The following is a 113,215-nucleotide window of genomic DNA, read 5'->3' on the forward strand; positions in this document are numbered from 1 at the left end:
AAACACCCCCCTAAAGCCCCCGCCAACCGGAACTCCCGGCTGTGGGCCCCCCGTTTGTGGGGGGGCCCCACTTCGGGTGATCGGGTCAGGCTACGTGGAACATGCCCACGGTCGGGAGGAAGTCGCAGCTGATCGGTGCGGCACCTTCCGCCTCGGTGGTGAGGCCACCGGAGATGACTGCGACGACGCGGCCGGGGCCGGTCTGCGCGATGGTGGACAGTGTGGCAGGGCCGTCCGGGTTGATGTTCGCGTCAGCCGTGAGATTCTGGGTGGCGCGCTTGCCGTTGTCCAGGTTCATCCAGGTGACGGTCATCGGCGTGGCCTGTTCGGCTGTAACCGGTCCGGTGCCCAGTGCGGTGAACACGAAGGCTGCTTCGCCGGGCTTGGGGCCGGGAGGCGGCAACTCGGCCGGACCGGGGACCGCGAAGGCTGTACCGACGGAGTCTGATCCCTCACCGATGCAGTTCTTGCCGATGGTGGGGTACAGGAATTGCGCTATGACCGGCGCATTCTCCTCGGGGATCTCGGGTCCGCCGCCGCCGCTGCCGTCGAGGAACGTGATGACGCGTTCGAGCGTGGACTTGATCTCCGGCGGGATGCCCGGGGTTTCGAGGAGGATTCGCGCCTGCGCGAGAAGTTGGTCCTGAGGGGCCGCGACGTTCGACAGCTCGCCTGCGATGTCGGCAGGACCGATTGCGGCGCCGATGATGGCGGGTGCGAACGATGCCAGCATCTCGACCGGCACGCCCTCGGGTACGGGCGGCGGTGTGGGCTGTGCGACTGCCTGTGCGGGCACGGCCAGCACGGCAGCAGAAGCGATCGCGAGAGCGCCGAACGCCCTACGCATACCTCGGGTTCGAAGCACGGTCTCCCCATCCTTGTCATAGCAGCGCAGAGCAAAATTGATCCACGTCTGACGGTTCGGGGGGTCACTCTATGTACAGCGCCCCCGGGTTGTACAGCCGTGACCGAAATTACGTCCGGCTGTGATGCCCGGTGGGAGTGTATTGCATACAGACCCCGGTGGTGATCGTCTGGTGACCTTAACCTGTGACTGTTGTGGTTTGTGGGAATGGTGATGTAACTGTTACGGGCATCGACACTCCTGTCCGGCCGCTCGGTCACAGTCCGGATACGCTGTGCGAAATCGAAACATCGTCATCACGCATCACGGGAGAGCGCCGCACAGTGTCAGACCTGTCCGAAGTGACCGCGCGGCCGACGGTCCCGGAATCTTCGACGATTCGGTGGCTACTACGGAGCGCTCCAGTTCTTCTGGCTGTCTCCGTCGTACTTCGCCTGGGCTGGACGCTGTTCAGCCCCAACGGGATGAACTTCGTCGACCTGCACGTGTACGTGGACGGATCCGCGGCTTTGTTCGGCGGCGACCTGTACGACTTCACCTATTCGGTGGTGACCCCGGATTTTCCGCTCCCGTTCACGTATCCACCGTTCGCCGCCCTGGTGTTCTTTCCGCTGCACTACATACCGTTCCCGGTCATCGCGGTGGTTTGGCAGCTACTGACGATCCTGGGCGTGTACGCCCTGGTACGAATGAGTCTGACCCTGCTCTTGGGCGACGCGGCCCGTGACACCCGGTGGCGTCCGGTCGCGATGCTGTGGACCACGGTCGGAGTGTGGTCCGAACCGGTTCGGACCACACTCGACTACGGGCAGGTGAATGTCTTCCTCGCTTTGCTGACCATGGCGGCGGTGACGAGTTCGCGCTGGTGGGTCTCCGGTGGACTCGTGGGTATCGCCGCAGGAATCAAACTGACGCCGGCGATCACCGGGCTCTATTTCCTGGCGCAACGCAGATGGAAGGCTGCGGCGTTCTCGGCAGTGGCATTCGGCGGCACGGTCGCTCTCAGCTTTCTGCTGATCGGAGCCGAGGCCAAGGAGTACTTCACCACGCTCCTCGGGGATGCGGATCGGATCGGGCCGGTCGGATCCGTATGGAACCAGTCCCTGCGGGGTGCTCTCAGCCGGATTGCCGGATACGACGTGGGTACCGGGGCGATCTGGCTCGTCGCCGTCGTGACAGCAGCGATCCTGGCAGTGGCGGCCTGGCGGGCACTTGCTGGTGACGACCGTCTGGGCACGCTGGTGGTGGTCCAGCTACTGGGACTCTTACTGTCCCCGATCTCGTGGTCGCATCACTGGGTGTGGGTGGTGCCGATGCTGATCTGGTTGCTTCACGGACCCTTGCGAGCGGAGCTGGGAACGAAGCTGATCGCCGGGTATTGGATCGTCACCACACTGATCGGTGTGCCCTGGGTGCTCAGCTTCTTCCAGGATTCGATCTGGTTGTTCTCGCGCCCGGCGCTCCTCGCCTGGCTGGGCACCGTGGATGTGCTGGGCGCATTCGCGGTGTTCGTCTGGGTGGTCCTGAGTGGCCGGCGGCAGGGTGGTCGAAAGCAGGGTGGTCGAAAGCAGGGTGGTCGGAAGCAGGGTGGTCGACGCGAGTCCGACAATCTCAGTGCGGAATCGCCTGGTCGATCGCAGCGGCAAGATCCAGATCCCGCTGGGTGATGCCGCCCGACGAGTGGGTCGACAAGGTGTAGGTGACCTTTCGCCAGCGGATGTCGATGTCTGGGTGGTGGCCTGCGCTTTCCGCCATCTCGGCGACCTTGACCACGAGTGTGATCGCGTCGGGAAAACTGGCGGATTCCACGGTGCGCACGATGGAATCGCCCGAACGGTGCCAATCAGGCAGTTCAGCGAGTGAGGTGTCGATCAGTCCGTCGGACAGCAACTCGGCCATACCTCATGATGGTGCAGTGAGTACCGATGCTGCAAGGACTACCGACTCTGCAGGGGCTGCCGAGCGTGAAGTCGTGGCGGCGGCGATCGTTGTCGACGGTCGGCTGTTGCTAGCCCAACGAGTTCGTCCACCCGAGTTGGCGGGCCAGTGGGAGTTGCCGGGCGGAAAGGTGGAGGCGGGGGAGACAGCGGCGGCTGCGCTGGTGCGGGAGATTCGTGAGGAACTGGCAATCGAGGTGATCGGAGCGCACAGGGTCGGTGTCGACGTGCCCTTGAGCAGCGGTCTCGTTTTGCGGGCCTACCGTACGTCCCTCGTGTCGGGAAGCCCGCAGGCGCTCGACCATGCCGCCGTGAAATGGGTCGACGCCACTGAGCTGAGGGAAACGGACCTCGTCGAGAACGATCGGGCGTGGTTGCCCGACCTCACGGCTATGCTGCGCGAGCCTTCTTGAGCCCCTTCTTGAGTTCCTTCTTGGAAGCGCCCTGAGCCTCGAGCTTCTTCATTCGCATGACGACGACCGGGCACTTCAGGCACCGCGTCTTCTTGCGGCAGCACTTCTTCTTGGGCTTGAGGCTCGAAACCTCTTTTGCTTTGACCTTGCCCATCGTGTCGGCTCGGCCTTTCTGTTCACGCTGATCCGGGTCGCACCCGGGTGGTACTCAGGTCAGCCTACCCTGCCCGGGCAGGGGGTGTTCCACGTCACTCTGTGCAGGTGGTGGGCGCAGGGCGATGTTCCGCGATGCGCGAGATCGAGCCCTTGGCGGGTAGTATCTACGTGGCCGCGATGCCCACACCGGGCGATTCGCACCTCTGTCGCCGGGTCGGTAGAGGGTATGTCGGGATACCAATCCGCATAGCGGCCGACCAGAGAGCCGTGCGATGGACCTTTTCGCGTGGCCGAAATTCGATTCAGCCAGGAGAGCCATCGCGTGAGCATCACCAGCTTCCGTAACGTTGCCATCGTCGCACACGTCGACCACGGCAAGACCACCCTCGTCGACGCCATGCTGCGCCAGTCGGGGGCCTTCGAGGAGCGCGCCGAGCTGGTCGATCGCGTCATGGACTCCGGCGACCTCGAACGCGAGAAGGGCATCACGATCCTCGCGAAGAACACCGCGGTGCACAAGCATCACGAGGACGGATCGGTCACGGTCATCAACGTGATCGACACCCCGGGTCACGCCGACTTCGGTGGCGAGGTCGAGCGCGGTCTGTCCATGGTGGACGGCGTCGTGCTGCTCGTCGACGCATCCGAAGGCCCACTGCCGCAGACTCGCTTCGTGCTGCGCAAGGCGCTTGCTGCGTCGCTGCCGGTAATCCTGGTCGTCAACAAGACGGACCGTCCCGACGCCCGCATCGAAGAGGTCGTCACCGAGGCGCAGGATCTGCTTCTCGATCTGGCTTCCGACCTGTCCGACGAGGCCGCCGAGGCCGCCGAGCTCGCCCTCGATCTTCCCGTCCTGTACGCGTCCGGCCGTGAGGGCAAGGCGTCGACCGAACAGCCCGAGAACGGTCAGGCCCCGGGCGCCGACAACCTCGAAGCTCTGTTCGACGTCCTGATGGAGCACGTGCCCGCGCCGAAGGGCAACGCCGACGCTCCGCTGCAGGCGCACGTCACCAACCTCGACGCCTCCGCGTTCCTCGGACGACTCGCGCTCGTCCGCATCCACAACGGTGAACTCCGCAAGGGCCAGACCGTGTCGTGGTGCCGTGAGGTCGACGGTGAGCCGGTCGTCCAGAAGGCCAAGGTCACCGAGTTGCTGACCACGATCGGTGTCGAGCGTGTACCCGGTGAGGTCGCCGTTGCCGGCGACATCGTCGCCGTCGCGGGTTTCTCGGACATCATGATCGGCGACACCCTGGCAGACCTGGAGAACCCGGAGCCGCTGCCGCGTATCACCGTCGATCAGCCGGCCATCTCCGTGACCATCGGAACCAATACGTCGCCGCTGGTCGGTCGTGTTCAGGGGCACAAGCTCACCGCCCGCATGGTGAAGGCGCGCCTGGACCAGGAGCTGATCGGTAACGTCTCGCTCAAGGTTCTCGACATCGGCCGTCCCGATGCCTGGGAGGTTCAGGGACGTGGTGAGCTCGCATTGGCCATTCTGGTCGAGCAGATGCGCCGCGAAGGCTTCGAGCTGACCGTCGGAAAACCGCAGGTGGTCACCCGGCAGGTCGACGGCAAGGTGCACGAGCCTTTCGAGGAACTCACCATCGACAGCCCCGAGGAGTACCTCGGTGCCATCACGCAGCTTCTCGCGGCCCGCAAGGGCAAGATGGTTCAGATGACGAACCACGGCGCCGGCTGGGTTCGCATGGAATTCATCGTTCCGTCCCGTGGACTGATCGGATTCCGCACCGACTTCCTCACCGAAACCCGCGGTACCGGTATCGCCAACGCGGTGTTCGACGGATACGGCCCGTGGGCCGGCGAGATCCGTGCCCGTCACACCGGTTCCCTCGTGTCGGACCGCACCGGTACCGTCACTCCGTTCGCGATGATCCAGCTCGCCGACCGCGGGATCTTCTTCGTGGAGCCGGGAGCGGACACCTACGAGGGCATGGTCGTGGGTATCAACCCGCGTGCCGAGGACCTCGACATCAACGTCACGCGTGAGAAGAAGCTGACCAACATGCGTCAGTCCTCCGCCGACGTCATGGAAACCCTCGCGAAGCCGAAGAAGCTCGACCTCGAAGGCGCCATGGAGTTCTGTGCGGGTGACGAGTGCGTCGAGGTCACGCCGGAAGCCGTGCGTGTGCGCAAGGTTCACCTCTCGTCGACAGATCGCGCTCGTGAGCGTTCGCGGTCCAAGGCGCGCGACAAGGCGTCTCTCTAGTCGTCGGACGCAGTGCTTGACGAATGTGCCTTCCGGTCGATTGCCCGATCGGAAGGTACATTCGTCTTTCGCGAGTGAGGATGGTGCAGTGGTCGGTGATGGCACGGTGACAACGACAAGTGCTGTGAGAGCAACGTGTTCGCACGTGAACACGAAATCGAGACTGCGATCGGTCCTGCTCACTGCAACATCCCTTTCGGCGGCGCTGCTCGTCGGGGCCTGCACCGCCGATCCACCGCCGCCGGTCGAGAGCACGGAGACGACCACCACGCCCGCACCGGCCTCGCCCGAGGTGCAACTGCCGGTGGTCGTCGCCATCGACGACATCGGGATGGGGTTCAACCCGCATCTGATCGCGGATCAGTCGCCCACGAACGCGGCAGTGAGTTCGCTCGTGCTGCCGAGCCCGTTCAGACCCGTCCCGAGCGTGGAACGGCCCGGCGACACCGAGTGGGTGCCCGACCCTTCCCTCGTCGTCTCGGCCGGCATCACGTCGCAGAATCCGCCGGTCATCACGTACCAGTTGCGGGATGTGGCGCAATGGTCGGACGGCGCGCCGATTGCGGCGGAGGACTTCCGCTACCTGTGGGAACAGATGGTCAGCTCGCCGGGCGTCGTCGACCCCGCCGGATATCAGCTGATCGAAGACGTCTCCTCGTCCGGCGGCGGCAAGACCGTCCATGTGACTCTGCGGGCACCCTATCCGGCGTGGCGGGAACTGTTCACCAATCTGCTGCCGGCGCACCTGCTCAAGGATTCTCTCGGCGGGTTCACCACCGGGCTTGCGGAGGGACTGCCGGTGTCCGGCGGGCAATTTCACATCCGGTCGATCGATCGTGGCCGGGACGAGATTCTTCTCGAACGCAATGACCGCTTCTGGGGAATCCCGGCCGTCGCGGACCAGATTCTGTTTCGCCGGGGCGGGGCACCGTGGCAGCTTGCAGATTCGATGCGGACCGGCGACACCCAGGTCGCCCAGGTTCACGGCGGGTCGGCAGCGATGGCTCAGCTCGCGGCTATCCCGGGAGTTCGTACCGACACGGTGCTGCAGCCGAGATCTCTGCATCTGACCCTGAATTCTCGGGCGCCCGAATTGGAAGACGTGAGGGTGCGCCGCGGAGTTCTGGATCTGCTCGATCCGGCGGTGCTGGCCACCGTGGGGGCGGGCGACGACAACGCTGTCGCCGCACAGTCGCTCGTGTTGCCACCGTCCGATCCGGGCTATGTGCCGACTGCTCCACCGCGACCTGCGCCGGAACAGGCGCTGGACCTACTTGCGCAGGCGGGTTTTCAGCCAGGGCCGGAAGGTGAGCTGATGCGTGAGGGTGAGCCTCTCGAGTTGGTGATCGGCGTGCCGGAGCGAGACGAGACCGCAGCTGCGGTCGCGAACACCGCCGCCGACCAGCTTCGTGGCGCTGGTGTTGCCGCAACCGTTGAATCCGTACCGGTCGACGAAATCTACGGTGACGCACTCGTTTCCGGAGAGATCGACGCTGTAGTCGGCTGGGTGCGCTCGGGTGGCGATCCCGCGACCGCGCTTGCCTCGCGTTTCGGTTGTCCTCCTGGGCCGGAGGCGGTGCGGCCGCTCGGCCTCGATGCGGAAGACCGGGCGGAGGCGCCGACCAATCGTTCGGGTGTGTGTGATCCCGCACTGCAACCGGAGATCGATGCCGCGCTGCGCGGAGAAGGCGACGTCGGAGCGGTACTCGCTCATGCCGATCAACGCATGTGGGAGCTGGCGGGGGTTCTGCCGATACTGCAGGATCGCACACTGGTTGCCGCGGGCCCGGGAGTCGACGGAGTGTCGCTCGACGGTGCGCTTCCGGTCGGAATCTTCTCGGACGCGGCAGTGTGGTCACGGACCGAATGATGGAGGCGACGAGTTGAGCGGGCGGCGCATTCTCCTCGTCCACGCGCATCCGGACGACGAGACGATCACGACGGGCGGAACCATCGCGCACTATGCGGCGCAGGGAGATTCCGTCACGGTGCTCACGTGCACGCTCGGCGAGGAAGGTGAGGTCATCGGTGAGGAATGGGCAGGGCTCGTCGCCGACCGGGCCGACCAACTCGGGGGCTTCCGGATCCTCGAGCTCACTGCGGCGCTGACGGCACTCGGTGCCGGCGGGCCGCACTTCCTCCGTGGTGCCGGTCGTTTTCGTGATTCCGGGATGGCGGGAACTCCCGCAGCGGCGAATCCGCGCGCCTTCGTCAATGCGGAGGTGGATTCGACCGTGGCAGCGTTCGTCGAAGTGATTCGTCGACTGCGCCCGCATGTCGTGGTCACCTACGACGAGGTCGGCGGGTACGGCCACCCCGATCACATTCAGGCACACCGATTGGTGACCGCTGCAGTGCAGGCGTCGGATTCGGTGCAGTTCCCGGCAGCCGGACCGCGATGGAACGTGCCGAAACTCTATTGGACGGTCACCGAAGCGTCTTCGCTGGAGGCAGGGCTGTGCCGGATCGGGGAACTACCCGACGGGTGGCGGATGCCCGATCCTGGTGAGTTGCCGAGCGTTCCCGACTCGGCGGTCACGACGGCGCTCGATGTCGCAGATGTCATGGATGCGAAGCGAGCAGCACTCGGTGCGCATGCCACGCAGGTCACGGTGGCGCCGGGCGGGCGTGAGTACGCGCTGTCGAACAACATCGCACAGCCGGTGCTGGGCACAGAGCACTTCGTACTCGTCCGCGGCGAGCTGGGGGAGCGTGACGCGACTGGGCGTGAACGTGATCTGTTCTCGGGAATCACGTCGACCGAGTAAGGGCCGAAGCGGTGTGCGGGTGAACCGGGGCCCGTGTCGGTCGGACAGGTTCACCCGCACGTGGCCGCTCAGCCTTGCAGCAGGTTCTGCATGATGGTGATCTCCGACTGCTGGGCGTCGACGATCGCTTCTGCCATGTTCTCGACCTCGGGGTTGTCGCCCTCCGCCAGTTCGGTCTCGGCCATGTCGATTGCACCTTGATGGTGGGCGATCATCATCTGGAGCCACATGGTGTCGAACTCGGTTCCGCTGTTGTTCGCGAGCTCGGTCATCTGTTCCTCGGTCATCATGCCGCTGCCGTTCTCGTTGTCGTGGCCGCCGTGATCCATGTCCATCGAGGGGTCGGTCTCGGTGGGTGCGGGCCGGCCGAACTCCTCGAGCAGTGCGGTCATCTGTTCCATCTCGGGGGCTTGCGCAGCTTCGATCTCTGCGGCAAGTTCGATGATCTCCGCGTTGGTGGTGCGTCCTTCGACCATCATCGCCATCGCGACCGCCTGTTCATGGTGCGGGTACATCATCTGCAGGAAGGTCACGTCGGCCTGGTTGTGAGTGGCGCCGCTGTCAGGGAACTCGTCGTCAGGGGACTCGCTTGCGCCTTCCGGCGACGTGACGGCGGAGGTGGCGCTACCGGGCACCTGGCCCGCATCGGTGGCGCTGTCGCCATCGCTGCAACCGGCGACGACCAGGGCTGCGGCCGCAGACCCGGCGGCGAAAGCGATCTTGACACGGGTGGAACGGTTCGACTTCATGGTCGGTACTCCTCGAAAAGTTCGGTATCTGAAGGTGTTTCGGGCACGACGGGGAGGCGCGACCGGTCGGGTGGCCCGTAGGGGTCACCTGTCACACCCGCAACACCGACAGTTGCGAGAGAGTGGGGGTGGTCCAAGGCGGTGCACGGTCCGCCTGTCGGCGGAGCCAGGGCGCGAGCCCCAGCAACACGGGATCCGGAGCGGGAACGGTGATACACGAGCGCGCGCGTGTCATCAGGCCGATGATCACCACGACCGCCATGCACAGATGTAGTGCGGTGTGGTGACCGCAATGGTTGTCACCGCCGCACTCACCGGCAGCCGCATGTGTCGGCGCGACGTCACCGGACGAGTCCGATGGCGCGGCATTGTGACCGGCGTGCAAGTCGGCGGACACGGTAGACGGAACCGACGGCCTCGCTGGAGGTGGCACCGGCGCCGAGTGCATCAGCAGGATGCCCAGGAGTACCGCCACAACCACCAGCGGCAGCAGCAGAGGCCGGGTCTGCGGTGCTGTCGTCGACGGTGTCACACGATGAAGATTACCGACGGGGAACCGGCGACGCCGGGGTGAGTGTGTCAGGCGTCACCGCACTGTCTATCCTGGAATGTAGATCACAGACTTCCGAAGGGATTGTGGATGTACAACTGGAGTGTTCAGAACGCCATCGTCGCGTTCGTCGACACCATGCGCCCCCACTGGCCGGAGCAGCGGGCGCTCTACTACGACGCCCTGTACCACTTTGCGGATATGCAGAGCCATCTACTGACCATGCTGGGGTACCCCCCGGTTTCCTGATTCAGGCTAGTCCTGATTCAGAATCGACGGTATGACCACCGCGCACATCAATACCACCGAGTGGACGCCGAGCGAGAGGGTTCCGCTGGCGTTGCTGACCTTCGACGGCTTTCTGTGCGCGATTCTCTCGGTGTTGTATCTGCCGCTGTATATCGGTGGCACGCCGTTTCCGGTGACGATCCTGATCGCAGCGGTGGTCAACCTCCTGTTGGTGCGCACGGCGCGCTCGCTGACCGGTCGTAACGGCACAGGAATGTGGCCGTTGAGTGGTTGGCTGTTCGGATTCTTCGTGTGCATGCTCGGCGGGCCCGGCGGCGACGTCTTGCTGTTGGGGTCGGTATCGACCCTGTTGTTGTTGATCGGTGCCGTCGTTCCGTCGGCTGTATTCCTGTGGAAAGCGGCGACGTCGCCGGCGGGGATTCCGACTCGCTGACCGACGTCGGTTCGTTTGCCACCGGGTCTTCTCGGGTACGCGTTCGTTGAACTGTATCCGGCGGAGGAGCCAGTCATGGCGGAACCCAATTTCACGACCGACGATGCTGGAATCCCGGTCGTCAGTGACCAACACTCACTCACGGTCGGCCCCGACGGGCCGATCCTTCTGCAAGATCACTACCTCATCGAAAAGATGGCCCAGTTCAATCGCGAACGGGTTGCGGAGCGTCAACCGCACGCAAAGGGCGGCGGTGCGTTCGGCCGTTTCGAAGTGACCAACGACGTGAGTGCCTACACCAAGGCCGATCTGTTCCAGCCAGGTAAGAAGACGGACCTGCTGATTCGGTTCAGTTCGGTCGCCGGTGAGCGCGGAAGCCCGGACACCTGGCGCGATCCCCGCGGATTCGCGATCAAGTTCTACACCGACCAGGGCAACTACGACATGGTCGGCAACAACACGCCAGTCTTCTTCATGCGCGACCCGATGAAGTTTCAGGATTTCATCAGATCCCAGAAGCGCCGGGCGGACAACAACCTGCGCGACCATGACATGCAGTGGGACTTCTGGACCCTGTCCCCGGAGTCGGCCCACCAGGTCACCTGGCTGATGGGGGATCGGGGAATCCCGAAGACCTGGCGGCACATGAACGGGTACTCGAGTCACACGTACATGTGGGTGAACGCCGAGGGCGCGAAGTTCTGGGTGAAGTACCACTTCAAGACCGATCAGGGCGTCGAATGCCTCACCCAGGACGAGGGCGACCAGATGGCGGCCACGGACACCGATTACCACACCAGGGACTTGTGGGAGCACATCGATGCGGGTCAGTATCCGAGCTGGACGCTGCACATGCAGATCATGCCGTTCGAAGACGCGAAGAACTACCGGTTCAATCCCTTCGATCTCACGAAGGTGTGGCCGCACGGGGACTACCCGTTGATCGAAGTGGGGCGGATGACGCTCGACCGGAATCCGACCGATTATCACTGCGAGATCGAGCAGGCTGCCTTCGAACCGAGCAACCTCGTGCCCGGCGTCGGCACCAGCCCCGACAAGATGCTGGTTGGACGATTGTTCGCCTATCCGGACGCCCACCGATACCGCATCGGGGCGAACTACAAGGACCTGCCGGTGAATGCTCCGCATGTTCCGGTCCGGTCGTACTCGAAGGACGGCAACATGCGGTACAGCCTTCGAAGCGATCCGGTATACGTGCCCAATTCGAAGGGCGGACCGCAGGCGGACCCGGATCAGGTCGGTCCTACTGCCACCTGGCATACCGATGGCGACATGGTCCGCACGGCCAACACCCTCCATGCGGACGACGACGACTGGGGTCAGGCGGGAACTCTCGTACGCGACGTTTTGGACGACGACGCCCGCACGCGTCTCGTCGGCAACATCGTCGGACACCTGTCGAACGGTGTGACGGAGCCGGTTCTGCAGCGGGCGTTCGAGTATTGGCGCAACGTCGACGCCGATCTGGGCAAGCGAGTCGAGGATGGTGTGCGTGCGAAGTAGATCGAGCACACTGAAGGAATGTCCAACGACGAACTGTCCGGGTTCCGAATCGCCGTGACGGCCGAGCGCCGTGCCGGTGAGTTCATCACGCTGCTCGAGCGGCACGGCGCCACGGTGACGCATACGCCGGCCATGCACGTTCTGCCGCTGACCGACGATGCGCAGCTGCGGGTTTCCACCGCGAAACTGGTGGAGTCGCCGCCGGAGGTGACGGTCGTCAGCACGGCTTCCGGTTTCCGTGGCTGGCTCGAGACTGCCCGGGAATGGGGGCAGGGGGAGCGCCTCGTGCGGGCGCTCGGCTCCGGCCGGATCATCACCCGGGGTCCGAAGGCGAAGGGTGCCGTTCGCGGCGTCGGTCTCCGCGAGGAATGGTCGCCGCAGACGGAGTCGTCCGAAGAAGTCCTCGAGCATTTGAAGGCCGAAGGTGTGTCCGGGACCTCCGTCGCGGTACAGCGACACGGAACCATCACCGAATGGGAGCCGATCGTCGACTTGAGTGAGGCCCTCACCGATCTCGGTGCCGATGTCACGGCGTTGTCGGTGTACCGGTGGGAGCGGCCCCACGACCAACGACCGATGCGCAACCTGGTCGAGGAGATCGCCGACGCCCGTGTCGACGCGGTCACGTTCACCAGTGCACCTGCGGTGTCTTCGCTGCTGAGCACTGCGCGCGATATGGATGCTGTCGATCGGGTGGTGGCTGCGTTCCGGGGTCCGGTTGCTGCGGTGTGCGTCGGATCTGTGACGGCCTCGCCGTTCGAGGCGCTCGGCGTACCGACGATGAGGCCCGACCGGCCTCGTCTGGGGAGCCTCGCCAAGTACATCTTCGAGGAGTTGCCGAAGCGTCGATGATCAGGTGAGAACCCCAGCAGTGCGGGCAGCGTCGGTGAGGACCGATTCGAGCATCGCGGGTGTGAGACGCCCGGTGAAGGTGTTCTGCTGGCTGACGTGATAGCAGCCGAACAGGTTCAGTGGACGGTCGCCGTCCAGACGCACGCGCACGCCGTGTCCGAACTGCGGCCTCGGTTTCGGGATGGTCCAACCGTGGTCGGCGAGCACGGGCAGAAGTGCTTGCCAACCGAATCCGCCGAGGACGACAACCGAGCGCAGGGTCGGTTTCAGCAGCTCGAGTTCGGTGTCGAGCCAGTGTCGGCAGTTGTTGCGTTCGGACGTGGTGGGCTTGTTCGCCGGTGGAGCGCAATGCACCGGCGATGTGATGCGGGTGCCGTGTAATTCGAGCCCGTCGTCGATGGATGTGGCGGTGGGCTGGTTCGCGAGACCGATCGCGTGCATTGCGGCGTAGAGGAAGTCGCCGCTGCGATCGCCGGTGAACATGCGGCCCGTCCGGTTCGCACCGTGGGCGGCAGGGGCAAGACCGACGATCAGGACGGCGGCGTCGGCAGGCCCGAATCCGGGCACCGGCCTGCCCCAGTAGGTTTCGTCCCGAAACGCGGCACGCTTTTCGGCCGCCACCTTCTCCCGCCATTCGACGAGGCGTGGGCAGGCACGGCATTCGATCAATTCCGCGTCCATTGCTGCCAGATCTATCGGCGTGCCCATACGTCACCTCCGCCCGGTGTGACGGCCTCGACGAGCGCCCATGCCTGGTCCACCGGAATGTCGTTCACTGCATAGCTCCCGATTCCGGCCGGGGTCGCAGCGATCACGGTCGCGACACCTGCGCGCCGTTGGAACCAGGTCTGCCGTACCGTCCAGCCGATGATGCCGTCGGCATCGAGACTGTGCCGCTTTCTGTCGAGCGACCCACTGCGGGTGATGAGCCATCCCGGAAGTACGGTGTGGCCGAGACCGCGGTATCGATCCCACGCAAGGGCCACCGAGGCGCACAGCAGCAGCGCGGTGACCACCCATGCCGTCCAGTGCACAGTCCGACCGGTCCAGGAGAGGCCGACGAGAAGTGCGGCACAGGCGAACGGAAGGGCAAGGGCGCGAGTGAAGCGCCGTCGGCGAGCAACGGGCCCATGCGCAGCGAGGGGAATGTCAGCGTGACGTCGGTCCCCGATGACGGTGGCCATGACGCGCTCGCATTCGGTGCGCGGGCCTTGGGGCAGCAGGAGCGAAGACGAGCCCTGGCCTGCCGCAACACCGGTCATGATGGCGTTCAAACTGGCACCGCCCGCCAGTCGTAACAACAGCGGCTCCGCGAGCGTCGTCCCACGCAGTCGCGCCCGGTCGAGCGTCGTTTGCCGTGTCGACAGCAGGCCGTGACTGACGTGGAGAACGTTGCGGTTGTCGGTGACCGTCATCGCGCCGTAGGTGACGAGGTACCGCACGCACGCGAAGGCGCTCGCCATGATCAGGAGAACGATGACGCCGCCGAAAGTCACCAGCGCGAGGCCGGCGTGCTCGATCGATGCGAACCCGTCCGAGATTCGGGCCGAATCGACGTCGGCGCCCGCGCTGTACTGGAACGCGACGCCGACGAGAAACGCGATCGTCGCAATGCCCGTGATGGAGAACGGGGCGTAGCGAACCCAGGACGGGTGCCAATGCCCGATCTCGATGCCGGTCGAGACGGCGGCGACCGTTTCGTCGGCCGGATCGCTGTCTCCTTGCCGGAGTGCGCGGGTGAGGAGGGCGGCGCGCAGATCGGGCACGAGGGCCGACGACAGGGCATCGAGTTCGAAACGATTCGTGTCGGACTTGCCCGGAGCGCGTTGGCCGGTGCCGATGCGCACGATCGACAACCCGAGCAGGCGATGCAACAGATGGGATTCGACGTCGACCGACCGGATGCGTGATCGCGGGATCGACAGAACACGCTTCTGGAAGATGCCCTGACGAAGCTGTACGTGCACCGGACCGATCCGGTAAGTGGTGGTGAGCCAGCGGGCGAGGCCGTACGCCACCAGTCCGACGACGACCAGGAAGCTCCACAGGTGGTTTCCGCTCTGGGCGCCGAGAACGAACGAGACGAGCAGTACCGGCAGCAGTTTGACGATTTCGTTCACCGGGTGGACGAGGAGCATCCGCCGGTCGAGTTGCAGCCATGGTTGTTCCGACTCGCGAGCACGCGCGTCTTCGGTGTCCTCCTCGGCGGGCGCGACATGCTCGGGCGCAGCCGTCGGGTGAAATTCGGTCATGTGGCGTCGCCGGCGTTCTGCTGGGCAATTGTGGTGAGTTGGGCGACCGTACGGTCGGCCACGTCCCTGTCGAGTGCAGTGATCTCGACAGCCCCTGCGGACGATGCAGTGGTGACGGTGACGGTGGACAGCCCGAGCATTCGCTCGAGTGGGCCCCGTTCGGTGTCCACGGTCTGGATGCGGGAGATCGGCGCTATTCGTCGTTCCTGGTCGAACCAGCCGGTCCGGGTACAGACCGCGGTGTCACTGATCTCCCAACGATGAACCCGATAACGCCAGACCGGAACGATGATCCCATGTGCGGCAGCGGCCACCACGGAGACCGCCAATACGCTCGCGTGCACCCACGTCGGCCAGAATCCGATCCCGGCGAGGACGACTTCGACCGCGAGGATCGGTAACCACACCAACGCTGCCTCGCCCGCCCACAGGCGCTTGGCCTTCGGACTCGGGCGCCACTTCGGGTCAGACATGGTCACGGTGGGCGGCGAGGTCATGAGCTTCACTTTGGCCGAGCCCGGGCATTCTGTCGAGAAGGCACATATCGTGGGAGGTGCCCTCATCGAGAGAAGGAGGAGAGACATGACCGAATTCGATGCCGCCGACTCTCCGGAAGTACCCGAGGCCGACCGGCTCGAGCAGAGCCTCGACGCAGGTGACGAGGCCGCGAACGATGCCGACGGGGCTCCGTTGGAGGCGAACGAAGCCGACGCCGCGGAACAGCACATCTGCGTTCCCGACGACGAGGACTACCCACACGGTTGAGGGCGGTCGGGGTGATGTCGACACCACCCGGGGTGGCCGGGGGCGGCGATCATGGCGCATGATCGCGGGGTGACTCATTCAGGTGACGATTCCGGCAGTCCCACGATGCTCCCCATGCCGGGAGCTCCGGTGTCCGCTCGGACCAGTTCTACTGCGTCCGGGTCACCGAGCCGGTCGGCGATGCGGCGAGTGCTTCGCCGTGCACGCGACGGTGCCACTCTCAATGTCGACGAGGCCACCACGCTGCTGCAGGCTCGGGGCGACGATCTTTCCGATCTGTGTGCGTCGGCCGCCAAGGTGCGTGACGCGGGGCTCCTCGCTGCGGGCAGGCCCAAGGCCGTCACCTATTCACGGAAGGTGTTCATCCCGCTGACCCGGTTGTGCCGGGACAAGTGCCACTACTGCACTTTCGTGACGGTGCCGGGCAAGCTTCGGTCCGAGGGGCACGGCATGTACCTCGAACCCGACGAGGTTCTCGAGATCGCTCGCCGAGGCGCCGAGTTGGGTTGCAAGGAAGCGCTGTTCACTCTCGGTGATCGACCGGAGGATCGGTGGCCCGAGGCCGCACAGTGGCTCGACGAACGCGGTTACGACTCGACCCTCGACTACCTGCGTGCGATGTCCATTCGGGTCCTCGAGGAAACCGGCCTGCTGCCGCATCTGAACCCGGGCGTGATGGGCTGGGAGGAGATTTCTCGGCTCAAGCCGGTGGCGCCGTCGATGGGCATGATGCTCGAGACCACGTCCACACGGTTGTTCACGGACAAGGGGGAGTGCCATTACGGCAGCCCCGACAAGGACCCCACCGTGCGGTTGCGGACATTGACCGATGCCGGCCGTCTCAGTGTTCCGTTCACCACGGGGATTCTGGTGGGGATCGGCGAGACGTTCGCCGAGCGTGCCGAGTCCATCATGGCGATCCGGAAGTCACACAAGGCGTTCGGTCACGTTCAAGAAGTCATCATCCAGAACTTTCTGGCCAAGCCGGATACCGCGATGCGCGATTCGCCCGATGCGAGTCTGGACGAGTTCACGGCGGCGATCGCGGTCGCCCGGCTGCTGCTGGGGCCGGGCATGCGCATCCAGTCGCCGCCGAACCTGGTCTCGGCCGAAGAATGTGTCGCGTTGCTGAACGCCGGTGTCGACGACTGGGGCGGGGTCTCACCGCTGACCCCGGACCACGTCAATCCCGAACGGCCCTGGCCCAACCTCGATGTCCTGGCGAAGATCACCGCCGATGCCGGATTTGAGCTGACCGAACGTACTGCGGCGCAACCACAGTACGTGCTCGCCGGTTCGCCGTGGATCGATCCGCGCGTGACCGGTCACGTTCAGGCGCTGGCGGACCCCGAAACGGGGCTGGCGAGTGCCGATTCCAAGCCGGTGGGCATGCCCTGGCAGGAGCCGGACGAGTCCTGGGAGTCGACCGGCCGGGTCGATCTGAACAGCGAGATCGACACCGACGGCCGCAACACTGACACCCGAAGCGATCTCGGGAGTGCCTTCGGTGACTGGGACACCGTCCGCGAGCAAGTGCTCGAGCTCAGCGCCCCGTCCCGCGTGGACACCAGTGTCGTGGCGGCGTTGCGGGCCGCCGAGCGCGATCCCGCGGCGCTCACGGACGACGAGTACCTGGCACTTGCCACGGCGGAAGGTCCCGGTCTGGAAGCGGTGGTGGCGCTGGCGGATTCGCTGCGCAAAGATGCGGTGGGCGAGGACGTCACCTATGTGGTGAACCGGAACATCAACTTCACCAACATCTGCTACACCGGATGCCGGTTCTGCGCCTTTGCGCAGCGCAAAGGCGATGCGGACGCGTTCACGTTGTCCACCGACGAGGTTGCCGATCGGGCGTGGGAAGCGCACGTCGCAGGTGCCACCGAGGTCTGCATGCAGGGTGGTATCGACCCGGAGTTGCCGGTCACGGGGTACGCCGACCTGGTCCGCGCGGTGAAGAAGCGCGTGCCGTCGATGCACGTACACGCGTTCAGCCCGATGGAGATCGTCAACGGGGCGTCCCGCGGCGGACAGAGCGTTCGTGATTGGCTGACCGAATTGCGCGAAGCCGGACTCGACACCATCCCTGGCACAGCCGCCGAGATTCTCGACGACGAGGTGCGATGGGTTCTCACCAAGGGGAAGTTGCCGACCGCTACCTGGGTGGACGTCGTCACCACGGCACACGAAGTAGGCCTGCGATCGAGTTCCACCATGATGTACGGCCACGTCGACAGCCCACGCCACTGGGTGGGTCACCTGCGGGTGTTGCGCGGCATTCAGGACCGGACCGGCGGGTTCACCGAGTTCGTGCCGCTGCCGTTCGTGCACCAGAGCGCCCCGCTGTACCTCGCCGGCGCCTCCCGGCCCGGCCCCACCAATCGGGACAACCGTGCGGTGCACGCCTTGGCGCGGATCATGCTGCACGGCAGCATCCCCAACATTCAGACCAGCTGGGTCAAGCTGGGTGTGACCGGCACTCAGATGATGTTGAACGGTGGTGCGAACGATCTGGGCGGCACGCTCATGGAAGAGACCATCTCGCGGATGGCCGGTTCCGAGCACGGCTCGGAGAAGACCGTCGAGGAACTTCGTGCCATCGCGGAAGGGATCGGCCGGCCCGCTCGCGAGCGCACCACCACGCACGCGCGGCGCACCGGAAGGGATTCGGCAGCATGAGCTCCAAGGACGTTTTGGGTGACCGTCGCGTGGTCGCGGTACTCGACCGTGCGGTGTGGGGTATCAATCCTGTGCTCGATCTCGCCTACACCGACCCCCTGAGGCTGAAAGCCCGCACGTTCGTTCCGACGCCCGACGAGCGCAACATCGCCGAGGCTCTCCTCGATGGGGCGGCCTGGGTGATGGACACGATCCGATTCCCCGGAACCGACGCATGGGGAAAGGCCACAGTGGACGAGCGGTCCCGGTGGTGGGTCACCCGGCTCGGTGCGGTCAACACCATCGCGGTGGCATTTCCCGGGTTCTTCGGGCTGCTGCTCAACCGGCTTCCACTTCAGGAACTGCTCGGGTTCGCCAACCAGGCGGTCGTTCTGGTGGCGGTCGCACGCGAACACGGCATCACCGACCGATCCGATCAGGTCGACCTGCTGGCGTCGGTGCTGTGTCGGCGCGAGGTCGATGCACACGTCCTGCCGGGGACGCTTCAGGCGAATGACGCGGGCGCGGGCAGGCGGTCCTGGCAACCGTTCGCGGTAGTCGGCAATCTGATCGGAACCGCCCGGATCTTCCGCGCGATCACCGGGGAACTCGACAAACGCCCGCAGCCGGGCAAGGTGTATTCGCTGCTCGGGAATCTGCCGGTGGTGGGGGCCATTGCAGGCTATCTGGGCGAACGCGGTGCGCTCGCCCGTGCGGCGGAGCAGGGCAACCAGTGGATCGACCAGCAGGGCGCTGCTTCCGGACGTGGTGCACAGGGCAGGGTCGATACCACGATGCCTCGGCTCTGATCAGGTAACCCTTAGCAGATACCCTAGTCGTCGGCAGAGCATAATAGTGATCCTTACGGGTTCTTGAGGTCTGTTTGGGGGAGCGGTATCAGATCCCGATCAATCTGGTCGGAAGGCAGGAGAGCAGCGGTGACCTACATAATCGCGGAACCGTGCGTCGATGTTTTGGACAAGGCATGTATCGAGGAATGCCCTGTCGACTGCATCTACGAGGGTGGACGAATGCTGTACATCCATCCGGACGAGTGCGTGGACTGTGGCGCCTGCGAACCTGTATGCCCTGTCGAGGCGATCTTCTACGAGGACGACACCCCGGACCAGTGGAACGGATACATCAGCGCGAACGTCGACTTCTTCGACGATCTCGGCTCGCCCGGCGGCGCGGCGAAGCTCGGCAAGGTCGATTACGACCCGCCGTTCATCAAGGCGTTGCCTCCCATGGGTGAGGACTAGCGGTTGTCCCGAGTTCCCGTCGCCAGGGGCCTTCCTGATTTCCCCTGGGATTCGCTGGAGGGCGCGAAAGCCAAGGCTGTCGCTCACGCTGACGGCATCGTCAACCTGTCGGTGGGAACGCCCGTCGACCCGGTGGCCCCGGTCATTCGGGAGGCACTGAACGCGGTCGCCGAGCAACCCGGTTACCCGACCACGCACGGCACCGCCGCACTGCGCGATGCCGCGGTGGGGGCCCTGGCGCGTCGATACGGGATCACAGGAATCAGACCGGAGTCGGTGCTGCCGGCCATCGGGACGAAAGAAATGATCGCGTGGCTGCCGAGGCTTCTCGGTCTCGGTGCCGACGACCTGGTCGTCATTCCGGAACTCGCATACCCCACCTACGAGGTCGGTGCTTTGCTCGCCGGCGCCCGCATTCTTCGGGCCGATGGCCTGAGCCGGTTGGGTCCGGAGCGAGCGTCGTTGATCTTCGTCAACTCTCCGTCGAACCCGACGGGCAAAGTGCTGGGTCTGGATCATCTGCGCAAGGTGGTGGCCTGGGCGCGTGAACGCGACGCGATCGTTGTGTCGGACGAGTGCTACCTGGGGCTGACCTGGGAGGGCGAGGCGCTGTCGATTCTCGACGAGCGCGTGAACGACGGTGATCTCACCGGACTTCTCGCCGTGCATTCGCTGTCGAAGACGTCGAGCCTCGCCAGTTACCGGGCCGGGTTCGTCACTGGTGACCCAGCGTTGGTTGCGGAACTGCTCGAGGTGCGCAAGCACGCCGGGATGATGGTGCCGCTGCCCATTCAGTCCGCGATGACCGCTGCCCTGGTCGACGACGAGCACGAGAACGAGCAGCGCGAACGGTACCGCCGTCGCCGCGAGATTCTTCTCGGTGCGATTCAGGGAGCCGGTTTCACCGTCGACGACTCCGAGGCCGGTCTGTACCTGTGGGCCACGCGCGGCGAACCGTGCCGCGATACGGTCGACTGGTTCGCCGAGCGCGGCATCCTCGTCGCGCCCGGCGAGTTCTACGGGCCACGCGGGGGTACGCACGTGCGTATCGGTCTGACAGCCAGTGACGAGCGGATCGCCGCGGCTGCGGAGCGACTACGCGCTTAGCGGTGGCACACCAGCATCTGGTTGGCGCCGCGCTGGAACTCGTAGTCGACCTTGACTATTCGTGTTGCGGTGCCGCGGTTTTCGAGTTCCTCGAGTAGTGCGTCCAGCTGCGGATAGGGTGTTGTCGAGCCGACTGGCACCAGAGGAAAGATCCGGGTTTCGTCGCGAGTGATCCTCATCAATTCCGAAATCGCGTCGAGATGAAAGGTGTAATCGAGGCGGTCGGCGTAGCTGAACAGCAGATGTGAGCTCAGTACCAGGTCGAAGCTCGCATCGGGGAAGGGCAGCGATGGTAGCTGTCCTGCCACATAATGATTCGGGTTCCGGCGAATATCGGTGGCGAAGCGCTGGACGGCACGCTGTCGGATGCGTTGGTGCTCGCCGGGGTCGGTGAAGAAGTCCCATACGTAGTCGCGAGTATGTGCGCGGACGTATCGGTTGCCCCGATCGGTTTCGGCCGCGGCGCTGGTCGTGAGTTCGTTGGCCGTGCGCTGGGCGTACGCCGCGTCGCATGCGGTCACATGGCCTCCGCGCGAATTCGCTTCGCTGGTGAATTCCGCCGCGCCGCTGGGGCAGTCCAGGATCTGCTTGGTCAGATCGTCGGGGGACAAGGCGAACATGGCCCGGTATTCCTCGAACGACCGAGCGGTGATGACTACTTCGCCGATTCCGTCCGGCGGTGTGGGAGCGGTGTCGAATGACATTGGTGGGTAGTTCCTTTCGATGGAGAAGTAGTACCTCCCCTCGACAGCCCGAGTTCGATTCCGTCGACAAATCGGAAACTATCGGCCGCACGAAGAGGCGGCCGGGAACACGCAGGGCAGGCCGCTAGTAGAGCCGCCACCAGAGCTGCGTGGATGTTGTCATGGGAGGAATTAGATCACAGCAGCCGGTAGTTGGCTGCTGCATATCCTCACGGTGCGTAGTCGGTGACAGTGGTTCCTTGGTGGTACAGGATCGTCCAGGAATCTGCACGACGCTGCCATACGGTCACCCTGCGGCTGAGTCTGGTGTCTTGCAGGAGTGTGTACGTCAGTAGGTAGGTTGACGGGGCGATCTCGCGCAGCTGGAATTCGCTTGTTTGCCAGTTGTCGTCGAGCTGGCCGGATGGGTCTGTCGCGTATCGCTGCTCGAGGGTTGACCAGACGTGTTCGCGACTGTAGCGGTTGCCGGAGGCCCCGGTCTCCCAGAAGCTCGGGTCCGTGAGCCGATCGAAGTCCTCCCTCGTGGCGCCTAGTTCTGGGTGATGGAAGATCGGCTCGTACTGTGTGAGCTCCTCGAGCAGTTCGCGGAGCTCGGGGTCGGTGTTGCGGTCGGGCTCGGTCGCTGCATGATTCACGACATTGAGTATTCGGCATTCGCGTCGCACCAGGCCAGTTCTGTGTCGCTGTGGGTTCCGGGGAGAGGATCCAGGACCGAGCTTTGTGGCAAGTTCGACATTGCCTCGGCGAATTGGGCGGACAGGGTGTGTCCGCCGTTCGTACACTTCGCGAGCGCCACCCAGAGCTTGGCCTGCTGGAGGCGACTCGCTAGATCGACGAGCGGATCGGTCTTCAGTAGGAACCAGCTTCGGATTCCGATCGATTGCATGCGCCGAAAGCATTGACTCGAACTGGTGTTCGAAGTAGGGTGGGTGTATGGGGTCGGGGGATTCACATCACGGGGTAGACGAGCAGCTGCGGGCTGATGCGTTGCGGTTGGCGACGCAGGTTCCGGAGTCGTGGCAGTTAGCGGATCGGCAGTTGTGTGAGTCGGTGGTGGGGTTGTCGGCGGAGATCGCCCGTTTGGAAGCGCGTCGGGTGCGTCTGCTGGCGGAGGTCGATGCTCGCTGCAAGATGGATGTGCTCGGGTATCGGAGCACCAAAATGTGGTTGGCGGGCAACACGTTGTTGGAGGTGGGGGCGGCGGGGCGGTTGATCGCGTTGGGGACTGCATTGGGTGATCACCCGGAGGTCGGCGCCGCCCTGGATGCCGGAACGGTGTCGCTTGCGCATGCGGGGTTGATCGTGCGGTTCTGCGAGAAACCACCGGCCGCGATGCCGGCGGAGGCGTTGCCGGCATGTAGGGATGCGCTGCTGGCGGCCGCGTCCGGTCCGGCCGCGACCAGCGATGGGGTGCGGGCAGTCACCGCGAAGCTCGAGCACATTTTCGAATCCGACACCCCGCCACCGGCAGAAGATGTCGACCGCAACGAGTTTCATGCCTCGAAAACCTTGAACGGGCGCATTGCTGTGAAGGGTGATCTGGATGCGGTGACCGGGGAGATGCTGCTGGCGGCGTTGTCGGGGTTGTCGACACCACGCCCCGCCACTGATGGCACCCCGGATGCGCGGACCCCGGCACGCCGCCGGGCGGATGGGTTCACCGAACTCTTACGGCGTTACCTGGCCTCCGGTGCCGGGCCGGTCGAGGGCGGGCAAAAACCGCACATCAGTGTGACGGTGAAGGCGACGGATCTGGCCGACCACCCGGCACCGAACCGGGCCGCGTCGGATCAGACGCCGGACCAGGCTGCATCGGACCCGACACCGGACGCGAGCGCGTATCGGGATCTGTTCGCCGATCCGGACCGTGATCATGTGGGGTGGGCGTCGTGGATGGGCCCGATCACCGTGCACACGGCCCGCCTGCTGGCCTGCGACTGCCTGCTGTCCACCGTGGTGGTCGACCTTGATGGTGCACCGTTGGATCTGGGGGACACCGTCCGCACCGTCACCGGTAAACAACGCCGCGCCCTGGTGGCCCGCGATCGAGGGTGCGCGTTCCCGAACTGCGGAGCACCGGCATCCTGGTGTGAAGGTCATCACATTGTTCATTGGATCGATCACGGGCCCACCGATATGGACAATCTGGTGTTGCTGTGCGGATTTCACCACCGCCTGTTGCATCACTCCGCGTGGGAAATCCGGATGGGCACCGACCGGCACCCCTGGTTCCTCCCGCCACCGCACCTTGGGATACGACCGCAGGCGTTGCCCTCGAACCACCGGGCACACACCATCAGGGACGGGCCCCACGACAACAGGGCCGGACCCAACGCCGCCTGACCGCGAAACCCGCCTGACACCGAGCCAGCGCCACCCACAACACCACGGGCAGGCGCTACTCGGCGTGCGTCGAGTCTTGACCTCGAGTGCAGTTGGGGTTCTACGTTCGAGACATGTGCTTCTCGGAGCAAGAAATCGAATACTTGTCCACGCAGCGACTCGGACGGCTGGCCACGGTGCAGCCCAACGGAACCCTGCAGGTCAGTCCGCTGGGATTTCACCTCGATATCGACACCGGAACCATCGACATCCAGGGCTACAAGATGACGGCGAGCCGGAAGTTCAAGAACGTTGCCGACAATGGCCGGGTGGCGTTCGTGGTGGACGACCTGCCCTCAACCGACCCGTGGCGTGTGCGGTGCGTGGAAGTACGAGGGCGTGCAGAAGCCCTGGAAGCGTCAGTCACAACGGACGGGTCCGCCACTATACGTATCCACCCGGAACGCATTATCAGCTTCGGCCTCGGCGACGGGCAAACCGACGTGCATCGGATGGTGGTCGACTCGCGGAATGTGAACGACTGACACTCATTCCGCTTCGAAAGCGACTACAGGCACGTAGCCCTCGGTCAGGGCAGCAACGGTGGACGACGGTGTCAGCACGGTGACCGGACCCTTCGACGGGCGGTCGACGGGAGGCCCGTACCCGGCGGCGGACCACGGCACCAGGCTGCCGCCCCACACCAGAGCGGGAGCATCGTCATGGACGACGAACGCTCCGCCCGGAAGCGATGCCCAGGCCGTATTCCAGCGGTCGCCGAGGCGCTCGTGGTGCAACTGCGCATCCATCTCGTAGGCGCTCGGCGCCCCACCCCATGCCGCCCGGAATTCGTTGTACCGGCCGCGCCGACATTCCGCGCACGGCCGGTGACCGGCCGCAAGGGCAACCGCCTCGTCGTGGAAGAACAACACCGTGTACCGACCTTGCGCCCACTGTTCGACCCGGCGCCCCCGAAAGTGGATTTCACATACGATCCAACGCCTCCCTGTGTGGTGTCGGACGAGTTCTCCATCCTTGTGCAGGCACCCCCGATTGCCCATGAACAGGCCACGCAACGGGACGGCGACGATGTCCGAGAAAGGCGTGACCCGGTTTCGTGCCGACATACCTCGAGCGTAGCTAGCCTGGGAAGAGAGGGTAGGTGGCCGAACAGGAGATACGGGCTGTGTAGGAGGTAGGTCGATGGACGCGATCACTCAGGTTCCGGCGCCCGCCAACGAGCCGGTTCATACGTATGCGCCAGGCAGCTCCGAGCGCGCCCGAATGCAGTCGGCTCTCACCGACCTCGCGGCGAACCCGATCGACATTCCGCACGTGATCGGCGGAAAGCATCGGCAGGGTTCCGGCGAGTCGACGGACGTCGTCCAACCGCACCGGCATTCCGCCGCTCTCGGCACCTTTCACAATGCGACTCGCGACGATGCTTCGGCGGCGGTCGAAGCTGCGACCGAAGCTGCGCCTGCATGGCGAGACCTGTCGTTCGACGACCGTGCCGCGGTGATCTTGCGGGCCGCAGACCTCATGTCGGGTCCGTGGCGCGAAACCGTTGCCGCGGCCACGATGCTCGGACAGTCGAAGTCGGTTCAGCAAGCGGAGATCGACGCACCGTGCGAGTTGGTCGACTTCTGGCGCTTCAACGTCCACTTCGCCCGGCAGATTCTGGGCGACCAACCGATCTCCTCGCCCGGCGTGTGGAACCGGCTCGAGTACCGGCCACTGGAGGGATTCGTCTACGCGATCACGCCGTTCAACTTCAGCGCCATCGCCGGCAACTTGCCGACCGCACCGGCGCTGATGGGGAACACAGTGGTGTGGAAGCCGTCGCCGACACAGACTGTTGCCGCCTACTGGACGTTGAAGGTGCTGGAGGCGGCCGGTCTGCCGCCCGGGGTCATCAACCTGGTGACGGGGAATGGTGAACCGGTATCGGAGGTGTTGCTGAACGATCCGCGGTTGGCGGGGATCCACTTCACCGGTTCGACCACCACGTTCCAGAAGCTGTGGAGCCAGGTGGGTGCGAACATCGGTCGGTACCACGGTTATCCGAGGCTGGTGGGGGAGACCGGCGGCAAGGATTTCGTGGTGGCTCATTCCTCTGCAGACGAGGACGTCCTGAAGACGGCCCTGATCCGCGGCGCCTACGAATACCAGGGGCAGAAGTGCTCGGCCGTCTCGCGCGCCTACGTGCCACGGTCTCTGTGGCAGCGGATGCGTGACTCGTTCCTGTCGGAGGTCGACGCGATCGCGTACGGGGACATCACGGATTTCGAGAACTTCGGCGGGGCCCTCATCGACCGTCGCGCGTTCGACAAGGCTGTGCGAGCGATCGAGCGTGCCCGCACCACCGCAGGTATCGAGATCGCCGTCGGAGGAAAGTACGACGACAGCGTGGGGTACTTCGTGCGGCCCACGGTGCTGGTTGCGGACAATCCGGTCGACGAGGCCATGACCACCGAGTACTTCGGCCCGATCCTCACCGTGCACGTCTACGACGATTCTGCAGCCGACGCGTTCACGAAGGTGCTTGATACCGCCGATTCCGCTGCCCCGTATGCGCTGACCGGTGCGGTGATCGCCGACGACCGTCGAGCGGTGGAGCAGGCCACCCGCGCACTGCGGTACACCGCCGGAAACTTCTATGTGAACGACAAGCCGACGGGCGCGGTCGTCGGGCAGCAACCGTTCGGTGGTGCACGCGCGTCCGGAACCAACGACAAAGCCGGATCCAAACTCAATCTGCTGCGGTGGGTATCGGCCCGCACGATCAAGGAGACGTTCGTCCCGGCCACAGATCATCGTTACCCGCACATGGGTCGGTGAATGCCGTGCGTGTGCCGCCACTGCTGACGAATCCGTTGCGGCCTGCGATTCTCGCCGCTGCCCGATCGCCGCGCATCGAGCGTGCGATCACCGGGGTTCCGGTCACGAAAGGGCTCGTCGACCGGTTCGTCGCGGGTCCGGACCGCCGCGACGTGGTCGAGGCGGCGACCAAGCTCCTGGCTTCGGGTCGCGCCGTCTCCGTGGATTTCCTCGGCGAGGACACCACCGATGTGGGAGGTGCGTGTGCCGCAGTGCAGGAATATCTGGAGCTGATCGCCGAACTTCCGCACGACACCCATCAGGTCGAGGTGTCGCTGAAATTGTCGGCGCTCGGGTGTGGATTGACGAACGGCGAGACGATCGCGGCGGAGAACGTGCGCACGGTGTGCGCCGCAGCGCAGGCGGCCGGGGTGTGGGTCACGGTGGACGCCGAGGATCACACGACCACCGATTTGCGCATGGCGATCGTGACTGCCTTACGCGCCGATTTCCCGTGGCTCGGTGTCGTGGTGCAGTCGTATCTGCATCGCACCGAACAGGACTGCCGCGAGTTGTCGGGTAGCGGTTCACGGGTTCGCTTGTGCAAGGGCGCCTACAGCGAGCCGGCGTCGGTGGCGTATCAGGATTCACGTGATGTCGACTCCGCTTACCTTCGGTGTCTCGAGATTCTCTTCGATGGCGCGGGCTATCCGATGGTGGCCTCACACGACCCTGCGATGATCGCAGCCGTGGACCCGCTGGTGCGGCAGCGTGGCCACGGAGATTACGAACACCAGATGTTGTTCGGTATTCGTGACGCGGAGCAACTGCGGCTTGTGAACGATGGAAGGCAGGTGCGCGTCTACGTGCCGTACGGCACCGAGTGGTACCCGTACTTCATGCGCAGGCTCGCGGAACGGCCATCGAATCTGCGCTTCTTCCTCCGTTCGGTGATGACCGAGGACTGAGGCGGCCGACCCCGCCAACGGAACGGGCAAATCGGGCGTGAAGGTCCGGCGGTAGAGTTGCCACGTGGAAACTTCGAGTACAGGACTGGTGAGCGTGGTGCTCATCGTTGCCGTACTCGCTCTCGCATTGCTGGCGGGCCGGGCCCGTGTGGTGCCGAGTGGTCATATTCCTCATGCCGCCGTATGGATGTGGGCGGTGGTGGCGGTGCCGTCGCTCCTGCAGATCGTGGTGCCGTCGCTGCTCGACTTCTTCGAGCGTGACCCGACCCAGATCCGTGACGGGCAATGGTGGCGGATACTCACATCGGCGCTGGTACAGGACGGGGGACTGCTCGCCGCGGTGGCCAATCTCGTTGTTCTTGCGATGATCGCTCCCATCGCGGTTCAGTTCTGGGGCGCCTGGCGCGCGGTTGTGCTGCTGGTCCTCGGCCAGGTTATATTCGGTTTGCTGACGGCGTTCGTCGTTCCCTCGGTGGGTGCCGGCAATTCGGCGGCGACTTTCGCGTTGGCGGCGTCGATGGTGGGTGTCGTGGTCACCGCTCACACGAGCCGTCGGGAACTGTGTCTGGCAGCCGGAGTCGTGCTGTGCGGAGTACTCCTCGTTCTGGTCGACGACGCGCACGGACTTGCGGTACTGACGGGCACGATGCTCGGCGCAGCCCTGGCCATCATCGTGCCGCCGTCCCACCGCACAGCGCCCACGCCTGCTCTACGGGAGTCTGGTCAAGCGACCCTGTGAGAGGCTGTCGGGGTGTTGCTGACCTCTCTGAATCCTCTCGCCGTTTCCCGTGGTGACGACGTCGCCGACGCTGTTCGTATCGGCGACACCACGTTGTCTCGCAGTGATGTTCTCGGCGCCGCCACCTCGGTGGCCGAACGAGTGTCGCGGGCCGAACGTGTAGCGGTACTCGCCACTCCTTCTGCGACCACGGTTCTGGCTGTGGTGGGGTGCCTGATCGCAGGCGTGGTGGTCGTTCCGGTTCCGCCAGATTCCGGGCGGGCCGAGCGCGAGCACATTCTGCGTGACTCGGGTGCACAGGCATGGTTGGGCGACACGGACGGCGAAACGAGCGGCCTGCCCGTGGTGCCCGTCCGGCTCCATGCGCGGTCGTGGCACAGCCATCCCGAGCCGGACGAATCGTCCACCGCATTCGTTCTGTACACCTCGGGGACGACGGGTCCGCCGAAGGGTGTTCTCCTGAGTCGCCGTGCGATCGCCGCTGGTATCGATGCGCTTGCCGAGGCCTGGGGTTGGACTGCACGAGACACCGTTGTACACGGGCTGCCGCTGTTTCACGTGCACGGATTGATTCTGGGCGTCCTCGGCCCGCTGCGGACGGGCAGTCGGCTGGTTCACACCGTTCGACCCACACCGGACGCGTATGCCGCGGCGTCCGGCTCGCTCTACTTCGGGGTTCCCACCGTGTGGTCGCGTGTGGTCGCGGACGAGGATTCCGCACGAGCACTGTCGGACGCTCGTCTTTTGGTGTCGGGGAGTGCCCCACTTCCGGTTTCGGTGTTCGAGAGGCTGCGCGAGCTGACCGGTAACGCCCCGATAGAGCGATACGGCATGAGCGAAACGATGCTGACCCTCAGCACCCGGATCGATGGCGAACGACGTCCGGGCTGGGTCGGTCTTCCGGTGCGTGGGGTGCAGACTCGCTTGCGCGACGAGGAAGGGCGCGAGGTTCCGCACGACGGTGAGAGCATCGGCGGCCTTCAGGTTCGTGGACCCATGCTGTTCGACGGCTACTTGAACAGGCCGGAGGCAACCGCACAGTCCTGGACGGACGACGGCTGGTTCGTGACCGGTGACGTGGCAGTCATCGACGAATCAGGTTTCCATCGGATCGTGGGCCGAGCCTCCACGGACCTCATCAAATCCGGCGGGTTCCGGATCGGTGCCGGTGAGGTGGAGGATTCGTTGCTCGGGCATCCGAGCGTTCGGGAGGTTGCGGTCGTCGGTTTGCCGGATGCCGACCTCGGTCAGCGGGTGGTGGCGTTCGTCGTCGGTGACGAGATCGAAGAGGTTGACCTGAGCGCGCACGTCGCTGCGGAACTGTCCGTCCACAAACGGCCGCGTGAGATTCGAGTCGTCGACTCACTGCCACGCAACGCCATGGGAAAGGTGCAGAAGAAGAGCCTCATGTGAGCGCAGCCGAAACAACGTTCGCCGGTCATGTCGAGAATCGTCAGACGACTCCGTCCCAGGTTCGAGTACGGACACAATGGGGCCGTACCGCGACGAGGAGGAACATCATGGCGAAGTACTTGCTGCTCAAGCACTACCGTGGCGCCCCGGCTGCGGTCAACGACGTACCGATGGATCGGTGGACGCCGGACGAGATCACTGCACACATCCAATTCATGCGGGATTTCGCGGCGCGGCTCGAAGAGACCGGTGAGTTCGTCGACGCGCAGGCCCTGGCCCCGGAGGGCACGGTCGTCCAGTACGGCGGGGAGGGTCGCCCGCCGGTGACCGACGGCCCGTTCGCGGATACTAAGGACCTGATCGCCGGATGGATGGCGATCGACGTCGACAGCTACGAGCGTGCCGTCGAGTTGGCAGGGGAGCTGTCCGCAGCGCCCGGTGCAGGGGGCGAGCCGATCCACGAGTGGCTCGAGCTGCGCCCGTTCATGACCGAGCCGCAGACCATCGAGGACTGACGAACACGTGGACGAACCGCTGCTTCGGCGCATCGTCCCGGAGGTCATCGGGGTCCTCGTCGGACGCGGAGCCGACTTCGCGGCAGCCGAGGACGCCGTCCAGGAAGGGCTGATCGAGGTGCTACGAACTTGGCCGGCAGATCCGCCTCGGGACCCGAAGGGGTGGTTGGTGACAGCGTCGCCGGTGAGGGCCTCGGACGGCCAGGGGACGTCGTCACGGTGCTTCGGGTGCTGTATTTGGTGTTCAACGAGGGGTATTCGGGTGACGTCGACCTCGCCTCCGAGGCGATGCGCCTGACCCGCCTGCTCGCTGGGCTGACCGATCACCCCGAGGCTGCCGGCCTGCTTGCACTGATGCTGCTGCACCACTCCCGGCAGACTGCCCGCACCGACTCCGACGGGTCGCTCGTCCCGCTCGCCGAGCAGGACCGCACCCGCTGGGACACCAAGGCGATCGCGGAGGGCGTGGCCGTCCTGCAGGGTGCGCTGCAGCGGGAGCGCTTGGGTGAGTATCAGGCACAAGCCGCGATCGCGGCGCTGCACGCTGACGCTCCCAGCGCGGCGGAGACGGATTGGGTCCAGATCGTGGAGTGGTACGACGAACTGGTGCGGCTGACCGACAATCCTGTCGTGCGGCTCAACCGAGCAGTGGCAGTCGGCGGGGCCGACGGCGCTCAGGCGGGGCTCGCCGCTCTCCGCGAACTCGACCCGGCGTTGCCCCGGTACGGGGCCGTCGCTGCCTACCTGCACGAACGGTCAGGCGACCGGGAGAAGGCGGCAGCGCTGTACGCCGAGGCCGCTGACCGGGCCACCAATCTCCGTGAGCGCGAACACCTGATGCGGCAGGCCGCGCGGCTTCACTCCGCGTACGAGGGCTGACGTCGCGCACGCACGCGACGGTTCACCGCCGACAGCACCGTGATGACCGTGAACAGCACGGCCGTCGATATCAACTGCGCCCGAGCGTCTGTATCGAAGAGCATGAGGACCACGACTCCGCCGAGCATCGCCAACGTCGCGTAGCTGAGGTACGGGAACAGCCACATCCGGAGGGAGAGCCGATCCTCCCGTTCGAGTCTCGGACGCAGCCGTAGATGCGCGACGACGATGAAGATCCAGATCACGAGTAGAGATGCGCCGACGGCGTTGAGCAAGATGCCGAGCAGCGTCTCCGGAAGCCACCAGTTCAGCAGCACGCTGACGAATCCGAAGAACACCGACAACCACACCGCATTGACCGGGACACCGCTCGCGGACAGTTTCGTCATGAGCGCCGGTCCGTCACCGCGCCGCGCCAGCGAGAACGCCATGCGCGAGGTGCCGTAGATGTTGGCGTTGAACGCCGACAGCAGTGCTATCACGACGACGAGTTGCATGAACCCGGACGCGTACGGGATGTTCGCCTGATCGAGGACCGCCACGAACGGACCCTCCGGACCGGTGAGCGCCGGTGAATCCCAGGGGATGACCAGGACCATGATGGCGACAGCGCCGATGTAGAACAGAGTGATACGCCAGACCACGCTGCGCACAGCGGTCGCGATGGAGCGCTCCGGGTCTTCCGATTCGGCTGCCGCGATCGTCACGATCTCGATACCACCGAACGCGAAGGCAACCACCAGCAGACCGGCGGCCACTCCGGCGAAGCCTTCGGGGACAAACCCGCCATGACCGAGCAGGTTGATGGTTCCCACTGGGTCGGTGTCGGGAAGCAGACCGAACACGAGGAGGACGCCGACGACCAGGAAGGCCACGATCACCGCGACCTTGATGGCGGCGAACCAGAACTCGAACTCGCCGAAGTTGCTCACCTTCGCAAGGTTGATCACTGCGAAGAACACGACGAAAACGAGGGCGATGACCCACTGCGGGACATCAGGTAACCACTCGCCCACGATGCGGGATGCGCCGGTGATCTCGGCACCGAGGACCATGATCAGCATGAACCAGTAGAGCCATCCCATGACGAAGCCGGCCCAGGGGCCGATTCCGATCCGAGCGTAATGCGAGAAGGAGCCGCTTGCGGGGACCGCGGCGCCCATTTCGCCGAGCATGCGCATCACACAGACGACGATGGCGCCCGCGATGACGTACGACACGAGGACGGCGGGACCGGCCGTGGCGATGCCGACGCCGGTGCCCAGGAACAACCCCGCACCGATCGCGGAACCGAGGCCCATCATCGTCAGATGGCGGACCTTCAATCCGCGCCCGAGCGTCTCCTCGCCACCGTTGGGTGCGGCGTCTTCCTGCCGGCCGTCGCTCACCCGTCAGTCGTTCTTGTGCAGTGCGGCGTTCAGTTCGACGCCGGTGCCCTTGGTCGGAACGACCTCGACGGCACCGGACACCGAGTTGCGGCGCAGGAGTAGGTTCGAGCGTCCGCTCAGCTCCTTGGCTTTGCCGACTGTTCCATCAGGGCCGGTCACCTTCGTTCCCGCGGTGACGTAGAGGCCGGCTTCGACGATGCAATCGTCGCCGAGGGAGATTCCGACGCCGGCATTGGCGCCGAGCAGGCACCGCTTGCCGATCTTGATGGTCTCCTTGCCGCCGCCGGACAGGGTGCCCATGATCGAGGCGCCACCACCGACGTCGGAGCCGTCGTCGACGACGACTCCGGCCGAGATGCGACCTTCCACCATGGAGTTGCCGAGGGTGCCGGCGTTGAAGTTCACGAAGCCCTCGTGCATCACGGTGGTGCCGCTGGCCAGGTGCGCGCCGAGACGTACGCGGTCGGCGTCGGCTACCCGAACCCCGGAGGGGACGACGTAGTCGACCATGCGCGGGAACTTGTCTATGCCGTACACGGTGACGGAGCCGCGGATCCGCAGGCGCGAGCGCACCTTCTCGAATCCGTCGACGGCGCAGGGGCCGAAGTTGGTCCACACCACATTGGCGAGGACGCCGAAGAGGCCCTCGACGCTCAGTCCGTGCGGCGCGACCAGTCGGTGCGAGAGGAGGTGGAGCCGCAGGTAGGCGTCGTGCGCGTCGACGGGCGGCTTCGACAGGTCGGCGATGGTCGTGCGGACGACGACCTGCGACACCTCGCGTGCTTCGTCGTTACCCGCAAGCAGTGCCAACTCGGACGGAACGTCGCTGTCGAGGTTCACGGTGCCTGTTTTGTCGAATGCGCCGAGCGCCGGTTCGGGGAACCAGGTGTCGAGAACGGTTCCGTCGGCGGTCACGTTGGCGATGCCTACTGCTGATGCTCCCTGTGTGCTCACAGCAATACAGATTACTGGTAGGTCGGTGCGGTCCGGAGGGTGGCGTGACAGGTTGCGTGGAAATGGTCTGTGCGCTGCCCGTGGGCGATAGCATCCTCCGGTGACTTCGACCGGATTGTGTGGAGCGTTGGTGCGAACAACGGTGTCGGTTACGACTCTGATTGCGGGGGCGGCGGTGGCCCTCGTCGGCGCCCCGGCTGCGGCAGCAGCGCCGATCTGCCCGGGAGCCGGTCAGGCCCCGGTGCTCGTGGGGTCGGTGCCTGGTGCGGCGCTCGAGGATGTCGTGGTCGATGACGACGGGCGGCTGTACACGACGGACGCCGCGACGGGGCGGATCTTCCGCCTGGACGCGCCGGGTACCACAGCCGTTCTCGTCGCGACGACACCTGGCGGTGCGGGTGCGGGCGGACTGGCCTGGGCCGAGGACGGGAGTCTGCTGGTGGGATACGGCTCCTCCGACCCTCGCGTGTTGTTCGGTGACGTGAGCAGGCCCGGTGCCATTGCGAAGGTCGACGTGGACACCGGCGAGGTCACTCCTTTCGTATCTGGACTGAGTGCTGTGAACGGTCTCGACGTGGGACCGGACGGCTACGCATACGCGACCAACGATTTCGCCACACAAATCGGAAGAATCGCCGCTGATGGCTCGGTCGATCCGGACTGGGCAGCCGTACCCAGTGCCAACGGTGCGGCGGTGACCTCGGACAACCGTTATCTGTTCGTTTCGCGGACGTTCGCGAACCCCGGTATCTCTCGTATTCCGATCGCAAACCCCGAAGCGCCGGAGAATTGGGTCGGCCTCGGCGGGACGGATGTGATCGGTGCTCCCGACGGGCTCGTACTCGACTCCCGCAACCGGCCGGTGGTCCCCGCAAATGCCCTCGGTGAGATCTGGCGTGTGAATGGCCCGAACCAGTATTGCGCCCTGTCGACGGGACTTCCGCTGTCGAGTTCGCTTGCCTACGGGAACGGTGATTCCGGCTTCTCGGAGGGACGGCTCTTCCGCGTCGGCTTCGACGGCGCGATCTACGAGATCCCGGGCGGGTTCGACGGCTGATACTCGGTAATGCGGGTCATGGTCCGGGCGATGCCCGGTGGCTCCTCGCTTCCACGTGGTCGCGGCGTATGCGCGAGGTTTAGTGTTGTTCGCGTGAGCAGCCTCGATCTTCGTGCCGATCCCATCGACTTGACTGCGGCGCTCGTGGACATTCCGAGTGTGTCGCACGACGAAGCCGCGATTGCGGCAGCCGTAGAAGAAGCCCTGCGTGAACAGACCACGGGGTTCGAGGTGATCCGCAACGGTAATGCGGTGCTCGCCCGAACGAATCGCGGTCTGCCGAGCCGCGTGATGCTGGCCGGGCACCTGGACACCGTGCCGATCGCGGACAACGTGCCGTCGCGGCGTGAAGGCGACATTCTGCACGGGTGCGGGACTGTCGACATGAAGGCGGGAGACGCGGTATTCCTGCATCTTGCCGCGACCATCGACGATCCGGCGCACGATCTGACCCTGGTCTTCTACGACTGCGAGGAGATCGCTGCCGTTCACAACGGTCTGGGCCGGATCGAGCGCGAGATCCCGGAATGGCTGCAGGCCGACGTGGCGATCCTGGGGGAGCCGACAGGCGGACTCATCGAGGCCGGTTGTCAGGGAACGCTACGCGTCACGCTGACCACGTCCGGGACGCGAGCGCACTCCGCGCGATCCTGGCTCGGCGACAACGCAATCCACCACTTCGCCCCGGTGCTGGAACGACTGGCGGCATACGAAGCGCGCTCCGTCGACATCGACGGATGCGAGTACCGCGAGGGGCTTTCGGCCGTGCGGATCGCCGGGGGAGTGGCCGGCAACGTGGTCCCGGATCGCGCCGAGATGGATGTGAATTTCCGGTTCGCGCCCGATCGCAGTGCCGACGAGGCTGTTGCCCATGTGCGTGAGGTGTTCGACGGACTCGACCTCGGATTCGAGGTCACCGATTCCTCGCCGGGCGCGCTTCCCGGGCTGTCCGATCCTTCGGCTGCGGCACTGATCGCCGCGGCAGGTGGACATTTTCGGGCGAAGTACGGCTGGACGGACGTCTCGCGTTTCTCGGCACTGGGCATACCCGCCGTGAACTACGGGCCCGGCGACCCCAACCTCGCCCACAAACGCGACGAGCGGGTCCCGGTGTCGCAGATTACCGAGGTGGCAGCAGTGCTGCGCAGGTACCTGACTCGATAACCTGTGCGCATGGCACACCAGGACAGCGTCGGCGCAGCGCAGAACGCCAGCCCCGGCTCGGTGAAGTTTCGTGGCCCGGTCCAACTGCGACGGGACCGCAAGGACGAGGGCACCACCACCGACGAACGTTTGCTCGACGAGCGCGGGCCCACCGACTGGGTGCACACGGACCCGTGGCGTGTTCTGCGGATTCAGAGCGAGTTCGTCGAAGGGTTCGGTGCACTGGCCGAAGTGCCGCGTGCCGTCACAGTGTTCGGGTCTGCGCGTACCCCCGTCGACCACCCTGAATACGCGGCAGGACGGGCGTTGGGCGCGGCCTTCGCGGAGGCCGGACTCGCTGTCATCACGGGCGGGGGCCCCGGTGTCATGGAGGCGGCGAATCGTGGGGCCAGCGAATCGGGTGGGTATTCGATCGGTCTCGGTATCGAGTTGCCGTTCGAACAGGGCCTCAACGACTGGGTCGATCTGGGGATCAACTTCCGGTACTTCTTCGCCCGCAAGACGATGTTCGTGAAGTACTCGCAGGCTTTCGTGTGTCTGCCCGGTGGATTCGGCACTCTGGACGAGTTGTTCGAGGCGTTGACTCTGGTCCAGACTCGGAAGATCACCCGGTTCCCGATAGTGCTGTTCGGGAGCGAGTACTGGAGTGGACTCGTCGACTGGATTCGGATGTCGCTCGAGCACAGCGGGAAGATCTCGGCGGGCGACGTCGACTTGCTCCGCGTCACGGACAGCGTCGAGGAAGCGGTCCGGATCGTCATCGATTCCCAGACTGCCGACACGTCCGCGCCGACCGGAACAGAGGACATTTGGTGATGCCGTCCGGTTTCTCGGTATGCGTGTACTGCGCGTCGGGGCCGGTGGCGCAGGAGTACCTCGACCTGGCCCGGGCGCTCGGAACCGAAATCGGCACGCGTGGCTGGCAGTTGGTCTCCGGCGGCGGCAACGTCTCGATGATGGGGTCGATCGCCCAGGCTGCGCGTGAGGCCGGCGGAACGACGGTGGGTGTCATCCCCAAAGCTCTGGTGCACCGCGAGGTCGCCGACGTCGACGCGGACGAACTCGTCGTCACGGACACGATGCGTCAGCGCAAACAGGTCATGGAAGATCGGGCCGACGCGTTCATCACGTTGCCCGGGGGGATCGGCACCCTCGAGGAGCTGTTCGAGACATGGACGGCGGGCTATCTGGGAATGCACGACAAACCCGTGGTGCTGCTCGACCCGCTCGGGCATTACACCGGTCTGATGGACTGGCTGAAGGGCCTCGAACGCGGTGGTTTCGTCGGCCGGACTGCTCTGGATCGGCTCGTGCAGACCCAGGATGTCACGGCAGCGCTTGCCGCGTGTGTCCGGTGACGAGGCTCTGCGCAACGGTTGAACCTCGACTGGGACGGCCCCGACTGCCGTTGATGTTACTTTGAAGTAAGGTGACGTGACTCATACTCGCGTTCTTAGGGGAACCTATGCCGTCTGAAGCACCGTCGACCATCGGAATCTTGGATTTCGTTCGCAAGATTCCGACCGTCGTTCCGGAACTACCGATCATGGCCAACGGAGTGAAGGGCCTGATCCGGAAGCCGGATGCGAAGGAGTCGATCGGACAGGTGTTCCAGCGCGCTGCGAAGGCTAACCCGAAACGGGCGTTCATCCGTTTCGAAGGTGAGTCGATCTCGTACGAGGAAGCGAACGTCCGGGTCAACCGGTATGCACACGCGCTCGAAGACCTCGGAGTCACCCGAGGGGACGTCGTCGGCATCCTGGCCAAGAACACCCCGGAGACGCTGCTGCTGGCGCTTGCGACCGTGAAACTGGGCGCCGCGGCCGGCATGCTCAACTACAACCAGCGTGGCGAGGTTCTCGCCCACAGCATCGCCCTACTCGAGAGTCGGGTCCTCGTAGTGGCGGAGCCGTGCGGTGAGGCGATGGAGTCTCTCGCGGAGCAACCGGCGACGTCGGTCGTGCCGTTGGCCGACCTCGAGCGTGCGGCGCAGGACGCAGCGTCTACCGATCCGGCCGTTTGTGCGCAGATTCAGGCCAAGGAGAAGGCCTTCTACATCTTCACCTCAGGTACCACCGGCCTGCCGAAAGCAAGCCTGATGAGTCACTTCCGCTGGCTCAAGAGCATGTCGGGCCTGGGGAGCTTGGGTGTGCGCTTGCATGGTGACGACACCCTGTACTGCTGCCTGCCGCTCTACCACAACAACGCGTTGACGGTGTCGTTGTCGTCCGTGCTGTCATCCGGCGCCACCTTCGCACTGGGCCGGCAATTCTCGGCGTCGGGGTTCTGGTCCGACATCGCGCGCAACGAGGCGACCGGCTTCACGTACATCGGTGAGCTGTGCCGTTACCTGCTCAATCAGCCGGAAAAGGCATCGGACGCGAACAACACAGTGCGCCTGATGGTCGGAAACGGCCTGCGTCCCGAGATCTGGAACGAGTTCACCGAGCGGTTCGGCATCGACCGGGTTGCAGAGTTCTACGGCGCCAGCGAGTGCAACATCGCGTTCATCAACGCCCTCAACTTCGAGAAGACGGCGGGGATGTGCCCGCTGCCGCACGCCGTCGTCGAGTTCGACGAGGACACCGGGGCCGCGAAACGGCACGCGGACGGGCGGTTGCGCAAGGTTGCGACCGGAGAGGTCGGACTGCTCCTGTCGAAGGTGACCGACCGTGCTCCGTTCGACGGCTACACCGACGAGTCGGCCACCGACAAGAAACTGATCCGCGACGGTTTCACCGACGGTGACTGCTGGTTCGACACCGGAGACCTCGTCCGTAGGCAGGGCCTGGGGCACGTGGCGTTCGTGGACCGACTCGGCGACACGTTCCGCTGGAAGGGCGAGAACGTCGCCACCACCGAGGTCGAGGGCGCCTTGGGTGCGGTGCCGGCCATCGAGCAGGCCGTGGTCTACGGGGTGGAAGTTCCCGGTGCCGACGGGCGTGCCGGTATGGCCGCGGTCACTCTCCACGAGGGTGAGGGATTCGACGGTAAGGAGATCGCGGAGTTCCTGTACTCGCGGATCCCCAGCTACGCGGTGCCGCTGTTCGTTCGGATCGTGGACTCGCTCGAGCAGACGTCGACGTTCAAGAGTCGCAAGGTGGAACTGCGCAAGGAGGGCTTCGCCGTCGAGGACAACAGTCGTCTCTACGTCCTGTGCGGCCGCGAAGCCGGGTTCCGTGAGTGGTATGACGGCTACGCCGACGAGGTTGCGGCGGGCGCTCTTCCTCGCGGGTAGAGGGTCGCTGCCCGCAGGCGCTGCCGCCCGGCGTGCCAATATTGGGAGCATGCGTGTGCTTCCCGATTCGCCGTCACCGACGCTGTGCGGACGCCCGGTCCCAGCGGACCGGGCGTTGGTGATGGCGATCGTGAACCGCACCCCGGACTCGTTCTACGACCGGGGAGCGACCTTCTCCGACGACGCGGCGATGGCCGCCGTCGAGAGAGCTGTCGACGAGGGTGCGGATTCGGTCGATATCGGGGGAGTGAAGGCAGGCCCCGGCGATGTGGTGGACACGGCCGAGGAGGTCCGGCGGGTCGTGCCGTTCGTCGAAGCCATTCGCGGGCGCTTTCCCGACCTGATCGTCAGCGTCGATACCTGGCGTAGTGAAGTGGCTCGGTTGGCGCGCAGTGAGGGTGCCGATCTGATCAACGACACATGGGCAGGCGCGGACCCTGCGCTTGTCGAGGTTGCGGCCGAGACCGGCGCGGGCATCGTCTGCTCGCATACGGGAGGTGCGGTGCCCCGCACGCGCCCCTTTCGGGTGCGGTACACCGATGTGGTCGACGAGGTGCGACGCGATGTCGTGTCTGCCGCCGAGAACGCAGCTCGTATCGGAGTTCCCCGGGATTCGATCCTCATCGATCCCACCCATGATTTCGGGAAGAACACGTATCACGGGCTCGAGTTGTTGCGTCGAGTGGACGAACTCGTAAACACCGGGTGGCCAGTGCTGATGGCGCTGAGCAACAAGGACTTCATAGGGGAGACTCTGGGGGTGGATCTCGCCGACCGGTTGGAGGGAACGTTGGCAGCAACAGCACTGGCCGCGGCAGAAGGTGCCCGGATGTTCCGTGTCCACGAGGTGGCGTCCACGCGCCGAGTGGTCGATATGGTGGCGGCGATAGCAGGTCGGCGCGCACCGGCCCACACTGTCCGGGGGCTCGCATGAGTGCGCCGCAGACAGCCGACACGTTCGCCGATGACGCGAACACGTGGGATCAGCCGGTGTGGAGCCTCGCCGAACTGGAGCAGGCGAAGGCCGGTCGCACCGTCTCGGTGGTGTTGCCTGCGCTCAACGAGGAGCAGACGGTGGCTGCGGTGGTCGACACCGTTCGCCCCCTGCTGGGTGGCCTCGTCGACGAGCTGATCGTTCTCGACTCGGGCTCCGAAGACCTGACGGTGGAACGGGCGCGAGGGGCGGGGGCCACCGTGATCAGCCGCGAGGAGGCGGTGCCCACGGTGAACCCGGTCCCCGGCAAGGGGGAGGTGCTGTGGCGTTCGATCGCCGCGAGCACAGGTGACCTGATCGCCTTTGTCGACTCGGATCTGATCAACCCCGATCCCGCCTTTGTTCCGAAACTTCTCGGACCGCTGTTGATGCGCGACGGCGTTCATCTGGTGAAGGGCTATTACAGGCGGCCACTGCGATTGAGCGGTGCCGAGGACGCGAACGGTGGTGGACGGGTGACGGAGTTGGTCGCACGGCCTCTCCTTGCGGCGCTGCGTCCCGAGCTGACCCGGGTTCTGCAGCCCCTGGGCGGCGAATACGCCGGTACTCGCGAGCTGCTGTCCGCGGTGCCGTTCGCACCCGGATACGGTGTCGAGATCGGATTGCTGCTCGATACCTACGACCGGTTGGGGCTCGGTGCAATCGCTCAGGTCAATCTGGGAGTGCGCAAGCACCGCAATCGCCCGTTGTCGGAGCTCGGGGTGATGAGCAGGCAGATCATCGGCACCATATTGCGGCGGTGCGGGATGGAGGACTCCGGTGCGGGTCTGACCCAGTACCTCGTCGACGGGGACTCGTTCGTGCCGTCGACGACCGATGTCGACCTGTGCGACCGTCCCCCGATGAACACCATCCGCAGGTGAATGCCGGTCTCGTGATGCGCACCGTTCTGACCGCGTTTCGGTCGGCGTGACAGGATCGAGGGATGCTGACGGCTCTGTTGTATCTCCTCGTCATGGTGTTCGTGGGTGCGATGTTGTTCCTCGCAGCCAGCGCGGTCTTCGGCCGGTCCGAGGAGTTGGCTCCGATCCCCCCGGGGACCACGATGACTTCCCTGCCGGCGACTGGGGTGACCGGGAACGACGTGCGCCAGTTGCGGTTTCAGCAGACGGTGCGTGGCTACAAATCGAGCGAAGTGGATTGGGCACTCGATCGCCTCGGTGCCGAAATAGATTCTCTGCGTGAGAAAGTCGCGCATCTCGAAGGTGTCGATGCGCAGGATCGGAAGTGAATGCACGGTGATGGCCGTCGTGCGGACCGTGGTGGTGCGAAGCTGGCCGTCGTTGCTGGACACAGCGTGAATTGCGCTCACATGGCGGGCCGGAAAGTCAAACATTCAATCTTATTCCGAGTCAGGTTCCCGGTCCGGCCGCCGATAGGGAAGAATGTATGACACAAGCCTCGGTTTCGGTCGGGGGATAGTAAGTCGAGGCGCGCAGCAGGCAGCGCAGATCTGGAGGGAGCAGAGGATGGCGGCCATGAAGCCCCGGACCGGGGACGGTCCCCTCGAAGCAACCAAAGAGGGCCGAGGAATCATCATGCGGGTTCCCCTCGAGGGTGGCGGACGTCTCGTCGTCGAGCTGACCCCCGAGGAAGCTGCCGCACTGGGCGAGGAACTCAGGGACGTCACCGGCTAGTTGTTGTGGTTGACAGCAGGCCCCGTTCGCAATCGTCGGCGGGGCCTGCCGCATGCCCGGTACTCGATCGCCTCGAGCCTGGGAAAGGGGTGACTCGGTGCTCTCCGACGTAACCGGCCTCATGGCCTGCCCGCAGTGTCGCTGCGGAGTCGAACTCGACGGCGGCGCCATCGTGTGTTCGGCCGGTCACCGGTTCGACGTGGCACGCCAGGGGTACGTAAGCCTGACGACGGGGGCCGCAGCCAGGTTCGAGGGCGACAGCGCCGACATGATCGCGGCCCGCGCACAGTTTCTGTCAGCGGGTCATTACGACCCGTTCGTCGACACAGTGGCCGAAGTTGTGGGTGAGTGCGGTGGAGAACCTCGTGTACTGGAAGTGGGCGCCGGTACCGGGTACTACCTCGCGGGAGTGCTCGATCACTGTCCGGGCTCGCGCGGACTGGGGCTGGACGTCTCGAAGTACGCCGCGCGGCGCATCGCGAAGTCACATCCGCGCACCGGCGCCGTGGTGGCAGACGCCTGGGCGCAACTTCCGGTTCGCGACGCTGTGATCAGCGACGTGCTGTGTGTGTTCGCCCCCCGCAATGCGGCCGAGTCTGCGCGAGTCCTGGAGCCGGGCGGGCATCTCACCGTGCTCACTCCTACCGATCGTCATCTCGCCGAGCTGATCGATGTGCTGGGAATGGTGAACGTGGACGAGCGCAAGGTCGAGCGCCTCGACGCGTCGACGTCGGGTCACTTCGCACCGGCCACGCGAACCGAGATCGAATTCTCGATGGAGCTGACCCGTACGGATGTCGCCCGACTCGTCGGCATGGGCCCGTCTGCACGTCATGTCGGTCCGGGGGAGTTGGCAGCCAAGGTGGCCGACATGCCTGTGCGCTCGACGGTCACTGCGTCGGCGATCGTGTCGTCGTACGAACGGGCCTGACCTCCGCCCTGTGCAGGGGTCAGCGTCTGGCCAGGACGTCGGTGTACACGGCCAGCGTCTGCCGGGCGACCGTCGTCCACGAGAACTCGGCGACCGCTCGTGCCCGGCCGGCCCTGCCCATATCTGCCGCTGCTGCCGGGTCGGACGCGATGGCATTGACGGCTGCTGCGAGGCCGCTTTCGAACGCGCCCGCCTCGTGCGAGTCGTAATGCACCAGGCGCCCGGTACGGCCGTCCTCGACGACCTCCGGTATGCCGCCGACGTCCGAGGCGACGACGGCGGTTTCGCACGCCATGGCTTCGAGGTTCACGATACCGAGGGGCTCGTACACGGACGGACACACGAATGCCGTGGACGCGGACAGGATCTCGCACACCTGTCCGGGGGGCAGCATCTCCCGGATCCAGAACACGTTGCCGCGCGCGGAGGCGAGCTGGGAGACCGCCTCCTCGGTTTCGGTGGCAATGTCCGGTGTGTCGGGTGCGCCCGCGCAGAGCACCAGCTGAATGTCGGCGTCGAAGTGGTGTGCGGCCGCGACGAGGTGCGCCAGCCCTTTCTGTCGGGTGATCCGGCCGACGAACGTGGCGACGGGTTTCGTGCGGTCGACGCCGATGGTGTCGAGGATCGAACCGGTCCCGGACCCGCCCGGATGCCAGATGTCCGTATCGATGCCGTTGCGTACCACGTGAACGCGGGCGGGGTCGACGCCCGGGTAGGCGTCGAGGACGTCCGAGCGCATCCTGGCGCTCACCGCGATGACCGCGTCGGCATGCTCGACTGCGTTGCGTTCTGACCACGACGAAATGCGGTAGCCGGCACCGAGTTGTTCTGCTTTCCAGGGGCGTCGGGGCTCGAGGGAATGAGCGGTGAGGACGTGCGGAACGTCGTGCAGCGCGGAGGCGAGATGTCCGGCGAGTCCTGTGTACCAGGTATGTGAGTGCACGACGTCGGCCGCGCCTGCCGCGTGCGCCATTCGCAGTTCCGCCGACAGCATTCCGATGGCCGCATTCGCTTCTGCCAGTGCGGGATCAGGTTGGTGGACGTAGGCGTCGGGCCGGGGTGCGCCCATGCAGTGCACGTCCACCTCGCAGAGAGTTCGCAGGTGTGCGGCCAATTCGGTGACGTGGACTCCCGCGCCCCCGTAGATCTCCGGGGGGTATTCCTTCGTCATCATCGCCACACGCACGCGCTAAACGTATCGCTCGCGAGCAGGAGCGGCCACGGTGAATCGCGGAACCAAGAGCAGGGAATCGCGGAACCAAGAGCAGGGAATCGCGGAAGTGGGGTGAGGTGAATCGGTTCCGGCGCGTCCCCGCTGGCAAGGGGCGGGGGTGACGGATAGGTTGACAGGTGTGAGGAGCCAGCCGCATGTGCTCGGGATAGTGCTCGCCGGGGGCGAGGGTAAACGGCTCTATCCGCTGACCGCGGATAGAGCGAAGCCTGCGGTGCCCTTCGGGGGTGCCTACCGCCTGATCGATTTCGTGCTGAGCAATCTGGTCAACGCCGGATATCTGCGGTTGTGTGTGCTCACCCAGTACAAGTCTCATTCGCTCGACCGGCACATCTCGCAGACCTGGCGTCTGTCCGGGTTCACCGGCGAATACATCACCCCCGTCCCGGCGCAGCAGCGACTCGGACCCCGCTGGTACACCGGCAGTGCGGACGCGATTCTGCAATCCCTCAATCTGGTCTACGACGAGGACCCCGAGTACATCGTGGTGTTCGGCGCAGACCACGTGTACCGGATGGACCCCGAGCAGATGGTGCAACACCACATCGATTCGGGTGCGGGTGTCACCGTCGCCGGCATTCGAGTACCCCGGAGCGAGGCTTTCGCTTTCGGTTGCATCGACAGTGACGAGTCCGGCCGCATCACACAGTTCCTGGAAAAGCCCGCACACCCTCCGGGCACACCCGACGACCCCAACATGACGTTTGCGTCGATGGGCAACTACGTGTTCACCACCAAGGTGCTGGTGGATGCGATCCGTGCGGATTCGGAGAACTCGGATTCGGACCACGACATGGGCGGCGACATCATTCCGGCCCTCGTCGAGGCAGGCATGGCGGCGGTATACGACTTCAGCGACAACGTGGTTCCCGGAGCAACCGCACGCGACCGCGGGTATTGGCGGGACGTCGGAACTCTCGACGCGTTCTACGACGCGCACATGGACCTGGTGTCCGTGCAGCCGATCTTCAATCTCTACAACCGGCGCTGGCCCATTCGTGGTGCTGCGGAGAACCTTGCACCCGCCAAGTTCGTCAAGGGCGGGTTGGCTCAGGAATCCGTCGTCGGCGCCGGCAGCGTCCTGTCTGCCGCCACCGTTCGTAACTCCGTCCTCAGTTCCAACGTGATGATCGAGGACGGGGCCACCGTCGAGGGCAGTGTCCTCATGCCGGGTGTTCGTATCGGAAAGGGGGCGGTGGTACGCCGCGCGATTCTGGACAAGAACGTCGTCGTCGGTGACGGGGAGATCATCGGGGTGGACCTCGAGCGTGACCGGGAGCGGTTCGCGATCAGCACGGGCGGCGTCGTCGCAATCGGCAAGGGTGTCTGGATCTAGACCAGCATGCTCACAGCTTGGATGCGCACAGCAAGCCGTCGCCGAGCGGAAGAAGCACCCGGATCAGCTTGTCGTCTTCGGACAGCGTCTTGGCAGCTTCGCGGACTGCGATCGTTGCCGCGTCGCGTTGCGTGCTGTCGGCGACACGGCCGTCGCACAGGGCGTTGTGGAGGACGATGGTGCCGCCCGGGCGGAGCAACCGAACACCCTCACGCACGAAATGAGGGTGATCGACGGGTCCGCTGTCGACGAACACCAGGTCGTAGGCGTCGTCGGCGAGCCGAGGTAGGACGTCCAGCGCGCTGCCGTTGATCAGGCGGGTGCGAGCCGGTGCGATCTGGTTCGCTCGGAACGCCTGCTTGGCGGCCCGTTGATGTTCGGGCTCGTAATCGATGGTGGTCAGTACGCCGTCGTCGCGCATACCGCGAAGCAACCACAGGCTGCTGACGCCTGCACCGGTACCGATCTCGACGACCGTCTTGGCGTCGAGCATTCGTGCGAACATCGCCAGAGCAGCGCCGACGGCGGGAGATACGGGCGTGGCGCCCAGGTCGTCGGCGCGTTCCCGAGCGAGCTCGAGAGCCTCGTCTTCGCGGACGGCCCGTTCTGTGTGGGCAAGAATCCGTTCGGCGTTTGTCTGCACGCCCATGAGGTTAACGGTGTCGCCGCATTGCTGCCGCAAGGCGCGCTCGCGTCAAACTCTCAGCAACCCCTCAGGTTGTTCACACGGCGCACACACTGTGATGGAGCAGAGTAATGCTCATCGCCAGATCCGAGGCCGCATGGCGGGGAGATCATATCGTGACCACTTGCTCCGGAGAGATCGGGAACAAATGGGCTCAGCAGGCCGTTGTGCCAGCTACCACGCAACCAGTGATCTGCGGTCCTGAAGAGGAGGATCCACCTATTCACATGATCGACAACCAGCGCAGCACCCCAGAATCGAAGAACCAGATCGCGAGCTTCGACGCGGGCGAGTCCGGTCCGGAAGAACAGCTGACCGGAACGGCTGTGTTCGACGCCACAGGCGAGAAGGCTGCCATGCCTTCTTGGGACGAACTCGTTCGCGAACACGGTGATCGTGTCTATCGGCTGGCGTACCGGCTCTCGGGAGATGCGCAAGATGCCGAGGACCTCACCCAGGACACGTTCATCCGGGTGTTTCGCTCACTGTCCGATTACCAGCCCGGAACGTTCGAAGGCTGGTTGCACCGCATCACCACCAATTTGTTCCTCGATATGGTGCGCCGGCGCAACCGCATCCGGATGGAAGCGTTGCCGGACGACTACGATCGAGTACCGTCCGAGGGCCCCAATCCCGAGGAGATCTATCAGGACGCTCGTCTCGACGCAGATCTGCAAGCTGCACTCGATGCGTTGGCTCCTGAGTTTCGTGCCGCCGTTGTCCTTTGTGACATCGAAGGGCTGTCCTATGAGGAAATTGGTGCCACACTGGGAGTGAAGCTCGGGACGGTGCGCAGCCGGATCCACCGTGGTCGGCAGGCACTGCGCGAGCATCTTGCTGTGAACGGGAAGGACAAGGCCGATCAGGTCGGTGTCGGGTAGTTACCAGGAGGGTCGAATGTCGCAGGTGCCGGAGCGCCGCCAGTTCGGTTCCACCGAACATCTGGCGAGCGAGGCGATCGCCGCGTACGTAGACGGTGAATTGCGTATGTCGGCTCACCTGAGAGCTGCGCATCATCTGTCGATATGCCCCGACTGCGCGCACGAAGTCGACTCTCAGCAGCAGGCACGACGGGCTCTGCGTGGCAGCGGTGAGGTGACCATGCCATTGTCTCTTCTCGGCACCCTGAGCCGGATCCCCACCTGCCCACCATCCGGTCCTTTCGGTGCGCATTCCCTGAACCGCGGTGCGGAATTCCAGAACGGCGGTGCGGAATTCCAGAACGGCGGTGCGGAATTCCAGAACCGCGCTCCGTTGAATCCGACGATGGCGGGGCAGTCCCACGACACCGGTCGTCGCTGGTCCCGCCGTTGGCGGCGGTGAGATCGTCGCCGGTCTCACCATCATCACCGGTGGCAGTTTTCTGTACTGACAACCGATCAGTGATACTGGGGCGCGTGACGACGATGGGGTGCGAAAGAGTGGTTACTCGGTGAGCGGTGAAGACAGGGAAGAAAGCGGTTCCCTGCGGCCACCCGACGCGCCTCGGCTCGATCCCAGGCCCGTCTATCGCCCGGAGATCGATCCTGCCTCGGCGAACGCATTCGGCCGACCCGGCGGTGTCGAAGGCTCGTTCGCCCGTGAAGGGCAGACCCGTGACGATGCGCCGAAGGTGAAGGTGGGTGCACCCGATCCGGTGCTGGCCGAGGCTTTCGGTCGCCCGCCCGGCGCCGTCGACACCATCGAACGTGCCCCGGACACTGCTGCCGAAGCCGAACCGGACGATGACGTACCCGCAGACCCGTGGCGCGACCCGGAATCCGGTGTGACTCTCGGGAGCCCTGGTGTGGGCGGTCCGGTCCGGGCGCACCCGCCGGCACCGAAACTCAACGCACGTGAAGTTCTGTTCGGTGAGAAGGTCGCGCCCCGAGCACTGTTCGGTCTCGCCGGAATAGCTCTCGTGATCGGTCTGCTCGGGGGACTGCTTGCAGTGTTCGTGACTGCCGATCGCAGTTCGCTCACCAGCCAGCGGGTGACGTTGTCGCAGAGCGGCGGAGACGACACTCTCGCACAGTCCGACGTCGCGCAGGTGGCCGACGCGGTGCTGCCTTCCGTCGTGTCCATCCAGGTCGCCGTCGACGAACACGGCAGCACCGGTTCGGGTGTGGTGATCGACGGCGCCGGCTACATCGTGACCAACAACCACGTCATCTCGGCCGCAGCAACAGCGCCGAACGGCGGAAAAATTCAGGTCATCTTCTCGGACGGCACGAAAACCGAGGCGCAGATCGTCGGTCGTGATATCAAGACCGATCTCGCGGTACTGAAGGTGTCCGCAGACAATCTGACGGTGGCCGAACTCGGAAAGTCAGCGGATATCCAGGTCGGCGAGGACGTCGTCGCGGTCGGATCACCGCTGGGCCTGAGCAAGACCGTCACCCGCGGCATCGTCAGCGCGGTGCACCGCCCCATGCGACTGTCGGGTGCAGGAAGCGATACCCAGGCAGTCATCGACGCGGTCCAGACCGACGCAGCCATCAACCATGGAAACTCGGGTGGTCCGCTCGTCGACGACGAGGGTCGCGTCATCGGAATCAACACCGCGATGCTCAGTGAATCCGGTGGGTCGGTCGGGCTCGGATTCGCCATCCCGATCGATGACGTCACCAAGGTTGCGCAGACCCTCATTCGGGACGGCGTCATGCACCACCCCGTCATCGGCGTGAATGCACGTACCGTCGTCAACGACGTCACGAGCGGTGCCGAGGTGGCGAACGTGACCCAGGGCGGTCCGGCTGCGCAGGCAGGCATCGTCGAACGAGACGTCATCGTGAAGGTGGGGGACCGCACCGTGTCCGGAGCGGACGAGTTGGTGGTTGCCGTCAACGACCAGCAGATGGGCGAGCCCGTAAATGTCCAACTGGTACGCGAAGGACGGCTGGTCGATGTGACGGTCACACCGATATCGGACTGAACGAGCCGTTCTCGACGGCTGACGGGGTGGCCGCTTGGCATCGGAGGCAAGCATCGCCCGAAACCAGTAAACGAGCAGGTGCTCTGTTACTGTGTCGGTGTGATTCGTTGGTCGGAATCGCCCGACTCGCCGATTCGCGGAGGTGTAACGCTCACCAGAGGTTTGCTCACTAGTTGAAGGAGACCCGAGATGCCCGATACCGACAGTGCCGGAATTGCAACCGAGCTACCTGACGACGCGGCCACCGAGATGGTTCGGCAGTCGATGCCCTTTACTTCGAAGCTTCGACTCGAGGTGCTCAGTCATTCCGCCGACCGCACCCGCAGCCGCGTTGCGTGGGATCCATCGTTGTGCACGATCGGCGGCAGCATGCACGGCGGTGCGCTGATGTCACTCGCAGACGCCAATGCAGCAACGCTCGCCTTCTTGAATCTTCCGCCGGGATCCACCGGAACGACGACGATCGAATCGAAAACCAATTTCCTTCGTCCGATCCGTGCGGGCCATGCCGTGGCGCAGTCTCGACCGCTCCATGTGGGCCGAACGGTCATCGTCATCGAAACCGACATCACCGACGACGACGATCGCCTGGCAGTGCGGGTCACGCAAACCCAGGCCGTGCTCTGATGTGCCGAAGAAGCCCTGCTGCGAGGAACACCGTGTCTGGGCAAGGACGTCGGGCCAGGGGAAGAGGACCCTGCCGCGTTCGTTCGCTCCCCGCGAGACGAACATTCATCGGCCCGAGGTTGGCCGACCCACGCCGGATGCCCGAATGGGGCCCGGAATGCATCGGGTGTGGTCGCAAGCCTATGGTCCGGTTGGCGTCGGTACGCGGTTCGTCGGCTGGAACCGGCGAAGTGGGTGGTTGTGGTTCACCAGCTGCACGGTGGAAATTGCAGACCCCGGGCGGGAGTTTGCAACGTCCCGCAACTGCTGTCGCACCGTGACCTGACGGGATGGCTTCTGGCCAGGCTACGGTGCAAGTGTGCCTCGCGCTTTGCAAATTCACCTGGACGATCCCTCTCGAGCCTCCACAACGGGCGCTACGAGTACGGGCACAGTAGGATAGCCACGTGTTCGGCAACATCGGTTGGGGTGAGTTCCTCGTCCTCCTCGTAGCAGCTCTGGTCATCCTCGGCCCAGAGCGCCTTCCTGATGCCGTCAGGTGGGTGACGAAGTCTCTTCGTCAGGTTCGCGACTACGCGAGTGGCGCGAGTGCGCAGTTGAAGAACGATTTGGGTCCGGAGTTCGACGATCTCCGCAAGCCGCTGTCCGATCTCAACCAACTGCGAGGCATGACCCCACGGGCCGTTGTCACGAAGCATTTACTCGATGGAGACGATTCGATTTTCACCGGGAACTTCGACACGAAGCCGTCGAGGCCCGGTAACCCGGGGACTGTGTCCTCTGCATCGACCCCCTCGGTAGCAGGGGCATCCGGCTCGACTGCTACGCCTTCGGGTTCGTCCTCATCCGCTTCGACGAGCGGAGGGGGACGCCCGCCGATCGACATCGACGCGACGTAGGCGACGCCGCAATGAGGGCGCCGGCCGAAGCAGAGCCGGTAGCCGGATCAGAGGTGGCGGGTCGTGTCGATTCCGAGGGACATACCTGCGAGACCGCGCTTGCGGACGGCGAGTTTGTCCGCGACCTCCCGCAACGCGGTGGCTGCGGGCGAGTCGGGTGCGGAGAGCACGATCGGTTGCCCCGAATCGCCACCCTCACGGACACCCTGCTCCAGGGGAATCTGGCCGAGCAGGGGCACTTTCGCGCCGACTGCCTTGGTCAGACGGTCGGAAACTTCCTGTCCACCACCTGATCCGAACACGTCCATGCGCGTGCCGTCCGGCAGGTCCATCCACGACATGTTCTCGACCACGCCGACGATGCGTTGCCGCGTCTGAAGGGCGATTGCACCCGCGCGCTCGGCCACCTCCGCGGCGGCCTGCTGCGGGGTGGTGACCACCAAGATCTCGGCGCCGGGAATCAGCTGTGCCACCGAGATGGCCACGTCGCCGGTGCCGGGCGGCAGATCGAGGAGCAGCACGTCGAGGTCTCCCCAGAAGACGTCTGCAAGGAACTGCTGCAGCGCACGGTGCAGCATCGGTCCGCGCCACACGACGGGTGTGTTGCCCTGGGTGAACTGGGCGATCGAGATCATCTTCACGTCGTGGGCGACCGGCGGCATGATCATCCGCTCCACCTGAGTGGGCTTGGCGTCGGTACCGAGCATGCGGGGAACGGAGTGTCCGTAGATGTCTGCGTCGAGAACGCCGACGGACAAACCTCGTGCGGCGAGCGATGCTGCCAGGTTGACCGTGACGCTGGACTTGCCGACACCGCCCTTCCCGGATGCGACGGCGTAGACCCGCGTCAACGAGCCTGGTTGCGCGAAGGGGATGACGGGCTCGGCGGAATCACCGCGCAGCGACTTGCGGAGCTCGGTGCGCTGCTCGTCGCTCATCACGTCGAGTTCGACACGGACCGCGCCTGCGCCCGCGACGTCGGCGACCGCCTTGGTCACCCGGTCGCTGATCTCGGTCTTCATCGGGCAGCCGGCGGTGGTCAGGTAGATGCCGATGTCGATGCTGTTGTCGTCGGAGATGTCGACGCTCTTGACCATCCCCAGCTCGGTGATGGGTTTGCGAATCTCGGGGTCCTGTACGCGCGCCAGAGCGCTACGAACATCGGACTCGGTCAGTACAGCCATGACTCAATGGTAGGGATGCGCGCTCAGTGAATCTTCGGCAGGTCCGCCGATGTGGGGGCGATGCCGGTGGAATAGCCGACGGACCACGCGAGGACGTTCGCGACGTACGCCGCGGAATTGTTGTACCGATGGACGGCCTTGGCTGCCTGGATGGGATTGCGCATGTTCAGGCCACCGTCACACAGGTATTTACCGGTGGTCACTGCTGAGTCGAACAGGTTCTGTGGATCGGCGACCCCGTCACCGTTGCCGTCGGCGGCGTACCGGTTCCAGGTTTCGGGCAGGAACTGCGTGGGACCCACTGCGCGGTCGTAGTCGGCGTTGCCGTCGAGGGCGCCGTTGTCGGTGTCGACGATGACGGCGTTGCCGGAGAGCGATCCGTTCAGAACGGGACCGAGAACGGGCTCGAGCATGTTGCCTTCGGCGTCGGTCTTGCCGTCGTAGGCGTGGGTGGATTCGACACGGCCGATGCCGGCGATGAGGGTCCAGTACATTCCGCAGCCTGGATTCTCGACGGCGAGGATGCGCTCGGCGTTCTGGTACGCGGCGAGGTTGATCTCGGGAATGCCGAGTGCACCCGCAGCGATGCTCGTCGGAAGGTTCGGTGTGGCCTGGACCGGGGCAGGTTCGGGTGCCGGTGCAGGGGGAGGTGGAACGTCCGCGGGGGCCGGGATGGCCGGGGCCGCCTCGGGTGCGGTCTCGGCCGGATCGGTTGCCTGCAGATCGAGATCGGATTCGGGTTCCGCGGCAGCTGTGTCGATCGAGGCTGCTACGAGGAAGGGCACCTTGGGGGTGGCGCCCGCGCTGTTCGCGGCTGTGATCAGTCCGACGGGGAGGAGTCCGCCGAGCGCGAGGACTGAATTTCGGCGAACATGCGACTCCGCCTTCTTGCTGTGCCGACCCACTCGATTGCCTCCTGCAACCCCCGCATCGGGAGTGTTCCGTTCAACGACGGACTCGAGGCTACACGACAAGTTATGATTTTGTTATCCGGCTGTTATCTGAGCGTGTCGGATGGGAGGTTTATGCCGCACTCCGTGATCGCTCCGTTACCGAGACGTGTGAGTCAGCGTACAGGTGCCGGGAAATCCCCTTCGGTCGGCAGTGTGTCGGACGTTGCGGTCTCGTTCACAGGTGGGGGCGGCGGTGCGCAGAAGAGCACGCACGGCAGGGGCGGAAGCTCAGGTAGGCCGGGCAGTGCGGGAGGGCTGTCGAGCGCCGGAGGTGGTGGCATACCTGGAGCGATGGGCGCTGGGCGTGGGGGAAGCGGTGGTACCGGGGTCTCGGGAGAGGGTGTACCCAACGGATCTCGTGCGCCGTTCTCGCCGGACGGGGCACCTAGGAGTTTTGGCGTAGGGGTGGGTGCGGCACCGGGTAAGCCCTCCGGTGTGGGGGTGCCGCCGTTCTTGTAGGCGTTGGACCACGTGAGGACGTCGGCGGCGTACTTGCCGGAATTGTTGTATCGCAGCACCGCGCGCATCTCTTGCGCAGGCTCGCGGAGGTCGAGATTTCCCGCGCACAGATACCGTCCCGCTGCCAACGCGGCATCGAACACGTTGTTCGGATCGGCGACGCCGTCGGCGTTGCCGTCGGATGCATAGCTCGCCCACGTCGACGGAATGAACTGCATCGGGCCGACCGCGCGGTCGTGTGTGGGATCGCCGTCGACGAGGCCCCCGTCCGTGTCTTTTATGATTTCGTTACCGGTGAGGGATCCGTCCAGGACGGGGCCGAGAATGGGAGTGATGGTCGTTCCCAGGGAGCCTGTGTTGCCGCCTCTTGCGTGGCCGGATTCGATGCGTCCGATTCCGGCCAGAAGGTGCCACGGGAGTCCACATCCAGGCTGCTCGATCATCATCTGAAGTTCTGCGCCGCGGTAGGCGTTGAGAACGATCTCGGGGATGCCGAGTGCATTGAGGATCACAGGCGCCGCTATCAGCCCGGAAATGTCGGCCGGTGCCGTGGAACCGGGCGGCGCCAGTGCTGCAGCGGGCGGAGCGGCGGCGGTCGGCGCCGAGCGCTGAGAACGTGCTGTCCGTGGCGGCGCTGCAACGATGCCGGCAGAAGGGAGGGGTTCTGCCGTCGGTACGGCCTCGCCGGCAACGTGTGCCGTGGTGAAGCCGGACATTGCCACGGACGAGTTGTCGGCCTCGGCTCCGACGGTCGACGATCCGATCGTGGCAACGGTGCCGACGATCAACGCCGAAACCGTCAACAGGCCACGCACCCGCATTCGATCACCCCCTGCGGTGTTGTTGCTCGATGCACCGCATGTATCCCGGACTGTGTGAGACACGTTACATAGGCGTGATCGGCCTGTCAGGCGATGCCCCCAAACGAGCAGGGGATGGTCGGCACGCGGTCACGAGTTGCGGCGCACTTGCGGGGCGGCGACTGTGTGGGTCGTTACTTTTGACGGGATTGTGAATCTTCGTCGTCGGCGAGGATGGTTTTGATTTCGTCCAGCTCACGACGCAGATAATCGCGGGTGGCCACCTCGCCGATCGCGATCCGAAGCGCGGCGAGCTCCCGGGCGAGGAACTCGGTGTCCGCTTTCGTTTGTTCGGCGCGGGACCGATCTTCCTCTAGCGAGACGCGGTCGCGATTCTCCTGCCTGTTCTGGGCGAGAAGAATCAGCGGGGCTGCATAGGCGGCCTGAGTCGAGAACGCCAGGTTCAGCAGAATGAACGGGTACGGGTCCCACTGCAGACGAACCGCGAATATGTTGAGGGCAACCCAGATCACGACGATGACGGTCTGAATCATCAGATACCGGCCGGTGCCCAGGAATCGGGCAAAGTTCTCGCTGGCCCTGCCCACGGCCTCGACGTCATACGTGAGGAAGCGGAAGCGTCGGCCGGTCTGTGGAGTGTCCAGACGCTGACGTGCGCTCAGCTCGCTACTCATCGCTGCTCTCCTCTTCGCGCCAGTCCTCAGGGAGGAGATGATCGAGGACGTCGTCGACGGTGACGGCGCCCAAAAGGTGGTTCTCCTCGTCCACGACCGGACCGCACACGAGGTTGTAGGTGGCGAAGTACCGGGTGACCGTGGCGAGGGAGTCTTCCGGGCCGAGTCGTGGCAGATCGGAGTCGAGCATGCCACCGACGAGACTGGCAGGTGGTTCACGCAGCAGTTTCTGCAGGTGTACGACTCCGAGATATCGCCCGGTGGGGGTGGCGGTCGGCGGGCGCACCACGAATACCATGCTCGACAGTGCCGGTGTCACGTCGGAGATTCGGGCTCTCGCCAACGCCTCCGCCACGGTGGTCGATGCAGTCAACACCACCGGGGAGGGCGTCATCAGACCACCGGCGGTGTCCGGCGAGTGTTCGAGCAGTCGGCGCACCGGTTCGGAATCTTGTGGGTCCATCAACCGCAGCAACGATTCCGCTTCGGTTTCGGGCAGTCCGCCCAGGACGTCGGCGGCGTCGTCGGGGTCCATCGCCTCGAGGACGTCGGCGGCGCGCTCGACCTCGAGGTGCATGAGAAGATCGGTCTGGTCGTCGGCGGGTAGTTCCTGCACGACGTCGGCGAGGCGTTCGTCGTCGAGCGCGACGGCGAGTTCGTGACGCCGCTTGTCGGGCAGTTCGCGCATGGCGTTGGCCACATCCGCCGCGCGCATACCCTCGTACTGCAGGAGTAGAGCGGACACACCTTGCCCGGGTAGGGAGAGATCGCTGTGGGTCAACCCCTGGACGTGGTGCCATTCGACGACGTGGATGGCAGCTCGCCGTCCGAGACGGCCACGGTGGCCGCGTACGGCGACACGCGATACCACCCAGTCGCGTGTGCGAGTCAACTCGATGCCGAGGTCGACGACGAGTGATTCCACGCCGCGAAGTTCCTCGAGGTCCGGATCGTCCACGCGCACTCGCGAGTCCAGCACTTGGGCAAGTGCCAGTACCTCACCGGGGCGTTGGGTGAACCGTCTGAGACTGACGTTTCCCGTCGTCAAGGTGACGGACGCCGGTTCGATCGCCGTCACACGCAGCATCGGAACGAAGATTCTTTTGCGACTGAACATTTCGATGACGAGACCGAGCACCCGGGGTTGCTGGCGTCCTATTCGAACTGTGATCACGACGTCGCGTACACGGCCGATGGATTCACCGTCCGGTCCCAGCACCACCAGGCCCGATAGCCTGGCCGCAAAGACTTTGCTTGCAGCTGCCAAGAGGTACTCCCTACGGATTGGATGCCAGACCAGCCAAGCATAAGAGCGGCCCCACAAGGTGGCGAAAACACCTTGCAGGGCCTCGGAGTCACAACGGAACGGACCCGCTATGAACCGTGTCAGAAGTGTATCCACGAGCCCCCGAGAGGCCGCGTATGCCCTCGGCCTGGTGTCGGTGATCTACCTCGCGCCGCTCGGCGTATTGCGTCTGTCCCTCGAGCTTGGGTGGTTCGCATGAACACCACCGAGAACCTGATCGAGACCGTCAGCGAGGCACTGGGGCAGCAGATCGATGCCTCCTGGACCATCACCGACATCATCCTTGCCTGCCGCGATCACGGCGTGAACATCGACGAGCTCGGCCGCATCGACCAGCGCGCTCGCATCGCGGAACTCGAGGCGGCGCTCGCCCGTGTCGAGCGGGTGATCGACACTGCGGAACGGGTAGCGGAACAGATGCCGCGCAGCGACAGCGCCCAGATTGGCGCGATGCTCGCTCGTCAACTCCGAACCGCCCTCGAGGTACCGCAGGGCCGCTAGACCCGTTCCACGTCGCTATCTGGGTGAGTCCGACGTAAACCGACCGCCACCGAGTATGTGCTGACAATCCGCTGACGACTCGGGCAGCGGAGCCGCTGGGGTGACTGATCATCACCCCGGCGGTCAACTCTCAGCCTCCCGCGCTCACAAGGCCGGGAGGCTATGAGTCGTGGAGCGGAACAACGGTCAGCGGAAATTGGGAGGCAGGGCTTGGGAGGTTCCAAGCTTCTGCCTTTAGTCCGTTCGGAATCTTTAGACCGGGGCCAGGGGTACTCACTGAGTGGGGATCCATCAGGGGGTACTCGCTCAGTGAGTACCGTGATGTGGCCCACGAACGGAGCTGATCCCTTTCCCGATCGGGCAAAGTGTTGTTCGCCGATCTGCGAAAAACACTCGAGCATGACATTTGCGGGATCCCGCAATATTCTGCGATCCCGGAAGGTTCGCCCACGCGATCCCGAAACTTTGTCGGCTCCGACAAAGTGGTGCAGGCTGCACGGTCCTGATGACCGGGCAGGGGAAGGTCCACCTGTGGGGGCCTCACGTCGCTACTCGGCTCATACGCGGGTGTGTGTCGGTCCTGGGGGTAGGGGATCGGCATCACAGTGGTGGTGGTGGAAAAAATCAGATCATGCTGGGATCGAACGGTTCGTCGGGTGGGAGGTTCCCGGTGAGCGGGTCGTCCTCGTCGGGTTGCCGGCGCTTCTCCTCGTCCGCGATGCGCTGAGTGACCTTCGCCAGCTCGTTGGACAACTGCGGCAACGTGTTCTGTGCTGCGCTGGTGAGTGCCTTCGCAATAATCCTTCGCTGAGCCTTGTAGATCGCCAGCACATCGCCGGAGTCGACCGCCTCGAGGAGTGACTGCTCGGGTGTCTGAGAGGGCATATCAGGGCCTTTCGTTGTGATGCGCGGACCCCGGGGGCGGGTTCGGGGAGGGAACGCCTATGAAGCCTGGAGGAGCGGATATGGACCCCTATACGGGTGGGTCCGCCTGGGGTGCATCGGTGCAGGTGGACGCCGTTTCGGGGCCTCTGTGTCGCCGGTGCAGCTGTGGAAATGCTGGCTGCTCTCTAGAGTCGCCAATGCCACGAGATGCGGCGTACACCCCAATGCGGGTACCTCGGCCACCCCATGCTCCATCCGCTCGTCAGAATGGCCGCTGTGTGCGATTCTGAGCGACTTTTTCGGCGTCCTGGTAGGTCGGGGTACCCCCTGAGTCGTGGCGATTTCCACCACACGTCAGCCATCACGGTCATCGTGACGGCTGCGCTGGTCATGGAATGCGAACGGGAGGGCATGCGGCGGACGCACACCCTCCCGGTTCACTGCTCGGTTACCGACGCTTGTTCTTCGGCGGCGGCGGTGCCTGCAACCGGTTGTCCGGAATGTTCAGCCGAACCGAGGGTGTGACGATTCCCTTTTTCGCGGTGATTCGTACGCTGAATCCCATTGTGATCTCCTTCTGTTGTGGTGGTCGGCTATCCGCCAACTCGGATGGTGCGTGCCCAGGCGTGTTGGGTCGCATCGGCTGCGGCTTGCGCTTGCGCCTGCCGGTGCTCTCCGACTGCCGCGAGACGCTGGCGGTAGGTGGTGGCGTCGGCAAGCTCGAACTCTGTTCGCCCGTCGAGTACGGCCTTCCAGACGGTCCAGTCCTGGTCTAGGTCCTGGTCGTCGGGGGTGAAGTCGCAGAACATGAGCATCGGTCGGCGTCTGTCCGCCGTGATGTTGTAGCTGCCCAGCATCAATGTCTGCCACGCCTGAGCGATCGCGGTGATGGTCTGCTGTGCGCGCTGGTACTTGCCCCAGGCGTCGGCACCCTTGGCCCCGAGGTTGAGAACGCTCTGAGTGTTGGTGGGGTCGATGCCGCCGAGGGTGTCGCGGGCGCTCACGAGGTCGGCTACGGCCTTGTCGAGTGAGTCTTGCAGGGTGTCTACGAACTCCCCGACGTTGGCGCGGATGGTCTCGGTGATCGCGGCCCCGGCGCTGCTTTCGGTGCGGCCGACGATGTTGAGGGGGCCGGCCAATTGCTGCTGTGCGATGAGCCGCTGCACTTCCTTGTCGGCGGCTGGGTCCTTGCCTGCCTTGGTTGCGGCGGATACAGCCTTGACGAGGGCTTCACCGGGGTCGGTGATCTTGTCGGCTGCGTCGTGCAGCATCTCGGCTTCACTGATTGCTGCGGCAACGGCCTTGGGCATCGGCGCGCCGAGCTTGGTCATGGCGCGCTGAAGGTTGGTACTGGATGCGTGTCTCATGGGCGGTCCTTTCAGTCCTCGTTGGCGCGGTTGAAGAGCTTCTTGCTGAACTCGCGCATCTCGGCGCGCTCGTCCGGTTCGCGGGTGCGGGCGAGCATGACTTGAAACTCCGTCTCGTTCATCGAGGAGATGTAGTCCTCGAGGTCTTCACGGATGGGCTTCTGGGGCACCGGGCCTCCTTACTGGTCTGGGAATACCCACGACGCGCCGACCTTGCGGCCTCCGTACCGTCGAGCGTTCCGTCTGATCGTTCGTGGGCTGCAACCTGTTTCGGCTGCAAGCTGTGTTGCTGTCTTCCAGCCTGGCGAGTCTTCGGCCGGGGGGATAGCTCGGTGTCCGAGTGCGGCCAACTCTGCGGTGACTTCCCGGTCGAGGCCGAACAGCCATGCGGGGATCGGGATTCCGGCTACCCGACGCCTGCGGATTTCGTGGGCGGCTGTGTAAGCGGCTGCTCGGATCGCCTCGGGGGTCATAGCGCCCAGCCTGTGGATTTGCGTGCTGTGCGATCCCGTAGGGCCTCGGAATCGTCGCGGCGGGGCCTGTGGTGCTGCGGACACAACGTCTTCGGTTCACGGACGAGGTAGCGGCACCCGCGTGTGCGGCAGAGGGTCGGTGTCATCGGCCGAGTCCGTTCTCGATGCTGCGATCGGAGCGGCCTGGCCCCATCGGGAGGACTTCGCGCTGGTCCTGCGGCGGCTTGGACAGGCCGCGCCGAATGCGCTCGTCGTTGAGCTGCTCGAGGGTGATGTGCCAGCGGCGCTCTTCGATCAGCCGAGCGAGACGCTTTGCGGAGCTGGGGCGGAAGTATCGGTCATCGAGGGCGGCTAGTGGATTGGTCACGACTCCCCCTCTGTCAGGTCCTCGGCGGCCAGCTCTGCGAGCTTGTCGCGCATCGAGGGCATACCGGGCGCGGCCTTCTCGAGGACTTCGAGGGTGGGGTCGAGGACGTTCGCAACGACATGCCTCAGTGCCCCGGCTGCGACGTAGCCGAACGCATCGACACCGACTCGGCTGAGCCACTTCGCGGAGAGGGCGTCGAGGGCATCGTGGTCGTGGCAGGCTGCGGCCATCTCATGGCCGAGTTGGATCGCCTGCATCTGAATCTGGTCGACGTTCATCATCGCGAGCGGCATTCCGTTGTCGTCGACGATCATCGCGTTCTCGGGGATCTGGTTGGTCATGCGGGTTCCTTCCTGGGGCGGCCTGGGGTGGCCGGTGGGTTCTGTAGTCGTCCGGCCCAGATGCCGGTTGCTGAGTGCTCGAGAGCGGCCTCGGCGCACGCGAGCTGTACGGGGCACCCTCGGCAGATTGCGGCCGCGGCTGTGAGGCGCTGGGAGCGCTCCACGACCGATTCGCCGTCGATCTCGGAGTCGAACATCGGCGCTTTCCCGGCACAGAGGGCACCTGTGAGGCGCACATCGACAAGGCCGGCCAATGTCGGCGGGATCGACGGCCAGCGGCCACGGCCTGGGTTGCCTCGGGATGCGCCAGCTTTGCGGGCGGTCATGCGGCCCGCCACACTTCCACTCGAACCGCGCTGCCTGGGTAGTAGTTGCTCTTGCCGGTAACCCATACTTCCCATCCGGCCGCTCTCAGGGTGAGGAAGTCCTCGAATGCATCTTCGTTTAGGTGGTACGGGTGGCAGACGAACACGGGGCCTTCGATGCGCTGGTGATCGAGCCATGCGGGTGCAACGGTTTCGATCAGGCCCCCGTTGTGGTCGCCGTAGAACAACGCGCCACGCCCGGAATCGAGGTCGAGCAGCGGTGAGCCTGGGACCGCCCATGATGCGTACTCGTCCGACCCGAACAGTTCGTAACCGCATCCGTCGGCGCGGCGCATTCCGCCTTCGTTGCTGTAGTCATGCTTCGGAACAGAGCCTGTGAGTAGTTGACGTTGGTGCAGAGCGTTGGATGCGTTGTGTAGTACCCATCGGTTCTTCGCTGGCTTGGTCATGGTGAGATTTCCTCTCTCGTTTTCTGAATCGGTTCCCATCGGTTCCCATCGGTTCCGGAACCGCTCTGACCTGGGGATAGTTACCGGAGTTACTGGCTCTACCCATTAACTGAGTTCGTGTACTCGCGATAGGACAATGGTTTTTTCAGTAACTCCGGTAACTCTTCACTCCGCAGAGAGCACGATTCCGTGGGTGAACATCTGGTTTCCGGTGCCTCGTTGGGTCGCGTATCCGCGTTGCGCGAGGGAGTCCTTGAAGTCGGTTCGGCTGCCTACTTCAGCGCCCTCAGTGAGCGCCCATGACTGCCACGCCTCGAACAGTTTCGAGAGTCGGAACTTCTGTCCCGGCATCTCGTGACACTTGTCCTCGAGGAATCGGCCAATCTTGTCGGAGTCCGCGTGATAGGCCCTGGTCTTCTTCGTGACAGCATCGGGCGGATTGAGGCCGCCTAGTCGCCGGTACTCGTGCCAACCATCGACGGCCCACGTCAGAATCTCGTCTGCGCAAAGGGAGATCCGGTCCTTGAGTCCGTGATCCTCGCGGCCCAACGCGGAGAACAGGAACGGGACGACGCAGAGTCGAGCCCAGATCGCCGGATCATCACCGCTAACGGATGGCAGGTGATTCGTCACCATCAACAGCGTGTGCGAGGGCTCGAACTGTACGGAGTCCTGGCGCATTCTGCGGGCATTGATCTTGTCGCCGCCCGTTAGCCGCTTCACGACCGATTCGTTGAGCGCCTTACCCTTCGGGGTCTCGGATACGACCGCCCAGCGCACGCCCAGTAGGTCCATTTGTGCGGTCGGGTGCGCGCCATCCTTCGGCGTCAACAGATCAGCGTCGGCGGACAGGGCGTAATCACCGAGTGCGTTCGCGATGCCTCCGTAGGTGATGCCCTTCCCGTTGCGGCCCTTGCCGGTCCAGATCATCAACTGGTGCTCGCGAACGTCACCGAGTAGGGCGCTGCCGGTGTGCCGCTGGATGAACTCGCGAACTTCCTCGTCGGGCAGGATTTCCTCGAGGAACCGCGCCCACTCACCGAGCCCGCACTCGGGCCGGTATGAGGCGTTCGTGACCTTGGTGATCCGGTCGCGGTAGTTGTGGCCGCGCAGTTCGCCTGTGCGGAGGTCGAGTGTCCCGTTCGCGCAGTTGAGTAGGTAGGCGTCGGTGTCGAGATCGTCCACCTCGAACGCAAATTGCTTGAACGCTCTAGCGAGATCGAGGATTCCTGCTACGCCCGCGGCTGTCGAGCATCGGTTGACCTCGGCCTGCCTGCCCTTGTCGGATAGGGCCTCCGCGAGTTGCCTCTTGAGCACGCGCAGCACGTACCGTTTCGCGTAGCCGCGAGTGTCCTCGAGCCATCGCTTCCCGTCGTATCGGAACCATCCGATTCCATGCACGTACATCAGTCGATCGGCATATCGGGCGGCGAGTGCTTCGGCCATTCGGACCTGGCCTGGTAGCTGTGTCCGGTCGTCTGGTTCGTCCTCGGGAATCTCGCCCAATTGATCGAACCACGGTTCATCTTCGTAATCACGGCCGTAGCTCATGGGTACATCAACTCGTTCTGTGCTCATGCGGCCACCTCCCGCAGTGCCTCGAGGCGTGCCGCGTGCGCGACGATGGCGGTCCCGATCATTCGCACGTGAGGCACAAGATCGTGCTCGGGTGCGCGGGTGGAGGTTTCGATCAACGCGTGGCCGGCACTCTCGAACCTCCGGCGCAGCGCAGCGGATACGACCTCGGCGGCGAGCTGGTGCGCGCTACGCGGCGAGCGGCCCGCTGTGGTGGCGTCCAGCAACGCCTTCTTCACGACCTCGTTCAGCTTCCCCAGGCGGTGCAAGTGCCGCCCGATTGCCTGGGGCCCGTAGCTGGCATCCTGGTGGGCGAGTTGCCGGATGGCCTCGAGGCAGGCCGTAGCGCCAACGTCCTCGGAGTCCAGCGGTTCCACGTCTGCGAGGATTGCGCGAACAGTCTCACGAGGTGCGTGCATCAGAGCGCCGACGAGGGCGACCTCTGGTGTTGGAGTAGGCCCGATGTGCGCCAGTGCCTTAGAATTGCTCTCAGGCCTGGGTGTGCCTTCTGTGGTGGCCGGGGACTTGACCCCCCGGCCATTCACATTTCCTCCCGGACTCGAGCATCTTCGAGAACCTGCGCGTTGTCGCGGTGCAGCGGCTTCGACTTTTCGGTGGCACCACCGTTTTGCAACAGTCCAACGATGCGGTCGCGCTGCTCGTCGGTGAGTGGCGGCGCTTCCGCTACGACCTTCTCCACGAATGCCGCAAGGCGTGCGGTCGCGTGATCGCGGCGAGCCTCGGCAATTTCTTTCTTGTCACCGAATCGGGAAGCGACGGCAACACGCGAGCGAGCACGTGACTGTTCGGTACCCCTGTATGTGGACACAGTGATCCTCTCGGATCGCGTGCCCAATGCGTGATCTCGGAGCTATCCAGCTCTCGGGGTCCGTGTGGTCACTAACTGTGACCGTGACGTTCACGTTACATGTCGGCTGGTCTCTCGTCATCCACCACGCGGATGTTGAGGTCTCGAGGGCGTCCCTTTGCCTGGGCATCCAGGGCGAGCGGTCGTAACTTGGCCCAGGGGATCGAGGCTGCAATCGGGAAACCGTCACGGTCCGACTTCAGGAGTACGTCAACGATCCGTTTCGGTGACGGTAGATCACAGCGACGGCACCGGGTGAATGTCAAAGCGCCAGAGCGGGATTCGGGCACCTCGGTAACGGTCGCCAACACGCGACGGCATCGGCCACATCGAACTCGTACCAGCGGGGTCATGACTTCCATTCAATTCGTACGTACTTCGGGTTAGCGCGGTCGGTGCCTGGTGCCTTGTCGATCATCACGCGGCAGAGCGCACGAACAATCTCACGCTGCGATTCAACCGATAGCGCGGCCCATAGCTGCGGCGCGTCCGGTCCGGCGATCTGAGCGGGAAGTGGGGAACCTCCCGTGAAAGTAGCGGCGCGTGCCTCTGCGTCGGCGAGCTTGGCGCGTAGGCCGTCGCGTAGCCGCGTGTACTCGTCCGGCTCGAGGTCCCCCTCGATTGCCTTTCTCTCGTATGCGGCAAGTCTGGACTCGAGAGTCCGAACCTCCGCGAGCGCTTCCCGGCGTTGGGAACCGTCACCAGCGGCCAGCGCCTCGGCAATGTCAGGCTGCGCGAGTCGAGCGACTACGACGGCTTCAACGATCTCGTCGACGATCTCTTTGGTTCGGGTGACGCAGAACTTCGCCGGGCATGTGTACGAGCTGGTGCCCGAGCCTCTGTTCTTGCGACGTCCTACCGGCGTCCCGCAGACGCCACAAACTGCAATGCCGGTTAGTAGGTGCTTGGGCGCCGACCCGCGATGCGTGAGCCGGTCGGGATCGGTGAGGATTGCGGTCACGGCCCGATGCTCGTCGGCGGTGAATATCGGTTCCCAGGTCGCCGGCACTTGGTTGCCGTGGTGCATCCGGTAACCCGCGTAGGTGGGGGAGAGCAGCTTTCGGCGTAGTTCGACACTCGTCCAGTCACGGCCACGATATCCACGGCCTTCGTGGTTGAGCTTCTGGACGATCGCACGCAGGGTTAGGCCAGCACGGACCATCCCCACTGCGTCGCGGAGTACTTGCGCCTCGTCGGGATGGGGGACACGTACGCGGTGACCGTGCTCGTCGAAAGCTGGTTTGTACCCGTACGGCACCCTGCCGTGTGGCTCGCCAGCCGCAGCGCGAGAGTTCAGACCGCGCAACACGCGTTCTCGCATCGTCTCGGCCTCCTTCTCGGAGAGCAGCGCGTCGAGGCCGGTCGTGAACCGATCATCACCACGGGTCAAGTCGTACGTGCGGCCGGAGTAGGACCACAGAACGCCGTGCTCAGCACACAGCTCGCGAAGCTCGAGGTAGGCGGTGAGGTCACGGTTCGCCCGCGATGCTTCCCAGGTGACCAGTACATCGGCATCTGTGAGTAGCTGTTGTAGGCGCCGGTATTCGGGTCGATCCTTCCCAGACCAGCGCGAGGCGCCGATATCGTTGTCTTGGAGTTCGTCGACGATCGTCCAGCCGTTGCGGTTGCAGATGTCGCGGCAGTCGACGATCTGGTCTGCAACGCTCCGGCCGCGACCAGTGGGGTCGGAAGAGACACGCGCATAGATTAGGGCTCGCACAGCTTGAGGATATAGCATCGCTTTGCTAACTTGGCTTTGTTCGCTGCTGCCATGCATGCAAGGCTAGATCCTTGCCGCGTCAACCGTGGAATCCAAGTGTCGCGTCGACGTGGCGCGCAGGGTGAGCGTGGCCGATTCGGTCGGAGAGGATGTGACGATCATGGTGACTCGGAACAGGCCGCGGCGCTCGGTTCTGGCGGTGCCCGGCAGTAGCCGGAAGATGATCGACAAGGCGAAAGGGCTACCTGCCGACGAGATCTTTCTCGATCTCGAAGATGCGGTTGCTCCTGTCGCCAAGCAAGAAGCGCGTATTCGCGTTTCCGAAGCGCTCACCGAGGATGGTTGGAGAAACCAGATCAAGGTCGTGCGCGTCAACGACTGGACCACCGAGTGGACGTACCGGGACGTGGCCGAGGTGGTGGACCGGGCCGGCGCACATCTCGATGCGATTCTGTTGCCGAAAGTGCCCGACGCGAGCCATGTCCAGGCGCTCGACCTGTTGCTGACGCAACTCGAGAAGGCCAACGGGCTGGAAGTGGGCAGAATCGGAATCGAACCGCAGATCGAGAACGCTGTCGGACTCACCAACATCGACGCGATCGCCACTGCGAGTCCGCGCGTCGAAACGCTCGTGTTCGGTCCGGCCGATTTCATGGCGGGCATCAATATGCGCACGCTGATGGTGGGAGAGCAGCCGGATGGTTACGACAGAGGCGATGCGTACCACCACATTCTGATGACAATCCTGATCGCAGCCAGGACGCACGGAGTGCAGGCGATCGATGGGCCGTACTTGCAGATCCGGGATGTCGATGCGTTCCGGCGGTCGGCTGCCCGCACGGCCGCACTGGGCTTCGACGGTAAATGGGTGCTGCATCCCACGCAGATCGACGCGGCCAACGAGGTGTTCAGCCCGCGGCAGAGCGATTTCGACCGGGCAGAGCTGATCCTGAAGGCATACGAATTTCACACCTCCGAAAGAGGTGGTGGACGGGGTGCGGTGATGCTCGGCGACGAGATGATCGACGAGGCGAGTCGCAAGATGGCGTTGGTGATCTCGGCGAAGGGTCGAGCGGCAGGGATGACGCCGACGAGCGGATTCCCGGACAGCTGAGCAGCAGGATGCGAACCCAACAGGCACAATGGACGGTGGATATGTCCGAACTGCTCGAGGAGAACCGGAACCGATGACGAATCCACTCGCCCCGCGATCGGCCGGCTCGCGGCGTGGGGAACTCCCCACCCCGCCGACCGGGTGGCCGATCGGTTCGTACCCCACGTACGCCGAGGCGCAACGCGCGGTCGACTACCTGTCGGATCAGGAGTTCTCGGTCGAGGACGTCACGATCGTGGGTGTCGATCTGATGCAGGTCGAGCGGGTGCTCGGGCGCCTCAGCTGGGCCAAAGTTATTGGTGGAGGCATTGTTTCGGGTGCCTGGCTGGGTGTGTTCTTCGGGCTGTTGCTCGGGATCGTCACAGGCGGCTTTCTGGCGCCACTCATCGTCGGCATCGTGGGGGGTGTCATCTTCGGATTGATCTCCACGACAATTCCGTATGCGGCCACCCGCGGCACTCGTGATTTTGCTTCCACGATGCAATTGGTTGCCGGCCGGTACGACGTGCTGTGTCAACCGAGAACGGCGGAGAAGGCCCGCGATATGTTGGCCCGATTGGCTCTCTGACTCCGGGTCACCGCACCGATTCGGCGATAGTCCGGTGACGCCCGCTCGTCGGCGTCGAATCATCCTGTGCTGGAACGGTGTTTCCTGGGGTGTGGCCGGTGGCGCGCATCGAGCGCCACCGTGCGATCACGTGCGCTGCGCCGACGACCACGCCCACGATCACACCCCAGATCACCGATACGAGCGCGGCGCCGACGAGTGAGGTGACGTAGGCGGCCGGTCCTGCGTGCACGACGAAGCTCAGGTAGACCACGGTCACGAGGTTTCCGGAGAGGCCGCCGACCACGGTGGCGCCCAGTCCTGCCCAGAATGCGCGGGCCGGTCCGCCGTTGGGATGGCGGCGGGTGGAGTTCGTCAGCCTCATCCAGGCGACGGCGATCATCACCAGTGCCGCGGCGCTTTCCACGAGCCATCCCGTGGTGGTCGTCTCGGCGAGTGGGGTCGGTCGTAGGGCGGGAAGTCCGAGGGGCAGGCCGATCGCGCTGGGGACGTTCAGTTCCGGCAACTCGGTCAAGACAGTGCCGGTGACGGACCAGACCCCGAGGGCAGCCGATACTGCGGTGAGGGTGGCGACGGCTACCCAAGGCGTTCGGCCAGTGTCTTTGACCTGCGTGTTCGTCGAATCGTCAGCGCGGGGCTCAGGCATGCCGCAATATTAGCCACATCAAATTGGTCAAGTGTCCAGAACCGTGGAGAAAGATCGAGAATGCCGGAGAAAGTTGAGGGTGGGCGCGTGCGGCGAATGCGAGTGGTGTCCCTTGTGGTGGCCGGTGCGTTGGTTCTCGCCGGTGGTGTGGGTTCCCTCGTGCGGGCCGATCCCGCGCCGTCCAGGGCATACATCACAGACGACCAGGGGCGTGCGCTTGTTCTCCGCGGTTTCAACACCGAGGGAAGTGCGAAGCACACTCCGGACGGCATGCCCGAGTTCACGGAGGCGGACCTCGAGCGTGAGCACCGTGACATGGGCACCAATTTCGTCCGCTTCCTGATCTCCTGGCGCTCGGTCGAACCACAACCCGGGGTCTACAGCCAGGAGTATCTGGACCTGCTCGGCGAACGCCTCGACTGGTACGCAGCGCGTGGCTACCACGTGATGCTGGACATGCACCAGGACCTTTGGTCCGCCGCGATCGCCCCAGGCCGCGAAACAGGTGGGAACGGGGCCCCGGCATGGGCCACCCATATGGACGGTCTGCCGGTCGGATCGCACGACATGTGGGAGATGTACTACCTCGACCAGGGCGTCATCAGGGCCTTCGACAACTTCTGGAACACCACCGGTGATCATCCGGAACTCTCCGAGCACTACGCGAACGCGTGGCGGGCGGTGGCGCAGCGGTTCGCCGATCACCCGGCTGTCGTGGCATACGACCTGATGAACGAACCCTATGGCGGCACCCTGCAAGGGCCTGTCTTCGAGTCCGGCCCGCTGACGGCGCTCTACCAGAGGACCACCGATGCGATCAGGACCGTCGACGAGGACACGTGGGTCTGCGTCGCGCCGCAGGCGATGGGGAACAACTGGGGGTCGCCGAGTGGTCTCGGCACGATCACCGACAACCGCGACGGCGAACAGCGGATCGCCTACTGTCCGCACATCTACCCGTTGCCTATGGACCTGGGCGGTGGCTACGAAGGCGTTTCCAAGGATTTGGTCGACGCGACGATCGCCTCGTGGCGTGACAACACACTGCGCACGGCGGCGTCGCTCGGCGACGTCCCGATCATTCTGGGGGAGTTCGGACTCGACACCACGCTGCCCGGTGCGATCGACTACGTGGAGAAGATCTACGACACCGCCGCCCAGATGGGCGCCGGGGTTGCCTACTGGTCACGAGACGAGGGTGACTGGGGTCCGTACGAAGAAGACGGATCGGTGCGCAACCTGGTGGCGGCCCTCGACAAGCCGTACCCCCGTGCCGTTGCGGGAACCCCGATCTCCTGGTCGTCCGCTGTCGATCGGCTCGAATTGACCTACAGTCCCGACCTGTCGATCTCCGCTCCCACCGAGATCTATCTGCCCCGACGTGGCTTCCCCGGTGGAGTGCACGTCGACGGTGGCGAGGTGCTGGCGTGGGATCAGGAATCTCGGCTGCTCACCCTTCGGCAACCGCAGTCGAACGACGACGTGTCGGTCGAGATCACCCCAGCACCATAATCGAGACGGGCTGCGCGGCAGGGTGTTGGATGGACGCCGTGACAGCCGACCGGATCTCGAATCGAGCGCTCGGCCGGGCAACGCTGGCCCGGCAGTCGTTGCTCGCGCGATCCGAGGTGCCCGCGTTGCAGATGGTGGAGCATCTGTGCGGTCTTCAGGCGCAGGCACCGGACCCGCCGTACTACGCACTGTGGACACGCATGAAGGACTTCGACCCGTCGGCATTGGCCGGCCTTCTCGAGGACCGCAGCGCCGTCCGGATCGTGGCGATGCGGGGAACCGTGTTCTTGTTGTCGGCCCGTGATGCCCTGCAGCTGCGGCCGTTGACTCAGAGCATCCTCGACCACGACATCCACACCAACACACAACACCGCGCCCATCTGAAAGGCGTCGACGTCGGCGCACTCGGTGACGCGGGGCGCGCCGTCGTGGCGGATGGTCCGCTGACGCAGCTGCAGATGCGCCCACTTCTCGAAGCCCGGTTTCCGGGCCGGGACGGGGCAGCACTCGCACACGGGGTGCGTGGGTTGGTGCCGATGGTGCAGGTGCCGCCGAGGGGCGTGTGGGGCAGATCGGGACCACCCGCATTGACGCCGCTGGATGACTGGGTGGGCGAGCCGCTCGATTCCGCTCCGGACATCGATGCCCTCGTTCTGCGTTATCTGGGCGCCTTCGGGCCGGCGAGCACGAAGGACGTGCAGGCCTGGTCCGGCCTGACCGGACTGGGTGAGGTGCTCGAGCGTCTACGGCCTCGCCTGCGTATGTTCACCAGTGAGCAGGGAACCGAACTCTTCGATCGTCCTGATGCTCCGAGACCGGATGCCGATGTCCCGACCCCCGTGCGGATCCTCGCGCCGTTCGACAACATGCTGCTCTCGCATGCAGACCGTTCGAGAATCATGGACGTGGACGTGAAGGCGCGAATATTCACCGTCAATGGAATCGTGAAGCCGGCGGTCGTCGTGGGTGGCCGCGTGGTCGCCTCGGCGAACGTCACCAGGAAGGGGGCCGTCGCGATTCTGGAAGTGGAGCCACTGCGCACGATTGCGAAAACGAACAGAAGTTCGGTAGCGGCCGAGGGACGGCGGCTCCTGAAGTTCGCTCATCCCGACGCCGAGACGAGGGAGGTTCGTTTCACCGATGAGCACGGTGGTTTGATGTAAGTGTGTCCGAAAGCGTCGTCAACGCCGTCCGTGCCCATCTGATCTCCCAGTTCGACGGGGCTCAACCAGCGTCGGCCTCGGTGACGTTCCTCGGCGTCGAGCCACTCGATGTGCTGCTCTTTCCGTCGGACGAAGAGGGATTGGTTCACTACGCGTCACTGGGCTGTTCGCGCCATCCGATGGGCGATCCGGGAGAACTCGTCGCAGATCCGAATCGGGGTCCGCGCGCGGAACTCGTCCTCGCACTGCGAGGCGGGGCCGGCGTGGCCTCGGGGATCCAGCGAACACTCGCGATCTTGGCCGCATCCCCGTCTGTCGAAGGGGTCGTCCTGGTGCCGGATGCGCTCATCGACCTCGGCGAACCCTTGTGGACGGGCGTTCCGTTCACAGCCGTTCTGCTCGGTGAGAGCGACATCCCCGATCTCGACCTGCCCGAACCGGCCGAACCGGTGAAGTTCTTGTCCGTTGTTCCGCTGACGGGGACCGAGGCCGCGTGGGTACGGCTACGCGGCGCCGACGCGCTGCGCGAGGCGTGGAACGAGGCCGGAATCGACGTGCAGGATCCCACGCGCTCGGCCGCGAGCCTGTAAGTCAGGACACGGTCAGAGCCAATGATTACGTCTGAACGTGACGAACAGGCCGACCGTCACGAGTGCTATCGCGCTCAAGACTGCGTAATAGCCGTAATGCCAATGTAGTACGGGCATGTTGTCGAAGTTCATGCCGTAGATTCCTGCCACCAGGGTAGGAACGGCGGCGATGGCAACCCAGGCGGAAATTTTGCGCATGTCGGTGTTCTGCTGAACGGCGACCTTGGCGAGCGCTGCGTCGACCAGAGAACTCAGTACTTCGTCGTACTCTGCGATGCGTTCGGCCACGATCGTGTGGTGATCGAGGACGTCGCCGAAATACCGGCGGACTTCCTTCGGTATCGGGGCGTCCGACCGCCTCGTCAGACGCAGCAGCGGGTTGGACAGCGGGTTCACCGATTTCCGTAGCTCGACGATCTCGCGTTTGAGCAGGTAGATGTGCTCGATCGCGACGGTGGTTCGGGGGCTGAACACCGCCTCCTCCATGCCGTCGACGTCCTCCTCGATCGACGCGGTGACGTCGAGGTACGAGTCGACGACGTGGTCGGCGATGGCGTGCAGCACGGCGCTCGGGCCGAGGGTGAGCCGGTCCGGATTGTTCTCGAGGGAGGTGCGCACGGTGGAGAGGCCGGTGTGATCGCCGTGGCGGACGGTCACGACGAAATCGTCCCCGGTGAACACCATGATCTCGCCCGTCTCGACGACCTCGTTGGTGGCGACCATCGAATCGTGTGGGACGTAGACGACGGTGCGCAGGACGAGGAACAGCAGCTCGTCGTAGCGTTCGAGCTTGGGCCGTTGATGGGCGTGAACCGCGTCCTCGACCATTAGCTCGTGGAGTCCGAAGGTGGCTGCGACACTCGCCATCTGTTCCTCGTCCGGAGACAGAAGCCCGAGCCACACGAACCCCTCGCCGCGTTCACGAACCTCGGCGACCGCGTCGTCGTGGGTGTACTTGCCGGCCAGACGGCGACCGTTCACGTACACAGCGCAATCGACGACTGCTTCGGCGGCAGGGGAGGATGGCATGGAATCGTTCTCCGATCTCCCGTGACCTGCGAACTCGGGGGTACTGCAGCGCAAATGCTACGTGAGTTGGTGAACCTGCACCGGGCACCTGACAGACTTGGGCGGTGCGCATCGATCTTCACGCCCATTCCTCGGTTTCCGACGGTACGGATTCGCCAGAGCAACTCGTGCAGGCTGCCGGCGAGGCCGGCCTCGACGTGGTGGCGATCACCGACCACGACACCACTGCCGGATGGGAGCCGGCTGTCGAAGCGCTACCGGAGGGGCTGCGGCTCGTACGCGGCATGGAGATGTCGTGCGAGGGACGCGGCCAGGACGGCCGTCCCGTCCCGGTGCACCTTCTTGCGTATCTGTTCGATCCGGAGCACCCCGGGTTCGCGGAAGAGCGCCGTCGGCTGCGGCGCGAACGGGAAACCCGTATCAGGGCGATGGCAGAACTGATGGCGGCAGACGGATTGCCGATCGATGTGGAGGTGTTGACGGCCGCGGCGGGACCGTCGTTGGGACGCCCGCACCTGGCCCGCGCCTTGATCGAGGCGGGCATCGTGGAGTCGGTGGAAGAGGCGTTCCGGGGTCCGCTGCGGACGGGCAGCCCGTACTACGTTCCCAAGAAGGACACCCCCCTCGAGGACGCGGTTCGGCTGGTCACCGAAGCGGGTGGGGTGGCGGTGGTCGCGCACGCACGCGCCCGGACCCGTGGCCGGCTTCTCGACCTCGACCACGTGCGTGAACTGGCACCGATCGGACTCGGCGGGCTCGAGGTCGATCACCCCGACCACGGCTCCGGGGACGCCGCGATCCTGCGAAATCTGGCCGACGAACTCGGACTCGTGATCACCGGCTCGTCGGACTACCACGGCATGAACAAGCCGATTCCCCTCGGCGCCTTCACCACTGAGCCGGCCCAGTTCGATTCGCTGGTTGCGAAGGCGTCCGGCGTTCCCGTGATCTCGAGGGGGACTCATGACGCTCCGTGACTACGACGAAGGCCGACGCTCCCTGCCGTTGCGATGGCTGCTTGGACTCAGCGGGTCCGTGGCAGCCGGGACGATCCTCCTGACGCTGGTGGTAGTGGTCACGTCGTATATCGGCGACAACCGTGGCTTCCCCGGTCCTGGGCAAACGTCCATCGGGGTGCACCTGGGAGCATCGGTGATCGCCCTGATGGCACAAGTGTGGGCCGACCGACGCTCCGGCGCCGGGTCAGCGCTGGGTGCTTGCGTGGTTCTGGCGGTTGCGGGTGCTCTGCTGTGGACTCAATGGTGGGGCTGACGATGCTACCGCCGAGTAACCGGATACTCACAGGTAGAGACCGAAATAGGTGAGACATTTCGCGGCCCGTTCAATTTGATTGTGCACCCGTTTCAGTGGCACACTCGACGTACTCCGAAGTTGGCGCCACCGCCCTTCGACGGGGAGTTGGATGGCTGGCATCGCCAGGGCTTACACGGCCCAGCGCCATCACGCTTCGAAAGTTGTATTGCGTCGATCGTGACCCGCGCGCACCGGAAGCTTCTCAGTAGTTGTACGTGAACTAACCGCCTGGCCAGCGTCGATCAGTGCGGTTACTTCTCAGTAACCCGGACCCGAATGTGCCGGGATCTAGCAGGAGTGTCATTGTGTCTCTCGTGTCTGAAGCCACCACACCCCAGAAAGTGACCAACGACGAGATCTTCGCCGGTCACATAGACGGCAAGCTTTCCGTCGAAACCACCGCGCCGCTCGATTCACAGCGCGCACTCTCGATCGCCTACACGCCAGGTGTAGCCCAGGTCAGCCGTGCGATCGCGGCCGACGAGACCCTCGCCGACCGTTACACGTGGACGAACCGTCTGGTGGTCGTGGTGAGCGATGGTTCCGCCGTGCTCGGCCTCGGTGACATCGGCCCCCGCGCCTCGCTGCCTGTGATGGAGGGCAAGTCGGCGCTCTTCAAGTCTTTCGCAGGTCTGAACTCGATTCCCCTGGTTCTCGACACCAAAGATCCCGACGAGATCGTCGAGACCCTGGTCCGGCTGCGCCCGAGTTTCGGCGCGGTCAACCTCGAAGACATCTCCGCTCCGCGTTGCTTCGAGATCGAAGAACGCGTCAAGGAAGCCCTCGACTGCCCCGTCATGCACGACGACCAGCATGGAACTGCGATTGTCGTACTTGCCGCCCTCAAGGGTGCGGTGAAGGTTCAGGGACGTGACATCACGTCGCTTCGCGTCGTCATCTCGGGTGCCGGCGCGGCCGGTGTTGCGTGCGCGAACATCTTGCTGGCGGCCGGAATCCCCGACGTGACCGTCCTCGACTCCAAGGGCATCGTGTCTGCGGGTCGTGACGGACTCAACGACGTGAAGACCGACCTCGCGGCCCGCACGAACCCGGCCGGCCGTGAAGGCGGGATCATCGAGGCACTCGACGGTGCGGACGTGTTCCTCGGCGTGTCGGCCGGAACCGTGCCGGAGGAGATCATCGCCACGATGGCCGACAATGCAATCGTGTTTGCGCTCTCGAACCCGGATCCGGAAATCCACCCGGACATTGCGCACAAGCACGCCGCGATCGTCGCGACGGGCCGCAGCGATTTCCCGAACCAGATCAACAATGTTCTCGCCTTCCCTGGCGTGTTCCGCGGCGCACTCGATGCCGGCGCACGCCGCATCACGGAAGGCATGAAGCTCGCCGCCGCCGAGGCAATCCTCTCGGTTGTCGGTGACGAGTTGGCTGAAGACAAGATCGTTCCCAGCCCGCTCGATCCTCGTGTGGCCCCCGCTGTTGCGGAGGCCGTGGCCGCTACTGCGAAAGCAGAAGGCGTGACAGAATAGCGAGAATCGTCGAACACCCCGGCCGGAGACCCGCACCCAGGTTTCAGGTCGGGGTGTTCCACGTTCGCGTGCAATGGGGTTTCGGTACAGCGGGGTGTTGAGTACAGCGGAGTGTTGAGTACAACGGGGTGTTGAGTACAGCGGGGTGTTTGGCTACAACGACAGGCACAACACGGTTCCGGTGAGGAAGGTCCGAGTGAGATTGCCATGAGGAAACTACGAATCTCGTTTCTGATCGCAGTCGTGTGCGGCGTCGTGATGGTCGCGGGTTGCAGCATCGACAACTCCACCTTGGACGAGCCGGGGACTGCCCATATCGCGCCAATTGTCGTGGGGGCGGGCAGTTCCGTTGAGAGTGCCGTTCTCGCCGAGATCTACGCCGCCGTGCTGAGGTCCACGGGAACGGACGTATCGGTTCGCCCGGATCTCGGTGACCGGTCCGATTACCTTCGGGCGCTCGATGCCGGCGACATCACCGTCGTTCCGGAGTTCACGGGGGAGTTGCTCGCATACTTCGATCCCGATGTGCAGGCCACCGCCACGGCGGATGTTTTCGAGGAACTGAGTAGGTCGTTGCCCCAGGGGATTTCGGTGTCGGACTTTGCTTCTGCTGAGGATCGCTCGGTGATGGTGGTCGATCGGGAAGACCCGCGAGGCCTGCACGAACTCGGTGACCTTGCACCGCATTGTGAGACGAGCACCGTCGCAGTCGCGCGCGAATTCGAGGCCACCGCGTTGCGCTCGATACCGGGATGTAGGTTCGGCGCTGTCCACTTGGTGGCGAATGACTCTGCGGTGGCGGAGGAGCTACGCACGGGAGGGGCCTCCGTCGGTGGATTGACCACGTTGTCGCCGGTCCTCGCCACCGGCGATCTCGCGGCGTTGAGCGACGACGAATCGATCTTTCGGGCACAGAACGTCGTACCGCTGTACCGCTCGGGAACGCTTGCCGAACCCCAACTCGAGGCGCTGACAGTTGTTGCGGGCGAACTGACGAGCGCGGACCTGTCCGACATGCTCGGACAGGTCCGCGACGGTACATCGTCAATAGAGGTGGCGCGCGCCTGGCTCGACGCTCACGCGTGACGATTCTGTGCCGGTTTCGGCGCATTGTCCGAGCCGAAGTGGCCGGCGAGGAACGTGCCCAGATCGGCGACGGCGTCGGCGGCCTCACGTACCAACGATGCCTGTGCGTGCGCGACATGCCAGAGCCGGGCGAACTCCGTCATCCGAACGCTCACCCCGGATGATGCCAGCTTCTCGCGTAGTGCGACTGCCTGCGCGTACAGGATCTCTTCACGTCCGATGTGGATGATGGTCGGGGGAAATCCGGTCAGGTCGTCGTGCAGCGGTGCGTACCCCGGCGTCGAAGGATCCCCGGAGCGCAGATACATGTCGGCGCAGGCGTACGCCCACGTGGTGTTGATCACCAGATCGCGGCCATGCATCGAGCGATCTGTTGGGTCGGCCCATGGGGCGATGAGTGCCAGGGCGCTCGGCGTCACCCCGTGTCGGTGGACGAGTCGACCAGTAGTGGCCAGAGCCAGACCACCGCCGGCCGAATCGCCACCGATCGCAACCGCGTCGGGGGTGTATCCGTGCTCGGTCACCAATTCCAGGTAGGCGGCCTCGGCATCCTCGAGCCCTGCCGGAAACGGGTTCTCCGGTGCCAATCGGTAGTCGAGAAGATATACCGCACTTCCCGATTCCCGGGCCAGGTGAGCTGCGAGCGATCGGTGGGATGCGAACGAGCCGACCGTGAATGCCCCTCCGTGCAGGTACAACACTGCCGTCCGCGGCTCTGTGGCGCCCACGGTGATGCGCTCCACCGGACGGCCTGCCAACGTGGTCTTTCGGACGACGGCATCGGAGGGCATCACCTGGATGGGGGCGCCCAGGTCGAGGATCTTGCGTTGGAGAGGGACCGGAAGGTACGCGTTGAACGCAACCCAGAAGAAGGGCCGCAGGAATGTGGCGGCGACACCGGTCGGGACGTTGAAAGAAGGCACAGTGCTCCTACTTCGACTTGGGCATGGCGCGCCCCACGACCATGGCCACGATTCGCTGGTAGCCCGAGCCGACGAGGCGCACCCAGGCATCGAGGAATTTGGCGTCAGCACCGATCAGGACACGGCCCTTGCCTTTCGAGACACCGTTGACGATGACTGTGGCGGCTTCCTCAGGGGTCGTCCTGGCCAGCTTCTTGTCGAAGAAGTCGGCGATCACGGCAGCGTCCTCGCCGGGGCCGGCCGTGGCGTTGCGGGCGATCGCGGTCTTGATACCGCCGGGATGGATGCATGTCACCTTCACGGGATGCCCTGCGATCAGCATTTCCTGGCGCAGTGATTCGGTGAAGCCGCGGACGGCGAACTTGGCCGAGTTGTAGGCACTTTGACCGGGTGTCGCCAGCAAGCCGAACAGGCTCGACACGTTCACGATGTGGCCGTCGCCCGACGCGATGACGTGCGGCAGAAACGCCTTCGTGCCGTTGACGACGCCCCAGAAGTCGACGTCCATGATGCGCTCGATGTCCTTGAACTCGGACTTCTCGACCTCACCGTGGTACGCGATGCCGGCGTTGTTGTAGATCTGGTTGACCTTGCCGAAGTGCGCCGCAACGGCATCGGCGTATTCGAGGACCGCCTCGCGCTGGGTGACGTCGAGATGATCGGACTTCACCTCCGCGCCGAGTGCCTGCGCCTGTCGTACCGTTTCGGCGAGACCGATGCTGTCCATGTCGGACAGGGCGAGCTTGGCACCCTTCTCTGCGAGATTGCGTGCCAACGCGCGTCCGATGCCGGAGCCGGCGCCCGTGATGACGACGACCTTTCCTGAGAACGAGTTCACTGCGCAATCACCTTGTCGTTGTCGTTGTCGTTGTTGTCGAGCTGTTCGCCCGTGACGACGGCAACTGCCGGTCCGGACGCGTTCGTGGGAAGGTCCTTGGTCGCCACACTGTCATATGCGGCGAGGTCGAACCGTCGTGTCTGTCTGCGGAAATCGAACGTGAATCCCGGCCAGAGCGTGGTGTTGTTGCCGTGCTTGTCCAGGTACCAACTCGCGCAACCGCCGTTGTTCCACACGCTGTGCGACAGCTTCTCCTGCAGGTCCTTGTTGTATGCGTCCTGGGCGTCCTTGCGGACCTCGACCGTGCCGAGGTCGTGACGCTCGATGGTGTCGAGCGCGTCGGCGAGGTAGTTGATCTGCGACTCGATCATGAAGACCATCGAGGTGTGGCCGAGACCGGTGTTCGGCCCTACCAGGAAGAACATGTTGGGGTAGTTGGCGATTGCCGCACCCTTGTAGCCCTGTTGGCCGCCGTCTTCGAACACCTCTGCGAGGGAGCGCCCGTCCTTGCCGAAGATGGTTCCGTAGGTGGGGGAGTCGGTCACGTGGAATCCGGTGGCCACGACGATGGCGTCCACCTCACGCTCGGTGCCGTCCTTGGTGATCACCGAATTCGCGGTGACCCGGTCGATGCCGTCGGTGACGAGGTCGACGTTGTCCCTGGCAAGAGTGGGGTAGTAGTTGTTCGAGATCAGCATGCGCTTGCAGCCGATCTGGAAGTTGGGGGTGACCTTTCGGCGCAGATCCTTGTTCTTGATCTGACGGCGCATGTGTCGTTCGGCTGCGAACTGCAGTGGCTTCATGAAGATCGGCGCCTTCGCGAGTCCGACGACCTGGGTTTCTCGCATGAGGTAGATCCCTGCGCGGCACAGTCGCTGGAATCCGGGCAGGTACTTGAACGCGAGGTGCTCGGCCTTGGTGAATTCGCGGTCCGCGCGCGGCAGGATCCAGGGAGCGGTGCGTTGGTAGACGTCGAGGTGCTCGACCTTCTTGCCGATCGCGGGGATGATCTGGATTGCGGATGCGCCGGTGCCGATGACGGCCACTCGCTTTCCGGTCAGATCGGCGTCGTGGTTCCACTGGGCGGAGTGGAAGATTTCGCCCTCGAAACCGTCGATGCCCTCGATGTCGGGGAGCGAGGGCTCACACAGTGCGCCGACTGCGGACACGACGACCTTGGCGACGAAGTCACCCTTCGACGTCCGAACGTGCCAGCGCGATGTGTCACCGTTCCAGTGGGCGGAGCGTACGTCGCAGTCGAAGATGTGCTTGTCGAGCACGTTGTACTTCTTCGAGACCGACTGGATGTATTTCTGGATCTCGGGTTGCGTGGAGAAGGAACGCGTCCATCCCGGGTTGAGCGCGAACGAGTAGGAGTACAGCTGTGAGGGGACGTCGCAGGCTGCGCCGGGGTAGGTGTTGTCTCGCCAGGTGCCACCGACGTCGCTGCCGCGCTCGAGGACGAGGAAGTCCCGCTTCCCCTTCTGGGCGAGCCTGATGGCTGCGCCGAGACCCGCGAATCCGCTGCCGATGATCAGCGTCTCGACATGTTTCGCGTCAGTCGCGAAAGTATCTGTTACTGGAAGACTCATGAACCTAGCGTAAGCATCTATTGAGGGGGAGTCAATAGCATATTGACTCCCATTCAGTAGAGTGGACCGCATGGACGTAGTGAAGCGCGTTCGGCTGGACCCGGCGCAGCGGCGTGCCCAGTTGATCTCCCTGGGCGTGAAGATGCTGGCACAGCGACCGCTCGAGCAGATTTCCGTGGAAGACATCGCGGACCAGGCAGGAGTATCGCGTGGCCTGCTGTTCCACTACTTCTCCTCCAAACACGACTTCCACGTTGCGATCGTGCGCGAGAACAGCCGGGAAATGCTGGACAAGACCGCCCCCGAGGAGCCACAGGACGGGCAGATGTCACCGGACTCGATCCTCGACGTTCTGCGTGGTGTGCTGGCGTCCTACGTCGACTACGTGTCGGAGAACCGTTCCACCTACGTTTCGCTCTTGCGGGGCACCGCGAGCGGTGACCCCGATATGCGTGCGGTGTTCGAGGAGACGCGCACGGTCATGGCCGACCGCGCGCTCGTCTACCTTCCCTTGATCGGAGCGACACGCACCCCTGCACTGGAGCTCGCGGTCCGTGGATGGATCGCCTTCGTCGAGGAAGCCACCATCACCTGGCTGCGTGACCCGAAGACCACGCGTGAAGAACTGATCGAGATGAACGTACGGGCGTTGCCGTCGCTGGCGATCGCTTCGACACCGGAGCACGCCTCGGCTTTCCTCGCCCTCGTCACCTAGCGCCCCACCCCGCACGACCGATGTCACACAGGTTCAGCTCGCGCGAACCTGTGTGACATCGGTCAATGGGAGGGTGGCTCAGCCGAAGGCCTCGTCGAGGATCTCCTGCTGCTCGACGGCGTGCACCTTGCTCGAACCCGAGGAGGGTGCCGACATCGACCGGCGAGAGACACGCTTGATGCCGGTCAGCTTGTCCGGCAGCAGCTCCGGAAGCGCGAGCCCGAAGAACGGCCACGCCCCCTGGTTGGCGGGCTCCTCCTGAACCCACCGGAAATCGGTGGCGTTCGGGTAGCGGTCGAGCGTCTCGCGCAGGCGCCGACTCGGCACCGGGTAGAGCTGCTCGATGCGGACGATCGCGACATCGTCGCGCTCTTCTTTCTGTTTCTTGGCCAGCAGCTCCCAGTACAGCTTGCCGCTGACCAGCAGAACGCGGCGGACCTTCTCGCGATCGCCGCCGCCGACCTCGTAGGACGGCTCTTCGAACACCGAACGGAACTTACCGGTGGTGAAGTCCTGGACGTCGGAGACCGCAGCCTTGTTGCGCAGCATCGACTTCGGGGTGAAGACGACCAGTGGGCGACGGATGCCATCACGGGAGTGACGACGCAGCAAGTGGAAGTAGCTCGCAGGCGTGGACGGCACAGCCACGGTCATCGACCCCTCCGCGCACAGCTGAAGGAAACGCTCGATCCGGCCGGACGTGTGGTCCGGACCCTGACCTTCGTGACCGTGGGGCAGTAGCAGCACCACATCGGACAGCTGACCCCACTTGGCCTCACCGGACGAGATGAACTCGTCGATGATGGACTGCGCACCGTTGACGAAGTCACCGAACTGGGCTTCCCACAGCACGAGCGCATCCGGGTTGCCCACCGAGTAGCCGTATTCGAATCCGACGGCCGCGAACTCGCTGAGCGCGGAGTCGTAGACGAGGAACTTGCCGGGCTTGCCGCCCTCGGTGCCCTCGCCGGCCAGACTCTGCAACGGGGTGTACTCGGCGCCGGTCTTGCGGTCGATCAGCACGGAGTGGCGCTGCGTGAACGTGCCGCGCCGAGAGTCCTGACCGGACAGACGCACCATGGTGCCCTCTTCGACGAGAGAACCGAAGGCCAGCAGTTCGGCGAACGCCCAGTCGATCTTGCCTTCGCGAGACATCTCCCGGCGCTTCTCGACGACCGGCTTCACGCGCGGGTGGATGTTGAATCCCTCGGGAACGTTCGCGAACGCGTCACCGATACGGTGCAGCACCGACTCGTCGATGGCCGTGGTGAGCTTGGTCGGCAACGGCTGATCGAGCTCCACCGATTCACTGGGCTCGGGCGCGTACTTCTCGAGTTCGCGAACCTCGTTGAACACCCGTTCGAGTTGTCCCTGGTAGTCGCGTAGTGCGTCTTCCGCTTCCTTGAGCGAGATGTCGCCACGACCGATGAGGGATTCGGTGTAACTCTTACGGACGCTGCGCTTGGTGTCGATCACGTCGTACATCGCCGGCTGGGTCATCGACGGGTCGTCGCCCTCGTTGTGACCGCGTCGGCGGTAGCAGATCATGTCGATGACGACGTCCTTGCCGAACTTCTCGCGGAAGTCGACGGCCAGCTGGGCGACCCACACACAGGCCTCGGGGTCGTCGCCGTTGACGTGGAAGATCGGGGCACCGATCATCTTCGCGACATCGGTGCAGTACTCCGACGAGCGCGAGTGCTCGGGGGCAGTGGTGAACCCGACCTGGTTGTTGACGACGATGTGGACCGTGCCGCCGGTGCGGTAGCCACGCAACAATGCGAGGTTGAGAGTTTCGGCCACCACACCCTGTCCCGCGAATGCGGCATCGCCGTGCAGCATCAGCGGCAGAACGGTGAAGCCGTCCTCACCCTTGTCGAGGATGTCCTGCTTCGCACGAACCAGACCCTCGAGCACCGGGTCGACGGCCTCGAGGTGCGACGGGTTGGCGGTCAGCGACACCGTGATGTCGTTGTCGCCGAACATCTGGATGTAGGTGCCCTCGGCGCCGAGGTGGTACTTCACGTCGCCGGAGCCGTGTGCGGCAGCCGGGTTCATGTTGCCCTCGAACTCGGTGAAGATCTTCGAGTACGGCTTGCCGACGATGTTCGCGAGCACGTTCAGGCGGCCACGGTGCGGCATGCCGATCACGACCTCGTCGAGCGCGTGCTCGGCAGCCTGGTCGATGACCGCGTCCATCATCGGGATGACCGACTCGGCACCTTCGAGGGAGAACCGCTTCTGGCCGACGTACTTGGTCTGCAGGAACGTCTCGAACGCTTCGGCCGCGTTGAGCTTGCTCAAGATGTACTTCTGCTGGGCCACGGTGGGCTTCACGTGGTGCGCTTCCACGTGGTCCTGCAGCCACTGCAGCTGCTCGGGCTCGAGGATGTGCGTGTATTCCACACCCACGTGCCGGCAGTAGGCATCCCGGAGCACGCTCAGCACGTCCCGGAGCTTCATCTTCTCCTGGCCGTGGAAGCCGCCGACCTTGAACTCGCGATCGAGATCCCACAGCGTCAGATCGTGGGTGGTGACGTCGAGGTCGGGGTGGGACTTGAACTTGTCCTTGACGAACTGCAGCGGGTCCGTGTCGGCCATGAGGTGACCGCGGTTGCGGTACGCGGCGATGAGTTCGAGTACGCGGGTGCTCTTGTCGACGGCACCCTCGGGAACATCCTTGCGCCAGCGGACCGGCTCGTACGGGATGTGCAGCGAGTGGAAGATCTCGTCGTAGAACTCGTCACTGATGAGCAGGTTGTGGATGGCTTTGAGGAACTCACCCGACTCCGCGCCCTGAATGATGCGGTGGTCGTAGGTGGACGTCAGTGTCATGAGCTTGCCGACGCCCATCTCGGCGATCTTTTCGTCGCTCGAGCCCTGGAACTCGGCGGGGTACTCCATCGCGCCGGCGCCGATGATGGCGCCCTGACCCTTCATCAGGCGGGGGACCGAGTGGACGGTGCCGATGCCACCGGGGTTGGTGAGGGAAATGGTGACGCCTGCGAAGTCGTCGCCGGTGAGCTTGCCGTCACGGGCGCGCCGAACGATGTCCTCGTAGGCGCTGTAGAACTGGGTGAACGTGTGGTTCTCGGTGTTCTTGATCGCCGCCACCACCAGCGAACGCTGACCGTTCTTGCCAGGGAGGTCGATCGCCAGACCCAGGTTGGTGTGGGCGGGCGTGACAGCGTTCGGCTTGCCGTCGACCTCGGCGAAGTGGCGGTTCATGCCCGGGTAGGACTTGACGGCCGCGACGATGGCGTAACCGAGAAGGTGCGTGAAGGAGATCTTGCCGCCGCGGGTACGTGCCAGATGGTTGTTGATGACCGTCCGGTTGTCGAACATCAGCTTGGCAGGGATTGCCCGCACACTGGTGGCCGTAGGGATGGTCAGGGAGGCCGACATGTTCTTTGCGACGGCTGCAGCAGCGCCGCGAAGAACTTTCGACTCGTCTGCGGCTGGTGCACTCGCCGAGTCGGTCTTCGCGGCGTCGGCCTTGGGTGCAGACGTCTTCGGGGCGGCTGTCTTCGGCGACGAGGCGGCCTTGGGCGCGGTTGCCTTGGGCGCGGAGGCGGCGGCCTTCGGCGGCGCGGTCTTCGGTGCAGAGCCGGCAGGGGCGCTGGATGCGGTGCCCGTCGCGTGGCCATTGGAAGAGTCGGGGCGCGACGCCCGACCGTTGGTCGTACCCTTCACGCCGTTCGGCGCGTCGGTCGTTCCCGCATCAGGGGAGTAGTCCGTCAAGAACTCGTGCCAACTTGCATCCACGGACGACGGGTCGTCCTGGAAGCGCTGGTACATCTCGTCGACCAACCACTGATTCTGTCCGAACTGGGATGTAGAGCTGCTGCTCACGGCAGTTTTTCGCCTCGTTTCTATTTCGGTACCCGATCAGAGCGCCTATTTACATGAGACCAGCCGCCTGTGTGACGAGCAATGTTCGGCACACAGGTGTGATATGCCTCATGGTCATCCGATGGGGTCACCACCGATGACGGTTCTCGCCCCCGGATTATTCCCTGCCGCGGCCTGGGATGCACACCACAGTCCCGAATAGTGGCCACCGGCGTGTCGAAGCGACCCATGGGTGCCCGATTCGACGATGCGTCCTTGATCGATCACGACGATCAGATCGGCCTGGGCGGCGGTGGCGAGACGGTGGGCCACGACAACCGATGTGCGTCTGGTCGTGACGAGTCGACCGGCGTCGAGAACTGCTCTCTCCGTTGCGGGATCGAGTGTTGCGGTGGCCTCGTCGAGCAGGAGCAGATCGGGTTCGACGAGCTCTGCTCGGGCGAGTGCGATGAGCTGTCGCTGGCCCGCGGACAGGCCTTGTCCACGTTCGCCCACGGAGTGATGCATTCCACCTCGCAAACCGGCGATGGTGTCGAGTGCGCCGACGGCACGAGCGGCTCGTTCGATATCGCCGCGCGAAGCCGATGGGCGACCGTACGCAATGTTGTCGGCGACCGTTCCGGTGAAAAGGTGCGCCTCCTGGGGAACGACTCCGAGGCGGCTGCGGTACTGGGTGAGGTCGAAAGTGCGTATGTCGTTGTCGTCGACTCGCACGGAGCCCGTCGTCGGATCGTAGAACCGGGCCAGAAGTTTGACGATGGTGGATTTGCCCGCTCCGGTTCTGCCGACGAGCGCGACGGTCGTGCCGGCACGTATGTGCAACTCGACATGGGAGAGTGCGTCGCGGTCGGCGCCTGTGTAGCGGAACCCGATGTCGGCGAAGTGCACTTCGCCCCGGAGGTGTCCGCCGATGGGCGCGAGTGCGGCGGAATCCGCCGTCTCGATGGAGCTGGGCGTACGTAGCAGGTCACCGATGCGCCGCAGGCCGACCGAGGCCTGTTGATAGCCGTCGAACACCTGCGACAGCTGCTGGATGGGCCCGAACAACAATCCCAGATAGAGCACGAACGCCACCAGCACGCCTGCGCTGATGTCTCCCCGCGCAACCTGCCCGGCGCCTACGAACACCACTGCGGCCAATGCCAGGTCGGACAGGAAGGCGATGAACGGGAAGTACACGGAGATTGCGCGCTGTGATCGCATTCGGCTGCGGAGGTAGCTTTCGGCGCGTTCGGTGAATCGTCTGGTTGCGTGCTCCTCTCGCCGGTAGGCCTGCGCCGAGCGCAGACCCGCGATGTTCTCCTGGAACTCGGCATTGACGGTGGAAATGCGTTCACGCGAGACCGTGTAGGCCGCCGACGAGACACGTCGGAAGATCAGGGTGGCGACCGCAAGAGGAGGGACGACGGCGAGCGCGACCAGCGCCAGCGTGACATCGGTGACCAGGAGCGCGACCGCAACACCGACCAAGGTCAGCACACTGACCACCGCCGTCGACATCCCGGTTTGAATGAATGTCGACAGTGCGTCGACATCGGTGGTCATGCGGGTCATGATTCGGCCCGAGAGTTCGCGTTCGTAGTAGTCGAGGCCGAGCCGTTGGAGATGGGCGTAGCTGCGAATCCGCAGGCCGAACAGGACCCGCTCACCGGTTCGTGCCGTCAGGATCGTCATCACGGCGACGATCAGCCAGTCCACGACGACGAGTGCGGTGCCTCCGATCGCGGCCCACCACAATGTGGCGGCCTGCCCGGGCAACACTCCGTGGTCGATCGCGTATCGAACGATCGACGGGAATGCGATCGTCGCGAGGGAGTCGAGTGCCAGACACAAGACGACCGTCGCAAGCAGGATCCGCACAGGACGCAGGATGCGTGCGAGCCGGAAATTCGGTTCCGGTTGCCGCAGCTCGGACGAATCACCCGGAGGGGTCTCGTCGGCTCGAGGAAGGGCGCGCACTGCGGCTTCGACTTCCGGAGTCGGCGCGACCGCACCCAGTGCCCCCGCGATATGCCCTGCAACCGGCGCCGTGGCGGCGGCAGTGGCGGTTTGCGCCGAATTGTCGGCGTCGTCCGTGTCCGGCCACAGGTGGGCTTCGTCGGGTTCGGCCTGATCGGTGGCACCCAGAGCGGGAGGTCGTTCCTCTTCGTCGCGTTCGTCCTCCCCGGCAGTGAAGAGTTGCCGGAACAGCGGGCAACGCTGGTCGAGTTGGTCGACTGTGCCCTCGTCGACGATGCGTCCGCCGTCGAGGACGGCAACCCGGTCGGCGAGAGAGAGCGTGGACCGGCGATGAGCGAGGACCAGCGTGGTGCGCCGATGTTCGGATCGGAGGGCGTCGAAGATCGCGGCCTCGGTGGTGGCGTCGACCGCTGAGGTGGCGTCGTCGAGGATCAGCACACGAGGGTCGGTGAGCAGAGCCCGAGCCAAGGCGATCCGCTGTCGCTGTCCACCGGACAGGGTCAGCCCGCGCTCCCCGACGACGGTGTCGTAGCCGTCGTCGAGTTCACTGATGAAGTCGTCGGCCTCCGCCATCTGTGCAGCAACACGAATCTCCTCGGCAGTGGCGTCGGGCCGGCCCAGCGCGATGTTGGCGGCCACCGAATCCGAGAAGAGGAAGGGCTCGTCGAACACCAGGGACACCGCTCCGCGCAGATCGCGTGCTCGTAGGTGCGCGATGTCGGTGGTCGACTCGGTGGAGTCGAGCGTGATGGTGCCGGCATCGGGTGCGTAGAAGCGGGGAAGCAGTAATGACAATGCGGTCTTGCCGGACCCGGACGGCCCTACGACCGCGACGGTCTCGCCCGGAGCGACCCGCAGGTCGAGTCCGCTCAGAACCTTTCGGTCGCGTTCGAAACCGAAGTCGACGCCGCACAGGGTCACACCGAGGGGCTCGTCGGGCAAGGGCAGCGGCCGGGGTGGATCGCCGACGTCGGGTTCGGTGTCGATCACGTCGTAGACCCGCTCGACGGCGGCCCTTGACAACTGCGCGAGCACGATCACCGATGACATCTGCCGGGTCAGCGTAGCCATCGCGGTGACATAGGTGGCGAAGGCGAGAAAGGTGCCCACCGTGATCGACCCGCGCATGGTGAGCAGGCCGCCGAACAGGATGACGCCCACCAGTCCCAGCTGAGGCAGGCCGGCGATGGTCGGGGCGAATCGGGAATTGATGCGGGCGGCGCGGACCCTGTGGGCATACAAGGTGCGGCTGTGCTGTTCGAGCTGGTCGACGGCTCGCCCTTCCTGACCGAATCCTTTGACGACGCGAACTCCGGTGACCGTCTCCTCGACATGCTGTGCAAGATCGGCGGCGCTTTGCTGGGCGGCCCACGTGGCGGCGAAGAGCTTGGGCCTGGTGGTGGCCACGACATACGCCACAGCGGGGGCGACCACCAGCGCGACGAGTGTGAGGAGCGGTGACAGCCACACCATGATCACGAGTGCGAGAACCAACTGCAGCAGCGCGCCGATGGACATCGGTACCATCGCAAGCAGGCCCTGAACCAACTGAAGGTCGGTGATGGACCGGGAGACGACCTGTCCGGTGCGGATCTCGTCCTGCTTGCGGCCGTCGAGACGCTGCAGCGAGCCCAGCAGTCGAAGTCGCAGAGCATGTTGGACATCGAGAGACAACCGGCCGGCGAGCATTCGGCGCCCGTACTGACATGCGAACCGGACGAGCGCGAGAACCGCGATGGCTCCGGCTGCTGCCGCCACCGTATTGCCCGGGTCACCGGAGCCGGCGGCGTCGACGGCGATCTTGGTGAGAACCGGAAACGAGATGTCGATGACGGCCGCGATCACCGTGACGGTCAGAACTCCGATCACGACGCGGCGGTGCATCCAGCATTCGTGTGCCAACCGCCGAATCCACCCCCGATCCGCCGTTTGCGGAGTGGGAGTGCCGGGCGTGTCGAGGCCCGGGGTCACGGTCTGCTGGATCATCGCGTCCCACGTTAGACGCGGCGGCCGACACCCTGTTCCGGGCCCGCGGACCGCGAGGCCCCGGTCAGTATTCGATGTCGCGCTGCCGGGTGAGCAACCATCCTGTTGCGGCGATCACGATCGCCCACAACATCATGATCACGACGCCCACGGTCCACGACGGTAGCGATTCGAGGGGGTCGGGGTTGGCGGCGTTGACGATCGCCCCGGCTGTCGCGGACACGGGCAGGACACGGCCGACTCCGTCGGCCCCGACAGCGCCGAGAACGAACCGGACGATCAGCTCACCGATCGTGTACCACGCCAGGATGCCAACCGCGCCGATCGTCGCCGATCGGGTGAGCAGGGTCAGACCGTTGCCGATCAGGGACCATGCGACCGCTGCCAGCAGTGCAGAACCCAAATGGGCGAACAGGGCTCCGTCGATGTGGAAGTTGTCGCCACCGAACGCGAGCAGCACCGGCAATGTCGCGATTTCGACGGCGAGGCACAGTGCGAGTGCGAACGCCACGGTCACGATGAGCTTCGATCCGATCACCACGTCGCGGTGCTGTGTCGAAAGGAAACTGGTTGCCAGGGTGCGGTGACGCAATTCGCTGCCGACGATCAGGGCACCGAACAGCCCCGAGAACAGCGCAGCCAGCGCAAGTGGGGTAGCCAGTGCAGTGATGGTGGCATAGCGATCGCTCGCGGCCAGTTCGTCGGCGCGGAAGGCGCGCAGGAGCGGAAAGGCGATCGCCGCCGCGAACATGCCGAGGAGGATCGGCACCAGCGCGACCAAGCCCGATTCCCGGATGCCGATCACTTTCCGGTATTCCGATTTCAGGGCGCCGATCATCGGGGGCCTCCCATGCCGGGCGGGTGCTGGTTGGGTGGGTGGTGACCGGGCGGGTGCTGGTTGGGTGGGTAGTGACCGGGCGGGTGCTGGTTGGGCGGGTAGTGACCGGACCGGTGGTGATTCGGATAGCCGTGCGGATATCCGGGTGACGGTTGGATCTGCTGCGCCGACGGTGGTGGAGGCTGGGTCGGCCAGCCGAAGGTGGGGACGCCGTATCCGGACGGGGCAGCGGCGCTGGCTCCCGCGACGAAATGTCCCGAGGCGATCTGCAGGTACAACTGATCGAGGTCGATTCGGTCACGCACGACGGCGTACACGGTGACGCCGGTCGACTGGGCGCTGGCGCGGACAGCGTCGTCCGGTGCGCCGCCCACTGCGAGTCTGCCGTCCACCAGCGATCGGGCGTCGATGTAGCCGCGCGCTGCGAGACCGGTCGCCAGGGCTGCCGGTGCGGAGCAGGCGATCACGAGCCGGTCCTGCTGTGCCCGACGGAGGTCGTCGAAACTCCCCTGGAAGGCGAGGCTTCCTTGGCTGAGCACCACCACGTGGTCGACGAGATCCCGGACGTCGTACAGGTGTGGACTGGAGACGAGGACACTGCCGCCGGCGGCGGCGAAGCTGCGCAGGAAACCGTTCAACCAGACCTTGTCCTCGGGGGTGAAGTCGTCCTTCGGCTGGTCGGGGAACACGTCGTCCAGGACGAGGATGTGGGGATCACCCAGGAGCGCGGTCGCGATCGCCAGCCTCAGGCGACCGCCCGGCGACAGTGCTTCGGCCCGGTGACGTGCGGAGTCGGCCATGCCCACCGCGGTGAGGACCTCGATGGCTCGATCGTCGGGTACGCCGATCGCCGCCGTATGGATCATCAGGTGCGACTGTGCCGTGCGGTGGGGGTGCAGGCTGTGCAGATCGAGTACCGCGCCGATCGTGCGGGCCGGACGCGTGAGTTTCCGGAACGGCATTCCGTAAACGACGGCGTCCCCCGACGTCGGCTTCACCAGACCGAGGATCGTGCGGAGCGTGGTCGTCTTGCCTGCGCCGGGGTGGCCGAGGAGTCCGGTGATCGAGCCGCGGCCGACCCGGAACGTCACGTCCGTCAACGCCGGTACGTCTTTGTAATCCTTCGACACATGGCGGACCGCGACGGGCGGTGCCACGGTGGCGTTACCCGGTGTGGCCGGACCGGTCGGTGCGGTCACAGTGCGTGCCCTCTCCTCGTTACGGCAATTCCTGCCCTGCGACATTACTTCACCCGGTTCCAGGACACGGTCGCCTGCGGCGGGGCATGCTGGATGTACTCCGATTGGGGAAATGACATGACCGACAGACGTCACAGTTCCGGCGCACACCTGACGCCCGCTTACACGGGTCGTATGTCAGTGGATCCGTTCCCGGCATTGCAGCTTCCGCAGGCACCGACCGACCCCGAGGCCGCGTACCGGTTCATCCACGACGAGTTGATGTTGGACGGCAGTTCTCGTCTGAACCTGGCGACGTTCGTGACCACGTGGATGGATCCGCAGGCCGACAGGCTGATGGCCGAGACGTTCGACAAGAACATGATCGACAAGGACGAGTATCCGGCGACGGCGGCGATCGAGGCACGGTGTGTGGCGATGGTCGCAGATCTGTTCCATGCGCCGGGTCTGTCGGCGACGGACCCGGCGAGCGCGACGGGTGTATCCACGATCGGATCCAGTGAGGCGGTGATGCTCGCCGGGTTGGCGATGAAGTGGCGGTGGCGCGCCGCTCGCGAGTCGGCGGGCGCGGACACGAGTCGTCCGAACCTGGTACTCGGCAGCAATGTTCAGGTGGTGTGGGAGAAATTCTGCCGCTACTTCGACGTCGAGGCGAAGTATCTTCCGGTGGCGCCCGGTCGGTACGTGATCACCGCGGAGCAGGTGCGCGAGGCGGTCGACGGGAACACCATCGGCGTGGTGGCCATCGTGGGTACCACCTACACCGGAGAATTCGAGCCGGTCGAGGAGATCGCCGAGACCCTCGACGGTGTGGCCGCAGCGGGTGGCCCGGACGTACCCATCCACGTCGATGCGGCGAGTGGTGGGTTCGTCGCACCGTTTCTGCACCCTGACCTGAGGTGGGACTTCCGGGTGCCGCGGGTGGTGTCGATCAACGTGAGCGGGCACAAATACGGCCTCACCTATCCGGGGATCGGTTTCGTGGTGTGGCGCAGTGCCGAGGACCTCCCGGAGGGTTTGGTATTCCGCGTCAACTACCTGGGCGGTGACATGCCGACCTTCACGTTGAACTTTTCCCGGCCGGGCAATCAGGTGGTCGGGCAGTACTACAACTTTCTGCGCTTGGGTCGTGGTGGCTATCTCGCTGTGATGGACACTCTGCGGGACACAGCCGTTCGGGTGAGTACTCGGTTGTCGAAACTCGAAGCGGTGAACGTGATCACCGATGGAAGCGCGATTCCCGTGGTGGCGTTCGAGCTGGTCGGAGAACCCGGATTCACGGTGTTCGACGTCTCTCACGAACTGAGGGCACGGGGCTGGCAGGTCCCTGCGTACACGATGCCACCGGACGCGGAGAGTGTTGCGGTGCTGCGCATCGTCGTCCGGGAAGGTTTCAGCGCAGATCTGGGGCGCTTCCTGTGCGAGGCGATAGAAACCGTATGCGCAGACCTACGGAAGAAGGGTGGCGGCCACTTCGAGGCCGAACACTTCGCACACTGAGTAGACCGTGTAGACCGTGTAGACCGTGTAGACCGTGTAGACCTTGGTCAGTTCGCGTCGACCTCCATGTCGATGACGAGCGGAAACTGTCGAGGCGGCGTACCGAAGGCGGCTCGGGCGTTCTTGATGACGCCCTTGCCGATCGCGCGGTTGCCGGCTCCACCGATGGCGGCCCCGATACCGGCTGGAACGAGCTTCCCCAGCACCAGCGCGCTGCGTTTCGCCGCGTACTTGGTGATCCATTTGCGCACCAGGGTGCTGTTCATGCCCCGCAAGGATCCACTGGACGTACGTGAGGTGAGAGCTGTGGTCCAGTTCTTCGCGGTCACTCCGGTGGCCTTCTCGACGATCTCCATGCCGGACTCACCGAGTGCGACAGCCAGCACGAGTGCCCGTCTCTGCTGGTGATCGGCGGGGGAGATGCCGTGCACTTCGGCGACCGCCAGGCTCAGCAGTGCGGAGGCTTCCAGGAAGAACGCGGATTCTGCGCCGACCGCGGCCAGGGACGCGACCGTGCCCACTCCGGGGATGGCGGCAGCCGCTCCGACTGCGCCTCCGCTGCCGGTGACTGCCGTCAGGAACATCTTCTCCATGCGCTCGATGATCTGTGCGGGCGACTCGTCGGGGTGCTCCCTGCGGACGCGGTTCACGTACTTTGCGACGGCGGGGGCCTGCAGACGGCTGCCGTTGTCCAGGACCGAAACGAGAACCTTCTCGATACGTCCGTCGGGCGCCTGATCATGCTGGCGGGCCATCGCTGCTCCCATCTCGTTGTGCGTGTGCGGTGTCGACTGTATGCGAATCCGCATAGGGTGGTTGCTGTGCAGACAGAGCGCGGAATGTCCGAGGGTGTTCACGGCATGCCCCCTCTCGCGCTGAGCAAGCTCCTGCACGGCTACGAGGGCTATCTAATGTCCGGGTTCGCTCCGGGTGTTCATCTCGGGTTGCCGTCGCCGTATCTGACCGTGGTGCTCACCCTCGACGGGCCCCTTACGGTGAACCACGCGGGGGTGAGCAACCGTTTCGACATGTTGGCGGCGGCATCTCCATGGCCGCCGTCTCCCTTCCACACAACGGCAATCAGCACGGAGTTCAGATCTCGCTGACACCGCTCGGTGCGCGGACGCTTCTCGGTTTGCCGACCTCCGAACTCGGTGATCAGGTCGTGGATTTGCGCGACGTCATCGGTGCCGACGCAACCGAGTTGCACGAACGGATCGCGGCCGAGGCCACCTGGTCGGGGCGGTTCGCGGTCTGCGACGACGTGTTCCTGCGCCGCGCCGACAATGTGGAGTTGCACGGCGATGTCCGCAGGAGCTGGCTGCGGTTGATCTCAGACGGCACGGTCAGGGTCTCCGAGGTAGCCGAGGAGATCGGCTGGAGTCGGCGGCACCTGGTGACCAGGTTTCGGGCGGAATTCGGTGTGTCACCGAAGGATGCGGTGCGGCTAGGTAGGTTCCATCGGTCTCACCAGTTGCTTCGCCAACCTCGGATTGCTGCGTTGTCGGATGTCGCCAGCGCGTGCGGTTACTACGACCAGGCGCACATGGCCAGAGAGTGGCGGGACCTCGCGGGCATGCCTCCGTCGGAGTGGCGGCGTTCGGACAACCTCGCCGTCGCCCAAGATCCATAGTTGCAAGACTCATTTTTCCAAGACACCGTGTGGCCGCCGACGCAGAGTGGAATGTATGAACACAACGAATGCACACACGGTTGTCTGGCCCACCCTCACCTACGCGGATGCCCGTGGCGCGATCAGATTTCTCGTCGACACCCTCGGATTCGTGGAGAAAGCGGTGTACGGGGAGGGCGACCGGGTCGATCATGCGGAACTCGCCTGGCCGGGTGGTGGCGGGGTCATGCTCGGCTCGAAACGACCGGATTCGGTGATCGGTGACCTGCCCGCCGGAGTCGGCTCCGTGTACATCGTGATCGACAATCCTGACGAACTGTACGAGCGGGTGGTGGCCGCCGGTTCCACCATCGCGCAGGGGTTGCGGGACGAGGATTACGGATCGCGGGGGTTCACGTGTCGCGATCCAGAGGGTGTGTACTGGAACTTCGGGACGTATCCGGGGGCCTGAGTCTCAGGCCGCCCGTCTCAGGCGGCCCGGTGTGACGCCGGAATCACCTCGTCCGGTTTCGGAGGCTGCGGTGGTGTGCCCGCTCCGAATGGGCGCCCACCGAGCTTCTCGCGCCCGTGCGGGGTGAGCCAATTCTTCAGATCCGGTCCCTTGGGGATGATTCCGTTGGGATTCACGTCTCGGTGGACCACGTAGTAGTGGGCCTTGATGTGCGTGAAATCGATGGTGTCACCGAACCCGGGAGTCTGGAACAGGTCGCGCGCGTAGTCCCACAGCACCGGCATTTCGGAGAGCTTGCTGCGGTTGCACTTGAAGTGGCCGTGGTAGACGGAATCGAACCGTGCGAGCGTTGTGAAGAGCCGAACGTCGGCCTCGGTGATGGTGTCGCCCACCAGGAATCGCTGCCCTGCCAGCCTCTCGGTCAACCAGTCGAGGCGCGAGAACAGGCGGTCGTAGGCCTTCTCGTACGACTCCTGCGATCCGGCGAAACCGCAGCGGTACACGCCGTTGTTGACATCACGGAACACCAGATCGGCGACCTCGTCGATCTCGCCACGGCGATCTTCGGGGTACAGGTCGGGGGCGCCGTCGCGGTGGTACTGCGTCCATTCCGTCGACAGGTCCAACGTCATCTGTGGGTAGTCGTTGGTGACCACCTGCCCGGTGGGGATGTCGACTATCGCCGGAACCGTGATGCCTCGCGGGTACTCGGGGTCGCGGGCGAAATAGGCATCTTGGATGCGCGGGATCTTCAAGACGGGGTCGACCCCGCCGGGATCGAGATCGAAGGTCCAGCTCCGCTTGTCGTGGGTGGGGCCGCAAATGCCCATCGACAGAACGTCTTCGAGACCGAGTAGGCGGCGAACGATGATCGCGCGGTTGGCCCAGGGACATGCGCGTGCCACGACGAGGCGATAGCGGCCTGGTTCGACCGGATAGCCGTCACGACCGTCGGCGGTTATCCGGGTTTCGATGTAGTTGGTGTCCCTCTTGAACGCCGCGCCGGGCTCGACGTAGGTGCCCTGCTGAGCGCATTCGCCTTCGTGGGGGGCGGTGTCGGTCATAGTGCATCATCTCCGTCTGCGGTGGCGGCCGTCCGGCACGCAGCCTACCCCGTATCTGGTTGAACATTCACAGACGTGTGCATACCAACTTCGCTGTAGCCGAGGGTGCGCGCCAGCGCGCGAGCCGCGAAATTGTCTCGGTGTACCCGGAATTGGGGAACGAGTCCGCCGTCGAGAGCGTCGTTGGTGGCGATGCGACCGATGACGGACGCGAAGCCTTTCCGGCGCTGATCGGGTGTCGTCAGCACGCCGACATCGGCTACGAACCCTTCGAATTCGGAGTATCCCGCTGTGGCAATGGGGGTCTCGTCGTCGCTGAGGAGAGTGAAGACGGTCTCGAGGTGCCCCACTGCGGATTCGGTGACGTCGTCGGGAGGGCACAGATCGGCGACGGCGCGGGCCTGGGCGGAATCGTTCGACACCAGGGGTTGTTCGTCGTCCGGGTCTGGAGGCGGGCCGGTGTAGTCGGCCGCGAGAAGCAGTACCTCGGGCCCTGTGCACCGGGCGGAGGGATCGTCGCTCGAGGCGAGAAGTGCGGCGGGGTCGGCGAGGTCCGCGAGACGTCCGTCGTTCATCGTCGCGGTCAACCGGGTGGGTCCGACGACGGTGCAGACGTCGCCGAGGCGAAGGAACGACAGGGCGCTCGTTCCCGGGGGTGTGTCCGAGGACCGAACGCCCGAGGTCGTCAGGGCGTCGTCGCCCAGTCCGAGGGCACGTGCCCAGGCGAGGCGCGCGATGGCGAGTTGATGCTGATCCATCCATCCACGGTATCGAGAACGGGAAACGAATCGGCATTGCCGGACCAGTCCGACGGGCGTATAGTCCTAACGGACTATCCCAGATGGGATAGGTGTCTGAGGAGGTGGCATGAGCGCTGGGACCAACCGGGAAGTGCCGGCTCCGACTCCGCTTGCGCTCACCGTTCTCGGGCTGCTCGGCGAACGCCCCATGCACCCGTACGAGATGTACCAACTGGCCCAGTTCCGGCGCGGTGACCGACTGGTGAAGATTCGGCGCGGCTCGCTGTATCACGCAGTGGACAGGCTCGAACGAGACGCGTTGGTGCGCGTCGTCGGGACGGACCGCGAGGGAAGGCGCCCGGAGCGCACCACCTACGAGATCACCGACGCGGGCCGCGACGCGCTCGAGGCCGCGCTCCGCGAGATGCTCGAGTCGCCGGTCAACGAGTACCCGCGTTTCCCCGTTGCCTTGGCCGAAGCGCACAATCTTCCGGTCGACGTCGTCGTCGGATTGCTGCGCCGGCGCATCGATGCGTTGACCGCCGAGATCGACGCGGTCTCCGAGACGTGGACACTCGCGGACGAGGCGAACCTGCCCCGCATCTTCCGGTTCGGCGACGAGTACCTGCAGGTTCTCGCCCGTGCCGAACGGGACTGGCTCGTCGATCTGACGGACGAGTTGGCGTCGGGGAAAACTCCCTGGCTCTCTCCCGAACTCATCGACAAAATAGCGGAATCGGTTCGCTTCAGGGGCGAACACACGGGCGGTCGAACCGTCACACGAACAGGGGGAACAACATGACAACAGGCAGTGTGCACTCCGAAGGCAGTACACAAGAGGGCAGTACGCAATCGGACCAGATCACCGAACGCAATCCCTGGCCGGCGTTGTGGGCGCTGGTCATCGGATTCTTCATGATTCTCGTCGACAGCACGATTGTCGCCGTGGCCAATCCGGCGATCATGAACGACCTGCAGGCCGACATCAACAGCGTCGTGTGGGTGACGAGCGCATACCTTCTCGCTTACGTCGTACCGCTGCTCGTCACGGGACGGCTCGGTGATCGCTTCGGTCCGAAGAACGTCTACCTGATCGGGTTGGTCCTCTTCACCGGCGCGTCACTGTGGTGTGGTCTGTCGGGAACGATCGAGATGCTGATCGTGGCCCGCGTGTTCCAGGGCTTCGGTGCGGCGTTGATGACCCCGCAGACCATGGCAGTGATCACCCGCACTTTCCCGCCGGACCGCCGTGGCACCGCGATGGGGCTGTGGGGTGCGGTGGCCGGTGTCGCGACCCTGGTCGGTCCGCTGGCCGGTGGTGTCCTCGTGGACAGCCTGGGATGGGAATGGATCTTCATCGTCAACGTCCCTGTCGGTGTGATCGCATTCGTCATGGCCTGGCGTCTGGTACCGGCACTGCCTACGAACTCCCACAAGTTCGATATTCCGGGTGTGATCCTGAGCGCTGCGGGCATGTTCTTCCTGGTGTTCGGAATCCAGGAGGGAAGCAGCTACGACTGGTCGGGGCTCGTACTGGCATCGATCGCGGCGGGACTGGTGATCCTCGGCGTATTCGTCTGGTACCAGTCGCGGAACCGGAACGAACCGTTGGTGCCGTTGAGTCTGTTCGCGGACCGCAACTTCTCGCTCGCGAACGTGGCGATCACGACGATGGGCTTCGCGATCACCGCCATGGTTCTGCCGCTGATGTTCTACACACAGGCGGTTCGGGGCATGTCGCCCACCACCTCGGCGTTGCTGCTCATTCCGATGGCGGTCTTGACGGGTGTGTTCGCGCCGTTCGTCGGCAGGCTGGTCGATCGCACCCATCCGCGGTACATCGCCGGGACGGGCTTCCTCCTTTTCGCGATCGCACTGGCCTGGTTGGCCACGGTGATGACTCCACAGTCGCAGGTGTGGGAACTGTTGCTGCCGATCGGACTCATCGGCTTTGCCAATGCCTGCATCTGGTCTCCGCTGGCCGCCACCGCGACACACAACCTCCCGCCGCAGAAAGCGGGTGCGGGCGCTGGTGTCTACAACACCACCCGTCAGGCCGGTGCTGTCCTGGGCAGCGCCGCGATGGGAGCTCTCATCACGGCACGACTGGCGGCCGGAGGAATCGATGGCGGTGGCGAGGAGTCGGCGATCGGGCAGCTCCCGGAGTTCGTGCGTGAACCGTTCAGTACCGCCATGTCCGAATCCATGTGGTTACCTGCGGCAGTCTTGCTGGTCGGGTTCGTGTGCGCGGTGTTCTTTGCCCGCCCGGTCCGGGCGACCCACACGGCTAGGGTCGACGCGGATCACGGAACCGAAACGAATCAGGAAAGAGCACTGCAGGATTGAGGAAGTTCTCGGGGTCGAAGGCACACTTGAGCGTCCACATCGCCGCGATGTCCGCACGCGTCAACGAGAGATCGAGGTAATTGCGTTTGAGGGTGCCCACCCCGTGTTCGGAACTGACGTTCCCACGATGCTTCCGAACGAGATCGAGGATCTCCGGGTAGAGGGCTGCGTCGTCGGGGCACCGCAACACGTTGAAATGGATGTTGCCCTCGCCGAGGTGGCCGAAGAGAATCGGTATGGCGTCGGGGACGAGTTCGCCGACGACTGGCACCGCTTCGCGGGTGAAGTCGGCCAATGCGTCCGCCGGTAGTGCTGCGTCGAATTTGACGGGCGGCCCGAACAATCCGACGAGGTCCGCGAACACTTCTCGGGCAGCCCAGACACGTTGACGTCCGGCCGTGTCGATACCGACCGCGGGCTCGCCGCGAACAGCACACCGTGACAGCGCGGTCGCCAGTTCATCGGTGCGATCGCGGTTGCCGGAGAACTCGACCAGAACGAACCAGGGCGGGCCGGTGGGCACGTCGGCGCCCAGATGCTCGTGTGCGAGTTGCAATCCACGGCCGTCGATCAGTTCGAGTGCGTCCACTCCGTCCGACGACAGCAGGGTGCGCCCGGCCGCGATCACGTCCTCGAGAGAGTCGAAACCGGCCAGGGCGCATACCCGGTGGGAGGGTTCGGGCCGAAGCCGTACGTCGACGGCTGTCACGACGCCCAAGGTGCCTTCGCTGCCGGTCCACAGCGACAGCAGGTCGTATCCGCTGTTGTCCGAACGCACCTGCGGGTGCCGTCGCACGATCGTGCTGTCGGGCAGGACCACCTCGAGTCCTGTCACCTGGGCGGACATGTTTCCGAAGCGCACCGTGTGCAGACCGCCGGCGTTGGTTGCCACCATTCCCCCGACGGTCGCCGAATCGCGGGAGGCGATGTCGACGCCGAACAGCAATCCGGCATCGGTCGCGACCTTCTGCAGCTGTGCGAGGGTGACTCCCGCGCCCACGGTGACCCGCAACTCTTCGCGGTCCACTTCGCCGATGTCGACGAGTCGGTCCGTGGACAGGAGGACGTCGTCGTGCTCGGGCACGGTTCCTGCCACCAGACCCGTACGTCCGCCCTGAACCGTGACCTTGACGCCGTGCGCTCGGCAGACGTCGAGGACCGACGAGACCTCGGCGGCATCGGCGGGGCGAACGCGAGCGCAGGCCCGGCCGGACCACCGCCCTGTGTGATCGGTGGACAGTGACGCCAGTACGTCCCGATCGGTGGTCACATGCCCTTCGCCGACGACAGCGACCAGCGCATCGTGCAGGTCTGCCGCGCAGGCATGATCGTCGGTCATACTCCCGATCGTAGGCCCGCGTCGTGTGGCACTCTTTCCACCATGGACGACTCCAGCACAAGCGAGCCTTCGCAGACCGATCAGCCCACCCGTCTCGAACGAACCACTACGGACGCAGGCGCGGACGTGGCGACCCTGACGTTCGCGCACGGTCCGCTCAACCTGTTCGATGCAGACATGTTCGCCTCGGTGGCGGCACGCATTGCCGAGTTGACTGCCAACCCGCCCCGTGCCGTGCTCCTGCGCGCCGAGGGCAAGGTCGTCTCCGGGGGTGTCGACGTCAACGTGTTCGCCGGGTTGAACGCGGAGCAGGGGACACAACTGTGGGAGGGCCTGTTCGCCGAGGTGTGTCACCCCCTCGAGGCATTGCCTTGCCCGGTGGTCTATTCCGCACACGGACTCACCCTCACTGCAGCGTTCGAGATCGCACTGGCCTGCGACATCATTCTGGCGTCGCCCAAGGCGAAGTTCGGGCTCGTCGAAACGGTGGTCGGGCTGACGCCGTCGATGGGTGGACCGCAGCGACTGGCCGAGCGCGCAGGGTCGGGCCGAGCCCGTGAGTTGGTGATGACCGGGGATCTCTACGACGCGGCCACGATGCACTCGTGGGGTGTCGTCAATGCCGTGCACGACGACGTCGATGCCGCCGCACGCTCCCTCACTGCCCGGCTGGCAGACGGTCCGACGAAAGCGCATGCCGCAACCAAGCAGATCGTGGAGGCGTGGAGGTCCGGAGGTGTGGCGCACGCGGACTCCGTGACGCCGACCGTCTCGGGAGACCTGTTCGAGACAGCGGACCTGATCGGTGCGGTTCGCAGCTTCCTCGACGTGGGACCGGGCAAGGCCGAGTACACGGGACGGTGAGCTGAATTGCTCGGTCCGGCTCGGTAAAGACCCGCACGCGCGCCGGGAACACGACGAACTGTGAGCTGCGTCATATAGTCTTCGGTACCGATCGTGTGCGGAGGTGCGGATTTTGTCATCGTTTGTGGAGTATCCGAACAGTCGACAGTTCTTCGGGGATCGTGCGATGGTGCGCGGCCGCGATGGATTGTTGCGGTACGGAGGCCTCGACCCATCTTTGTCGGAGTTGCTGGACGTCGCTGTGCACCGCTTCGCCGATCGGGTTGCAGTGGAGGAACTCGGTGGCAGGACCATGACCTACGCGCAGTTGTGGCAGTCCGCAGCGCACGTGGCAGGTGGCCTGAAAGCGCACGGTGTGGAGATCGGTGATCGCGTCGCGGTTCGTCAGCCGGTGGGCGTGCGCTGGGTAGAAGCCTTCCTCGGCGTCGTCCTCGCGGGCGGAGTCCCGGTCATGGTGAATCCGGCCTGGGATCGCACCCGCATCAGGCAGGTGGAGGCGGACAGCGGGTCGGTGCTTACGTTGGCCGCGGACCTCCCCGAGGATGTGCCGTTCATCGATGACGGCGCTGCACCGGACGAGATGGCATTGCTTGCCTACACCTGCGCTACACGTTCGGTCACGGGCGTCGAACTCACCAACGAGAACCTGCTGTCGAGTATCGAATCCGTCGTACACCTGTGGTGTTTCGGCACCGGAGGAATCCGCAATCTCTTGGTCGATCCTGATCTCGAGACGGTGAACGCGGTTGTCGAACTGCTCTCCACGCTGGTGATCGGGGGAACAGCCGTCCTCACCACGAGTACCGAAGTCCAGGCCTGGTGGTCGAGCGAAGCAGACGTCCTCACCGCCACAGCGGCTACGCTGCTGACCGCGCTCGACTCGCACGACGTCACCGACTTCGGCCGTCGTGCGGTGCGATGGATCGACTACAGCGGCAGCGGTGCGGTCGCGGAGGACACGAAGGTGCTGCGCGCCGCATTCCCTTCCGCAAAACACCGCGCCGGCTGGGGAATGGCCGAGACCTGTGGTGTCGGGTTGGTGCTCCCCGACGAGTGCGGCCTCAGCCACGCCGGCACCGTAGGACTCGCGTTCGGGGGCATGGAAGTGGCGCTGCACGGGCGCGATGCCGACCGTGGTCACGGGGAGCTGCTCTGCCGGGGCCCGGGTGTCGCGCGAGGCTACTGGAATCGGCCGGAGCAGACGGCGAAGACCTTCACCGGAGGATGGTTCCACACAGGCGATTCCGCGTCGATCGACGGTGACGGCTTCGTCCGGATCACGACGGGAGAGGCGGTCGCATGAGTCCCCCGGTCGCCGAGTTGCACATGCACATCGAGGGTTCGCTCGAACCCGACCTGATCTTCGAGCTGGCCGAACGCAATTCGGTAGCCTTGCCGTACCGCGACATCGACGACCTTCGTTCGCGGTACGAGTTCACCGATCTGCAGTCGTTCCTCGATCTCTATTTCGCGAACATGCAGGTGCTGCGTACCGAGCAAGATTTCGCCGACCTCACCCGCGCCTATTTTGCGCGGGCGGCTCGGAGCGGTGTCGCCCACGCCGAGATCTTCTGCAATCCGCAGGCCCACATGGCTCGTGGCGTGCCCCTCGGGGTTGTCGTCGACGGGATCATGGACGCAGTCGCGGCGAGCGAACGCGAGTTCGGGCTCAGCAGCGGTGTGATCGCGGCCGTGTTGCGTGACCGTCCGGTCCGGGAGGCCGTCGACATGCTGGCAGATCTGTTGGCGATGCGCGCACCGATCATCGGCATCGGCCTCGATTCGGCGGAAGTCGGGAATCCACCGTCGCTGTTCGAGGACGTCTTCGCGAGAGCACGGGCAGAAGGTCTGCACACGGTCGCGCATGCCGGCGAGGAGGGACCGCCCGAGTACATCTGGCAGGCGCTCGACCTGCTCGGCGCGGAGCGCATCGATCACGGCGTACGGGCCCTCGAAGATCCCGAACTCGTGCGCCGGTTGGTGGACGAGCAGATTCCGCTGACGGTGTGTCCGCTGTCGAACGTCCGGCTCCGGGTGGTCGACACGGTGAGTGTGCACCCGGTGCGCCGCATGATGACGGAGGGGTTGATCGTCACCGTGAACTCCGATGATCCCGCGTACTTCGGTGGCTATGTCGACGACAACTTCGCTGCACTGCGCGACGGTGTTGATCTGACCGAAGACGAACGAGACATCCTCGCTCGCAACTCGATTCGAGCGTCGTTTGCGAGCGAGGCGCGTAAGTCGGAACTACTCGCCGCGCAGTGAACTCGAATGCACAGGCCCCCGAGCGCGTCCGGTCGCGGTGGCAGCGTCCGTCAGTCTCCGAGGACCTGTTGCAGGTATGAGTTCTGGAACATCCGGCCCGGATCGTATACGTCTCGTACCGAGAGGAAGTCGTCGAAATTCCGGTACGTCGGCCGGAGATCGTCTGCAGTACGGCTGTGCATCTTGCCCCAGTGGGGGCGTCCATCCACTGCTCTCGCAATCTGTTCCACGGCGTCGAAATACCGCCGATGGTCTCGCCGGTGATACTGGTGCACGGCCACGTATGCGGTGTCCCTGCCGTTGGCGGTCGAGAGCCAGACGTCGTCTGCGGCGGCGAATCGCACCTCGACCGGGAAAGCGACCGTGAACTCGGACTTCTCGAGCCAGCTGTCGATCTCGGAGAGAACATCCGTGATCGATTCGACCGGGATCGCGTACTCCATCTCACGGAACCGGACCCGACGTGGTGAGGCGAATACGCGGTGGCTGTGGTCCGTGAACTCACGTGCGCTCAACACGCGGGACGTCACTTGATTGACGAACGGGATCGCTTTGGGTGCGAGTGCGGCGAACCTGTTGATGCCCTCGAAGGCAACGTTGGACAGCAGTTCGTCCTCGATGTAGGCGCGCACGGGGTGGGTCGGGGTGGTGGGGATGTTCCCGGGCATCCGGGTGTTGCGCTTCGTGAGGGTGCGGCGCGTGTGCGGGAACCAGTAGAACTCGAAGTGGTCGACGAACTCGCGGTCGTAATCGACTCGGGCCAAGGTGTCGTCGAGTGATTCCGGAGCCTCGACTGCGGTCATCGCGAAACTCGGCACGCAGCGGAGGGTGATCATCGAGAGGATTCCGACGGCGCCGAGCCCGAGGCGTCCGGCCTCGAAGAGGTCTACGTTCTCGGTGGCCGAACAATCCACCACGGAACCGTCCGCCAGCACGATCTGGAGGCCGACGATCTGGGTGGCGAGTCCACCGAAACCGGCGCCGGTGCCGTGCGTACCTGTGGAAATCGCGCCGGCGATGGACTGCACGTCGATATCGCCGAGATTGGTGAGGGCGAGTCCGCGATGCCACAGCAACTCGTTGAGATCATGCAGACGGGTACCGGCGAGGACCGTGACGTCCGCGCCGCCGTCGACGAGGTCGACCGATTCGATGCCGGACAGTGCGTCCAGGCCGATCAGGACGCCGTCCGTGACGGCGACTCCCGTGAACGAATGCCCAGCTCCAACGGCTTTTACGTGCAGTCCGCGGCGTGCGGCATCCTGCACGATGGACTGCAGTTCGGACACCGACTGTGGTGTTTCGAATCGGTGCGGGGTAGCCGATTGGGTGCCTGCCCAGTTGTGCCACGTTTTCACTGCCATGGATCACATCATGGACTTGGACGAGCGTCCAGGCAAATATGCGCTGCGGTTCGGGCCCGGCGTTCTAGGATCGGTACATGCTGAACAGGCTTCCGGCGAGTGAACGTCGCGCACAATTGGTGGAATCGGCGCTGGCCATTGCCGAGCAGAGTGGCGTGTCCTCGGTGACGGTGCGTGCAGTAGCCGAAGAGGCTGGCGTGTCTCTCGGGGTGGTGCATTACTGCTTCGAGAGCAAAGCGGCACTCCTCGGGGCGATGGGCGAGGCGATCGTCTTGCAATTGAGCGAGTCGCTTCGGTCCGCATTCGGTCAGGTTCACTACGCTCCGGAGTTGACCGGAGTATCGGGCCTGCGCGCGCTGCTGCATATCGGGATCAGTGCCATGTGGCCACTTCTCGAAGCCACCCCGGATCGTCAGTTGCTGACGTACGAGATCACCGCACAGGCCTTGCGGCACCGCGGAGCGGGCGAACCTCGGATCGGAGAGATCGCGACCGTGCAATACCGCACCATGGACGAGGAGGCCGTGCTCTTCTTCGAGGAGTGTGCAAACAGGACCAACGTGCGTTGGACGGAACCGGTTACAGCCATCGCCCGATTCGCTCTCGCGATGCTCGACGGGTTGGTGCTGCGTTGGCTGGTCGATCGCGACGGCGAGGCCATGACCGTGGCGCTCGACGACATGGTGCAGGTCGTCGCGTCGAAGGCTGTGGAGAACCGAACGGATTGAACTGGACATTCGTCCAACTCGATGGTTGACTCTGCTGTATCCGCGACGATTGGACGAATGATGACGCCGACACTCGACCGACTCATGGCAGCGACGCAGACTTTCGATCCGCCGTTGGCTGCAGTGGATGTACCCACGCTTCGCGCCAATGCGGAAGATCTGGTGCAGCGCGCCGGTGGCACTCCCGTTCGTGTGGCGAGCAAATCCGTGCGCTGCCGTGCGGTCCTCGAGATGGCGCTGGGGGCTGGACTGACCGAAGCCAACGGGTTTCGGGGAATCATGGCGTATTCCTTGCGCGAGGCAATCTGGCTGGCGAGGTCGGGTGCACGGGACATCCTGATGGGTTATCCCACAGCAGACCGCGCCGCGCTGTCGGAGCTCGCACACGACTCCGCGCTCCTCGAGCGCATCACTTTGATGATCGACTCTTCCGCGCACCTCGGGTTGATCCGCGATGCCGCAGGAACCGCGACGGTGCGTCCGCGGGTGTGTTTCGATGTCGACGCGTCTTTGCGGATCGGCCCGATCCACATCGGAGTGCGCCGATCCCCGCTTCGGGACCCGGCCGCAGTGGCGGCGCTGGCGCGAGAAGCCGCCGAACAGAACTTCGCCGTTGTGGGATTGATGTTCTACGAAGCCCAGATCGCTGGAGTGCCCGACACCTCGCCGCCTGTCGAATGGATGAAACGGGCGTCGGCAAAAGAGCTGTCCACACGCCGGCAGGCTGTTGTCGACGCAGTGCAGTCCGTGGTCGGCGAACTGGAGATCGTCAACAGCGGTGGTACGGGATCGCTCGAGGTGAGCTCCGCCGATCCCGCAGTAACCGAGGTGACGGCGGGCTCGGGGTTGTACACGCCCACCCTGTTCGATCGCTACCGTGCGTTCCGTCCGCGGCCTGCTCTGTACTTCGCCCTTTCGGCAGTGCGGAAACCAACTTCCAAGATCACCACACTGTTCGGCGGCGGCTACATAGCGTCGGGTCCGACCGGCAAGACGAGGGCTCCGTCGCCGGTATGGCCCGGCGGGTTGAAACTACTGCGTAACGAGGGTGCAGGCGAGGTGCAGACCCCGGTGGCAGGCTCTGCGGCAGGCGATATCGAGGTGGGTGATCGCGTCTGGTTCCGGCACGCCAAGGCGGGTGAGCTCTGTGAGCGGTTCAATGTGGTCCACATGGTCGATTCGGACGGGTCGCACAACACCGTTCCGACGTACCGCGGCGAGGGTCTCAACTTCGGTTGATCGTCGTCGTTCCGTGCGCCGTGAGCCGCATGAATGCGCCGAGGTCCATCAGCGACTCGGGTGTGGTGGGCACATATTCGGTCAACGCGATCGACCGAACCACGAAGGCCGCCCACTTCGCGCGGGACACCGCCACATTGAGTCGATTCCGTGACAGCAGAAACGACATGCCTCTCGGCACATCCTCGACGGCGGATGCCGTCATGGAGACGATGACGACGGGTGCTTCGCGACCCTGAAACTTGTCGACGGTTCCGACTTCGATTCCGCCGAGGCCCGCTGCTGCCAGACGCCGTTCGACGAGGGCGACCTGAGCGTTGTACGGGGCGACGACGAGGATGTCCGATTCACTCAGCGGATGGTGTGCGATCTTCTCGTGTGGATCGGACCAGTGCAGTCCCAGCAACTTGGTGGCGGTGGTGACGATCTCGTCTGCCTCCTCGGGGGACTGCGTCGCATTACCTCGATGGTCGACGTAAATGGGGTGCACACCCGGCTCGACGCCCGTGAGAATGCGTGCGCCGGAGACGGATTCCTGGGAGCGCAGACGGCCTTCGTACGACAGCGCCGAAACCGGGGCACACAGTGCGGGGTGCATTCGCCATGTTCGCTCGAGAAAGTACCCACGTTCCGGGGGAAGGGCGCCGTGTCCGGCCGCCAGCCAACCGAGTGCGGATTCGTCCACGGGCTCCGGGTGAGTGCCCTGACTGACCTGCGGCAACTGCTGAGGGTCTCCGAGTAGCAGCAGGTTGCGTGCAGCCACACTCACAGCAATGGTGTTGGCCAGCGCGAACTGTCCGGCCTCGTCGATCACCAGGAGGTCGAGCGACTCCGGAGGAACACGGTCGGTGTTGGCGAAATCCCATGACGTACCACCGATCACGCATCCGGTGGCCGCTGACCGTTCCAGAAACCCAGGGTATTCCTTCGACTCGAGGTCGGTCCACGGTGTGTCGCGTCCGCGCCCGTCCTTCTTGCCGACGAGTTCGGAGTCGAGACCCGCCTTGATGACACCCCGGAGCATGTTTTCGATGACCGCGTGTGATTGTGCGACGACGCCGATACGCCAATGATGCTGTTCTACAAGTGTCTTGACCACGCGTGCGCCGGTGAACGTCTTTCCTGTTCCCGGTGGCCCTTGCACGGCGACATAAGAGTCGTCGAGGTCGAGAACTGCTTCGGTGATCGCAGTGATGTAATCGTTGCCGTCGGCAACGGGCACCGGTCGACCACTCAGGGTGCGTGGATCGACGCGGCGCAGAATATCGACGGCGGCGGTGCGGGGCAGATCCGGCAGGCACGATGCCGTCCGCGCGGCGGCATCGCGAATGGAGGTCTCGATACGGTCGGTGGTGATCGGCGGCCCAGGTGTCAGTGCCATCGGCAGGTCCCCGTATTCGTCGCCGCTGAGGAGTTCCTCGACCACCACTACGTCCCTACGTTGTTCGTCCTTGCCCACCGAGACGACCTTCGCGGTGCAGGTGCCCCGAAGATGCGCATTCTCGCCGGCAACCGCATCGGGGGCGGGGGTGTCGTACAGGGCGTACATGGTGGAGCCTGCGCCGACGGTGCTGCCGGTCCCGAACCGGCCCACCAGGCTGGTGTGGCGGCGAAGCTTCCGTTGTCGCGGCGAACTCTTGTGCCACTCCTGCTCGACGTGCGCCGAGCCGACCAGCAGCACGTCGCGTACGTCGGACAAATCTGCCGATGCCTCCAAACGGTCGAAGTGCGCCCACCAGAACGGCTTCCGTTCACGCTTGTGGTAGCCGAGCGCAGCTGACATCAGGGCAGCGGCGCGCCTGTTGTCGGACTCGGCAGCCGTGCCCGCGGCGTCCGTATCGAAGGCGAAGTCGCGTAGCGCCGTCTCGGTGGGAGAAGGCTCTTCCACGACGGCGAGCGATTCCTGACCGCCCGAACGTGGGGAGATCGAATGCTCTTCGGCCTGCGCCAGTAGCCAATCGCGTAGGCGCAGAGTGGACTCGCAGTCGTACTCGTTGTAGTCCGCGATCCCTTGCAGTAAAGCGTCGGCCTCGTCATGTTTGTCGTCGTCACGAAGTGTGCAGTAATCGGCGTAGGCGACCACCGACGCCGCGGCGTCGGTGACGTCACCGCCGCGGTTGTGCTCACCCATGTACAGGGGTTCGAGCTTCTTGATGCTGTAGGAGCGTTCGCCGATTCTGAGTGCACCGCGCACCACCGGGTACAGATCGACGAGAATGTTGTCACGTAAGAGGTTGTCCACCACGTCCTCTCCCACCCCGTGCCGTCCGGCGAGGCGCAGCAACGCCGACTTCTCGTAGGCCGCGTAGTGGTAGACGTGCATGTCCGGATACCGGCGTCGACGGTCGGTGACGTAATCGAGAAAGTCGATCAACGCGGCGCGTTCCTGTGCACGGTCGTGGGCCCAGAACGGTGTGAACGTGAACTGGTCGGCTGTTCCCTCGACCACACCGAACAGATACTCGAGTCCCCAGTCCGTCGATCCGTCCTCGGTCCACAACGGATCGCCTTCGAAGTCGAAGAAGATGTCGCCGTCATCCGGCGCCGGGATCGCGGACAATGCCTCGGGGGAGTGGACGTGAAATTCGGGTTTCCCGGAACGTTCCTGGCGCAGTTGAATATCGGCTTGCTCCCGCAGGCCGGCGAGGGTGCGTGCGTGGATGCCGTCGATCTTGCCGTGATGTGTCGCGAGTTCGTCGATGGTGGTGACCCCGCCCGCCACTATTCGCGACCGCGACATCGAGCGCATTCCGGCCACCAGCATGAGGTCTCGATGCTTCTCCAATTCCGGCGCACAGGTATCGCAGCGTCCGCACGCCGTATGGCGCGGATCGCCCCACTCCGCTGCCCGGTCGCCGCGATGGTGGGTGTCGAGGAGTTGCTCGAGGGCGGATCTGCGCGCGTCGAACACGGGGCTGATGTCGCCCAACGAGTGCTCGGTGACGGTTCCGTCGCCGAGCAGGAGATGAACCTCGGGAGAGACGGCGATCCCGTTGTTCGCCAAGGCGTTCGCGTAGGCGGCCAGTTGCAGGAGAGCTGGAACGCGCGCATGCCGGGACAGCTTCGTGTCGTAAACGGCGACCGAATCCGTCTCGCGCACCAAGAAGTCGCAGAATCCGAGAAAGCGACCGTCGAAGAACGTGCCTTGGTAGACGGCGTCCGCACCGGATCGGACCGCGTTCACGGTGGCCAGGTTTGCGTCGAACAACGACTGACGATCGTGCCCGGGACGCTCCATGACGACTACGCCGTCTCCGAAACGATCTTGGAGACGGCGTAGGTGCGCTCGTTCATGTGCGTCACCGAGCCCGGAGGTTCGGGTCAGCATCGCGTCGTCCTCGGTGGGGGTGGCCTCTATACGCCCCAGCGTGGCGTCGAGACGCCGCAGCAGCCCGAACTCACAGGCCGCAGCGGAGGTGAGATCAGCGGCGCTGTAGACGATCGAATCGTCGAGTACGAACATGCGCCGATTGTGCCACCGGCCACCGACAACGAAATGTCAGGCGTAGAGCGCCTCGATCTCGGCCCCGTGCTCCTTGTGGATGATGTTGCGCTTGAGCTTCAGAGTCGGGGTCAGCTCGCCCGTCTCCTGGCTGAAGTCGACGGTCAGGAGGCGGTACTTCTTGACCTGCTCGGCGCTCGAGACCTTCTTGTTGCCCTCGGCCACCGCGGCATCGATCTCCGCGATCAGGTCGGGGTTCTTCACGACGTCTGCGACCGGAGTGTCCTCCGGAACGTTGTTGCGCTCCTTCCACCCCGGAAGGGTTTCCTCGTCGAGGGTGATGAGGGCGCCGATGAACGGCTTGGCATCTCCGACCACCAGGCACTGACTGACCAGCGGGTGCGCACGGATGGCGTCCTCGATCACAGCCGGTGCGACGTTCTTGCCGCCGGCGGTGACGATGATCTCCTTCTTGCGGCCGGTGATCGAGACATACCCTTCCTCGTCGATCGCACCGAGGTCGCCCGTGTGGAACCAGCCGTCCCGGATCGAGTCCGCGGTGGCCTGGTCGTTGTGCCAGTAGCCGCCGAACACGACGGGACCCTGCACGAGAAGTTCGCCGTCTTCGCCGATCTTGGCGGCGTGACCGTTGACCGGCTTGCCGACGGTCCCGATCTTCTGGCTCGCGGTGGTGTTCACCGAGAATGCCGCGCTCGTCTCGGTCAGTCCGTAGCCTTCGTAGACGGGGATGCCGACACCACGGAAGAAGTGACCGAGGCGGGCACCGAGTGCCGCACCGCCGGAGACCGCACGATCGCATTCACCGCCGAGGGCTGCCCGCAGCTTCGCGTAGACCAGCTTGTCGAACAGCGCGTGCTTGAGCTTGAGGCCCAGTCCCGCGCCGCCCTTGTCCTGAGCTTCACTCCAGGCGATGGCGGTGGCCGATGCCTTCTCGAAGATGTTGCCCTTGCCGCCGTCGTACGCCTTCTGCTTGGCAGAGTTGTAGACCTTTTCGAACACGCGGGGGACCGACAGGATGAAGTTCGGCTTGAACTCGGCGAACTGATCGAGCAGGGTCGTCAGATCGGCGGTGTGGGCCACCGTTACCTTGGCGTCGAAAGCGCCGAACGAGATGGCGCGAGCGAACACGTGGGCCAGCGGGAGGAACATCAGGGTGCGCTTGCCCGGCACCATCGCATCGCCCAACGCCAGTCTCACCGCCGCCGATTCCGCGTAGAAGTTGGAGTGGGTGAGCTGCACGCCCTTGGGCTTTCCCGTGGTGCCGGACGTGTAGATGAGGGTGGCCGGCGACGATGCACGCACCTGGTGGCGGCGTTCGTGCAGCTGCTCGTCCGTGACGGACGCGCCGCGAGCCGTGAGATCGTCGATGGCACCGCCGTCGATCTGCAGAACCTCACGCAAGGCCTCGGCCCCGGATGTCACCGTTTCGAGGTTGTCTGCCTGGGCCTGGTTCTCGAGGACGAGGAGTGAGGTGGCGGAGTCTTCGAGTATCCACTTGGCCTGGTCGGGAGAGGACGTTTCGTAGATGGCAACCGTGCAGCCACCGGCCGTCCAGATGGCGTAGTCGAACACGACCCACTCGTACCTGGTGGCCGACAAGAGTCCGACGCGGTCACCCAGTTCGACGCCCGAAGCGATCAGGCCCTTGGCCACTGCCGAGACCTGCGCCGCGAACTCGGCGGCGGTGACATTCACCCATTCCGAGCCTTGCCGACGCTGAAACGGAACGAAGTTCGGGTCTTCGCTCGCGTGCCGGAACGCGGTGTCCGCCATCGAGGCGTCCTCCGGGATCGAGAACGACTGCGGTACCGAGAATTCACGCACTTCTACCCCATCCTCTGAATCATCATGACGAGTGTGCATTCGATCACATTCTCGGCGCTTTCGCACCACCGCCACTGTCCGATATGGGTGTTTTCACCGGCAGCCTGGGGAAATGGGCGCTATGCGGCCTGCATCGATACCTGGTTGGGTGGGCTGTCGACGGTCCGCCGCGGCAGTCCGATGCCGGCCAGGGTCATCAAATGCGACCACGTGGCGTCCCCGCCGGCGCCGCAGGCCTCGAGCCACGCGTCGTGAATCTGTTCGAGCGCTGCCTGATCGCGTGCGGCGTCGACGAGGTCGCCGATGCTGTCGATCCGGCGGTCGTACAGGAGTGCCGCGGCCTGCTGGATGTGCCGTGCCTCGATCGGGACGCCCGTAGCGGAGTAGCGACGCTTGTAGCTGGCGACCTTGCCGGCCCACTGGTCGGAGCTGCCCACCTCTTCGAATGTCCGCAGCAATGCGCGGGCGCCGTCCGTGACGGGCTGTTCGTGACGCGCACGGCGGTATGCGACATATCGGTCGACGACCCCGATGTCGTCGTGTCCGAGATGAGACTGAACCGATTCGATGATGCACAGCGCGAGGCTGTGCCGGTAGTCGGTTCCGAGTGCGTCCGGTGCGTCGGTCGAGGTGGTCACGAGATCCTCCAGGTGCAGTACTTCGTGCTCTGGAGGATGTATCGGCGCGGTCGGACGAAATGTTGCAGTTCGGCTACAAAAGATTGCTGGCTTCCGTGTCGGTCAGTTGATGGAAGTCGTCGTATGCGGCGCCGACACCGCCCAGATCGGTCGGGAGCCAGGGGCAGACGACCTCGTCCGCGACGACGTTCACCCGCTGCACGGCCTCGGGGCAGGCCACGGGGACGGCGACGATCACCCGATCGGCCTTCTCGGCGCGGACCGAACGGCAGGCAACCGCCACGGTGGCTCCGGTGGCCATTCCGTCGTCGACGAGGACGACGGTTCGTCCGTGCAGTTCGATGCGTGGGCGTCCGCCCCGGAGTACGCGGGCACGCCGGGCCAGTTCGAGACGCTCGTCGGCCTCGACCTTCTTCAATGCCAGGGGAGAGACCCGCGAATGCCGCACGACGTCGTCGTTCATCACGCGGGTCCCGCCCTCACCGATTGCGCCCATCGCCAACTCGGGCTGCCAGGGCAGGCCCAATTTTCGGACCACCAGAACATCCAATGGCGCGTGCAGGGCGAGTGCCACCTCTCGACCGACGGGGACGCCGCCGCGAGGTAGAGCCAGTACCACGACGTCGACCCCCCGCAGATGAGTGAGCGAGTCGCACAGTGTGCGTCCCGCTGCGGTTCGGTCGGAGTAGTGCATCTGTCGATATCTCCGATGTCGACAAGCTTCTGATATCGACGCTACTCGCCGATGGTGGTCGGCGCCCGCGCTCGGGGCGGGTCGAGGCGTGGGTCGATCCGGTCAGCGAGCGGCGACGCGGAACCGGCGGAGCTCGAGCGCCGGGTTCTTTTCCCGAACCTCACGTAGCCGATGCGCTGTGAGCGAACTGCGCACGACGCCCGGCGATTCTCCGAGAGATGCACAGACCACACCCATCGGGTCGACGATCATGCTGTTTCCCGCACCGCTGCGCCCGCACTGGTCGGCCGCTGTCACGTAGACGGTGTTCTCGATCGCTCGCGCCCGTACCAGCGTCGTCCAGTGATCCTCCTTGAGCGGGCCGGGGATCCATTGCGCCGGGAGTACCAGGACGTCCGCACCGGCGTCGACGAGGTGCCGGGTGGTCTCAGGAAAGCGAAGGTCGTAGCACGTCTGCATTCCGAAGGTGAGGCCGTCGATCGTGAACGTCTCGGGGTTCCCGATCTCACCGGGGCGGATGACCTCCGATTCCGTGAATCCGAACGCGTCGTACAGGTGCATTTTGCGGTATACCGCCACCAGGTCGCCGGCAGGGGACAGCGTGACGAGGGTGTTCGAGATGCGGTCGTCTGTCGACAGCTTCTCTGCGACACCGGCAACGAGGTGGAGATTCAGGTCAGCGGCAACGTTTGCAAGACCGGTGACGAAGTCACCGTCGAGTGGCTCGGCTGCGGCGACGATACGTTCGTCGACGCGCGGTGCGGTGAACATCGAGTACTCGGGTGCGACGACGAATTGGGCGCCCCCCTCGGCCGCTTCCTGTGCGAGCGCCCGCACCACGCGCAGGTTCTCCTGCTTGTCCTGACCTGGACCGAACTGAGCGACCGCAACCTCGACCATGATCACCACGCTATGCGAGCAAATGTGAGATGGCATCCGTCACTGTTTGCGGCAGATTTGCGCGGGCCGTCCGTCGAGTAGTTGATCGTGCACTAAACTGCTGGTCAATGAGTGAGAACGAGCAGACCCCCGAGAACCCCACCTTTGCCGACCTCGACATCGATGATCGGGTGTTGAAGGCATTGTCCGACGTGGGGTACGAGTCGCCCTCACCGATCCAGGCGGCCACCATTCCGCCACTTCTCGCCGGTAACGACGTGGTCGGTCTTGCGCAGACCGGTACCGGTAAGACGGCTGCATTCGCGGTGCCGATTCTCTCCCGAATCGACTTGTCGCAAAAGTCTCCGCAAGCGTTGATTCTCGCACCGACGCGTGAGCTCGCTTTGCAGGTCGCCGAGGCTTTCGGGAAGTACTCCGCACACATTCCCGGCTTGCATGTGCTGCCCATCTACGGCGGCCAGGCGTACGGCGTTCAGCTTTCCGGTTTGCGTCGCGGCGCGCACGTGGTGGTGGGGACGCCGGGGCGTGTCATCGACCACCTCGAGAAGGGCACGCTCGACATCTCGAAGCTCGCGTACCTCGTGCTCGACGAGGCGGACGAGATGCTGAAGATGGGTTTCCAGGAGGATGTCGAGCGCATCCTCTCCGACACCCCGGAATACAAGCAGGTCGCGCTGTTCTCGGCCACCATGCCGGGCGCGATCCGGAAGATCTCCAAGCAGTACCTGCACGACCCGATCGAGATCACCGTCAAGTCCAAGACGTCGACGGCCTCCAACATTGCGCAGAGATATGTGCTCGTGGCGCATCAGCGCAAGCTCGACGCGCTCACTCGCATCCTCGAGGTCGAGACGTTCGAAGCCATGATCATCTTCGTTCGTACCAAGCAGGCGACCGAGGATCTCGCGGAGCGTCTGCGCGCACGAGGATTCTCGGCCGCGGCGATCAACGGTGACATCGTGCAGGCCCAACGCGAGCGCACGATCGGTCAACTGAAGAACGGTGCCCTCGACATTCTGGTGGCCACCGATGTCGCTGCCCGTGGCCTCGACGTCGAACGCATCTCGCACGTGCTCAACTACGACATACCGCACGACACCGAGTCGTACGTGCACCGCATCGGACGCACCGGTCGTGCCGGTCGTGCCGGCGATGCACTGTTGTTCGTGGCCCCGCGTGAACGTCACTTGTTGAAGGCGATCGAGCGCGCCACTCGTCAGCCCCTTGCCGAGATGCAATTGCCGAGCGTCGAGGATGTGAACACGCAGCGCGTCGCCAAGTTCGGCGACTCG

At 64.7% G+C, this 113,215-nt stretch carries 110 protein-coding genes and 1 pseudogene (1 of these 111 cut by a window edge); 61 read left to right on the forward strand and 50 right to left on the reverse strand.

The window, feature by feature from the left end; translation table 11 throughout:
* Positions 1-85: 85 nt before the first annotated feature.
* Complete coding sequence (locus ACZI8Q_RS05870) at positions 86-847, reverse strand: Rv1157c family protein (protein ID WP_463372841.1); 762 nt, start codon at positions 845-847, stop codon at positions 86-88.
* A 341-nt stretch (positions 848-1,188) separates the two neighbouring features.
* Between ACZI8Q_RS05870 and ACZI8Q_RS05875 the strand changes: the two genes are divergently transcribed.
* Complete coding sequence (locus tag ACZI8Q_RS05875) at positions 1,189-2,532, forward strand: mannosyltransferase (RefSeq protein WP_463372568.1); 1,344 nt, start codon at positions 1,189-1,191, stop codon at positions 2,530-2,532.
* Here the strand turns inward: ACZI8Q_RS05875 and ACZI8Q_RS05880 are convergent.
* Positions 2,477-2,764, reverse strand: a complete 288-nt coding sequence (locus ACZI8Q_RS05880) for a 4a-hydroxytetrahydrobiopterin dehydratase (protein WP_463372569.1) — start codon at positions 2,762-2,764, stop codon at positions 2,477-2,479. The genes ACZI8Q_RS05875 and ACZI8Q_RS05880 overlap by 56 nt on opposite strands.
* Before the next feature lie 16 nt (positions 2,765-2,780).
* Here ACZI8Q_RS05880 and ACZI8Q_RS05885 point away from each other — a divergent pair, with 16 nt between their 5' ends.
* Positions 2,781-3,215, forward strand: a complete 435-nt coding sequence (locus ACZI8Q_RS05885) for a (deoxy)nucleoside triphosphate pyrophosphohydrolase (RefSeq protein WP_463372570.1) — start codon at positions 2,781-2,783, stop codon at positions 3,213-3,215.
* Here ACZI8Q_RS05885 and ACZI8Q_RS05890 read toward each other — a convergent pair.
* Positions 3,193-3,369 carry a hypothetical protein gene (locus ACZI8Q_RS05890; protein WP_463372571.1) on the reverse strand — a complete coding sequence of 59 codons (177 nt, stop codon included), beginning with the start codon at positions 3,367-3,369 and terminating at the stop codon, positions 3,193-3,195. The genes ACZI8Q_RS05885 and ACZI8Q_RS05890 overlap by 23 nt on opposite strands.
* Before the next feature lie 324 nt (positions 3,370-3,693).
* Here ACZI8Q_RS05890 and typA point away from each other — a divergent pair, with 324 nt between their 5' ends.
* From typA to mshB, 3 genes are all read left to right on the forward strand, one after another.
* Positions 3,694-5,601 (forward strand): translational GTPase TypA, encoded by a 1,908-nt coding sequence (gene typA, locus ACZI8Q_RS05895; RefSeq protein ID WP_463372572.1) that lies wholly within the window; start codon positions 3,694-3,696, stop codon positions 5,599-5,601.
* A gap of 145 nt (positions 5,602-5,746) precedes the next feature.
* Positions 5,747-7,471: an ABC transporter family substrate-binding protein gene (locus tag ACZI8Q_RS05900; protein WP_463372573.1), complete on the forward strand. Its 1,725-nt coding sequence runs from the start codon at positions 5,747-5,749 to the stop codon at positions 7,469-7,471.
* 13 nt (positions 7,472-7,484) lie between these two features.
* Positions 7,485-8,369 carry an N-acetyl-1-D-myo-inositol-2-amino-2-deoxy-alpha-D-glucopyranoside deacetylase gene (gene mshB, locus ACZI8Q_RS05905; protein WP_463372574.1) on the forward strand — a complete coding sequence of 295 codons (885 nt, stop codon included), beginning with the start codon at positions 7,485-7,487 and terminating at the stop codon, positions 8,367-8,369.
* Positions 8,370-8,437: 68 nt separating this feature from the next.
* Here mshB and ACZI8Q_RS05910 read toward each other — a convergent pair whose 3' ends face one another.
* Together ACZI8Q_RS05910 and ACZI8Q_RS05915 are read right to left on the reverse strand one after the other, a co-directional pair.
* Complete coding sequence (locus tag ACZI8Q_RS05910; RefSeq protein ID WP_463372576.1) at positions 8,438-9,118, reverse strand: DUF305 domain-containing protein; 681 nt, start codon at positions 9,116-9,118, stop codon at positions 8,438-8,440.
* Between the two features lie 91 nt (positions 9,119-9,209).
* Positions 9,210-9,650: a DUF6153 family protein gene (locus ACZI8Q_RS05915; RefSeq protein ID WP_463372577.1), complete on the reverse strand. Its 441-nt coding sequence runs from the start codon at positions 9,648-9,650 to the stop codon at positions 9,210-9,212.
* A 108-nt stretch (positions 9,651-9,758) separates the two neighbouring features.
* On the opposite strand from ACZI8Q_RS05915, the gene ACZI8Q_RS05920 reads away from it, so the two are divergent.
* The 4 genes from ACZI8Q_RS05920 to ACZI8Q_RS05935 all read left to right on the forward strand — a co-directional run bounded on the left by ACZI8Q_RS05920 (position 9,759) and on the right by ACZI8Q_RS05935 (position 12,726).
* On the forward strand, positions 9,759-9,917 hold the full coding sequence (locus ACZI8Q_RS05920; RefSeq protein WP_463372578.1) for a hypothetical protein: 159 nt from the start codon (positions 9,759-9,761) through the stop codon (positions 9,915-9,917).
* 31 nt (positions 9,918-9,948) lie between these two features.
* Positions 9,949-10,350 (forward strand): hypothetical protein, encoded by a 402-nt coding sequence (locus ACZI8Q_RS05925; protein WP_463372579.1) that lies wholly within the window; start codon positions 9,949-9,951, stop codon positions 10,348-10,350.
* Positions 10,351-10,425: 75 nt separating this feature from the next.
* The gene (locus tag ACZI8Q_RS05930; protein WP_463372580.1) at positions 10,426-11,874 is read left to right on the forward strand and encodes a catalase; all 1,449 of its coding nucleotides are present in this window, start codon (positions 10,426-10,428) and stop codon (positions 11,872-11,874) included.
* 18 nt (positions 11,875-11,892) lie between these two features.
* Positions 11,893-12,726, forward strand: coding sequence for a uroporphyrinogen-III synthase (locus ACZI8Q_RS05935; RefSeq protein ID WP_463372581.1), 834 nt, complete (start codon positions 11,893-11,895; stop codon positions 12,724-12,726).
* Here ACZI8Q_RS05935 and ACZI8Q_RS05940 read toward each other — a convergent pair whose 3' ends face one another.
* Genes ACZI8Q_RS05940 through ACZI8Q_RS05950 form a run of 3 tightly spaced genes read right to left on the reverse strand, consistent with a single transcriptional unit; the run spans position 12,727 to position 15,475 of the window.
* Positions 12,727-13,434, reverse strand: a complete 708-nt coding sequence (locus ACZI8Q_RS05940; RefSeq protein WP_463372582.1) for a uracil-DNA glycosylase — start codon at positions 13,432-13,434, stop codon at positions 12,727-12,729.
* Complete coding sequence (locus tag ACZI8Q_RS05945; protein WP_463372583.1) at positions 13,419-14,978, reverse strand: PH domain-containing protein; 1,560 nt, start codon at positions 14,976-14,978, stop codon at positions 13,419-13,421. The genes ACZI8Q_RS05940 and ACZI8Q_RS05945 overlap by 16 nt, the downstream gene beginning before the upstream one ends.
* Positions 14,975-15,475, reverse strand: coding sequence for a PH domain-containing protein (locus tag ACZI8Q_RS05950; RefSeq protein WP_463372584.1), 501 nt, complete (start codon positions 15,473-15,475; stop codon positions 14,975-14,977). The genes ACZI8Q_RS05945 and ACZI8Q_RS05950 overlap by 4 nt, the downstream gene beginning before the upstream one ends.
* A gap of 85 nt (positions 15,476-15,560) precedes the next feature.
* Here ACZI8Q_RS05950 and ACZI8Q_RS05955 point away from each other — a divergent pair, with 85 nt between their 5' ends.
* The 5 genes from ACZI8Q_RS05955 to dapC all read left to right on the forward strand — a co-directional run bounded on the left by ACZI8Q_RS05955 (position 15,561) and on the right by dapC (position 20,767).
* On the forward strand, positions 15,561-15,743 hold the full coding sequence (locus ACZI8Q_RS05955; RefSeq protein ID WP_463372585.1) for a hypothetical protein: 183 nt from the start codon (positions 15,561-15,563) through the stop codon (positions 15,741-15,743).
* Between the two features lie 51 nt (positions 15,744-15,794).
* Positions 15,795-18,419, forward strand: coding sequence for a bifunctional FO biosynthesis protein CofGH (locus ACZI8Q_RS05960; protein ID WP_463372586.1), 2,625 nt, complete (start codon positions 15,795-15,797; stop codon positions 18,417-18,419).
* On the forward strand, positions 18,416-19,207 hold the full coding sequence (locus tag ACZI8Q_RS05965; protein WP_463372587.1) for a hypothetical protein: 792 nt from the start codon (positions 18,416-18,418) through the stop codon (positions 19,205-19,207). Before ACZI8Q_RS05960 ends, ACZI8Q_RS05965 begins: the two co-directional genes overlap by 4 nt.
* 129 nt (positions 19,208-19,336) lie before the next feature.
* Positions 19,337-19,660 carry a ferredoxin gene (gene fdxA, locus ACZI8Q_RS05970; RefSeq protein ID WP_463372588.1) on the forward strand — a complete coding sequence of 108 codons (324 nt, stop codon included), beginning with the start codon at positions 19,337-19,339 and terminating at the stop codon, positions 19,658-19,660.
* Positions 19,661-19,663: 3 nt separating this feature from the next.
* The gene (dapC, locus tag ACZI8Q_RS05975) at positions 19,664-20,767 is read left to right on the forward strand and encodes a succinyldiaminopimelate transaminase (protein ID WP_463372589.1); all 1,104 of its coding nucleotides are present in this window, start codon (positions 19,664-19,666) and stop codon (positions 20,765-20,767) included.
* Here the strand turns inward: dapC and ACZI8Q_RS05980 are convergent.
* Complete coding sequence (locus ACZI8Q_RS05980) at positions 20,764-21,471, reverse strand: methyltransferase domain-containing protein (protein WP_463372590.1); 708 nt, start codon at positions 21,469-21,471, stop codon at positions 20,764-20,766. The genes dapC and ACZI8Q_RS05980 overlap by 4 nt on opposite strands.
* Before the next feature lie 209 nt (positions 21,472-21,680).
* Entirely contained in the window at positions 21,681-22,106 is a 426-nt protein-coding gene (locus ACZI8Q_RS05985; protein WP_463372591.1) for a nuclear transport factor 2 family protein, read from the reverse strand.
* A 298-nt stretch (positions 22,107-22,404) separates the two neighbouring features.
* Here ACZI8Q_RS05985 and ACZI8Q_RS05990 point away from each other — a divergent pair, with 298 nt between their 5' ends.
* The gene (locus tag ACZI8Q_RS05990; protein WP_463372592.1) at positions 22,405-23,814 is read left to right on the forward strand and encodes an HNH endonuclease signature motif containing protein; all 1,410 of its coding nucleotides are present in this window, start codon (positions 22,405-22,407) and stop codon (positions 23,812-23,814) included.
* Positions 23,815-23,927: 113 nt separating this feature from the next.
* The gene (locus ACZI8Q_RS05995; RefSeq protein ID WP_463372593.1) at positions 23,928-24,338 is read left to right on the forward strand and encodes a PPOX class F420-dependent oxidoreductase; all 411 of its coding nucleotides are present in this window, start codon (positions 23,928-23,930) and stop codon (positions 24,336-24,338) included.
* A 3-nt stretch (positions 24,339-24,341) separates the two neighbouring features.
* Here the strand turns inward: ACZI8Q_RS05995 and ACZI8Q_RS06000 are convergent, their stop codons facing one another.
* A complete protein-coding gene (locus ACZI8Q_RS06000; protein ID WP_463372594.1) occupies positions 24,342-24,920 on the reverse strand; it encodes a hypothetical protein in 579 nt (192 codons plus the stop codon).
* Between the two features lie 76 nt (positions 24,921-24,996).
* Between ACZI8Q_RS06000 and pruA the strand changes: the two genes are divergently transcribed.
* The 6 genes and pseudogenes from pruA (at position 24,997) to ACZI8Q_RS06030 (ending at position 31,127) form a co-directional block, all read left to right on the forward strand.
* Positions 24,997-26,634, forward strand: coding sequence for an L-glutamate gamma-semialdehyde dehydrogenase (gene pruA / locus ACZI8Q_RS06005; protein WP_463372595.1), 1,638 nt, complete (start codon positions 24,997-24,999; stop codon positions 26,632-26,634).
* A 5-nt stretch (positions 26,635-26,639) separates the two neighbouring features.
* The gene (locus ACZI8Q_RS06010; protein WP_463372596.1) at positions 26,640-27,581 is read left to right on the forward strand and encodes a proline dehydrogenase family protein; all 942 of its coding nucleotides are present in this window, start codon (positions 26,640-26,642) and stop codon (positions 27,579-27,581) included.
* Positions 27,582-27,645: 64 nt separating this feature from the next.
* Positions 27,646-28,320 (forward strand): rhomboid family intramembrane serine protease, encoded by a 675-nt coding sequence (locus ACZI8Q_RS06015; protein ID WP_463372597.1) that lies wholly within the window; start codon positions 27,646-27,648, stop codon positions 28,318-28,320.
* A gap of 12 nt (positions 28,321-28,332) precedes the next feature.
* On the forward strand, positions 28,333-29,733 hold the full coding sequence (locus ACZI8Q_RS06020) for an acyl-CoA synthetase (RefSeq protein ID WP_463372598.1): 1,401 nt from the start codon (positions 28,333-28,335) through the stop codon (positions 29,731-29,733).
* Positions 29,734-29,840: 107 nt separating this feature from the next.
* Positions 29,841-30,248: a YciI family protein gene (locus tag ACZI8Q_RS06025; protein ID WP_463372599.1), complete on the forward strand. Its 408-nt coding sequence runs from the start codon at positions 29,841-29,843 to the stop codon at positions 30,246-30,248.
* A gap of 7 nt (positions 30,249-30,255) precedes the next feature.
* Positions 30,256-31,127 (forward strand): annotated as a pseudogene (locus ACZI8Q_RS06030) (DUF6596 domain-containing protein).
* Here the strand turns inward: ACZI8Q_RS06030 and ACZI8Q_RS06035 are convergent.
* Positions 31,106-32,431, reverse strand: a complete 1,326-nt coding sequence (locus ACZI8Q_RS06035) for an amino acid permease (protein WP_463372842.1) — start codon at positions 32,429-32,431, stop codon at positions 31,106-31,108. The pseudogene ACZI8Q_RS06030 and the gene ACZI8Q_RS06035 overlap by 22 nt on opposite strands.
* A gap of 87 nt (positions 32,432-32,518) precedes the next feature.
* The gene (gene dapD, locus ACZI8Q_RS06040) at positions 32,519-33,469 is read right to left on the reverse strand and encodes a 2,3,4,5-tetrahydropyridine-2,6-dicarboxylate N-succinyltransferase (protein WP_463372600.1); all 951 of its coding nucleotides are present in this window, start codon (positions 33,467-33,469) and stop codon (positions 32,519-32,521) included.
* Between the two features lie 100 nt (positions 33,470-33,569).
* Here dapD and ACZI8Q_RS06045 point away from each other — a divergent pair, with 100 nt between their 5' ends.
* The 10 genes from ACZI8Q_RS06045 to ACZI8Q_RS06090 all read left to right on the forward strand — a co-directional run bounded on the left by ACZI8Q_RS06045 (position 33,570) and on the right by ACZI8Q_RS06090 (position 42,490).
* Positions 33,570-34,526 carry an SMP-30/gluconolactonase/LRE family protein gene (locus tag ACZI8Q_RS06045; protein ID WP_463372601.1) on the forward strand — a complete coding sequence of 319 codons (957 nt, stop codon included), beginning with the start codon at positions 33,570-33,572 and terminating at the stop codon, positions 34,524-34,526.
* A gap of 93 nt (positions 34,527-34,619) precedes the next feature.
* Positions 34,620-35,690: a succinyl-diaminopimelate desuccinylase gene (dapE, locus tag ACZI8Q_RS06050; RefSeq protein ID WP_463372602.1), complete on the forward strand. Its 1,071-nt coding sequence runs from the start codon at positions 34,620-34,622 to the stop codon at positions 35,688-35,690.
* Positions 35,691-35,699: 9 nt separating this feature from the next.
* Entirely contained in the window at positions 35,700-36,506 is an 807-nt protein-coding gene (locus ACZI8Q_RS06055; protein WP_463372603.1) for an LOG family protein, read from the forward strand.
* Positions 36,506-37,048 (forward strand): LOG family protein, encoded by a 543-nt coding sequence (locus ACZI8Q_RS06060; RefSeq protein ID WP_463372604.1) that lies wholly within the window; start codon positions 36,506-36,508, stop codon positions 37,046-37,048. The genes ACZI8Q_RS06055 and ACZI8Q_RS06060 overlap by 1 nt, the downstream gene beginning before the upstream one ends.
* A gap of 107 nt (positions 37,049-37,155) precedes the next feature.
* Positions 37,156-38,928, forward strand: a complete 1,773-nt coding sequence (locus ACZI8Q_RS06065) for a long-chain-acyl-CoA synthetase (protein WP_463372605.1) — start codon at positions 37,156-37,158, stop codon at positions 38,926-38,928.
* 49 nt (positions 38,929-38,977) lie between these two features.
* Positions 38,978-39,862, forward strand: coding sequence for a dihydropteroate synthase (gene folP, locus ACZI8Q_RS06070; protein ID WP_463372606.1), 885 nt, complete (start codon positions 38,978-38,980; stop codon positions 39,860-39,862).
* On the forward strand, positions 39,859-40,785 hold the full coding sequence (locus ACZI8Q_RS06075; RefSeq protein ID WP_463372607.1) for a glucosyl-3-phosphoglycerate synthase: 927 nt from the start codon (positions 39,859-39,861) through the stop codon (positions 40,783-40,785). Before folP ends, ACZI8Q_RS06075 begins: the two co-directional genes overlap by 4 nt.
* 62 nt (positions 40,786-40,847) lie before the next feature.
* Positions 40,848-41,153 carry a DivIVA domain-containing protein gene (locus ACZI8Q_RS06080; protein ID WP_463372608.1) on the forward strand — a complete coding sequence of 102 codons (306 nt, stop codon included), beginning with the start codon at positions 40,848-40,850 and terminating at the stop codon, positions 41,151-41,153.
* Positions 41,154-41,391: 238 nt separating this feature from the next.
* Positions 41,392-41,559: a DUF3117 domain-containing protein gene (locus tag ACZI8Q_RS06085; RefSeq protein WP_463372609.1), complete on the forward strand. Its 168-nt coding sequence runs from the start codon at positions 41,392-41,394 to the stop codon at positions 41,557-41,559.
* 97 nt (positions 41,560-41,656) lie between these two features.
* Positions 41,657-42,490, forward strand: coding sequence for a putative RNA methyltransferase (locus tag ACZI8Q_RS06090; RefSeq protein WP_463372610.1), 834 nt, complete (start codon positions 41,657-41,659; stop codon positions 42,488-42,490).
* 19 nt (positions 42,491-42,509) lie between these two features.
* Here the strand turns inward: ACZI8Q_RS06090 and glgA are convergent, their stop codons facing one another.
* The gene (gene glgA / locus ACZI8Q_RS06095; protein WP_463372611.1) at positions 42,510-43,676 is read right to left on the reverse strand and encodes a glycogen synthase; all 1,167 of its coding nucleotides are present in this window, start codon (positions 43,674-43,676) and stop codon (positions 42,510-42,512) included.
* A gap of 166 nt (positions 43,677-43,842) precedes the next feature.
* Here glgA and glgC point away from each other — a divergent pair, with 166 nt between their 5' ends.
* Positions 43,843-45,057: a glucose-1-phosphate adenylyltransferase gene (gene glgC, locus ACZI8Q_RS06100; RefSeq protein WP_463372612.1), complete on the forward strand. Its 1,215-nt coding sequence runs from the start codon at positions 43,843-43,845 to the stop codon at positions 45,055-45,057.
* Between the two features lie 10 nt (positions 45,058-45,067).
* Here glgC and ACZI8Q_RS06105 read toward each other — a convergent pair whose 3' ends face one another.
* On the reverse strand, positions 45,068-45,706 hold the full coding sequence (locus ACZI8Q_RS06105; RefSeq protein ID WP_463372613.1) for an O-methyltransferase: 639 nt from the start codon (positions 45,704-45,706) through the stop codon (positions 45,068-45,070).
* Between the two features lie 263 nt (positions 45,707-45,969).
* Here ACZI8Q_RS06105 and sigE point away from each other — a divergent pair, with 263 nt between their 5' ends.
* The 5 genes from sigE (at position 45,970) to tatB (ending at position 50,182) form a co-directional block, all read left to right on the forward strand.
* Positions 45,970-46,623 (forward strand): RNA polymerase sigma factor SigE, encoded by a 654-nt coding sequence (gene sigE, locus ACZI8Q_RS06110; protein ID WP_463372614.1) that lies wholly within the window; start codon positions 45,970-45,972, stop codon positions 46,621-46,623.
* A 16-nt stretch (positions 46,624-46,639) separates the two neighbouring features.
* Entirely contained in the window at positions 46,640-47,065 is a 426-nt protein-coding gene (locus ACZI8Q_RS06115; RefSeq protein WP_463372615.1) for an RNA polymerase subunit sigma-70, read from the forward strand.
* Positions 47,066-47,174: 109 nt separating this feature from the next.
* The gene (locus ACZI8Q_RS06120; RefSeq protein ID WP_463372616.1) at positions 47,175-48,656 is read left to right on the forward strand and encodes a S1C family serine protease; all 1,482 of its coding nucleotides are present in this window, start codon (positions 47,175-47,177) and stop codon (positions 48,654-48,656) included.
* 189 nt (positions 48,657-48,845) lie between these two features.
* Positions 48,846-49,283 (forward strand): PaaI family thioesterase, encoded by a 438-nt coding sequence (locus ACZI8Q_RS06125; protein ID WP_463372617.1) that lies wholly within the window; start codon positions 48,846-48,848, stop codon positions 49,281-49,283.
* Positions 49,284-49,729: 446 nt separating this feature from the next.
* Entirely contained in the window at positions 49,730-50,182 is a 453-nt protein-coding gene (tatB, locus tag ACZI8Q_RS06130) for a Sec-independent protein translocase protein TatB (RefSeq protein ID WP_463372619.1), read from the forward strand.
* A 47-nt stretch (positions 50,183-50,229) separates the two neighbouring features.
* Here tatB and ACZI8Q_RS06135 read toward each other — a convergent pair whose 3' ends face one another.
* The 5 genes from ACZI8Q_RS06135 to ACZI8Q_RS06155 form a co-directional block, all read right to left on the reverse strand.
* Positions 50,230-51,366 (reverse strand): Mrp/NBP35 family ATP-binding protein, encoded by a 1,137-nt coding sequence (locus ACZI8Q_RS06135; protein WP_463372620.1) that lies wholly within the window; start codon positions 51,364-51,366, stop codon positions 50,230-50,232.
* A 23-nt stretch (positions 51,367-51,389) separates the two neighbouring features.
* Positions 51,390-52,271, reverse strand: coding sequence for a lytic transglycosylase domain-containing protein (locus ACZI8Q_RS06140; protein ID WP_463372621.1), 882 nt, complete (start codon positions 52,269-52,271; stop codon positions 51,390-51,392).
* 161 nt (positions 52,272-52,432) lie between these two features.
* Positions 52,433-53,599, reverse strand: a complete 1,167-nt coding sequence (locus tag ACZI8Q_RS06145) for a lytic transglycosylase domain-containing protein (RefSeq protein WP_463372622.1) — start codon at positions 53,597-53,599, stop codon at positions 52,433-52,435.
* A gap of 173 nt (positions 53,600-53,772) precedes the next feature.
* Positions 53,773-54,273, reverse strand: coding sequence for a DUF1003 domain-containing protein (locus tag ACZI8Q_RS06150; RefSeq protein ID WP_463372623.1), 501 nt, complete (start codon positions 54,271-54,273; stop codon positions 53,773-53,775).
* Positions 54,266-55,540, reverse strand: a complete 1,275-nt coding sequence (locus tag ACZI8Q_RS06155; protein WP_463372624.1) for a magnesium transporter MgtE N-terminal domain-containing protein — start codon at positions 55,538-55,540, stop codon at positions 54,266-54,268. The genes ACZI8Q_RS06150 and ACZI8Q_RS06155 overlap by 8 nt, the downstream gene beginning before the upstream one ends.
* Before the next feature lie 234 nt (positions 55,541-55,774).
* Between ACZI8Q_RS06155 and ACZI8Q_RS06160 the strand changes: the two genes are divergently transcribed.
* A complete protein-coding gene (locus ACZI8Q_RS06160) occupies positions 55,775-56,080 on the forward strand; it encodes a hypothetical protein (RefSeq protein ID WP_463372625.1) in 306 nt (101 codons plus the stop codon).
* Positions 56,081-56,704: 624 nt separating this feature from the next.
* On the opposite strand, the gene ACZI8Q_RS06165 is transcribed toward ACZI8Q_RS06160, so the two are convergent.
* The 11 genes from ACZI8Q_RS06165 to ACZI8Q_RS06215 all read right to left on the reverse strand — a co-directional run bounded on the left by ACZI8Q_RS06165 (position 56,705) and on the right by ACZI8Q_RS06215 (position 64,451).
* Positions 56,705-56,965 (reverse strand): hypothetical protein, encoded by a 261-nt coding sequence (locus tag ACZI8Q_RS06165; RefSeq protein WP_463372626.1) that lies wholly within the window; start codon positions 56,963-56,965, stop codon positions 56,705-56,707.
* Positions 56,966-57,558: 593 nt separating this feature from the next.
* A complete protein-coding gene (locus tag ACZI8Q_RS06170; RefSeq protein ID WP_463372627.1) occupies positions 57,559-58,332 on the reverse strand; it encodes a hypothetical protein in 774 nt (257 codons plus the stop codon).
* Between the two features lie 11 nt (positions 58,333-58,343).
* Positions 58,344-58,502, reverse strand: coding sequence for a hypothetical protein (locus ACZI8Q_RS06175; RefSeq protein ID WP_463372628.1), 159 nt, complete (start codon positions 58,500-58,502; stop codon positions 58,344-58,346).
* Between the two features lie 445 nt (positions 58,503-58,947).
* Entirely contained in the window at positions 58,948-59,172 is a 225-nt protein-coding gene (locus ACZI8Q_RS06180) for a hypothetical protein (protein WP_463372629.1), read from the reverse strand.
* Complete coding sequence (locus ACZI8Q_RS06185; protein ID WP_463372630.1) at positions 59,169-59,513, reverse strand: hypothetical protein; 345 nt, start codon at positions 59,511-59,513, stop codon at positions 59,169-59,171. Before ACZI8Q_RS06185 ends, ACZI8Q_RS06180 begins: the two co-directional genes overlap by 4 nt.
* Entirely contained in the window at positions 59,510-59,839 is a 330-nt protein-coding gene (locus tag ACZI8Q_RS06190) for a WhiB family transcriptional regulator (RefSeq protein ID WP_463372631.1), read from the reverse strand. The genes ACZI8Q_RS06185 and ACZI8Q_RS06190 overlap by 4 nt, the downstream gene beginning before the upstream one ends.
* Positions 59,836-60,288, reverse strand: coding sequence for a hypothetical protein (locus ACZI8Q_RS06195; RefSeq protein WP_463372632.1), 453 nt, complete (start codon positions 60,286-60,288; stop codon positions 59,836-59,838). The genes ACZI8Q_RS06190 and ACZI8Q_RS06195 overlap by 4 nt, the downstream gene beginning before the upstream one ends.
* Before the next feature lie 165 nt (positions 60,289-60,453).
* The gene (locus tag ACZI8Q_RS06200; protein ID WP_463372633.1) at positions 60,454-61,866 is read right to left on the reverse strand and encodes a DNA primase family protein; all 1,413 of its coding nucleotides are present in this window, start codon (positions 61,864-61,866) and stop codon (positions 60,454-60,456) included.
* Positions 61,863-62,240 (reverse strand): hypothetical protein, encoded by a 378-nt coding sequence (locus ACZI8Q_RS06205; protein ID WP_463372634.1) that lies wholly within the window; start codon positions 62,238-62,240, stop codon positions 61,863-61,865. Before ACZI8Q_RS06205 ends, ACZI8Q_RS06200 begins: the two co-directional genes overlap by 4 nt.
* A 164-nt stretch (positions 62,241-62,404) precedes the next feature.
* Positions 62,405-62,692 (reverse strand): hypothetical protein, encoded by a 288-nt coding sequence (locus ACZI8Q_RS06210; RefSeq protein ID WP_463372635.1) that lies wholly within the window; start codon positions 62,690-62,692, stop codon positions 62,405-62,407.
* 388 nt (positions 62,693-63,080) lie between these two features.
* Positions 63,081-64,451: a recombinase family protein gene (locus tag ACZI8Q_RS06215; protein WP_463372636.1), complete on the reverse strand. Its 1,371-nt coding sequence runs from the start codon at positions 64,449-64,451 to the stop codon at positions 63,081-63,083.
* A 160-nt stretch (positions 64,452-64,611) separates the two neighbouring features.
* Between ACZI8Q_RS06215 and ACZI8Q_RS06220 the strand changes: the two genes are divergently transcribed.
* Complete coding sequence (locus ACZI8Q_RS06220; protein WP_463372637.1) at positions 64,612-65,565, forward strand: HpcH/HpaI aldolase/citrate lyase family protein; 954 nt, start codon at positions 64,612-64,614, stop codon at positions 65,563-65,565.
* A 73-nt stretch (positions 65,566-65,638) separates the two neighbouring features.
* Positions 65,639-66,133, forward strand: coding sequence for a YflT domain-containing protein (locus ACZI8Q_RS06225; protein ID WP_463372638.1), 495 nt, complete (start codon positions 65,639-65,641; stop codon positions 66,131-66,133).
* 7 nt (positions 66,134-66,140) lie between these two features.
* Here ACZI8Q_RS06225 and ACZI8Q_RS06230 read toward each other — a convergent pair whose 3' ends face one another.
* Positions 66,141-66,779, reverse strand: coding sequence for a hypothetical protein (locus ACZI8Q_RS06230; protein WP_463372639.1), 639 nt, complete (start codon positions 66,777-66,779; stop codon positions 66,141-66,143).
* A gap of 60 nt (positions 66,780-66,839) precedes the next feature.
* On the opposite strand from ACZI8Q_RS06230, the gene ACZI8Q_RS06235 reads away from it, so the two are divergent.
* The 3 genes from ACZI8Q_RS06235 to ACZI8Q_RS06245 are packed head-to-tail and all read left to right on the forward strand — an operon-like array spanning position 66,840 to position 70,044.
* On the forward strand, positions 66,840-68,291 hold the full coding sequence (locus ACZI8Q_RS06235) for a cellulase family glycosylhydrolase (protein ID WP_463372641.1): 1,452 nt from the start codon (positions 66,840-66,842) through the stop codon (positions 68,289-68,291).
* A 38-nt stretch (positions 68,292-68,329) separates the two neighbouring features.
* Complete coding sequence (locus tag ACZI8Q_RS06240) at positions 68,330-69,454, forward strand: winged helix DNA-binding domain-containing protein (protein ID WP_463372843.1); 1,125 nt, start codon at positions 68,330-68,332, stop codon at positions 69,452-69,454.
* Between the two features lie 2 nt (positions 69,455-69,456).
* Positions 69,457-70,044, forward strand: coding sequence for a suppressor of fused domain protein (locus ACZI8Q_RS06245; protein ID WP_463372643.1), 588 nt, complete (start codon positions 69,457-69,459; stop codon positions 70,042-70,044).
* Positions 70,045-70,056: 12 nt separating this feature from the next.
* Here the strand turns inward: ACZI8Q_RS06245 and corA are convergent, their stop codons facing one another.
* Positions 70,057-71,073 carry a magnesium/cobalt transporter CorA gene (gene corA / locus ACZI8Q_RS06250; protein WP_463372644.1) on the reverse strand — a complete coding sequence of 339 codons (1,017 nt, stop codon included), beginning with the start codon at positions 71,071-71,073 and terminating at the stop codon, positions 70,057-70,059.
* A gap of 104 nt (positions 71,074-71,177) precedes the next feature.
* On the opposite strand from corA, the gene ACZI8Q_RS06255 reads away from it, so the two are divergent.
* The 4 genes from ACZI8Q_RS06255 (at position 71,178) to ACZI8Q_RS06270 (ending at position 74,966) form a co-directional block, all read left to right on the forward strand.
* Positions 71,178-72,050 carry a PHP domain-containing protein gene (locus ACZI8Q_RS06255; RefSeq protein WP_463372645.1) on the forward strand — a complete coding sequence of 291 codons (873 nt, stop codon included), beginning with the start codon at positions 71,178-71,180 and terminating at the stop codon, positions 72,048-72,050.
* Complete coding sequence (locus ACZI8Q_RS06260; protein ID WP_463372646.1) at positions 72,037-72,345, forward strand: hypothetical protein; 309 nt, start codon at positions 72,037-72,039, stop codon at positions 72,343-72,345. The genes ACZI8Q_RS06255 and ACZI8Q_RS06260 overlap by 14 nt, the downstream gene beginning before the upstream one ends.
* A gap of 347 nt (positions 72,346-72,692) precedes the next feature.
* Positions 72,693-73,880, forward strand: a complete 1,188-nt coding sequence (locus ACZI8Q_RS06265; protein ID WP_463372647.1) for an NAD(P)-dependent malic enzyme — start codon at positions 72,693-72,695, stop codon at positions 73,878-73,880.
* A 207-nt stretch (positions 73,881-74,087) separates the two neighbouring features.
* Positions 74,088-74,966 (forward strand): ABC transporter substrate-binding protein, encoded by an 879-nt coding sequence (locus ACZI8Q_RS06270; protein ID WP_463372648.1) that lies wholly within the window; start codon positions 74,088-74,090, stop codon positions 74,964-74,966.
* Here ACZI8Q_RS06270 and ACZI8Q_RS06275 read toward each other — a convergent pair.
* The 3 genes from ACZI8Q_RS06275 to ACZI8Q_RS06285 are packed head-to-tail and all read right to left on the reverse strand — an operon-like array spanning position 74,957 to position 78,319.
* Positions 74,957-75,889: an alpha/beta hydrolase gene (locus tag ACZI8Q_RS06275; RefSeq protein ID WP_463372649.1), complete on the reverse strand. Its 933-nt coding sequence runs from the start codon at positions 75,887-75,889 to the stop codon at positions 74,957-74,959. The genes ACZI8Q_RS06270 and ACZI8Q_RS06275 overlap by 10 nt on opposite strands.
* 7 nt (positions 75,890-75,896) lie before the next feature.
* On the reverse strand, positions 75,897-76,727 hold the full coding sequence (locus ACZI8Q_RS06280) for an SDR family NAD(P)-dependent oxidoreductase (RefSeq protein ID WP_463372650.1): 831 nt from the start codon (positions 76,725-76,727) through the stop codon (positions 75,897-75,899).
* Complete coding sequence (locus tag ACZI8Q_RS06285) at positions 76,724-78,319, reverse strand: flavin-containing monooxygenase (protein ID WP_463372651.1); 1,596 nt, start codon at positions 78,317-78,319, stop codon at positions 76,724-76,726. Before ACZI8Q_RS06285 ends, ACZI8Q_RS06280 begins: the two co-directional genes overlap by 4 nt.
* 70 nt (positions 78,320-78,389) lie before the next feature.
* Here ACZI8Q_RS06285 and ACZI8Q_RS06290 point away from each other — a divergent pair, with 70 nt between their 5' ends.
* Entirely contained in the window at positions 78,390-79,034 is a 645-nt protein-coding gene (locus ACZI8Q_RS06290) for a TetR/AcrR family transcriptional regulator (protein ID WP_463372652.1), read from the forward strand.
* A gap of 78 nt (positions 79,035-79,112) precedes the next feature.
* Here ACZI8Q_RS06290 and ACZI8Q_RS06295 read toward each other — a convergent pair whose 3' ends face one another.
* From ACZI8Q_RS06295 to ACZI8Q_RS06310, 4 genes are all read right to left on the reverse strand, one after another.
* Positions 79,113-82,886, reverse strand: a complete 3,774-nt coding sequence (locus tag ACZI8Q_RS06295) for a multifunctional oxoglutarate decarboxylase/oxoglutarate dehydrogenase thiamine pyrophosphate-binding subunit/dihydrolipoyllysine-residue succinyltransferase subunit (protein ID WP_463372653.1) — start codon at positions 82,884-82,886, stop codon at positions 79,113-79,115.
* Between the two features lie 114 nt (positions 82,887-83,000).
* Positions 83,001-86,831 carry an ABC transporter ATP-binding protein gene (locus ACZI8Q_RS06300; protein WP_463372654.1) on the reverse strand — a complete coding sequence of 1,277 codons (3,831 nt, stop codon included), beginning with the start codon at positions 86,829-86,831 and terminating at the stop codon, positions 83,001-83,003.
* A 64-nt stretch (positions 86,832-86,895) separates the two neighbouring features.
* Positions 86,896-87,669, reverse strand: a complete 774-nt coding sequence (locus tag ACZI8Q_RS06305) for an ABC transporter permease (RefSeq protein WP_463372655.1) — start codon at positions 87,667-87,669, stop codon at positions 86,896-86,898.
* Positions 87,666-88,868 (reverse strand): ATP-binding cassette domain-containing protein, encoded by a 1,203-nt coding sequence (locus ACZI8Q_RS06310; protein ID WP_463372656.1) that lies wholly within the window; start codon positions 88,866-88,868, stop codon positions 87,666-87,668. Before ACZI8Q_RS06310 ends, ACZI8Q_RS06305 begins: the two co-directional genes overlap by 4 nt.
* Positions 88,869-88,985: 117 nt before the next feature.
* Here ACZI8Q_RS06310 and ACZI8Q_RS06315 point away from each other — a divergent pair, with 117 nt between their 5' ends.
* The gene (locus ACZI8Q_RS06315; protein WP_463372657.1) at positions 88,986-90,368 is read left to right on the forward strand and encodes a glutamate decarboxylase; all 1,383 of its coding nucleotides are present in this window, start codon (positions 88,986-88,988) and stop codon (positions 90,366-90,368) included.
* A 47-nt stretch (positions 90,369-90,415) separates the two neighbouring features.
* Here the strand turns inward: ACZI8Q_RS06315 and ACZI8Q_RS06320 are convergent, their stop codons facing one another.
* Positions 90,416-91,123, reverse strand: a complete 708-nt coding sequence (locus ACZI8Q_RS06320) for a hypothetical protein (RefSeq protein WP_463372658.1) — start codon at positions 91,121-91,123, stop codon at positions 90,416-90,418.
* A 66-nt stretch (positions 91,124-91,189) separates the two neighbouring features.
* Here ACZI8Q_RS06320 and ACZI8Q_RS06325 point away from each other — a divergent pair, with 66 nt between their 5' ends.
* Genes ACZI8Q_RS06325 through ACZI8Q_RS06335 form a run of 3 tightly spaced genes read left to right on the forward strand, consistent with a single transcriptional unit; the run spans position 91,190 to position 92,452 of the window.
* A complete protein-coding gene (locus tag ACZI8Q_RS06325; RefSeq protein WP_463372660.1) occupies positions 91,190-91,474 on the forward strand; it encodes a hypothetical protein in 285 nt (94 codons plus the stop codon).
* On the forward strand, positions 91,417-92,001 hold the full coding sequence (locus ACZI8Q_RS06330; RefSeq protein WP_463372661.1) for a helix-turn-helix domain-containing protein: 585 nt from the start codon (positions 91,417-91,419) through the stop codon (positions 91,999-92,001). The genes ACZI8Q_RS06325 and ACZI8Q_RS06330 overlap by 58 nt, the downstream gene beginning before the upstream one ends.
* 55 nt (positions 92,002-92,056) lie before the next feature.
* Entirely contained in the window at positions 92,057-92,452 is a 396-nt protein-coding gene (locus tag ACZI8Q_RS06335) for a VOC family protein (protein ID WP_463372662.1), read from the forward strand.
* 17 nt (positions 92,453-92,469) lie between these two features.
* Here ACZI8Q_RS06335 and ACZI8Q_RS06340 read toward each other — a convergent pair whose 3' ends face one another.
* Both ACZI8Q_RS06340 and ACZI8Q_RS06345 read right to left on the reverse strand, forming a co-directional pair.
* The gene (locus ACZI8Q_RS06340) at positions 92,470-93,516 is read right to left on the reverse strand and encodes a glutathione S-transferase family protein (RefSeq protein WP_463372663.1); all 1,047 of its coding nucleotides are present in this window, start codon (positions 93,514-93,516) and stop codon (positions 92,470-92,472) included.
* A 44-nt stretch (positions 93,517-93,560) separates the two neighbouring features.
* The gene (locus tag ACZI8Q_RS06345; protein WP_463372664.1) at positions 93,561-94,274 is read right to left on the reverse strand and encodes a GNAT family N-acetyltransferase; all 714 of its coding nucleotides are present in this window, start codon (positions 94,272-94,274) and stop codon (positions 93,561-93,563) included.
* A gap of 109 nt (positions 94,275-94,383) precedes the next feature.
* On the opposite strand from ACZI8Q_RS06345, the gene ACZI8Q_RS06350 reads away from it, so the two are divergent.
* Together ACZI8Q_RS06350 and ACZI8Q_RS06355 are read left to right on the forward strand one after the other, a co-directional pair.
* A complete protein-coding gene (locus ACZI8Q_RS06350) occupies positions 94,384-95,058 on the forward strand; it encodes a PadR family transcriptional regulator (RefSeq protein WP_463372665.1) in 675 nt (224 codons plus the stop codon).
* A complete protein-coding gene (locus ACZI8Q_RS06355) occupies positions 95,055-96,602 on the forward strand; it encodes an MFS transporter (RefSeq protein WP_463372666.1) in 1,548 nt (515 codons plus the stop codon). Before ACZI8Q_RS06350 ends, ACZI8Q_RS06355 begins: the two co-directional genes overlap by 4 nt.
* Here the strand turns inward: ACZI8Q_RS06355 and ACZI8Q_RS06360 are convergent.
* Positions 96,544-97,941, reverse strand: a complete 1,398-nt coding sequence (locus ACZI8Q_RS06360; RefSeq protein ID WP_463372667.1) for an FAD-binding oxidoreductase — start codon at positions 97,939-97,941, stop codon at positions 96,544-96,546. The two genes, ACZI8Q_RS06355 and ACZI8Q_RS06360, sit on opposite strands and share 59 nt — an antisense overlap.
* Before the next feature lie 42 nt (positions 97,942-97,983).
* Here ACZI8Q_RS06360 and ACZI8Q_RS06365 point away from each other — a divergent pair, with 42 nt between their 5' ends.
* The 3 genes from ACZI8Q_RS06365 to ACZI8Q_RS06375 all read left to right on the forward strand — a co-directional run bounded on the left by ACZI8Q_RS06365 (position 97,984) and on the right by ACZI8Q_RS06375 (position 101,073).
* Positions 97,984-98,805 carry an enoyl-CoA hydratase/isomerase family protein gene (locus tag ACZI8Q_RS06365; protein ID WP_463372668.1) on the forward strand — a complete coding sequence of 274 codons (822 nt, stop codon included), beginning with the start codon at positions 97,984-97,986 and terminating at the stop codon, positions 98,803-98,805.
* A gap of 103 nt (positions 98,806-98,908) precedes the next feature.
* Positions 98,909-100,108, forward strand: a complete 1,200-nt coding sequence (locus ACZI8Q_RS06370) for a class I adenylate-forming enzyme family protein (protein ID WP_463372669.1) — start codon at positions 98,909-98,911, stop codon at positions 100,106-100,108.
* The gene (locus ACZI8Q_RS06375) at positions 100,105-101,073 is read left to right on the forward strand and encodes an adenosine deaminase (RefSeq protein WP_463372670.1); all 969 of its coding nucleotides are present in this window, start codon (positions 100,105-100,107) and stop codon (positions 101,071-101,073) included. Before ACZI8Q_RS06370 ends, ACZI8Q_RS06375 begins: the two co-directional genes overlap by 4 nt.
* Positions 101,074-101,123: 50 nt before the next feature.
* Here ACZI8Q_RS06375 and ACZI8Q_RS06380 read toward each other — a convergent pair whose 3' ends face one another.
* Positions 101,124-102,437 (reverse strand): D-arabinono-1,4-lactone oxidase, encoded by a 1,314-nt coding sequence (locus tag ACZI8Q_RS06380; protein ID WP_463372671.1) that lies wholly within the window; start codon positions 102,435-102,437, stop codon positions 101,124-101,126.
* 77 nt (positions 102,438-102,514) lie between these two features.
* On the opposite strand from ACZI8Q_RS06380, the gene ACZI8Q_RS06385 reads away from it, so the two are divergent.
* Positions 102,515-103,165: a TetR/AcrR family transcriptional regulator gene (locus ACZI8Q_RS06385; protein ID WP_463372672.1), complete on the forward strand. Its 651-nt coding sequence runs from the start codon at positions 102,515-102,517 to the stop codon at positions 103,163-103,165.
* Positions 103,166-103,225: 60 nt separating this feature from the next.
* On the forward strand, positions 103,226-104,404 hold the full coding sequence (locus ACZI8Q_RS06390; protein WP_463372844.1) for an amino acid deaminase/aldolase: 1,179 nt from the start codon (positions 103,226-103,228) through the stop codon (positions 104,402-104,404).
* Here the strand turns inward: ACZI8Q_RS06390 and ACZI8Q_RS06395 are convergent.
* The 5 genes from ACZI8Q_RS06395 to ACZI8Q_RS06415 form a co-directional block, all read right to left on the reverse strand.
* Positions 104,391-107,867, reverse strand: coding sequence for a TM0106 family RecB-like putative nuclease (locus ACZI8Q_RS06395; RefSeq protein ID WP_463372673.1), 3,477 nt, complete (start codon positions 107,865-107,867; stop codon positions 104,391-104,393). The genes ACZI8Q_RS06390 and ACZI8Q_RS06395 overlap by 14 nt on opposite strands.
* Positions 107,868-107,903: 36 nt before the next feature.
* Complete coding sequence (locus tag ACZI8Q_RS06400) at positions 107,904-109,691, reverse strand: AMP-dependent synthetase/ligase (protein ID WP_463372674.1); 1,788 nt, start codon at positions 109,689-109,691, stop codon at positions 107,904-107,906.
* A 119-nt stretch (positions 109,692-109,810) separates the two neighbouring features.
* A complete protein-coding gene (locus ACZI8Q_RS06405) occupies positions 109,811-110,329 on the reverse strand; it encodes a hypothetical protein (protein ID WP_463372675.1) in 519 nt (172 codons plus the stop codon).
* Between the two features lie 73 nt (positions 110,330-110,402).
* Entirely contained in the window at positions 110,403-111,023 is a 621-nt protein-coding gene (locus tag ACZI8Q_RS06410) for a phosphoribosyltransferase (RefSeq protein ID WP_463372676.1), read from the reverse strand.
* 102 nt (positions 111,024-111,125) lie between these two features.
* Positions 111,126-111,923: a carbon-nitrogen hydrolase family protein gene (locus ACZI8Q_RS06415; RefSeq protein WP_463372677.1), complete on the reverse strand. Its 798-nt coding sequence runs from the start codon at positions 111,921-111,923 to the stop codon at positions 111,126-111,128.
* 107 nt (positions 111,924-112,030) lie between these two features.
* On the opposite strand from ACZI8Q_RS06415, the gene ACZI8Q_RS06420 reads away from it, so the two are divergent.
* A protein-coding gene (locus ACZI8Q_RS06420; protein WP_463372678.1) for a DEAD/DEAH box helicase crosses the window boundary here: on the forward strand, positions 112,031-113,215 show its 5' portion. The gene runs 579 nt beyond the window's last position; the window shows 1,185 of its 1,764 coding nt (coding positions 1-1,185); the start codon lies at positions 112,031-112,033; the stop codon falls past the right edge of the window.

Source organism: Rhodococcus quanlei (assembly GCF_055231015.1).

Excerpts from the sequence above, each read along its gene's own strand:
- ACZI8Q_RS05870 (WP_463372841.1), bottom strand. The coding sequence starts at position 847 with ATGCGTAGGGCGTTCGGCGCTCTCGCGATCGCTTCTGCTGCCGTGCTG.
- ACZI8Q_RS05880 (WP_463372569.1), bottom strand. The coding sequence starts at position 2,764 with ATGGCCGAGTTGCTGTCCGACGGACTGATCGACACCTCACTCGCTGAA.
- ACZI8Q_RS05890 (WP_463372571.1), bottom strand. The coding sequence starts at position 3,369 with ATGGGCAAGGTCAAAGCAAAAGAGGTTTCGAGCCTCAAGCCCAAGAAG.
- ACZI8Q_RS05910 (WP_463372576.1), bottom strand. The coding sequence starts at position 9,118 with ATGAAGTCGAACCGTTCCACCCGTGTCAAGATCGCTTTCGCCGCCGGG.
- ACZI8Q_RS05920 (WP_463372578.1), top strand. The coding sequence starts at position 9,759 with ATGTACAACTGGAGTGTTCAGAACGCCATCGTCGCGTTCGTCGACACC.
- ACZI8Q_RS05925 (WP_463372579.1), top strand. The coding sequence starts at position 9,949 with ATGACCACCGCGCACATCAATACCACCGAGTGGACGCCGAGCGAGAGG.
- ACZI8Q_RS05930 (WP_463372580.1), top strand. The coding sequence starts at position 10,426 with ATGGCGGAACCCAATTTCACGACCGACGATGCTGGAATCCCGGTCGTC.
- ACZI8Q_RS05935 (WP_463372581.1), top strand. The coding sequence starts at position 11,893 with ATGTCCAACGACGAACTGTCCGGGTTCCGAATCGCCGTGACGGCCGAG.
- ACZI8Q_RS05940 (WP_463372582.1), bottom strand. The coding sequence starts at position 13,434 with ATGGGCACGCCGATAGATCTGGCAGCAATGGACGCGGAATTGATCGAA.
- ACZI8Q_RS05945 (WP_463372583.1), bottom strand. The coding sequence starts at position 14,978 with ATGACCGAATTTCACCCGACGGCTGCGCCCGAGCATGTCGCGCCCGCC.
- ACZI8Q_RS05950 (WP_463372584.1), bottom strand. The coding sequence starts at position 15,475 with ATGACCTCGCCGCCCACCGTGACCATGTCTGACCCGAAGTGGCGCCCG.
- ACZI8Q_RS05955 (WP_463372585.1), top strand. The coding sequence starts at position 15,561 with ATGACCGAATTCGATGCCGCCGACTCTCCGGAAGTACCCGAGGCCGAC.
- ACZI8Q_RS05960 (WP_463372586.1), top strand. The coding sequence starts at position 15,795 with ATGGCGCATGATCGCGGGGTGACTCATTCAGGTGACGATTCCGGCAGT.
- ACZI8Q_RS05965 (WP_463372587.1), top strand. The coding sequence starts at position 18,416 with ATGAGCTCCAAGGACGTTTTGGGTGACCGTCGCGTGGTCGCGGTACTC.
- ACZI8Q_RS05980 (WP_463372590.1), bottom strand. The coding sequence starts at position 21,471 with ATGTCATTCGACACCGCTCCCACACCGCCGGACGGAATCGGCGAAGTA.
- ACZI8Q_RS05990 (WP_463372592.1), top strand. The coding sequence starts at position 22,405 with ATGGGGTCGGGGGATTCACATCACGGGGTAGACGAGCAGCTGCGGGCT.
- ACZI8Q_RS05995 (WP_463372593.1), top strand. The coding sequence starts at position 23,928 with ATGTGCTTCTCGGAGCAAGAAATCGAATACTTGTCCACGCAGCGACTC.
- ACZI8Q_RS06000 (WP_463372594.1), bottom strand. The coding sequence starts at position 24,920 with ATGTCGGCACGAAACCGGGTCACGCCTTTCTCGGACATCGTCGCCGTC.
- pruA (WP_463372595.1), top strand. The coding sequence starts at position 24,997 with ATGGACGCGATCACTCAGGTTCCGGCGCCCGCCAACGAGCCGGTTCAT.
- ACZI8Q_RS06025 (WP_463372599.1), top strand. The coding sequence starts at position 29,841 with ATGGCGAAGTACTTGCTGCTCAAGCACTACCGTGGCGCCCCGGCTGCG.
- ACZI8Q_RS06035 (WP_463372842.1), bottom strand. The coding sequence starts at position 32,431 with ATGATGGGCCTCGGTTCCGCGATCGGTGCGGGGTTGTTCCTGGGCACC.
- ACZI8Q_RS06055 (WP_463372603.1), top strand. The coding sequence starts at position 35,700 with ATGGCACACCAGGACAGCGTCGGCGCAGCGCAGAACGCCAGCCCCGGC.
- ACZI8Q_RS06060 (WP_463372604.1), top strand. The coding sequence starts at position 36,506 with ATGCCGTCCGGTTTCTCGGTATGCGTGTACTGCGCGTCGGGGCCGGTG.
- ACZI8Q_RS06065 (WP_463372605.1), top strand. The coding sequence starts at position 37,156 with ATGCCGTCTGAAGCACCGTCGACCATCGGAATCTTGGATTTCGTTCGC.
- folP (WP_463372606.1), top strand. The coding sequence starts at position 38,978 with ATGCGTGTGCTTCCCGATTCGCCGTCACCGACGCTGTGCGGACGCCCG.
- ACZI8Q_RS06075 (WP_463372607.1), top strand. The coding sequence starts at position 39,859 with ATGAGTGCGCCGCAGACAGCCGACACGTTCGCCGATGACGCGAACACG.
- ACZI8Q_RS06080 (WP_463372608.1), top strand. The coding sequence starts at position 40,848 with ATGCTGACGGCTCTGTTGTATCTCCTCGTCATGGTGTTCGTGGGTGCG.
- ACZI8Q_RS06085 (WP_463372609.1), top strand. The coding sequence starts at position 41,392 with ATGGCGGCCATGAAGCCCCGGACCGGGGACGGTCCCCTCGAAGCAACC.
- ACZI8Q_RS06105 (WP_463372613.1), bottom strand. The coding sequence starts at position 45,706 with ATGGGCGTGCAGACAAACGCCGAACGGATTCTTGCCCACACAGAACGG.
- sigE (WP_463372614.1), top strand. The coding sequence starts at position 45,970 with ATGATCGACAACCAGCGCAGCACCCCAGAATCGAAGAACCAGATCGCG.
- ACZI8Q_RS06115 (WP_463372615.1), top strand. The coding sequence starts at position 46,640 with ATGTCGCAGGTGCCGGAGCGCCGCCAGTTCGGTTCCACCGAACATCTG.
- ACZI8Q_RS06125 (WP_463372617.1), top strand. The coding sequence starts at position 48,846 with ATGCCCGATACCGACAGTGCCGGAATTGCAACCGAGCTACCTGACGAC.
- ACZI8Q_RS06135 (WP_463372620.1), bottom strand. The coding sequence starts at position 51,366 with ATGGCTGTACTGACCGAGTCCGATGTTCGTAGCGCTCTGGCGCGCGTA.
- ACZI8Q_RS06145 (WP_463372622.1), bottom strand. The coding sequence starts at position 53,599 with ATGCGGGTGCGTGGCCTGTTGACGGTTTCGGCGTTGATCGTCGGCACC.
- ACZI8Q_RS06150 (WP_463372623.1), bottom strand. The coding sequence starts at position 54,273 with ATGAGTAGCGAGCTGAGCGCACGTCAGCGTCTGGACACTCCACAGACC.
- ACZI8Q_RS06160 (WP_463372625.1), top strand. The coding sequence starts at position 55,775 with ATGAACACCACCGAGAACCTGATCGAGACCGTCAGCGAGGCACTGGGG.
- ACZI8Q_RS06165 (WP_463372626.1), bottom strand. The coding sequence starts at position 56,965 with ATGCCCTCTCAGACACCCGAGCAGTCACTCCTCGAGGCGGTCGACTCC.
- ACZI8Q_RS06170 (WP_463372627.1), bottom strand. The coding sequence starts at position 58,332 with ATGAGACACGCATCCAGTACCAACCTTCAGCGCGCCATGACCAAGCTC.
- ACZI8Q_RS06185 (WP_463372630.1), bottom strand. The coding sequence starts at position 59,513 with ATGACCAACCAGATCCCCGAGAACGCGATGATCGTCGACGACAACGGA.
- ACZI8Q_RS06190 (WP_463372631.1), bottom strand. The coding sequence starts at position 59,839 with ATGACCGCCCGCAAAGCTGGCGCATCCCGAGGCAACCCAGGCCGTGGC.
- ACZI8Q_RS06195 (WP_463372632.1), bottom strand. The coding sequence starts at position 60,288 with ATGACCAAGCCAGCGAAGAACCGATGGGTACTACACAACGCATCCAAC.
- ACZI8Q_RS06200 (WP_463372633.1), bottom strand. The coding sequence starts at position 61,866 with ATGAGCACAGAACGAGTTGATGTACCCATGAGCTACGGCCGTGATTAC.
- ACZI8Q_RS06220 (WP_463372637.1), top strand. The coding sequence starts at position 64,612 with ATGGTGACTCGGAACAGGCCGCGGCGCTCGGTTCTGGCGGTGCCCGGC.
- ACZI8Q_RS06225 (WP_463372638.1), top strand. The coding sequence starts at position 65,639 with ATGACGAATCCACTCGCCCCGCGATCGGCCGGCTCGCGGCGTGGGGAA.
- ACZI8Q_RS06230 (WP_463372639.1), bottom strand. The coding sequence starts at position 66,779 with ATGCCTGAGCCCCGCGCTGACGATTCGACGAACACGCAGGTCAAAGAC.
- ACZI8Q_RS06235 (WP_463372641.1), top strand. The coding sequence starts at position 66,840 with ATGCCGGAGAAAGTTGAGGGTGGGCGCGTGCGGCGAATGCGAGTGGTG.
- corA (WP_463372644.1), bottom strand. The coding sequence starts at position 71,073 with ATGCCATCCTCCCCTGCCGCCGAAGCAGTCGTCGATTGCGCTGTGTAC.
- ACZI8Q_RS06260 (WP_463372646.1), top strand. The coding sequence starts at position 72,037 with ATGACGCTCCGTGACTACGACGAAGGCCGACGCTCCCTGCCGTTGCGA.
- ACZI8Q_RS06270 (WP_463372648.1), top strand. The coding sequence starts at position 74,088 with ATGAGGAAACTACGAATCTCGTTTCTGATCGCAGTCGTGTGCGGCGTC.
- ACZI8Q_RS06285 (WP_463372651.1), bottom strand. The coding sequence starts at position 78,319 with ATGAGTCTTCCAGTAACAGATACTTTCGCGACTGACGCGAAACATGTC.
- ACZI8Q_RS06290 (WP_463372652.1), top strand. The coding sequence starts at position 78,390 with ATGGACGTAGTGAAGCGCGTTCGGCTGGACCCGGCGCAGCGGCGTGCC.
- ACZI8Q_RS06300 (WP_463372654.1), bottom strand. The coding sequence starts at position 86,831 with ATGATCCAGCAGACCGTGACCCCGGGCCTCGACACGCCCGGCACTCCC.
- ACZI8Q_RS06305 (WP_463372655.1), bottom strand. The coding sequence starts at position 87,669 with ATGATCGGCGCCCTGAAATCGGAATACCGGAAAGTGATCGGCATCCGG.
- ACZI8Q_RS06315 (WP_463372657.1), top strand. The coding sequence starts at position 88,986 with ATGACCGACAGACGTCACAGTTCCGGCGCACACCTGACGCCCGCTTAC.
- ACZI8Q_RS06320 (WP_463372658.1), bottom strand. The coding sequence starts at position 91,123 with ATGGCCCGCCAGCATGATCAGGCGCCCGACGGACGTATCGAGAAGGTT.
- ACZI8Q_RS06330 (WP_463372661.1), top strand. The coding sequence starts at position 91,417 with ATGGCCGCCGTCTCCCTTCCACACAACGGCAATCAGCACGGAGTTCAG.
- ACZI8Q_RS06335 (WP_463372662.1), top strand. The coding sequence starts at position 92,057 with ATGAACACAACGAATGCACACACGGTTGTCTGGCCCACCCTCACCTAC.
- ACZI8Q_RS06340 (WP_463372663.1), bottom strand. The coding sequence starts at position 93,516 with ATGACCGACACCGCCCCCCACGAAGGCGAATGCGCTCAGCAGGGCACC.
- ACZI8Q_RS06345 (WP_463372664.1), bottom strand. The coding sequence starts at position 94,274 with ATGGATCAGCATCAACTCGCCATCGCGCGCCTCGCCTGGGCACGTGCC.
- ACZI8Q_RS06350 (WP_463372665.1), top strand. The coding sequence starts at position 94,384 with ATGAGCGCTGGGACCAACCGGGAAGTGCCGGCTCCGACTCCGCTTGCG.
- ACZI8Q_RS06355 (WP_463372666.1), top strand. The coding sequence starts at position 95,055 with ATGACAACAGGCAGTGTGCACTCCGAAGGCAGTACACAAGAGGGCAGT.
- ACZI8Q_RS06360 (WP_463372667.1), bottom strand. The coding sequence starts at position 97,941 with ATGACCGACGATCATGCCTGCGCGGCAGACCTGCACGATGCGCTGGTC.
- ACZI8Q_RS06365 (WP_463372668.1), top strand. The coding sequence starts at position 97,984 with ATGGACGACTCCAGCACAAGCGAGCCTTCGCAGACCGATCAGCCCACC.
- ACZI8Q_RS06375 (WP_463372670.1), top strand. The coding sequence starts at position 100,105 with ATGAGTCCCCCGGTCGCCGAGTTGCACATGCACATCGAGGGTTCGCTC.
- ACZI8Q_RS06380 (WP_463372671.1), bottom strand. The coding sequence starts at position 102,437 with ATGGCAGTGAAAACGTGGCACAACTGGGCAGGCACCCAATCGGCTACC.
- ACZI8Q_RS06385 (WP_463372672.1), top strand. The coding sequence starts at position 102,515 with ATGCTGAACAGGCTTCCGGCGAGTGAACGTCGCGCACAATTGGTGGAA.
- ACZI8Q_RS06390 (WP_463372844.1), top strand. The coding sequence starts at position 103,226 with ATGACGCCGACACTCGACCGACTCATGGCAGCGACGCAGACTTTCGAT.
- ACZI8Q_RS06395 (WP_463372673.1), bottom strand. The coding sequence starts at position 107,867 with ATGTTCGTACTCGACGATTCGATCGTCTACAGCGCCGCTGATCTCACC.
- ACZI8Q_RS06410 (WP_463372676.1), bottom strand. The coding sequence starts at position 111,023 with ATGCACTACTCCGACCGAACCGCAGCGGGACGCACACTGTGCGACTCG.
- ACZI8Q_RS06415 (WP_463372677.1), bottom strand. The coding sequence starts at position 111,923 with ATGGTCGAGGTTGCGGTCGCTCAGTTCGGTCCAGGTCAGGACAAGCAG.